Origin of the sequence: Paraburkholderia sp. RL17-337-BIB-A (assembly GCF_046025895.1) — a bacterium.
In the GTDB taxonomy this organism is placed as follows: domain Bacteria; phylum Pseudomonadota; class Gammaproteobacteria; order Burkholderiales; family Burkholderiaceae; genus Paraburkholderia; species Paraburkholderia fungorum_C.
In genome coordinates this window covers 2,873,949-2,989,291 of record NZ_JARESY010000001.1, presented here as the reverse complement: position 1 = coordinate 2,989,291, position 115,343 = coordinate 2,873,949, and the positions used below count along the sequence as shown (strand labels likewise).

The window sequence follows — 115,343 nt, the reverse complement described above, 5'->3', positions numbered from 1 at the left end:
TGGAGTGAGGCTCATCGCGCATTACACGCTGGACCATTGCGAAGACCCGGAGAACTCGTCGTTATGGGCCGACGTGAGTCCGACAAGCGAAATCATTCTCGACACGTCGCCGATTCGCTTACCTAACGATCTCGCGTTGCTGCCGGCGCCGTTTTTCGACCGGCGCGATGTGAGCCGCCTGCGTCTGCCCTTCGTGCTGCCGGCAGGCGTCGACAACGCGACGCTGCGCAGCGCCGGCGTGCTGGCCTCATGGTTTGGCGCGCTCGCCGATTATCGGCAGGCGCGTTTTCCGGTCTCGTCCACCTTGCCGTCCGACGATCAGGCCGTGGTGGTGGCGCGCAGCGCGCAGTTGCCCGCGGCGTTGAAGCTGCCGCCGGTCAATGGGCCGATGCTGATCGTCACCGACAATCCCGCATCCGTCTACAAGAAGCTGCTGATCGTGACCGGCCGCACCGCCGCGGAAGTCGATCAGGCGGCCGCCGCGCTCGTGCTCGGCAGGACGGCGATGGCGGGTCCAGCGGTGCAGGTCGCGCAGATCGACATTGGCGCGCCACGCAAGCCCTATGACGCGCCGCGCTGGTTGCCGGTCGACCGTCCGGTCGCGTTCAAGGAGTTGACCGACGATCCGAGCCAGTTGCAGGTGCGCGGCGGTTCGCCGGACCCAATCCGCCTGAATCTGCGCGTGCCCGCCGATCTGTTTTCATGGAACGGCGCGGGCGTGCCGCTGAATCTGAAGTACCGCTATACGGCGCCGACGGTGCAGAACAACTCGATCCTCGCCGTGCAGATCAACGATCAACTGGTCAAGTCGTACCGGCTCGCGCCGGCCAGCGCCGACGATGCACAGGGCCGTCTGCAACTGCCGGTGCTGTCGTCGAACGGCAACCGTTCGACGAGCGCGCTCGATATTCCGGCGTTCCGCGTCGGCAGCTCGAACCAGTTGCAGTTGCGCTTCAATCTCGATTCGCAAAAGACCGGCCTGTGTCAGGGCGTCGCGTCGAATCCCGTGCAGGCGGCGGTCGACCCGGACTCGACGATCGACTTCTCGAACTTCGTTCACTACGCGCAGATGCCAAATCTCGCGTACTTCTCGAATAGCGGCTTTCCGTTCACGCGGTATGCCGATCTGTCGCAGACGGCCGTGGTGATTCCCGCGCATCCCGCACCCGAAGAACTCGAGGCATTGCTGACGATGCTCGGCCACATGGGGCAATGGACCGGCTATCCGGCGTTGCGCGTGCAGATCGCGCGGCCGGCCGAGATCACGCAACTGGCGGGCAAGGATCTGCTGGTGATCGGCGGCAATGGTTCGACACCGTGGCTCGATCGTTGGCATCAGGCGCTGCCGCTGACCATCGGCGCGAACCCGAAGGACGCTGCCGAGGGTGTCGAAGGCGGGAAGGTCACGCGCGCCACGTTTTCGGTGAAGGAGCAGTGGCACAACGGCGCGCATCTGCCGGACGGCAGCGCGGATCTCGAACGCGACGGCTCGCTGGCCGCGCTGATGGGCTTCGAATTGCCCGGCAGCAAGGGACGGAGCGTCATCGCGCTGACGGCCACCGATCAGCATCAGTTGCTCCAGTTGCTCGACGTGCTGGAAAAGCCGGACCGGGTCGCGCAACTGCAAGGCGACGTCGCCCTGGTGCGCGACGGTGAAGTCGACAGCATGCGCGTCGGCGAACCGTATCTGGTCGGCTATGTGCCCTGGTATGCGCGGCTCTGGAGCAAGGCCATTCAGCATCCGATCCTGCTGGGCGTGCTTGGCGCAATCGCCGGGCTGCTGCTGGCGGTCGGCGCGTTCACCGCGTTGCAGGAACTGGCCGCGCGCCGCCGGGGAGTCTGACCGATGCTGCCGGTGAAGTGGAAAGCGTCGTTGCGGCAGGCGCCGGGCGCGGCGCTGGCGGCGCGCACGCGCCTGGCGTTGGTGGTGGACCCAACGGTTGCTACCTGGGTGTCTAGCGGCTTGTCTATCCGCGTGGTAAGCCGTGCGGTAAGCCGTGCGTCGACCAGTGTGGCCATCGGCGTGGCCGCCACGCTCGCGAGCGGCGTGTTCGCCGCGAGCTTGTCGGTGCCCGCCAACGCCGCTAACAACAACGACAACGCCGCTAACAACAACGACAACGCCGCTAACAACAACGACAACGCACCCACAGCCGCAGCCGCAGCCGCACCCGCAGCCGCACCCGCACCCGCACCCGCACCCGCACCCGCACCCGCACCCGCACCCGCACCCAAACTCACCACTCCTACGCCAGCCTCCTGCACAGCCCCCGCATGGCCGCGCTGGCAGCAGTTCAAGCGCGACTTCATCTCGCCTGAAGGGCGCGTGATCGACGTCGGCTCGGCCGATTCGCGCACGGTATCCGAAGGTCAGTCATACGCGCTATTCTTCGCGCTCGTCGCTGACGACCGCACAACCTTCGATTCGATCCTCAACTGGACCGAGGCTCACCTCGCGCAAGGCGATCTGACCGCGCATCTGCCGGCCTGGTTGTGGGGCCGCTCGGACAGCGGGCAATGGGGCGTGCTGGATGCGAATGCTTCGTCCGATGCCGATCTGTGGATCGCATATGCACTGCTCGAAGCCGGCCGCGTCTGGCAGGAACGCAGCTACACAGCGCGTGGCGCGGTACTCGCGAAGCGCGTGCTCGACGAGGAAACAGCCAGCGTTCCCGGTCTCGGCTTGACCCTGTTGCCAGGGCCGGTAGGCTTTCATCCGGCGCCGGACGTGTGGCGCGTCAATCCGAGTTATTCGCCGCCGCAGGTGATCCGCGGCATCGGCACACTGCTGCCGGACGACGCCCGCTGGACACGCCTTCTCGCCAGCACTGGCCGGGTTCTGCTCGACACCGCGCCCCACGGCTTTTCACCGGATTGGGCCCTGTACCGCGCCAAACAGGGTTTCGCACCGGACGCCCAAAGCCAGGCCGAGAGCGCCTATAACGCGATTCGCGTCTACCTGTGGGCCGGCATGCTCGATCCACGCGATCCGCTCGCGCAACCGCTGCTCACCCGCCTTGCACCGTTCGCTGCCTTTATCGCCGCGCACGGTGCGCCGCCGGAAAAGGTCGATACGACGAACGGCAACGTCGGCGCGAACATGGGTAACGCCGGTTTCTCGGCGGCGGCCGTGCCGTTTCTCGACGCGCGCGGCGAGCGCGCGCTCGGCGATGCGCAGATCGCGCGCATGGAACAGCTCGATCGCGAGGCGCCGGCCGGCTACTACAGCAGCGTGCTGAGTCTGTTCGGGCTCGGCTGGCGCGATGGCCGCTATCGCTTTGCCGCCGACGGCACCCTCAATCTGCGCTGGAGTTCGCCGTGCGGCGTCGTTTCTCGATAACGTGCGCAGCGCTGCTGCTCGGTTTCGCGGCGCAAATCGCGCCGGTCGCCGCATGGGCAGCGGCGCAGGCAAGCACGCAGGCGGGCACCCAGACAAGCACGCAGGCAAGCGCACAGACAAGCACCCAGACGGCCGCGCAAATAAGCAAGCGCCCAGGCACGCAGGCGGGCACGCAAATAAACAAGCGTCCAGGCACCCAGGCGGGCGCGCAAATAAGCAAGCGTCCAAACACGCAGACGGGCACGCAAATAAGCAAGCGTCCAGGCACCCAGCCGGCCGCGCAAATAAGCACGCAACCAGGCAAGCAACCAATCACCACCACGCCATCGCAAAACACCGCCGCGCAGCGCCTGTTCGCGACGGCCCGCATGTGGTCGACCAAGCATCGCGACGATCTCGCATTGCAGTCGATCCAGAAGGCCTTGCTGATCGCGCCGGACGATCCTTCGCTGCTGGCCCAGCAAGTGCGCACCCAGTTGCGTCTCGGCCAGGCCCAGGCCGCGCAGACGACCCTGGCGCGGCTGCGGGCCGAGGCCCCCGGTACGCCGGCCACGCAGCAGATCGAAGATGAGTTCCGCGTCGCCACCAACGGCCGTGAGGAACTGGCGACGATCCGCCTGATGGCGCGCAGCGGCCAGTCCGCCGAAGCGACGCGGCGGCTGGTCGCGCTGTTTCCGCACGGCGCGCCGTCGGGGTCGCTCGGCGCCGAGTACTACCAGATCATCGCGGGCACGCCCGAAGGCCGCGTGCAGGCGGTCGACGCCTTGCGTCAGCGGATCGCCGCCGATCCGTCGGATGTCGATTCGGCGCTGGTGCTCGCCAATCTGCTGAGCGCACGCGGCGAGACGCGCGCCGAGGCCAACCGCATCGCGTGGAATCTCGCCACGCGGCCGGATTCGGATCGCTCGGCGTCGCTCGACGCGTGGCGTCACGTGCTGCAATCCGCGGGCGCGGACCCGGCTTATCTCGCGGCGCTGCAAGCCTATCTGCAACTCGTACCGGACGACACCGAGTTCAAGGACCGGGTCGGCGTGATCGAAGCGCAGCTGGACGCGCAGCGCCAACTCGAACGCAATCCCGACTACATCGCGCAGCAACGCGGCCTGCAGGCACTCGCGCGCAACGATCTGACGACAGCCGAACCGCTGCTCGCACGAGCAGCGCAAGCCCGCGCGACCGATCCCGAGGCGGTCGGCGGCCTCGGTCTGGTTCGCATGCGCGAAGGGCGGCGTGACGAAGCCCGCACGCTGTTTCTGCGCGCGGCCGTGCTCGCGCCGGACAATCGCGCGAAATGGGACAGCCTCGCGCGTGCCGCGCAGTTCTGGGGCACGCTGGCGCAGGGCCGCGAGGCCGCCGCAGCCGGGCGGCCGCAGGATGCCGAGCGGGCCGCGCGCGCCGCGCTCGCGATGGAGCCGGCCAACGCCGACGCCAAACTGATGCTCGCCGACGCGCTGCTCGCCCAGCACGACTGGAGCGCCGCGGAACCGCTGCTGCGCGACCTGCTGGCGGCGCGCGAACCCAGCCTGGCGGCGGTGCGCAGTACCCAGACGCTGTTCGAGAACACCGGTCGCGCGGCCCAGGTCGCGCCGCTCCTCGACGCATTGCAAAGCCGTTTCACGGCTGCCGACGACCGCCAGAGCCTCGCGCAACTGCGCGCCGACATCCTCAGCGCAGAAGCGGAAAAGTTGCTCGCGGCGGGCCAGCGCGGCCCGGCCGCGCAGCGCTACGAGGCGGCGTTGCGGCTCGCGCCCGATGCCCCGTGGACACGCTTTGCGCTCGCGCGTCTATATCGCGATCTGGGTCTGCCGCAACTTGGGCGGGTGGTGATGGACGATGGCCTCGCCGCGTCGGCATCGCCCGAAATGCGTTATGCGAGCGCGCTCTATCGCAACTCGCTTGACGACATCGACGGTGCGCAAGCCGTGCTCGCACCGATCGCCGACAAGGACCGCACGGACGGCGTGCGCGCGCTCGAGCGCAATCTGGAAGCACAGCAGTGGCTCGCCCAGGCACGCGCCGCATTCGCGCAGGACGACCTTGCGGGCGCGACACACGCGCTTGACCAGGCACGCTCGCTGGCCGGCGACGATCCGAACCTGCTGGCCGCGGTCGGCGCGCTGTGGATCGATCAGGGCCAACCCGAGCGCGGCCTCGCGTTGCTGCAGAACTGGATCGACACGCATCCGCAGCAGACCGACGCCGACGTGCGTCTGCGCTACGGCGATCTGCTCGGCAGCGCTAAACGCAATGACGCACTGGACGCGTGGCTGACGTCGCTGCGTAGCGATGCACAACTGAGCCCCGCGCAAAGCGCGCGTCTCGAAGACCAGGCGTTGCGCTCGATTCTGCGCCAGACCGACGCAGCGCTCGATCGTCAGGACTACGCCGCCGCGCGGCAGTTGCTCTCTCGCGTCAGTCCGGCCGGCCGGCGCGACAAACGGTATGCGTTCGAAGTCGCCGATCTCGAACGTCTTCAGGGGCACTATGCGGTCGCGCGCGCCGCGCTGGCGCCGGTGCTGGCCGCGACGCCGAACGATCCGGACGCGCAATTGGCGCTCGCCCGGGTGCTGGAGCAAAGCGGCGAACGCCGCACGGCGCTCGATCTCGTGCGCACGGTGGTCGACGGCGCGGCGCCCGACGACGTCGATACGCGGCTGTCCGCGGCTCGCCGTCTGGCGGCATTGCGCCACCCGCAGGAAGCTCAGCAGATCACCTCGGCCTTGCGGATCGCGTATCCCGCGCGGCCGGACGTGACGGTACAAAGCGGACGGATCGCCCAGGATCTGGGCCAGTACGAGGACGCCGAATCGCTGTACCGCCTGTCGCTTAGCCAGGAACGCGTGGCGGGTGTGACGGCCGGCCCCGACGGCACGCCCGCCCAGGCCGCGCTGGCCGATCTGCAGGAACGCCGCGATCCGGAGCTCGAAACCGCATGGATCCCCGCGTCCAAATCGGGCGATGCCGGCATTTCGCAGTTTCGCGCGTGGCAAGCGCCCGTGTACGTGCAGATTCCGTATCGCTACGACGGCCACTTTTTCTTCCACGCCGATACGGTGCATATCGATGCCGGCACGCTCGACGTCAGCGACGCGAATTCGTCGACGCGCGACACGTTCGGCACGCTGGGCGCCGCCGACTTGCTCGCGCAGGCGCACAACGTGGCGCCGCAGACCGTGGCCGACTACGCCGCGACGCTGCCGTATCTGCATCAGTCGGCCACCGGCGTGGCGCTCGGCACGGGCTATACGTCCGATGCGTGGCGCTTCGACTTCGGCACGACGCCGCTCGGTTTTCCCGTGCATTACCTGGTGGGCGGCGTGCGCTATCAGTTCGACGCGGGACCGGCGAGCTTTTCGATCAGCGGCTCGCGCCGTCCGGAGACGAGCAGTCTGCTGTCATACGCGGGCATGCACGATCCGCTGACCGGCGCCGTGTGGGGCGGGGTGCGCCGCGACGGCATCGACTTCCACTCGGCGCTCGATGTCGGCACGACCAGCGTGTTCGCCGATGTCGGCGCGGGCATGCTGACCGGCCGCAATGTGGCGAGCAACCAGGAAGTCACCCTGCGCACCGGCTTCACGCTGCCGGTCTACCAACGCGTCAACACGCTGGTGAGCACGGGCCTGGTCGGCAACGTCTGGCACTACACCAACAATCAACGCTTCTATTCGTTCGGGCAGGGCGGCTATTACAGCCCGCAACGCTATCTGTCGCTCGGCGTGCCGATCGAATGGGCGGGCCGGCGCGATGCGCTGAACTGGGACCTGACGGCCACCGTCGGCGTGTCGAATTCGTATGAGAAGGCCTCGCCGTATTACCCGAACGGCTTGCCCGCGCTGAACAGTGCATCGGCCGCACTCAACGATGTGTGGAAGACGGCCAGCTCGGCGCCGGGCTTCAGCAACCTCGTCAATCCGGCCAGCTCGACGCGCGGCGTCGCATTTTCGTATGGCTTGAGCGGCATCGTGCAGTACCGCTTCAACCGTTATCTGGCGGCGGGCGCGCAGCTCAGCATTGATCGTTCGCATGACTACGCACCGAGTTCCGCGCTGCTGTACATGCGCTACACCTTCGACGGACGCAGGCAGGACAACAGTCTGTCGCCGACGCCCGTGCGCCTTTACTCCAGCTTTTGAGCGGCGATACAACGAGATCAGGAAAGCCACGCGTGAGCACCGTTTCGAATTCACTCAAGCCGAAGCCGGCTGGCGCCTTTGTGCGACGCCTGCTGCAGGCTGTCCGCCGGGCGGGATCGGCTAGCGACGCGCGGCTGCTCGGCCAACTGGCGATCGATGCGCTGCCCGCCGAATGGGCCGCGCTCGAAACCGGCAAGCTCTACGCGATCTATGCCGCCGCGCGCACGCCAGGCGCCGACGCGCTGCTCTGGGAAAGCGCGCGCGAGGCGCAGGCGCGCGACGTCACCGTGGTGCTGGCACGCACTCGTGCGCAAGTCGCCAAACGTCTGCGCGAACTCGGTTTCAGCACCCACGCGCCGGCCTCCGGCTGGCCGCGTAACCTGAGCGTCCTCGCGATGCCGCCGGCCGGTCCCGCCGACGCAGGCCCCCACGGGGTGCCGCCGGTCCCGCTTGCCAAGGTGTTTGGCGGTTTGCGCGCGCTCAAGCGCTTCGGCTTCCGTTCGCGCTCGCTGTATTTCGTCGAAGGCGCCGAGCGTTGGTTCAACTGGGACGATCCGGCGGCACTCGCGCGCGAAGGCCGGATGCTCGCGAACTGGTGCGCGGTGCGCGACATCACGCTGGTGTTGCTGCTGGGTTCGCAATCGGACGTCAGTGCGGACGTCAATGGGGATGCCGACACGGACCTCGACGCCGCTACCCGGTCACTGTTCATCGAGCCGACCGCCGACAGCGCAGCGGCGCAACTTGGCCGCAACGAATTTCACGCAGCCTGCGCGGGCGTCGCGCGGATGGAGAGCACCCACGGCGAGTTGCTGTGGCAGGTGGATTTCTGGCGCTCGGACCGCACGCTCGTCACCGGCGAGGTGCGCTCGCTGCGCTTTACCGATAACGGCCGCCTAAGCGTCGCGCGCGATCCGCTCAGCGACGCCGCCGCACGCGGCGATGGACTGCTGGCGCGCGACGAACAGCGGGTGATAGTCAGCCGCGCGGCGGTGCGCGGACACGAGGCGTGGGTGCCGCCGAACTGGGAAGTGCTGGCCGATCAGCAGGCCGTGCTGGCGGCCTGCGTCGATGCGCAGGCGGCGACCATCGTGCTCGATTACGCTAGCGGTGCGCAACTCGAAGCCCTGTGCGCGGCGATCCATGCACTGCGCCGCCAGGCCGGGCGCGCGTTGAAGATCGTCGTCGCCGAACGGGGCGAAGTGCTGCGCCATCAATACGAACTGCTGGTGCTGACGCTCGGCGCCAACCTGGTGCTGGGTCGCGATCTGCCGTTCTCGCGGATGCAGTCGCTGCTGCAGTCGTTGCAGGGACAACTGCACACGCGGGCGGTCGCCGCTGACTATCGCACCGCGCTCAGCGCCGCGCTGAGCGAAGACGTGCTGGGTTATCTGCCGGCCGGTACGTTCTGCGAGCGGGTGCGCGCGGTGCTCGAACGCAGTGCCGTGCTGCAACTGCCGCACGTGCTCGTCAAGCTGACGCTGCTGCCGCAATGCGCGCACGTCGAAGCCCTGAAAAGCTGTGTGCCGCGCCGTGCCGGCGACATCTTCACGGCGGATGCCTCGCACCTGTATGTGTTCCTGTTCGCGTGCCGGCAGGCCGACGCGGACGCCGCGCTGGCCCGCATCTTCAACGTGCCGGTCGAACGGATTGCGGACGGCATCGTCCATCTCGCGGAGCAGAGCATCGGCGATGAATTGAAGGCGCTTGCCACGGCGAGCCGGCGCGCGCCGATCGCCGACTACAGCGATCTGTTCGCTACGCCGTTGCGCAGTCGAACTGCTGTGCCGGTCGCAGTCGCGCACGCCGGTACGGTCTTGCCGGCTGAAGAAGGGATGTCGACGGTTGAGCAGCTCGCCGCGGTGGAGCAAGCGCTTGAAGCGGCGCGCGCGGAAGCGGCGCAGGAGCTTGCACAGAAGACTGGGCAAGTGGCGGCCCACGAAGCCGGGCACAAAGCGGAACACGAAGCAGGCCACGAAGTCGGGCACAAAGCCGGGCACAAAGCCGGGCACAAAGCCGAGCACAAAGCCGAGCACAAAGCCGGCCACGAAGCCAGGCAGGCCGAGGCATCCGGGCCAATTGCGCCGCCGCGCCGCGCCGAACCCTACGCGATGCCACTGCGCAAGAAAGGGAGCGAGTAATGGAATTCCTGTTGATCTGTTTTGCCGCGGGTCTGCTTCTCGCGATTCCCGTGTGGATTGTGTGGCAGCGCGCCGGCTCGCGTCGCGGTCTCGCGGCGATACGCCACTTCGATCCGCGCGATGCAGTGCCTTGCGACATCGAGCCGGTCGCATTGCGCGCGCGCCTGTTGCCCGAGGCCGAGCGTGCCCCTGGAGGCACCTCATGAAGACGATTGCTGTCGTCTCCACCGCCGGCGGCACCGGCCGCACGACCCTGAGCGCGGCGCTCGCCGTGCTGCTCGCGCGGCGCGGCCGTCCCGTGGTGGCGCTCGATTTCGACCCGCAGAATATGCTCGGCGCGCACCTCGGTCTCGATTGCCTCGCACCGGCCGGTCTTGCGCAAGCCATGCTCGACGACAACGCAGCGTGGCACGCGCACACGTGGCGCAATAGCGAGGGCGTGCTGTTCGTGCCGTACGGCGCGGTGTCGCTCGAACAAAGCGCGCGCTGCGATGCGCGCCTCGCCGCCGAACCGCGCTGGCTCGCCAACGCGCTCGCGCAACTCGATTTGCCGCGCGAGGGCGTCGTGCTCGTCGACACGGCCCGTTATCCGTCGCAGCAAGGCGAGCAGGCTGTACAGAGCGCCGATCTCGTGCTGTGCGTGACGCCGCCTGAACCGGCCGCCTGCGCGACCCTGGTCGAGCGGCTCGACACGTTGCGGCGCGGCGGCGCGACGCTGCGGATCATCGTCAACCGGCTGAATCCGGCGCGCGACATGCAACGCGACGCGCTGGCGATGCTGGGCGCCGCGCTCGGCGACGGCCTGCCGCTCGCGCAGCGCGTGCATCTGGACGCGGCACTGCCCGAATCATTCGCACGCGGCACGTGGCTATTCGACGACGCACCGCATTCGCAGGCCTCGCACGATCTGCAAGGCCTCGCCAATTGGCTGCATGCGTGGCTTGCCGCGGCGCTGCCTGATGCGTCGGCGGCAAACGCGCGCCGTGTGGATGGGCGACCATGAGCGGACCCGCTGCCGTCGGCCGCAGCGAACGCACGCGCCGCCAACGCGCGTTCGACTGGCTCGCGCGCGGCCTCGGACTGCCCGCCGAGCGCACGGCGCTCGACTGGTTCGTGCGCGTGTTCTTCCAGCCGCCGGCTGCCGGCCAGGCGGATCTCGCGCGCTTGTGGATTCGTGCCGCCGTGCTGCATCTGGCCGCGCACTGGGGCGTGCTCGAACCGCATCGGCTGCGAGCGTGGTTGTGGCGCGCGTTCATCCGCGCGCCGAAGCCGCGCGCACAGACCGGCGCGGCCAAAGCGCGCGCCGTGCTCGCATGGATCGACCGCTGGCTGGTGCCGGTGCTGCTGCGCTGGCGGCGTGTGCAGCGGCGCATCGAAGCGATGCTGCCGAGCCTGCCGTGGGAACGCTGGGGTATGCAGCTCGAAGCCGGCACGCAGCGCATCGGCCACATTCGCTGGCTGCTGCCGTTCATCGTCGTGGCGGGCGCCGTGGTGTGGTCGATGATCGGCACCTCGCCGTTGCAGGCGGACGGCCAGTTCGAATTCTTCGCGGTGCTGGCGGTCGTGGCGCTGGTGGTACGCCGCTTCCCTGGCCGCATGCCCGTGCTCATCCTGACGACCCTGGCCTTGCTCGCGATGGTGCGCTACGTCTGGTGGCGCGTCACGCAGACCCTGTCGTTCCAGACGCCGGGCGAGGCGATTCTCGGCTACCTGCTGTTCGGCGCCGAAGCGTACACCTGGATCATTCTGTTGCTGGGCTTCGTGCAGACCGCATGGCCGCTCACCCGCACGGTTGCCGAACTGCCCGCCGACACCTCGAGCTGGCCCACCGTCGACATCTATATTCCGACCTATAACGAACCGTTGACTGTGGTGCGGCCGACCGTGTTCGCCGCCCAGGGCATCGACTGGCCCGCGGACAAATTGCGGGTCTATCTGCTCGACGACGGCGCTCGCGAGGAATTCAAAAATTTCGCACGCGATGCCGGCATCGGCTACCTCACGCGCAGCGACAACCAGCATGCGAAAGCGGGGAACATCAACCGCGCGCTCGAAAAGACGCACGGCGATTACATTGCGATCTTCGATTGCGACCACGTGCCGACCCGCTCGTTTCTGCAAACCACGATGGGCACATTCCTGCGCGACGCCCGCTGCGCGATGGTGCAGACGCCGCATCATTTCTTCTCGCCCGATCCGTTCGAGCGCAATCTCGGCACCTTCCGCCGTGTGCCCAATGAAGGCAATCTGTTCTACGGGCTCGTGCAGTCCGGCAACGATCTGTGGAACGCATCGTTCTTCTGTGGCTCGTGCGCGATCATCAAACGCGCGGCGCTCGTCGAAGTCGGCGGCATCGCGGTCGAAACGGTCACGGAAGACGCGCACACCGCGCTCAAACTGCACCGGCGCGGCTATACCACCGCGTATCTGCCGACCGTGCAGGCAGCCGGCCTCGCCACCGAGAGTCTCGCCGGCCACATCAAGCAACGCACCCGTTGGGCGCGCGGCATGGCGCAGATTTTCCGCATCGACAATCCGTTTCTCGGCCGCGGACTCGGTCTGTTCCAGCGCCTGTGCTACGGCAACGCGATGCTGCATTTCTTCTACGGCGTCCCACGGCTCATCTTCCTGACCATGCCGATGGCGTACCTGTTTTTCCAGATGTATTTCATCAACGCGTCCGCGACCACCATCGCGGGCTTCGTGCTGCCTTACATCGTGCTCGCCAACATCGCCAACTCGCGGATGCAGGGCAAATATCGCCATTCGTTCTGGGCCGAAGTCTACGAATCGGTGCTCGCGTGGTACATCGCGCTGCCGACCACGATCGCGTTTTTCAGCCCGAAGCACGGCAAGTTCAATGTGACCGACAAGGGCGGCCGCATCGCCGAAGGCTACTTCGACTGGGCGGTATCGAAGCCGTATCTGGTGCTGCTGGCGCTGAACGCCAGCGCGCTGCTGGCGGGCGTGTACCGGCTGACGTTCGGCCCGGGCGGCGAAACCGCGACGATCCTGATGAACGTGTTCTGGACCCTCTACAACCTCGTGATGCTCGGTGCGGCCGCGAGCGTGGCGCGCGAGGCGAAGCAGGTGCGCGTCACTCACCGTATCGCGATGCGCGCCGCGGCGACGCTGCTGCTCGCGGACGGCACGACGGTGGCGTGCATCACCAGCGACTATTCGACCGGCGGTCTCGGTCTCGAAGTCGATCCGGCGTTGAAGCTCGCACTCGGCGACAGCCTCGGCGTGTGCCTGAGCCGGGGCGACCGGCAGTTCCATTTTCCGGTGCACGTGAGCCGCTTTGTGGGCTCGCACCTCGGCGTGCGTTTCGACGGCCTGACGCTCGAACAGGAGCGGCAGATGGTGCAATGCACGTTCGGCCGCGCCGACGCCTGGCTCAACTGGGACGAAGAGACGATCGAGGACACGCCGCTGCGCGGCCTGAAGGACGTGCTGACGATGGGCATTGAGGGTTATTCGCGGTTGTTGAACGGCGCAGCACGCGCGGTTCAGTCGCTGCTCGCGCTGGACCGTACACGTTATTAATGCCGCTGGCGCATGCGCCCGGCCAATGAGAGAGCTTCGTCAATGACGCTGTGGAATCTGTATTTCATCATCAAGTTGTATCTGTTTACCGGCGGACATCTACAGCCGGTGTGGATCGCCAACATCGGGTTCGCTGTGGCGCTGGCGGCGAGCGCGACGCTGCGCCATCGCGGGTGGCGCGTGCTGCGCAACCTGGTCGGTCTCGCGATCGGCATTCCGCTGATGTACTACGAAGCGAACGTGCCGCCGTTCTCGCGTCTGATCGAAGAATTCGGCGACCTCACCAGCTTCAGTTTCGGCTACTGGCTCGAACTCGCGCAGCGTTTCTTGCCGCCGATGCTGCTGCTCACCGCGCTCGGCGCGCTGGTCGGCTATCTGATCGTCAACCGCTGGCTGCGTGTGGCGACGTTCGTGCTGATCGCGCTGGTCGCGATTCCGTTGTGGCAGCAGGGCAGCGCGGTGTATGCGCGACTGCAGAGCGGACCGGCCACGGCCGCGTCGCCGAATACGCTGGCCGCGCAGCCACTCGACCATAACGCGGCGCTGTCGGCCTTCCGCACCCAGGAATCGCAACGGCAAGTCACCTTCGGTCATCTCGGCGCCGATGCGAACACGCAGTTCGACGTGATCGTGCTGCATATCTGTTCGTTGTCGTGGGACGACCTCGACGCGGCGAAGGCACGCAACAATCCGATGCTGAGCCATTTCGACTATCTGTTCACCAACTTCAGCACCGCCGCCAGCTACAGCGGGCCGGCCGCGATCCGCGTGCTGCGGGCGAGTTGCGGACAGGAAGCGCACGCGGATCTCTACAAGGATGCGCCGCAGCAATGCCACCTGCTCGCCGACCTGGCGCAGGCGGGCTACACACCGCAGACGATGCTGAATCACGACGGCCACTTCGACAACTTCCTGCAACTGGTGCACGACAACACCGGCGTGCCGAACGTGCCGATGATCTCGAACACGAGCGTGCCGATCGCGATGCATGCCTTCGACGGCTCGGCCATTCGCGACGATTACGCGACGCTCGCCAACTGGTATGCGCAGCGTGCGAATACGCCCGGTCCGGTCGCGCTGTACTACAACACGATCAGCCTGCACGACGGCAACCGTCTGCCGAATAGCAATCTGTCGAGTATCGATTCGTACCCGCAGCGCGTGAACAAGCTGATGAGCGACTTCGACCGCTTTGCGGATCTGATCGCGGCCTCCGGGCGCCGCGCCGTGATCGTGTTCGTGCCGGAGCATGGCGCGGCGCTGCGCGGGGATGCGAACCAGGTGGCCGGGCTGCGCGAGATTCCGACGCCGCGCATCGTGCATGGACCGGCCGGCGTGCGGCTGGTCGGCTTCCAGGGCAACCATGGACCGACCACGGTGATCGACAATCCGTCGAGTTTTCTCGCGATCGCGCAATTGCTGTCGAATCTGGTGTCGAACAGTCCGTTCAAACCGGGTGTGACCTTGCCGCAATACGCAGCCAATCTGCCGCAAACGCAGATGGTCGGCGAGAACGAAGGGACCGTGACGATGAAGACGGCGTCCGGCTATGTGGTCAAGACGCCGGACGGCGTATGGGTGGACGGCAAATGACAGCAGCCGATCTTGAAGCGAAGATGCAGGCGAGCGGCTGGCCGGTTGACGATATCACCGGCCTTGGGCGCCGCTTGCCTGAAGTCGATCCGGCCAGGTACTTCGATGAGCAGGCGCGGGAGTCGTATCAGCTGTCGCTCGTGAAGTGGCCGGTGCTCGCCAGGTTGATGAAGCTCGTGCCGCTCGACGAGGCCGCGGTGTCTGCGGCGTCCACTGCGTCCGCTATGCACGAAACCGTGCAAGCGGCAGCGGTCGACTTCGACTAGGCGCTCGCTCGACGACGCGCCGGTTGGCGCGTTCTCAGGCAAGTCGCATTCTCAGGCAGTTCGCGATCTCCGGCAGTGAGTGTTCTCAGGCAGTGCGCGCCCTCAGGCGGCGTGCTCTGTTCACCGTAACTGCGTCACCGCCAGCAGCAGCACCATGCTGCCGATCGCGCCATCCAGCACGCGCCATGCGGTAGCCCGGCGAAACAGCGGCGCCAGTGCACGGGCGCCGTAACCCAGACCGATAAACCAGACCCCGCTCACCGCCATCGCACCCACTGCGAACGCCACCCGTGCGCCGTCCGGTTCGCGCGCGCCGGCCGTGCCGATCAGCAGGAAGGTGTCGAGATACACGTGCGGGTTGAGCCACGTCAAGGCCAGGGTCATCAGGATGATGGGCATTGCACGTTGCACGGGCGCGGCGCTCGTGCCGGGTGCCGCGCCGCTCGCAGCGGCGTCCAGCACTGCATGGCCCGGGCGCACTGCACGGCGCAGCGCGTTGATGCCGAACCATGCCAGATAAGCGAGCCCGACATACAGCATGGCGTGGACGAACACCGGATAGCGCTCCACCAGCACCGACGCGCCACCCACGCCCGCGCCGATCAGGATGAAGTCCGACAGCGCGCACAGCGCGACGATCTTGCCGACGTGCGAGCGCATGATGCCCTGACGGAGCACAAAAGCGTTCTGCGCGCCGATCGTCACGATCAGCGACGCGCACAAGGCGGCGCCGTGGGAAAAAGACAGCCAATTCATAATCGATCCAGTAGACGAGAAAAGCGAACGGGGCTAGTCTGCGGTTTTGCGTCTCATAAGAGAAGCTAATTTACTTAATGCCAATTAAGGAACGCTAATGCTCGACTATGCGTTGCTCGACGCGCTGGCCGCCGTGGTGCGGCACGGCTCGTTCGACCGTGCGGCCAGCGAACTGAACGTGACGCCCTCAGCCGTCTCCCAGCGGGTCAAGCTGCTGGAGGAGCGGGTGGGCAGCGTGCTCGTGAAGCGCGGCCAGCCGTGTGTCGCGACCACCTCGGGCGCGCTGCTGTGCCGCCACACCGAACGCGTGCAGTTGCTGGAAGCGGAACTCGCAGGCCGGCTCCCGGCACTGCCCGGCACCCTGGTGGAACCGTGGCCGGCGCTGCGCGTGGCCGTCAACGACGACAGCGTGGGCACCTGGTTCATCGACGCGGTGGCGCGGTTCTGCGTCGAACGGGAGATGCTGCTCGATCTGGTGGTCGACGATCAGGACCACACTGCACAGCGGATTCGCGACGGCAGCGTGCAAGGCGCGGTCACCACGCAAGCGGAGCCGGTGCAGGGCTGCCGCTCGACGCGGCTCGGGCGGATGCGCTATCTGGCGGTCTGCACGCCGGAATTTCGTGAGCGCCATTTTGCCGACGGTGTCACGCGCGAAACGTTGCGGCGCGCGCCGTGCGTCGATTTCAATCCGAAGGATCAGTTGCAGAAGCGTTTCATGCGGCGCGTCACGCGGGCGGAACTCGATCCGCCCCTGCACTGGATTCCGCACGTCGCCGGGTTTTTGCGCGCTTGTGTGACGGGACTGGGCTGGGGCATGTGCCCGGAACGGATGATCGCGCCGCATCTGGCGAGCGGCGAACTGGTGGACATGGCGCCCGGCAAGCATATCGATGTCGATCTGTACTGGCAGAGCTGGCGCTTGTCGATCGGCTGGCTCGACGATTTCGGCGCGATGCTGCGCAAGCGGGCGGCGGAGTTTCTCGATTGAGCGCCGCCCTGGCAAGTCACCCGCTTGCGGTTCACGTTAGCGGTGCGCCGGCGGCCACTGCTTGTACTCGATACGCACGCCGCTAGCCCCCGCTCGCGCCGCATAACTGTCGACCACCTGACGCACGTCGTGGTCGATATGATCGGCGTGGGTCGCATCGAGAATCAAGGTCGCGCCAGACGGAACCTGCCCGAGATAGTGCTTGAGTTGCGGGGTGCAGAAGAAGGTCGCGCTCTTGCGCACGGTCAGCAGATAGTGATTGCCGTCGCGCGTGAAACTCAGCACGCGGCGGATATTGCGTTCGACCACCAGCAGGACGCTCAGGGCGAAACCGATCGCGATGCCGATCAGGAGATCGGTCGCGAGCACGCCCACGATCGTGCCGATGAACGGCACAAACTGCGCGAAGCCCGCCTGACCCATCGACACGAACAATTGTGGCTTGGCAAGTTTGTAGCCGGTATGAATCAGGATCGCCGCGAGGCTGGCGAGCGGAATCATATTGATCACGCGGGTCAACGCGAGACAGGCGATCAGCAACACGACGCCATGTGTCACGCACGACAGGCGGCCGCGCGCGCCCGCATGCACGTTGGCGGCGCTGCGCACCACCACGGCGGTGAGCGGCAGGGCGCCGAGCAGGCCCGCGAGCAGATTGCCGACGCCTTGGGCCTTCAGTTCGCGATCGGGCGCCGCTTTTCGATGCTCCGGGTCGATCTGTTCGAGCGCCTCGAGACTCAGCAAGGTCTCCAGACTCGCGACGATCGCGATCACCACCGCCACGCGCCATACATCGGGATTGAGCCATTGCGCGAGATCCGGGAACGTGAATGCCTGACGCAGCGCATCCCACGAGCCGAGTGGCGGCATCGCGACGCGCTGTGAGGGCGCGAGCGCCACGCCCGGCGCGAACGTGTCGACGAGCGCGGTTGCGGCAATGCCGAAAGACACGACGGCGAGCGGCGCGGGAATCGCGCGCACGAGGGCGAAGGCGCGTAATGCGGGTGTTTCCCACGCGAGGAGAATGGCCAGCGACGCGAGCGCGAGCAACGGCATCGCGACGGAAATGTCGCCATTAGCGAAGCCTGCCGCCAGCGGCAACTGATTGACGATCAGCAGGATACCGATCGCGGCGAGCATGCCGTTGATCACTGGCGGCGGTACGTAACTGGCCAATTTACCGGCGCGCAGGAAACCGAATATCAATTGCAAGGCGCCCGCGAGCACCAGCGCGGTCAGAAACGCGGAGAAACTGCCCAGCGTGGCAAGCGCCTGTACGACGATCACTACCAGACCGGCTGCCGGGCCGCTTACGCTGAGGCGCGAGCCGCTCAGCAGCGCCACCACGAGCCCGCCGATCACGCCGGCGAGAATGCCGGCAAACGGCGCTACGCCGGAGGCGGTCGCAATGCCCAGACATAGCGGCAGCGCGATCAGGAACACGCTGATGCCGGCCAATAGATCGGTGCGCCAGGCCGCGGGCGGGCAGGCGCGAGGTGAACGGTCATGAGGTGGGGTGGCGTGAGCTTGCGTCATCGGGAGACTTACCTCGAAGGGGGCGAACTGCATGAGAGGCGCGGCGCTCGCGGCAAAGGCGGAGCGCCGCGTCGGAAACGTGGGTTGCGCGTTGATCGCGTTGCGGTTCGCATGCGCCGATGGCACGGCGCGTGCGGCTACTGTGGTCAGCCGGTGGCCTCGTGGACGTCGTCGGCGTCGCTGAGCGCCCACTGCGGGTCGGCCAACGCCTTCAGGCGGCCGTCGTGCATCGAAAAAATCCAGCCGTGAATCTGCACGGGCCGTTGCGCGTTTTGAATCAGCGGCATCGCGTGCAGCGCCTGCACCTGGGCCAGCACGTTGAGCTCGGCAAGCCGGTCAGCGCGGTCGTCGAAAGCATCCAGCAGACGGAGTTCCGTCGCATGCAGCGCGGCCAACCGGCGAATCGGGTCGATGCGGCGATTGACGTTCGGCAACGCGCCTGCCGGCGGCCGCAACGCCGCTTGCACACCGCCGCAGCAATGATGGCCGCAGACGATGATGTGCTGCACGCGCAGCACGACGATCGCATATTCGAGCACGCTCGCGAGACTGTCGTCGTGCTCGCTCACCAGGTTAGCGATATTGCGGTGTACGAAGATCTCGCCGGGCATCGCTCGCGTGATGGCTTCGGGGACGCGGCTGTCGGAGCAGCCGAGCCACAACACGTTGGGCCGCTGGTCGCTGGCCAGGCGCTGGAAGTAGGCGGGATCGCGGTTGCTGATCTCGGCGGACCACGCGAGGTTTTCGACCAGCATGCGTTGGGGGTAGGTCATCGGTGCTCCTTGTGTTGTTGCGTCAGCGTCAGTCCTTGCCGGTCCAGAAATTCTCGAAAATCCGGTTGCGGGCGCGGTTTGCGGCGATGGTTCGCTGGCTCGGCGGGTAGTCGGCCTCGGTGGTTGGGATGGTCCCGTCGCGGCGCGCATCGATGAGTTCCTTGCGGACTTGCGCGCGTGTCTTTCCGAGCTGATGTGGCTGTGCGGCAGGCATGCCAGTCGACGCAGGCGGCGCGAGCCGGTTTGCGTCGCCGGGTGCCGGGACGCTGTCGTCGTGGCTCGCCAGAGCGGATGTGGACAGCGCGCTCGTGAGAATGGCGGCTAGCGCAATTTGCCTGGATTTCATCTTTCTCTCCATGAATGATTGGCATGCCGAAGTTGTATCCGGTATGACGCATTCTGCATGGGGAGGTATGAGGCAGCGGTGATCGCTAGATGATAATTACGTCATGCGCCGTTATTTGTTGTCCCGTCTGCGGAATCTCCCACGCGGGACTTTTAGCGTCGGCAGCGCGGCGGGCTGCTTCGGAAAACGCAAGCTGAATGTGGTGCGCACGTGCGGAATGCTCTCGACACTGCATTCGCCGTGGTGCTCGTTCATGATCGACTTGACGATGGCAAGACCGAGACCGGTGCCACGCGCCGAGTTGTGGCGCGCCGGGTCGACCCGATAAAAGCGGTCGAAGATCCTTTCCAGATGCGGCTCGGCGATACCGGCGCCGCTGTCGGATACGGATAGCTGGACGTCGTGGAGCCGCTCGACGCAACGCAGTTCGACCATGCTGCCGCGCGGCGCATGTGCCAATGCATTCGAAACCAGATTGCTCAGTGCACGCTGCACGAGCAGCACATCGCCTTCGAAATTCGCATTGCCGTTCACGACGATCTCCACGCCGACGTCCGCCGCCATGCTTTCGTAGTAGCCCGCGACCCGTAACGCCTCGCTGCGCGCGTCCACCGTCTGCAGTGCCAGGCGGCGTTGTGCGCTATCGGCGCGAGCGAGGAACAGCATGCTGTCGATCAGGCGTGAGAGGCGCTGGAATTCGTCCACGCTCGACTCGATCACCGCGCGGTAATCGTCGGCGGTACGGGGTTGCGAGAGCGCGACCTGCGCTTCGGCCAGCAAGTTGGTGAGCGGTGTGCGCATGTCATGCGCGAGATCGGATGAGAACTGGGTGAGACGTGTAAAGGATTCGTGCAAGCGCGCCAGCATCCGGTTAAAGGCGTGGCTCAATTCCTTGAGTTCGCCTGGCATGTCACGCTCGGGCAAGGGCCGAGCGAGGCGGCTGCTGGAGATCTGCTCGGCGCGTGCCGTCAGGCGGGCCAGCGGCCGCAGCCCGAAACGCGCGATCCACCAGGCCAGCAGTGCGTTCACCAGCGTGCCGATCACACTCACGAACGACACGTTGAGCGCGTAGGCGCTGAGCAAGGCTCCCTCGGCGCTGGCATCGTATTGCACGACCACGCGCACGCGCGCATTGGCTTGGCCGCTGAGCGGCGCCATCGCCACCAGAAAACGCATGGGCATGCCCTCTACCTTCACCTGGACGGGCGCGAGTCCGGCGCGTACCGCGAGCGATTCGGCATTTGGCCAGTAGCCGCCGGTGCGGTTGAGCGGCGCGCCGCCCTCATCGAACAGGGCAATGTCGAGATTCTGGTGGCCGTGTAGATGGTCGTACCAGATCTCACGATCGGCGCGGACCGCGTCCACTCCGGGCATGGTGTGCAGGCTCAGTTGCAGCGCGGAGAGGGTCGCTGTCATCTCGCGCGCCGAAGTCGAGTCGAGGCGCGTTTTTAGACCGTGATACAGCAATACGCCGTTGAATACGAGCAATAAAGAGGTCGATACCGCGAACAGGATCGAGAGCCGTACCCTCAAGGTGCGTGGCATGAGCAGCGCGAGCGGTCTCACGAGCCACTGCGCCACCGGCGCGAGGATTGAGCAGCGCTGTCGCCAGGTCATCGCGGTACGCTGTCGCGTTCTTCGAGCACGTACCCCATGCCGCGCACCGTGTGGATCAGTTTCGGTTCGTAATTGTCGTCGACTTTCGCGCGTACGCGCCGGATCGCGGCATCGACCACGTTGGTGTCGCTGTCGAAATTCATGTCCCATACCTGCGAGGCAATGGTCGAGCGCGGCAGAATTTCGCCGTGACGGCGCATCAGCAGCCACAGCAGCGCAAATTCCTTCGCGGTCAGCAGGATCGTGTCGCCTTGACGGGTGGCCTTGCGGCGCGTTAGGTCGAGCGCCAGGTCCGCGACGTGCAGCGAGGCCGTGTCGCGCGCATGGCCACGCCGCAAGATCGAGCGCACGCGCGCCAGTAATTCGGCAAAGTCGAAGGGCTTGATCAGATAATCGTCGCCGCCCATTTCGAGGCCGCGCACCTTGTCGTCCAGATCATCGCGCGCGGTAAGCAGCAACACAGGCGTGGAACGTATGTGGCGCAGGTTTTTCAGCACGGCCCAGCCGTCCAGACCAGGCAGCATCACGTCGAGGATGATCAGGTCGTAGTCTTCGGTCAACGCCAGATGCTGACCGGTCACGCCGTCTTGCACCCAATCGGCGACAAACCCCGCTTCTGTCAGACCCTTTCGCAAGTAGGTGCCGGTTTTCGCTTCGTCTTCGACGATCAGAATTCGCATGGTCTTTCTCCTGGAGACACTCTCTGCGCCGTATCGCGTAAGCGGCGCGGCAAGCGGAGGGTGAGAGTAGGGCCGCTTTTGACGCGGTAAACGCCGCTACGCGTGAGCGAATAGGTGGGCCCTTGGCGTGGATGCAAGTGCTGCACGTGCATGCACGCTGGCGCCAATGAGTCGCATGGCTTGCTTGCCCCGGGTGAGGCAGCATGGATGCGCGATCGCGTTCAGGTTGAGGCGCGTGAGTCCGGCTATCGGGACTGAATCTGGCGATGCGATGGCGCGGATGCGGACGAGCGCGCCGTGGACTGCTGGCAGCGCGATCGACGAAAGACGGATCGCTTTGAGGTTCTGTTTCATAACGTCAGGCATGCATCGGGCCATACCGAGGCGGCGGCTAATTTTGAGACGCGTGGCCGCCGAAATCGGGTAGGCGCAGTTGTCATGGCCTCCTGAATGTATGCAGTACTTATACCATGGTGTGATTCAAAAAGGCTTTCATCGCTGCATGCCTCGCATAAGTTGAAAGAGGGCGGCCGGTCATCGGCTCGACCGTGCCGGCGCCGCGTGAGGCAGCGCGCTGAACCGTCAATACGCTATTGCCCGGCTGGCGCGCGCGCTATGTGAGTGAACATGGCGAGACGCAGGCGAAGCTGCGGTAGAGGGCGTCCGTTCGCAGAGCATTCGGGCGCTCGTGTCGCGTTGGGGCATCTGCTTTTGCGAGTCGCGCTGCATGGCGGAAAGCAGTTCGAGCGACAGCAAGCCGTGCGCGAGTGGCGGACTTTTGCGATTCACCGGCGCTTGGGTTGCGGCTGCGGAAGATAACCCGCCGCCGTTGAACAGGTGAGCGGGCTGGTTTAGCCAGAACACGAGGGAGCCGATTGCGATGGCCGCCAGACCCGCAGCCAGGGAAAGGGTCTCGAGTTTGCACCTGGGGAGCCGTCTGGTGAGATCCGACATGAATGCTCTTACGGTCGACGCCCGTATTGCCACGCATCGCATTGGTTGAATTCGTCGCATGCGATTCCCGGTTCGAAGTCGAGAGCATCCATCGTATAAATGCGCGCCGACATCAAGATGAGAACAACATGACAATTCCGTCATACAGTCCTCAAGCGCACAGTGCACCGAAGACCGCCGCGGATGACGGACTTGTCATGCGGCGCTCACGCTCGTGCAGCGGGCCAAGCCTAAGATCGGAACTCAGTCAAACGGAGAATCGATGATGCGAAATGCGATGTGGTTGGCAGGATTCGTACTGAGTTGCACCTGTGTGAGTGCGGCGGTGGCCGTCGACACTATCCCGTTGCGCGAACCCACGCCGGGGCCTCATGAGTTTTATAAATTGCACGAGCAGGTGTTGCAGAAGCCGCGGGTGCGGGGCCAGCGCGCTCCCGCGCTGCCGGCGGTTCAACAGGTCTCGCACGCGGGGCAGGCGCTGCAGGCGCCGCGGGGAAAAACCCGCGACGAGGTGAGGGGTGAACTCGCTGCCGCGCGCGCGGCGGGGTGCATGGATGTGCCGGACAACCAGTATCCGCAGCCCTGTCCGCTGCCGGGCGCGATCCGTTCGATGGCGGACGCATTTCGGACCGAGTAGCGCCCACACACGGCTGTGGTGATAAGCGCGCGGGACCTTTGGCGAGGTCCCGCGCGTGCCTGTTCGAAAGTGCTCAATGCAACCGGATCACCGGATGCACGCGTCTGCGCAGCCAATGGCTCGCCGAATCGAGCGCCATGCGTGCGAAGCCGGTCAACGTCATGACATGGCGGCGATAGATGAGCTTGTAGACGGCGGTCGCCAGCCAGCCGTCGACGAACACAGGCTGCGTGAGCAAGCTGTTGCTCAAGCTGCCGATCGTGCCCTCGCGGCCGAAACCGACCAGCGTGCCGGCGTCGCGATAGACGAACTCCGGTAACGGATCGCCCGCTATCCTGCACTTCAGCGCACGCGCCAGAAACATTGCCTGTTGGTGCGCGACCTGAGCGCGCGGCGCCAGAAACGCGTCCGCGTGGTCGGACGAAGGGCAGGCCGCGCAATCGCCGAGTCCAAAGATATTCGCGTCGTTCGTGCATTGCAGTGTGCGACTCACCTGCACCTGCGCGTTGCGATTTACCGCGATGCCGTCCAGCGTGCGCAGCACGGGCGGCCCCGCGATGCCGGCGGTCCAGATGGCGATGTCGCTGGCGAGCGGCGCGCCCTGGTTGGTCAGCACGGCATCGGCGCGCACTTCGGTGACGCGCGTTGCGTTCAACACTTCCACTCCGAGACTGCCGAGCATGGTTTGCGCGCGTGTCGAAATGGTTTCGGACAAGGCGGGCAGCACGCGCTCACTGCTTTCGATCAGACGGATGCGGAAGTCGCGCACGGGGTCGAGTGAAAACGGGCTGTAGTGCTTCAGCAGGCGCACTGTATCGCGCAACGCAGCGGCCAGTTCGACGCCCGTCGCGCCGGCGCCGATGATGTTGATCGACACCGGCGTGTCCGCCTGCGCGGTCCGCGCCCGGCGCGCATGGTTCGCACGCAGGCAGGCGTCGAGCAGCTTGCGGCGAAACGCTTCCGCATGCGCGACCGAATCGAGCGGCAAGGCGTGTTCGGCCGCGCCGGGCACGCCGAAATATTGCGTGACGCTGCCCATCGCCAGCACCAGCGTATCGAATGCAAGCTGCCGTGACGGCAGGATTTCGCGGCCGTCGGCGTCGTAAAGCGCGTTCAATGTGATGTGCCGGTTGGTTCGATCGAGCGCGGCGAGTTCGCCCTGTTCGAATTCAAAGCCATGCCGTTGCGCCTGCACCGCATATTGCAGTTGATGCGTGGCCGGATCGAGTTGGCCCGACGCCGCTTCATGCAGCAGGGGCTTCCAGAAATGCGTTGGCCAGCGGTCGACCAGTACGATCCGCGCGTGACCGGCGCGTCCGAGCGTTTCCGACAGGCGCGTAGCGAGCCCCAGGCCGCCGACGCCGCCGCCAACGATTACGACGCGATGTGCTACTGCTGGCGCCGTGTGCAAAATGGGCTGCGTGGGTTGCGCGCCAGAGGGTGATTGCTGATCGGTTGCGGCCATGATCCCTATCCTCCTGAGTTATCTCTGCTCGACTGGTGAAAGCGTTCCGGGCTATTCCCGGGATTCACCGGCCTCATCTGTCCGGCCCAGTATAGAATCCGCTAAAACCGCAGCACAATTTAATGTTTATACAGAACATATAGGTTTTCACTTATGTTAAAAGCCGCCACGTTCCGTCAATTGAAAGCCTTGCATACGGTCGCGAAGCTCGGCAGCGTGTCGCGCGCGGCCGAAGAACTGAAGCTCACGCAACCGGCGGTGTCGCTTCAGGTGCGTCTGCTCGAAGAGGCCGCGGGGGCGCCGCTGTTGCAGCGAGTGGGACGTGGCGTGCAACTGACAGCGGCGGGCGAAATCCTCGCGCGCTATGCGCTTGAAATCCTCGATCTATGGAACGGCGCGGCGGATGATCTCGCCGCGTTGCATGGCGAGCAGGGCGGTACGCTGCGCATCGGTGCGATCACGACCGCCGAATATCTGATCCCGCCTTTTCTGGTGCGCTTCACCGAATTGCGTCCGCAAGTGAAGGTGCAGTTCAAAGTCGGCAATCGGGCCGACATTATCCGCATGCTGGCCACGCACGAGATCGATCTTGCCGTGATGGGCAGCGCACCGCGTGAATTGCGCACGGTGGCGACCGCCTTCGCGAAGCATCCAATGGCGTTCGTCGCCTCGCCCGCCCATGCGCTGATGAAGAAAAAGCGCCTGTCGCTGGACGATCTGCAAAGCGCGAATCTGTTCGTGCGGGAGCGGGGTTCGGGCACGCGCTCGACCGTCGAGAATCTGTTTCGGCTCGCCGGCCACAAGCTGCATATCGGCTCCGAACTCTCGAGCAACGAGGCGATCAAGCAACTGGTCGAGGCGGGGTTGGGCGTCGCGTTTCTGTCGCTGCATGCGTGCTCGCTGGAATTTCAGGCCGGCTTGCTGGCGTTGTTGCCCTTGCCCGCCAATCCGATCGAACGCGACTGGTACGTGATGCATGTGTCCGATAAGCGCCTGCCTCATGTCGCCGGGTTGTTTCGCGATTTTCTGATCGAGCATGGCATGTCCGGCGCGGTACCCGTGCCGCTGCCGGCCGCCGCCGCGGCGAAACGGCGCCGTCAGGCGCGTCAGGCAAGTCCGGTCTGAAGGCGTGGATTCTCGCGATTCACTTCGACGTTTGCGCGCCGCATGGCTCAACGGAAGTCCTCGCACGGCCTTTCGTTGCATCCGTAGAGCCTTATTTGACGGGGCTTTCAGGTTACATCGCCCGAGATCGAAGTAAAGGTTGGGCGGGCGATATTTTTGCCCGCGCCGATTGTCTTTACAGTGGCGTCCAGACATCTGAGAAAAGCGGACGCCGCATCCCCGTGGCGAGCCATCGTGATTGACCTGGCCGTTACAGGAGGCGGAGACAATGAGCAGTAACAGCATCACTCAAGTCGAAACATTCGGTTTCGAGCGCATTCCGGATCGCTCGCGTTATGCACGGCCGATCGATCTGTTCCGCTTGCTGTTCGGCGGTTGCAATACCTTCTCCACCTCGGTGCTCGGCAGTTTCCCCGTGCTGCTCGGTTTGTCGTTCAAGGCGGGCGTTTATTCGATCGTGCTCGGCGTGCTGGTCGGTTCGTGCATCCTCGCGCCGATGGGCCTGTTCGGACCGCGTAACGGCACCAGCGATCCGGTTTCGTCTGGGGCGCATTTCGGCATTCATGGCCGGATCGTCGGCTCCTTTCTTGCGGTGTTGACCGCGGTCGCGTTCTTCTCGCTGGCGGTGTGGAGTTCGGGTGACGCGCTCGTGGGCGGCGCGAATCATCTGCTCGGGCTGCCGGTCAACTGGATGACGCTGAGCTTCGCCTACGGTCTCTTTGCGGTGCTGGTGCTGACCGTCTGCGTCTATGGTTTCCGCTTCATGTTGTGGGTCAACAAGATCGCCGTGTGGGCGGCGAGCCTGCTGTTCGTGGTCGGCATCTTCGCATTCTCCGGACCGTTCGATAGCGCGTACGCCGGCAAGGTGGCACTCGGCTCGGCGGGTTTCTGGCCTGCCTTCGTGAGCGCCGTGCTGGTGGCGATGAGCAACCCGGTGTCGTTCGCCTGCACGCTCGGCGACTGGGCCCGTTATATTCCGCAGAACACGCCGAAGCAACGCACGATCCTCGCGGTGATGCTCGCGCAACTGGCCACGTTCGTGCCGTTCTTCTTCGGCCTCGCCACGGCGACGATTATCGCCAGCAAGGCACCGGATTTCATCGCGTCGAATAACTACGTGGGCGGTCTGCTGGCGATCTCGCCGAACTGGTTCTTTCTGCCGGTGTGCCTGATTGCGATCATCGGCGGGATGTCGACGGGAACCACTGCGCTGTACGGCACCGGGCTCGATATGTCGAGCATGTTTCCGAAGTTCCTGAACCGCGTGCGCGCCACGCTGCTGATCGGCAGCCTCGCAATCGGCTTCATTTTTCTTGGCCGCTTCGCGTTCAACCTGGTCGAAAGCGTGTCCACGTTCTCGGTGCTGATCAACGTCTGCAGTTGTCCGTGGATGGTGATCATGATCATCGGCTTCGTGACGCGGCGCGGCTTCTATCTGTCCGACGATCTGCAGGTGTTCAATCGCGGCGGCCGGGGCGGTCATTACTGGTTCACGCACGGCTGGAACTGGCGCGCGATGGGCGCCTGGATTCCGAGCGCGGTGGTCGGCCTGGGTTTCGTCAATCTACCGGATCAGTTCGTCGGCCCGCTCGGGCAGCTCGCGGGTGGCCTCGATATCAGCATGCCGGTTTCGCTGACGCTGGCCTGCGCGTTGTATATCGCTTTGCTGCAGTGCTTTCCTGAACCGGATGGCGTGTATGGGCCACTTGGCCGCCGCTGGTTGAGGAGCGGTTCGCAGCGCGATGTGATCGTGCATCCGGTGGTGCCGGTGGCTAAGCTTAAGGCGGATGGGGCGCGGTTGAAGACGCAAGCGAAGACGCAACCGGTGTCGCAACCGCCGCAGCGCGCCGAGCAGCGCGAACGCGAAGAAGCGCTGGACACGCAGGACGCTGGCTAGATTTTGTGCTCCGGTGGGCTAGCAGGTCGTCGAAGCGCTGGCGCCGGACATGAGCCGTAGCGGAGAGCCATTGCGCTCGTGAGCGTCGTGTCCGTGCTGTCGCTGCTCGGGGCATGCTCAGCCCGCAGCGAAGCACCACCAAAGCAACCATCACGCAATAAACGCAATGGTATTCAAGTTGAGTAGGAAAAAAAGATGAGCGAGTCAGTAAAGCGCGCGTTTGAAGGTGTAAAGCTGTTTCCGTTCTGGCTGGACAATCCGCGCGCGCCGGCCGTCGAACGGGAATTGATCGGTCCGACTTCCGCTGATCTGGTGGTGGTCGGCGGTGGTTTCACCGGCTTGTGGGCCGCGATTCAGGCGAAAGAAGCGGACCCTTCGCTCGACGTCGTGCTGGTCGAAGCGGGCAAAGTGGCCTACGGCGCGTCGGGCCGTCCGGGCGGGATCATTTCCACCTCGGTGATGCATGGTTTGCCGAACGCGACGCGGGTCTTTCCGCAAGACCTCGATGTGCTGGAAAAGCTGGGCCAGGAGAACCTCGACGGTTTCAAGGAATCGTTGACGCGTTACGGAATCGAAGCCGACGTCGAATGGAATGGCGAGATGACGGTGGCGGTCGACCCGAGCCACCTCGATCATCTGAAAGGCGACTACGAGTTGCACGTGGCGCATGGACACGACGTGGTGCTGCTCGACAGCCAGGGCGCTCGCGAACAACTCGATTCACCGCTATTCGCGGGCGCGATGTGGTCGCGTAATCGCAGCGGCACGATTCATCCGGCGAAGCTCGCGTGGGGTCTGAAAGCCGCCGCGCTGAAACTCGGCGTGCGTTTGCATGAACACTCGCCGATCACGCGCCTCGAAGATCGCGGCGCGACGATGATCGTGCACACGCAGGCGGGCCGCATCGAAACGCCGCGCGTGTTGCTCGGCACCGGTACCGCGGATGTGGGCGTCACCGACATCAAGCGCCGCGTGATGCAGGTGCGCGATCACATCGTCGCGACCGCGCCTTTGAGCGACGAGCAGATGGCGCGCATCGGCTGGAACAATCGCCAGGGCATCTACGACACGCGTACGCAACTCAATTATTTTCGCCTCACCAAAGACAACCGGATTATCTTCGGCGGCCGCGTGAGCTATCACTTCGGCGGCGATCCGAATCCGGCAGCGGATCGTGACGAAAGCACATACTACAAGCTCGCTGAGGCGTTTTATCGCACCTTCCCGCAACTGCACGACGTGCGCTTCACGCACGCCTGGGGCGGCCCGATTGACTACTGCTCACGCGGCGCTGTGTTCGCGCGCCGCTATCACGGCGGCAAGAGCGTGTTCGTCGCGGGCTATACGGGCTTTGGCGTGGCGGGCAGCCGCTTCGGTGCGAAGATGGGCCTCGACATGCTGTGGAAGCGCGATACGCTGATTACGTCGCTGGATATTTCGCGCAAGGGACCGTCGTACATTCCGCCGGAGCCGCTGCGCTGGATCGCCGCGAAGATCACCTTCAACGCTTTCGATGGCGCTGACGATCGCGGCGGCTGGCGGCGGCTGTGGATCAATTCGATCAAGGCGCTGGGTTTCCCGATGTAGTGGTGGGTGGTGTAGCGAGGCGTCCCTGTTTCTAGCGGGTTTTTATGCATCGCCGTCAGAAAAAACCGCACCTGAATGGGTGCGGTTCTTGATGAAGCTACGTTGCTACGCAGCAAAGTAGTGACGCAATGACGCAGTACGAATCAACCGCAGTACACGATGCTGTACTTCTTGGTCGCCGCCGGCATATGCCACGTGCCCGAGAAGCCCTTGTGCAGGATGAAGGCGTCGCCGGCGGCATAGCGTTCGCTGCGGCCGTCCTCGCTGGTGATGACGACTTCGCCTTCGATCAGCACGCAGACTTCGTGGATCGGCAGATCGGCCAGCTTCAGCGTGCCTGCATCGCATTGCCATACGCCGGCGGACAGCATGTTGGTCGCATCGGAGTATGCGTTGAGCGCGTGCGGTGCCCTGGCGCCTTCCAGAATGATGTCGGCGGGATCGTGCAGGGCAGGGTTCAGGCCGGAGGCGCCGGGGCCTTTTGCGTCGATGCGGGTGAAAGTGATGGTGCTCATGTGTCTCTCCTGGTTAATGAGGTCAATGGCGGTGGATTCGATGACGAGGGATTCGACGAACCCGAAGCAGAACCGGAGTCTGAGCCAAAGCAGCGTAGCGATGAATTTCGATTTGAAGACATTCAGATTGAGCGGCGTCGATGTAAAGCATTCGATACCGCTGGGGCGCGATTTTCGCGCCCAACATCTGACCCAACCATTCATGTAAAAGGACGAACCCATGCAACACGCCAAACAGTTTTATATCGACGGCCAATGGGTCGACCCGCTTGACTCAGCCAACGCCGCCACGCTCGACGTGATCGATCCGTCCACGGCCACTGCGTTCGCGCAGATTTCGCTCGGCAGCGGGGCCGATGTCGACCGCGCCGTGGCCGCTGCGAAACGTGCCTTTCCCGCCTACAGCGAGACAACCGTCGCGCAGCGCATCGATCTGCTGCAAGCGATCCTCGACGTCTACCGCAAGCGCTACGACGACATGGTGCATGCGATCAGCCGCGAGATGGGCGCGCCGCTGCAATATGCGAACGACGCCCAGGCGTGGACCGGCGTCGCGCATCTGGAGACGATGATCCGCACGCTCGACACGTTCGAATTCGAGTACGTGAAGAGCAGCATTCTGATCCGCAAGGAAGCGGTCGGCGTGTGCGGGTTGATTACGCCGTGGAACTGGCCGGCCTTGCAGATCGCGACCAAGGTCGTGCCCGCGCTCGCGGCCGGCTGCACGATGGTGCTCAAGCCTTCGGAACTGGCGCCGCTCTCCGGCATCGTCTTCGCCGAGATTCTCGACGAAGCGGGCGTGCCGGCCGGCGTGTTCAATCTTGTGAACGGCGAAGGCCTCACGGTGGGTGAGGCGATGTCGCGTCATCCGGACATCGACATGATGTCGTTCACCGGTTCGACGCGTGCGGGCGTGCAGGTCGCAAAGGCCGCGGCGGATACGGTCAAGCGCGTGCACCAGGAACTGGGCGGCAAATCGGCCAACCTGATTCTCGAAGACGCCGATCTGAAGCAGGCCGTGATGCGCGGTGCGCGCGCGTGTTTCGACAATAGCGGCCAGTCGTGCGATGCGCCCACCCGCATGTTCGTGCCGCGCGCACGTTTGGACGAGGCATTGGCATACGCGAAGGAGGCCGCTGAAGGGTTGGTCGTCGGTCCCGCCGATGCCAAGGGTACCGATCTCGGGCCTGTTATCAGCGAGCAGCAGTTCGACAAGATCCAGCGGCTGATCGGCGTGGGGATCGAAGAGGGCGCGACGCTGGTGGCCGGTGGCCCGGGCCGTCCTGAAGGATTGAAGGATGGCTACTTCGTGCGCCCGACGGTGTTCGGCAACGTCACGCCGACCATGACGATCGCGCGCGAAGAGATTTTCGGACCGGTGTTGTCGATTCTCGGCTACGACTCCGAAGACGAAGCGATCGCCATGGCCAACGACAGTCTCTACGGTCTAGCGGGCTATGTGCAGTCCGCCTCGCTCGAGCATGCGCATGCGGTGGCGAAGCGCCTGCGTACCGGCACGATCTATCTGAACTATGCGGACTACAACCCCGATGCGCCGTTCGGCGGCTTCAAGCAATCGGGCAATGGCCGCGAGTATGGGGAGTTCGGGCTCGAGGACTTTCTGGAGATCAAGGGCGTGGTGGGCTACGCGAGTTGAGGCGGCGTGAGTGCCGGTTGGTGATGGTACCCGGCGGCGTGGCTCGGAGACGAGATAACGCCGCCACGCAAGCGTGACGAAAGTTATGCGGCCATGAGAGACATCACCGCACCGGCGACTTCCCGATGGCCATTCCAATCTGCGGGCGCCGCTCGCAGGCGTCTATAATCTTCGCCGGAATTCGCCATCGGATCTTGACCTGTGAAAACAACTATCGCTATTGCGCTCGCCGCGCTTGCCCTGAGCGCTTGCATGTCCGCCGAAAAACAGGAGGCCGAGGCCCGTGACTTCACCCGCTCCGAAAACCTGCTCGATGCCGCGCAGCGTAACGCCGCGATTGCATGCGTGGATCAGACGCAGTGCGACAAGGCCTGGGCGCTCACGAAAGACTATGTGGCCGCGCATTCGTCCACATCGATCGTCCGCGCGGACGCGGTGGCGATCGAGACCGACGTGCCGAGCCGCTCGGGCAAGGCCGTCTATTCGGCCACGCGCGTGGCCAAGGGCAGCGGAGCGACCATCACGCTGTATGCGCAATGCCGCGGCATGTATGGTCCAGAGCGCGCGCAGGGTTCCGATTACGATGATTGCGTCAAGCAGATCGGGCCGACGCAGAACGGCTTCGTGCCGTATCTGAATCAGCATCTATCCAGCCAGTAACGCACAGCGCTTGCTCTGCAGCGACGCGCCGGGTCTATTGCGAAAACTGGCGGCTTGCAACGTTCATGTTGCCGTGCGACGCGTCATCATCCGTTCGAATGCATCGACGATACGTTGCACGTAAGGATTCTTGTGAGCGAGCTCGCCGGTCTCACGCTCGAAGTGCGCGAGCATGGTTGCGTTCGCTTCGAAGAAAAGCACCTGTCCGCCGGGCAGCACCGTAAAGTCGATGCCTCCGTAGTCGAGATCGAGCCGCCTGCCGATGGCCGCGACGGCACGCATGACACGCTCGCCGAGCGCCGCATGCGGATTGTCGAGGAAACGCCGTTCTTCCTCCAGCTTCCACGGGTGCTGTTCCATGTCGGCAGAGTAGTAGTGCACCATCCAGTGCGGCGAAATCGCCAGATGGTAAGGATACGGCTCCCGGTCGACAAAAATGATCCGGTATTTGCGGTAGAAGCCGTCGGCGCTGCGATAGTCGCGAAACGCCGTCAGATAGGCAACGCCGGTTTGTGCCGAGCGCCACGCTTCGAGTGCGGCGAGGCTCTCGCAGAGCGTCAGCCCGTCGCCGCCGTGCGTAGCGGCGGGACGCGCCAGGACCGGAAAGTCGATGCCGCTCTGCGCGAGCAGGGTGTCAAGCGCGGCGCGTGAAGCCGGCGCGGCATCGCTTTGCACACAAGGTGCCGCTTGTACGTCCGGCAAGCCGTCGAGCAGGCTGGCGGTACGGTGTCGCTGGGTTCGGGCGACAGCGGCGGGCGGATTGAGCACGGGCCGCGCGCAGTGCGAGACGAAGCGCGCGAGCCTCGCTGCGAGCGGGGCCGCGACATCCGCATCGCCAATTGCGTTGAACACGAGGTCGTAGGCCGGCAGTTGTTGGTCTTCTTCGGTGGCGGCGTAGTCGATCGCGTACTTGATGCGGCAGCAGGTCGTGCCGGGCAGCAGGGCATCGAACGGGACATTGCCGGAAGCGTGGGCCGCGCAAAGCACCAGCACGCGGCGCTGCTCCGCGCCGCTTCCCTCGACAAAGACACGCTGAATCCGATAGGCACGCTGCCGATACGCGTCAGCTTCGGCCACGTCTCCAGCGCTTGTGAGGATGGCGGCCAGGTTCTGGCAGGCAACCGCGACGTGCGGATCGAGCGTCAGAACGAGGCGGTACCAGTACGCGGCGATCACGTGATCGCCTGTCATGAAGTAGCCGGTCGCGACATCGCAGAGATTCGCGGCGCTGGCGTCGGGTGCTGCGGCGGCGTAGGCGTCCAGCGTGTGGGCGGCGATCAGATGCGCGACGGCGCCCAGTTCGTCGCCGTCGCTGCGGCGCGCTTCAGCGAGGGCGCGGTGATGGGATGGATCGAGCGAGGCGTTGGTGCTGTCGTTACCGCTGTCTGTGTCTGCGTCGCTACCGCTACCGCTGGCGCGTTGCGCCGACGCGCCCGGCAATTGTGTGTCGTAGTCGGCTTCGTTGTCGGGCGGAGTCTGCTTCATGGTCGGCACGGGGTGGGGGCAGGGCGGCGTGCCGCTGCGCACTCGAAGCATAGTGGGCATGCCTGCGATTCAGCTTACAACACGCGATGTGTGGCCACGAGCGAATGCGGGTGAGCGCGTGCGTCGTCGTTTGAAGAGGACGGGGTGAAGTGGGCCTGTGACTCCGTTCGACAGTTCTGATCACGCCACCGAGTCCACACCACCGAGTCCACACCACCGAGTCTCATGACCCGTCATCTAATCGAGCTCCGTCCCTACAGCAGCAGTTCGATCGAATGAAACAGGCGGCGCAGCTCGGGGTCTTGCGAGCGCGCTCCTTCGTCGATCACTTCACGCAAACATTCGAGAAAACACGCGGCCGCTGGACTTGTCGGCGCACCGCGGCGCGACGTGATGCTGACGATCGTTTCGTCCACCGTTTCGCGCAAGGGTAGCGCCCACAGATTTTCCTTCGCGATGCTCACTTCGACGAGCGGCCATGGAAAAATGCTGAGCATGTCCGTTTGCGCGAGCAGGCCCAGTACGACCGCGAGCGAATGCGCGAGATGAATGGTGTGCGGCACGCGCATGCCGCGCTTGCGGAACAGATTGTCCGAGATGGACTCACGGCTGGCCGGGTCCCAGTTCAACACCCATTCGGCGTCTTCCAGTTCAAGCAGCGTGCGGCAACCCGCCTTCGGATGATCGCGGCGCGCGACCACCGCCGAGTGCGTCGAAAAGAGCGGCACGTTGTGAAACTCCGATTGCGGCGAAGCAGGCGGAGGACGGCCAATCGAGAAGTCGAGGCTGCCGTCGCGCAAGCGGGGTTGCACGACCGCCAACAGACCCTCGAAGAATTCCAGCTGGACTTCCGGCATGCGCTGCCGGAACCGCTGCACCGTGGGCGGCAGAAAAGTCAGCGCCACCCACGGCGTGACGCCGATTGACAGCTTGCCGGCCGCCGCGCCGCGCATCGCCTCGATCTCCGCTTCCGCGCGTTGCAACTGGCCGAGCACCAGCCGCGCATGCACGACCAGCGCGCGGCCGAACTCGGTGAACGCGACACCGCTCGCGCCGCGCACCAGCAATGGCGCTTGCAGATCGGCTTCCAGTTCGCGCATTGCCTTGGTGACGGCGGCCGGCGAAAGGTCAAGCGAACGGGCAGCGGCCCGGATACTGCCGGTATCCGCAATGGCCGCTAAAGTGCTGAGCTGATGCAGTTTCATCTGACAAGCTTGTAGGAAGGTGGCAACTGCAGGTTGCTGCCGCAACGATTCTACGCCTGCCGCTGGAAAATCGGCGTCGCTATGCTCGGTTCACGCATACATCGACGGAGACGACATCGTGAACACCATGGCCATTCCGGCGGGCATCGCCGAACTCGAAGACGAAATGATCGCGCTGCGCCGTCGCATCCACGCGCAGCCCGAACTGGCTTACGAAGAATTCGCCACCGGCGACCTGGTCGCCGAGCGCTTGCAGGAGTGGGGCTACACCGTACATCGCGGGCTGGGTCAGACCGGTGTTGTCGGCCAACTGAAAGTCGGCAACGGCACGCGCAAACTCGGCCTGCGCGCCGACATGGACGCGCTGCCGATCCACGAAACCACCGGCCTGCCGTATGCGAGCACCGTCGCTGGCAAGATGCACGCATGTGGCCATGACGGCCACACCGCGATGCTGTTGGCGGCGGCCAAGCATCTCGCGCGGGAAAAGAGTTTCGACGGCACGTTGAACCTGATTTTCCAGCCCGCTGAAGAGGGCCAGGCCGGCGCGAAAAAAATGCTCGAGGACGGCCTGTTCGACAGATTCCCGTGCGACGCGGTCTTCGCGATGCACAACATGCCGGGTTTTCCGACTGGCAAGTTCGGCTTCCTGCCGGGCTCGTTCATGGCTTCGTCGGATACGGTGATCATCAAGGTGACCGGCCGTGGCGGTCACGGCGCGGTGCCGCATAAGGCCGTCGATCCGGTAGTGGTGTGCGCGCAGATCGTACTGGCCTTGCAGGCCATCGTGTCGCGCAATATCGCGCCGCTCGACATGGCGATCATCACGGTCGGCGCGATCCACGCCGGTGAAGCGCCGAACGTGATTCCCGAGACCGCGGAGATGCGCCTGTCCGTGCGTGCGTTGAAGCCCGAGGTTCGCGACCATTTGCAGGAACGCATCACGGCGGTCGCGTGCGGGCAGGCGGCCGTGTTCGGCGCGCGGGCGCATGTGGATTATCAGCGCCGCTATCCGGTGCTCGTCAACGATGCGGAAATGACCGGCCTCGCACGGCAAGTCGCGCTCGACTGGCTCGGCGAAGACGGTTTGATTGCCGACATGCAACCCCTGACGGGCAGTGAAGATTTCGCGTTCCTGCTCGAGCGTTGCCCCGGCAGCTACCTGATCATCGGCAATGGCGACGGCGAGGGCGGTTGCATGGTCCACAACCCGGGCTACGACTTCAACGACGATTGCCTCGCGACCGGCGCGGCTTATTGGGTGCGGCTCACGCAGACGTTTCTTGTCTGAGGGGGGCGTCGGGCTGGGCTGACGCCGCGCATTGCTTTCAGGCGCACAAGGCCGCAGAGCCGCGCATCAGCAGGAAGGACACCATGGAGACTCAGATGGACTATTCCGCTACACCGCAACCCACAGGCGCCGACGCGTTGAATCTCGCCGGCGAGTCGGGCGTGCAACCGGCCAAACGTACGAGCCACGCCAAAGCGATCGCCGCGATCACGCTCGGCAACGGCCTCGAGTTTTTCGATTTCACAATTTACAGTTTCTTCGCGACGATCATCGGCAAGCTGTATTTCCCGGTGGAAGGGCAGCTTGCGCAACTGATGCTGGCAGTCGGCACGTTCGGTGTGGGCTTCATCATGCGGCCGGTGGGCGGCATTATCCTCGGTGCTTATGCGGATCGCGCCGGCCGTAAGGCGGCAATGAGTCTCACCCTGTGGCTGATGACGCTTGGCTCGGCGATTATCGCGTTCGCGCCGACCTACGCGGCGATCGGTGTGGCCGCGCCGCTGCTGGTGATTCTTGCGCGGCTGATACAGGGTTTTGCATTGGGTGGCGAGATTGGCGCATCGACTTCGTTATTACTGGAGTACGGCAGCGACAAGACACGCGGTTTCTATGGCAGTTGGCAGTTCGTGAGCCAAGGGTTGAACACGGTATGTGGCTCCCTGCTTGGTGTCGCGCTGGCGGCGGCGCTCTCGACGGCCGCGTTGGAGAGCTGGGGCTGGCGCGTGCCGTTCGTGATCGGCATGGCGATGGGGCCGATTGGGATTTATATCCGGCGTCATCTGGACGAGACGTTGCCGGGCATTGAGGACGGCAAGGGTGGGATTGAGCCAGTGCCGGCCGCGCAGCCGGTACGGAATCTGTTTCGCGAGCATTCTCGCGTGATCACGACGGGTGTGTTGACGACGATTGGCGGCACGGCGGCGAACTATATCGTGCTGTTCTATCTGTCCACTTACGCGATTCGGATTCTGCATTTGCCAATGTCGTCGGCGCTGTGGGCTGCCTGGACCGCGGCGGTGGTGACGGTGATCTGTTCGCCGTTTGCGGGGGCGTTGTCCGATCGTGTCGGGCGTAAGCGGGTTCTGTGGGTTTCGCGTGTGTTGTTGATTGCGGCTGTCTATCCGGCATTTATGATTATCAATGCGACGCCTAGTGTGTCTGTGTTGTTGTCTGTTGTTGCCGTGCTGGCGGTGTTTGTTGCTTTTACCGCTGTACCTAATATTGTCATGCTGCCGGAGATGTTTCCGCGCGAGATTCGCGCTACCGGGATGTCGGTTGTTTATTGCCTTGGCGTTTCTATTTTTGGTGGGTTCGCACAGTTTTTTGCCACCTGGCTGATTCAGGTTTCCGGGAGTAATTTGGCTCCTGCCTGGTATTTGATTGGATGTGGTTTGGTGTCGTTGTTGCCGCTGCCTTTTATGCGGGAGACTGCGGGGCGGGCTATTGATTGAGGGGGGCGCCCCTGGTGGCGGCAATTGTCTGTGTGCTTACGGCGTTGGCCTCTCCTTAATCTGTTTTTGGTCTATTAGCGTTGCCCCTGAGCGGGGCAATGCTCTCAACTTGAGCCCATTCCATCAAGCGAGCTTGTAGGGGAGATGATGAGGGGGCCTGGCTTTTCTGGGTGGTCGTGAGTAGGCTCGCGGGGGCTGGATGCGGCATCGGCTCCGGCGGATGACGGCAATTAGACGAGGTTCAAAAGCGGCAGTTTTTGCGCTACCCAGGCGAGCCGGATCGTCCTGTGGGTGAAAGAAAAAATGGTTCGCGATACGAATTAACGCGAGGTCTGCGCCCCCACCGCATCAGATCTGCCTGGATTGGAGCGGCCCAAGTCCGAGCAGCGTGAGCCAGTGTTGATACTTCTGGCCGATCATCACTTCATGCGGGCCACCTGCTCGCCATTGTCACTGGCGTACACGGGGTGGACTACCGCTTTGTGTAGTAGAGATCCTTCCTTTTGCTCACTATCATCAGGGCAGGACAGGCTTCTGAAGCAAACCCCTGCCTTATCCCGTGAAGCGCCTGTTATTAAGTTTCATAGAGCGCACCTTTCTTGATCGGTGCCATGGCGCCAGAGCTCAATAGTATTCGCGGTGAATTGGGTTGCCACCAGCAAACGCATTATCGGCCAGTGGATCTCCTCACCGGATCGGGATTGGGGTTGTTTCCGGAATGCTTCGCCTCTGTCCAACACGACTGACCTAACCAGACCGTACTTATCAGGTTCCCGCTATTTCGATGAAGCCAGTTTTCTGCAGACCGATGCCGAACTCGAAGACTTCTTGAATGAGCCCCCACCCCCGGGCTCGACCATGGTCAACGGTGACCAGTATTTTGCCGCTGCGGTTCAAGCACTCAGATTGATCAACCGCCGCGGAGTGTTTCCGGTGCGACTCATTTCTCAACTCACCGACCGGGTAGCGATAAAGCCCCGAGGCGCCCAACCTGCCGCAGAGCCGCCTTTGAACACGGGCACCTTGCACTGCCACGGGACTTTCTGATGCCCCTTTGCATCGCCATAACTCTGCCGCCAATGGCCGCGGCCTCAGGCGTAACTCTTTTCATTAGTTTCATTCGGCCGGCTGAACTGGCCCACGGAGAAAACTATGACTCAGGCCACGTCGTCTTCGAACGGAAAGCATTTCCTTTACCCGCTTACCACCCCGCAATTGGATATCTGGTTGGACCAGGTTCTGCATGGCGAGGCCCCTTTGTATAACATCGGGGGCTATGCCCGAATCAACGGCACGGTCGATGCGTCAAGGTTGCAACAGGCCTTCAATCAGGTCGTCAGCTGCCACGACGCCCTGCGCACTCAGTTGGTGCCCGGCTCGCCTGACCATCCTCTACCGCGACAACGGTTCCTTGAGCCGGTTACCCTACCGCTGGACTTGCTCGATGTGTCGGGGTATGGCGATCCAGAGGCCGCCGCATTGGCCTTGATGCAAGAAAACTTGCAGACTCCATTTTCCTTTGACGGCGGGTTGCTGTTTCGCATGAACCTGCTTAAGGTTCGGGAAGAGTCCTACTACTTCTTTCTCAATTGTCATCATCTGATCGCCGACGGCTGGGCCTTCGCCACGATTGGTCGGGCAATTGGCCAAGCCTATACCGCACCGCATAAACAAAAGGAAAGTGTGGCGTGCGCGCCGACTTATCGGGCGTATGTCGAGCACGAAAGAACCGACAGAGACTCGCTGCACTTTCAGCGCCAACGCCAGTACTGGCTGGATAAATATCGCACACTGCCCGAGCCGCTGCTCGCCCGCCGCTATGAAAGGCGATTCGTGCAGCGCCTGGCACCAAGCCAGAATCACGCCTGGCGCTTGCCACGCGCGCTTTACAATCGCCTCGACGAACTGGCGAAGGCCTCCAGCCGGGCGACTGTATTGCACGTGCTGCTAGGTACGCTGTACAGCTACTTTACACGCGTTGCCCAACGCGATGAGGTCGTGATCGGCCTGCCAATCCACAACCGCGCCAATGCCGCGCACAAAGCCACGGTCGGTTTGTTTGTCGGCATAAGTCCGGTACGCCTTAACCTGGGCACGGACCTGGGCTTTAGCGAGTTGGTCAGCAGGATTGCCCTGACGCTCAGGCAGGACTACCGTTATCAACGTTTTCCGTTGAGCGAACTGAACCGTGAACTTGGGTTGCAGAACCTGGGGCGGCGGCAATTGTTCGACTTGGTAGTGTCCTACGAGCTCGACCATGGCACTTGGTACGGTCCAGCATTCGCGCAGTCGGTCAAACTCAGCAATGGGTATGAACAAACGCCGCTGGCCATGCATGTTCGTGAGGCCGCGCCGGACGACGATGTGTGGATGCATTTCATCTATAACGAAGCCTATTTCGAAAAAGCTCAGGTCGAGGCGCTGCAACAGCGCTTCATGAGTATCCTGCAGAGCGTGGCCGCTGATTTTGACGTGCCGGTCAATACGCTCGATCTTATGCCGGACACTGAACGCCAGCAGGTACTGGATGAGTGGAATCGCACCGGCGTCGACTACCCGAAAGAGCCGCTGCTCCATCAGTTAATCGAGACCCAGGCCGCCGCTCGTCCTGAAGCGATAGCCGTGCGGTTCGAAGTTCGAACGCTGACCTATGGTGAACTCAACCGCCAGGCCAATCAGTTGGCCCACACCCTGCTCCAGGCGGGTATTCGCCCGGACGATCGAGTCGCCATCTGCCTGGAGCGCAGCCTGGAAATGGTGGTGGGTCTGTTGGGCATTCTTAAGGCAGGCGCCGCGTACGTGCCTATCGCCCCTGGTTTTCCAGGCGACCGATTGAGCCACATGCTGAGCGACAGCGCGCCAGGCGCCCTGATCACCACCCGTGCGTTACTGGCGAGCCTGCCCGCCGTGACCGCGCCGGTGTTGTGCCTGGATACCGACCATGAACGCTTATCCCGGCAACCGGAGCACAACCCAGACGCCGCGGCGCTCGGACTGACGCCTCAGCACCTCGCTTATGTGATTTACACCTCCGGTTCCACCGGCTTGCCCAAAGGGGTTATGAACCAGCATGACGGGGTCGTGAACCGATTGCTCTGGGCCCGCGATGCTTATGAGGTCAATGAGCACAGCCGTGTCCTGCAGAAGACTCCGTTCAGTTTCGATGTGTCCGTCTGGGAATTTTTCCTGCCGCTGCTTAGTGGCGCGCAACTGGTCGTCTGCGCCCCGGGCGGACATCAGGATCCCCGCTATTTGAAGGACATCATGGCGAGCGCCAGCATCACACTGGCGCATTTCGTACCGTCGATGTTGCAGCTATTTCTTGACCAGGCCGAGCCGCAACGCTTGCCTGACCTGAAGCAGGTACTGTGCAGTGGCGAAGCGTTGTCTTATGCCTTGCAGGAACGTTTTTTCGAACACTTGCCGAAAGTGCAACTGCACAACCTCTATGGTCCCACCGAAGCGGCTATCGACGTCACGGCCTGGCATTGTCGGCCGGGCTTGCACGAGGGCATCGTACCTATCGGCCAGCCGATCGCGAATATTCAGCTGTATATCCTCGACGCGAACCTGCAACTACTGCCACCGGGGATCGCCGGGGAGGTTCACATCGGCGGGATTGGCGTTGCACGGGGCTACCTGAACCGGCCAGAATTGACGGCCGGGCGATTTATCCGCGACCCGTTCCAGGCCGATCCCCAGGCACGCCTGTACAAGACGGGCGATCTGGGTCGTTGGTTGCCCGATGGCAGCATCGAATACCTGGGTCGCAACGATTTCCAGGTGAAGATTCGTGGCTTGCGTGTTGAGCCTGGCGAGATCGAAGCGCGCCTGGCCGCATGCGAAGGCGTCAAGGACGTGGTCGTGATCACACGTCAGGAAGCGAAGGGCGATGCGTACCTCAGCGCCTATATCGTGAGCGAACCGGGGTATGTACTTTCACAGCAAGCACTGCATGAAGCCTTGCGTCAGCAGGTACCCGACTACATGGTGCCCAGGCATCTGATTCAGGTGGAGCAGTTCCCGTTGAATGCCAACGGCAAGCTGGACCGCAAGGCGCTGCCCGAGCCCGGAGCAGTGTCGGGCAGTACCGATGCGACAGCGCCACGCACAGCGTTGGAACAGTCGTTGGCCGACCTCTGGCGCGACAACCTGAAGCTCATTGCGTTGGGGGTCCACGACAACTATTTCATGCTGGGCGGCGACTCCCTGAAGGTCATTCACTTGCAAGTCAAGGCCCGTGAACAAGGGATTGCGCTGACGGTGGCGCAGATTTATCGGCACCCAAGCATTGCTCAACTGGCCCAAAGCTTAGAGGCGCAAGGCGGCCAGGCGGCGAATCTGGGGCCCTTGGCGCACATGGCGCCTTTTGCGCTCGTGCCGGAGGCTATTCGCCTGGCCAGCAAGGGCCTGTTCGATGACGTGTTTCCAGCTTCGCAGCTGCAAGTCGGGATGATCTACCACTCGATGATGCACCCCGATTCTGCGATCTATCATGACATTTTCAGCTACCGCCTGCGCCTGCGTTGGGATGCCACTGCGTGGGACCGGGCCTGTAGCGCATTAATCCGGCGCCACCCGGCCTTGCGCATGTCGTTCGATCTCGGCCATGCCGAAGCTCCCATGGCTCGGGTGCACTCGACGGTCGAATCGCCCGTGCAGGTCATCGATGCCGTATCGCTGAATCCCCGTGCGCGTGAGCGGGCCGTTGCCGCCTATGTGGATGAACGCAAGCGTTACCGCGAAGACTGGCATTGGGCGCCGCTGTACAAGTTTTGTGTGTTCGTCGCAGCGGATGACATCGACCTGGTGTTCAGTTTCCACCATGCGATTCTCGATGGTTGGAGTGTCGCCACCTTGATGCATGACCTGATCACGCTGTACACCTCGGCCGACGGTGCCGATGCACTGCCGGTGTTGACAACCACACCTGCCGACTTCGCCTCCGTGGAACTGAATGCCATGGCGACCGATGCTCATGGCGTGTTCTGGGCCGATTACCTGCGCGACGCGCCAGTTGCCTCTATGACCAGTTGGGCCCATGCGGTTGCCCCGGACTCAGAGCCGCACCGCTCGGCCTACCGGGAAATTCCCGCACCGGACGCGGCCCGGCTCGAAGCGTTCTGCCGAGCACAGGACCTACCGTTACGCGCGGTGCTGCTGGCGGCTCACGGTTTCGCGCAAGCGATTGTTTCGAATCAGGAAGAGGTGCTGTGCGGTGTCATCAGCCATGGTCGGCCAGCGTTCGAGGATGCCGCATCGGTCCTGGGCTTGTTCCTCAATACCTTACCCGTGCGCTTCAGTAGGCGTGGCCAGACCTGGCTTGAGGTGATCCGGGCGTTGATGAGCCAGGAGCAACACGTGTTTGCCCACCGGCACTATCCGTTCGCGCTGATTCACCGCGAAACCGCCACGGCCGTGAACGTAGTGTTCAATTACGTCGATTTTTATGTACTCAAAGACATGGTGGCGAAGGGCGAAGAAATCGTGACCGGCTGGGAAACCATGGAAGCCAGTAACTACGACTTGTTGACCACGGCGGGGCGTCACCCTTTCAACGGTTCGCTGATGTTGAAAATGGACTACCGCACGGCGCGCGTCGCGGCAAGCCAGATCGAGGTCTATGCCGAATATATGCTGCGTACGCTTGAACTGATGATCGCCGACCCCGGCGCCACGCCACGCATACCGGCCTGGCTGCCCAGCATCGAGCGAACCACGCCGACGGCGGTCACGGCAGTACCTCATGGCAATCTTTCGACCTTGTTGCTGGATAGCTTCGCGCGCCATGACGAGCAGACCGCCGTGAGTTTTGAGCAGACCCACCTGTCGTACCGCCAACTGGCGAATGCCTGCGCACAACTGGTGAGTTGGCTGCATCAGCGCGGTATCGGTCAGGGAGATCGGGTGGCCATCATGATGCCGCGCTCGCCCGACCTGATCATAGCCCTGCTCGGTGTCGTACAGGCCGGCGCGGCTTACGTGCCGATTGATCTGAGCTACCCACAGGACCGCATCCGGCTGATTCTCGAGGATTCACAGCCGCGCCTCGTGCTGTTCGCCAATGCGTCTGCGGACCTGGTGACAGCACTGGCAAGCAAGGCAGACAAGCGTCACTGGGACAGCGTGGTCGCTGAGTTCGACGATAACCTGCCGCGCAGTCATGGCCTGGTCGCCTCGATTGCCGCAGGCGTTGCGGGGGGAGACAACGCTTACTTGCTCTATACGTCGGGCTCGACCGGACGCCCTAAAGGCGTGGCAATGCCGCACCGCGCATTGACCAATATGATCCTTTGGCAGAACCGCCAGCAGGCCGATGACGCCAGCACGGCCACACCCCTAAAGACCCTGCAATATTCGCCCATTTCGTTCGATGTATCGTTCCAGGAAATTCTCTCGACGCTGTCTTGCGGAGCAGAACTGGTGATGATTGATGAGGGGCTGCGCTATAACTTCATCCGGTTGTTGAAATTTATCTGTGCGCGGGGCGTTAATCGTGTTTTCCTGCCCTACGTCGCCCTTCAGAGTCTGGCCGAAGTCGTCATGCAATTAGGTATCCAGCCGGTTTCGCTGCGCCAGATCAGTGTGGCCGGCGAGCAGCTGAAAATCACCGCCGAAATCCGTAATCTGATTGATGGCCTCGGCGACTGTCGGGTCGAAAACCACTATGGCCCGACTGAGGCTCACGTGGTTACGTGCCAGAGACTTGAAGGCGCCGCCGCGACCTGGCCGAACATGCCACCGATCGGTGCGTCGATCGACGAGGTACGCATGCATGTTCTGGACGCGACGGGCAACGCATGCCCGGTCGGGGTCATTGGTGACCTATTCATCGAAGGTGTGTGCCTGGCGAACGGTTACTGGAATCAACCCGATCTGACCGCGGAACGCTTTGTCTATCGTCAGCTGGAGGGCAAGATCCGGCGCTTATATGAGACCGGCGACATCGGCTTTTACCTGCCTTGGGGCGAGCTTGTCTATCAGGGCCGAAGCGACGCGCAGGTAAAAATTCGCGGTTATCGCATCGAGCTGGGCGAGATCGAAGTGGCCATGCTCGGCTCCGGTCAGTTCGGCGCCGACATTCAGCAGGTGGCGGTTATCGACAAGCTTGCAGCGGATGGCAGTCGCTATCTGGTGGGTTTCGTTCAGGTCATGCCGGGGCGCGAGGTGGACCTGGATCGACTCAAGGCCGAGATGCGCCTGACGCTGCCCGATTACATGCTGCCGAACACGCTTGTCAGCATCGCGCAAATACCGCTTGGGCCCACCGGCAAGCTCGATCGCCAGCAATTGCAAAAGGTGGAGGTTCAACACACCCTGGTGCGGCCGTTTACCGCGCCCCGAAATTGCAGGGAAGACGTGTTGCAGGGCTACTGGCAAGAAATCCTGGGCCTGGAGGAGATCAGCGTTCATGACAATATCTTCGAGATCGGTGGCAACTCACTCAAGGCGGTCCGCCTGGTTGCCATGCTGGCCAGGTATCAGGGCTTCGAGCCGTCATTGTCCGACTTCGTCCAGGCTCCGACCATTGCCGAATTCGCCCATGTCCTGGAACAGACCGAGACTTGTCAGCATGGAACCGGCGTGCTTGTGGACTTCAAAAATGCCACGCGTGTGCCCACGCTGTTCCTGGTGCACCCGATCGGCGGTCATGTGCTGTGTTATGCGGCTCTGGCGCGAGTACTCAAGGACCAGGTTCACCTGTGTGCACTGCAAGCACCGGGTACGTGGGATACCCGCGAACCGTTGCTATCTGTGCAAACCCAGGCAGTGTATTACGCGGATGCCATTGAACAGGTCGCGCCCCAAGGCCCGCTGAATATTGGCGGCTGGTCGTATGGCGGTGTGGTGGCGTATGAACTGGCGAGCGAGTTGGAGCGGCGCGGGCGGCGTCTGCATAATGTGTTTTTGTTAGATACCATCGTGCGCGTCAGGCAAGGTGCGGTGCAGATAGAGCGCACCGACTTGATGAACTGGTTTATGTGGGAGTTGCTCAGCGGCGATGGCCAGAAAGAGTACGACTACCACGCCCTCGACGTCTCCTCCATGAACGACTCACAAGCCTTCGAGGCGATCAAACAGCACGGTATCGACCAGGGAATTTTCGACACGCACATCACCCTCGCGACGTTGGGTCAGCTGTACCGGGTCTTTCATACCAACTGGCAGTCGTTGGTGGACTACCGCTTCCCGCCATTGGACCTGCCGCTCACGCTGTTCGCCGCGGATGCCAGGTTACCCGATGTACTGCTAGCCCCCCATGAGCTGGTGGGTACCGCATTTCGCGATCCGTATCGTGGCTGGCGTTCGATTTCTCCACAGGTGGAGCGAATCGCTGTAGAGGGGAATCATTTGACCATGATGCGCGCGCCGCATATCGAACGGGTGGGTGAAGTTATCAAATCGAGAATTGAAGCGGCACGGGCGAAAAGCGCCCAACCCGCGGCGGCATTCGCACAGCCGTCACCGATGGTCACTGTGACGGAGGAGGATCAACAGCCTCTTTGATTCAATACCCAGTCGTTCCGGGCTCGATACAGGTGAAGCGGCATGACAGAACTCAGGAAAGTCATTGTGGTGGGGGCCGGTATCGGCGGGCTGACCGCAGCTATAGCGCTGCAGCGGGCCGGCTGGAAGGTCAAGGTTTTCGAAGCGGCCCAGGCGCTACGTACCGGTGGCGCCGGCTTATCAGTCATGGCCAATGCCATGGCGGCGCTGCATTCGATCGATGCCCATGTTCCGGTGGAGCAGGCGGGTCAAGTGATTCAGCATTTCTTCTTCAAAAAGCAGAATGGCGATCTCATCGCCAGCATGCCCATCCACGAGATCGGCGAACAGTTGGGCCACCCTAATGTGAATATTCAACGCCCTTTGCTGCTGCGCGCGCTGGCGCAGCAGCTCACGCCGGATACCCTGACAACAGGGTTGCGCTGCGTAAGTTATGCCCATCGCCCGGATGGGGTGAGGGTGTCGTTCGAAGACGACAGCACGCACGAGGCTGATCTGCTGATTGGCGCAGACGGTTTGAACTCAGTGATCCGTCAGCAGATGCTGGGCGAGACGCCAACGCGCCCATCCGGCTATATCGCGTGGCTGGCGGTAACGCCACTCAGCCACCCGGTGATGACCGAAGGCTATGTGGCGCATTACTGGGGCCGAGGCAAGCGCTTTGGGCTTTGCGATGTGGGAGATGGGCAGGCGTACTGGTGGGGAACCTGCAACCACGGCAACGCCGCAGATGCCGCTTTGAGCATCAGCAAACAGGAGGTGCTCAGCGCTTGCACTGGCTGGGCACCGGAAGTCATAGCGGCCGTCGAGGCCACGCCCGAGAGTGTCATACTGAAAATGCATGCCCAGGATCGCGAGCCCGTGGAGCAATTCTGTGATGGGCATGTGGTGCTGTTGGGCGATGCTGCTCATCCAATGCTGCCCAGCCTGGGTCAAGGCGCCGCACAGGCGATTGAAGATGCCGTGGTGCTGGCCGGTCATCTGGCGCGAACGCCAGACCTTCGCACTGCGCTGGCGCGCTACCAGGCGTGTCGACACCCGCGGGCCAATGCGGTGGTCAATGCCGCGCGTTTTATGAGTGGAATCGAACAGGCCGAGTCGAGATTCGGTTGCTGGTTGCGAGAATGGTACTTCCGCTTGACCCCGCAAAGCAGCTTCCGCAAAAAGAACATCGACATCTTGTCGTTCGAGCCATCTGCATAAGCAGGCTATCGACGCCGTTCCAATGCCGCCGCCAAAGGCAAAAACCCTCACCGCGCAGCGGACTTCCCCCCCTCCACAGCCGCTGCCTCCTCAGCCGCCGCATCCCGCGTCTCGGGCATCGCGGCCCACACCAGCAAAACGGCAAGCGCCCCCGCAGCAGCAAGCCCGAAAAAGCTCACAGCATTGCCAAAATGATCCGCCACAAACCCAGCAGCAGTCGTGCTCAGCGTCGCCCCAATCCCCGCAGCCAACCCGAACAACCCAATACAAAGGTTATACCGCCCCTTGCCGCCAGCCACATCGGCGGCAATCAACGGCAACATCACGCCGAACACCGCGGCACTCAGGCCGTCCAGCATCTGCACCGGCACCAGCAAATACGGGCTGCTGATCCCGGCAAACAACAACGCCCGTATCGGCAGCGCCGAAAACCCAAGCAGCAAAATCGGCCTGCGTCCCCACCGCTCGGCAGAGCGCCCAACCCATGGCGACATCATCGCGACAATCGCCTGCGGCACGATGATGCACGCCGCAATCACGAGTTGCACGTTGTCGCCCATGCCGGCCGTCACTTCGCCAGCGGCAAGATTCAGCATCGCCGCATTCGACAAGTGGAACAGCACGATACAAGCCGCAAACAGCAGCATCCGCTTGTCACGCAACAACTCGCGCAAACTCTCGCGCCGTTCAATCTGTTCCGGCGTCGGCCCGGCTTTCGGCAGTTCGATCGTGTCGGTACGCTGAATCATCATCAACGCGAACAGCGCCGGGACGGCCAGCACCGCAGTCAACCAGAACACCGCGCGCGGGGAATAGTATTCGCCGAATACGCCCATCAACCCAGCCGCCACGGCGCTGCCGATCGACGCCCAGCGCGCATTGCGTCCCAACCGGTCGCCCAGATTCGCACGCCCTACCAGCGCGAACGAGATCGCAGCCAGCGCCGGCGTCAGCATGCAGCTGGCAAAGCCGTGGAACACCTCGGCGGCAATCACCGGCAGCACGGTCGGGCTCGCGGCCAGCAGCACCGCGCTGAAGATGATCGCGAAGATCGCCCAGGCGGCAGCGCCTTTTTTGTTGCGCAGCGCGTCGACGGCAGCACCGCCCGGCACCTGGCTCACCATCGCGCTAATGGTGCCGACGGACAGCGCCATGCCGATTTCGCCCTGGGTCCATTTGTGCGAGGCGAGGTACGAAGCAATGAACGGCCCGAAACCCGTCTGCACGTTGGCGACGAAAAAATTCAGCCAATCGAGTGCGCGCAGACTGCGCGCGGTGACGAAAGTGCGGCCTGTCATCGGGCCGCCCTTGAGTTGGAACCCGCCGTGGCAGCCGCCGGCGCGGCAGACGCCGCAGCAGCGGGAGCAGATGCCGGCGGCGCCGGCGACACCGCGCGAATCGGTTTGTCGTTGGCGTACAGCGGCGTCGCGTTGATCTGCGCGTCGCTCAAATCGATCAGCGGATGCAGTTCCTTGTCTTTCATGACGAACCGCAGCGCCGACCAGTTGGCGGCAATCGTGCGCCGCTCGGTGCTGACCATGCCGTTGACGTCGAGCACGACCGCCTGCGGCTGCGCATTGGCGTCGATCAGCACGTCGATCACGCGGCCGACCTTGGCGCCGTTCGAGCGCTCGACATCGGTGTCGATCAGCGGCACTTGCATGACAGCGGATTTCGCCGAGGGAGCGGGCACGGCGGCCGCGTTGAGCGTGATCGGCGCAGCCTTCGCGGTCGGCACGAAGCGGAACGCGCTCCACGGGAAATTGACCTTGCGGTCGCCAACGCCGAGAAAGCCCTGCAGATTCACCACCATCTCGCGCGGCTTGCCGCTCGCATCCGCGATCATGTCGACCGCGCGGCCAACCACCTTGCCGTCAGGCTTCTGCACTTCGCTATCGAGCAACGCGCGCGCTTCGCTGCGCTCGATCGTGCGCAGCACGATCAGCGGCGGGGGCGGCGGCGGCGGTGGCGGGGGCGTGACGACCGGCGGCGGAGGTTCGACCTTGCGTGGCCTGACGACCGGCTTGCGGGGCTTCCTCGGCTGTTCGGGCTCGGCCGCTTCCTCCGTCTCGACCGGTTCCGGCTCTGAGGCCACCACGGGCGCGCTCGCGGGCTCGACCGGCATCACCGTGGCATCGACAATCGGCGCCTGCCGCGGGCCCCACAACAGGCTGCAGCCGGACAGCGCGAAGAGCGCGAACCCAGCAAGAATCAGTAGACGCCAGGCAGGACGCGAAAAACCGCCGCTCATCGGGAAGAACTCCATGGGCCGGTGCGGACGGGCGCTGTGGACCGCCGCTGTTAAGACATTCAGTCAAGTCAGGTAAGGGTCAGAGTGTAACCCGCGGCGCCGGGGCGGCCCCGTTTCGCAGGCTTTCTGACAGGTGTCCCCCACGCACGCTTCATGCCGCGTTGCGCGCTCCCGGCCGCGATCAAGGCCCGTTGTTGTGCGCCGAACCCATCAAAACCCTTTCACAACGTCATGACAAACCGTAGGTGTATACGCGCGGAGCGCCGACGTGGTTTGCCGCCCTTTAGAGGATATAAGCATCGCGACATGTCGGGCATGCCATCCATGCGATGGGAGATATATTTGTGTTGACCTACATTTCGAGACAGCAAAAGAAGGACGGAAGGCGGAATGTCCGGACGCATCGCAAGCCGACGTTCAAACCTTGCCACACCACATTAAATCAATGCAACGAGACGAACCTGATGGCGGCCCGAAACCGGGCCGTTTCAGCACGCTGATAAAGGAGGCTACTCATCATGATGGAACCCCACGCCCAACCGATTTCCGAAGTCGGCGCCGAATCATTCGACGGAAAGGGCTTTCTCGACCGCTACTTCGAAATCTCTTCACGCGGCAGTTCGCAGCGTACGGAAATTGTCGCGGGCATCACGACCTTCCTCGCGATGGTCTATTCCGTGTTCGTCGTGCCGGGCATGTTCGGCAAAGCGGGCTTCGATACCAGCGCGGTGTTCGTTGCCGTGTGCCTGACCACCGCGTTCGGCTCGTTGCTGATGGGCGTGTGGGCGCGTCTGCCGATCGCGATCGGCTGCGCGATTTCGCTGACGGCGTTCACCGCGTTCGGTCTCGTGCTCGGTAAAGGTCTGCATCCGAACGTCGCGCTCGGCGCGGTGTTCCTGATGGGTGTCGTCTTCACCGCGATCTCGGTGACGGGCGTGCGTTCGTGGATCCTGCGCAATCTGCCGACAGGCATCGCGCACGGCACGGGGATCGGCATCGGCTTGTTCCTGCTGCTGATCGCCGCGAATGACGTGGGTCTGGTCGTCAAGAATCCGGGCGCCGGTTTGCCGGTCGCGCTCGGCAATATCACGGCGTTGCCGGCGATCATGTCGGTGGCGGGTCTGGCGGCGATCTTCGGTCTGGTGCGCCGTCGCGTGCCGGGTTCGATCCTGATCGTGATCATTGCGATCTCGGCGATTGCTCTCATGATCGATCCGACGGTGGCGTTCCACGGCGTGTTTGCGGTGCCCTCGCTGAGCGCGCCGGGTCATGCCTCGCTGATCGGCGCGATGGATATCAAAGGCGCGCTGTCGATGGCAGTCTTGCCTAGCGTGCTGGCCCTCGTGATGACGGCCGTGTTCGACGCTACCGGCACGATTCGCGCGGTTGCCGGACAAGCCGGTCAACTCGACGAAAACGGCCGCATCATCAACGGCGGCCGCGCATTGACGGCGGATTCGCTGAGCTCGATTTTCTCGGGCCTGCTCGGCGGTGCGCCGGCGGCTGCCTACATCGAATCGACGGTTGGAGTTGCAGCCGGTGCGAAGACGGGCATGGCGGCAGCGGTGGTCGGTCTGCTGTTTCTCGTGGTGATGTTCTTCTCGCCGTTGGCCAGTCTCGTGCCTTCGTATGCGACGGCCCCGGCGCTGATGTACGTGGGTCTGCTGATGCTCTCGAACGTGAGCAAGCTGCACATGGACGACATGGTCGACGCGATGTCGGGTCTGATGTGCGCGGTGTTCATCGTGCTGACCGCGAACATCGTGACGGGCATCATGCTCGGCTTCGCAACGCTGGTGATCGGCCGCGTGGTGAGCGGCGAGTATCGCAAGCTGAACGTGGGTACGGTTGTCATCGCGATCGTGCTGGTCGGCTTCTATCTCGGCGGTTGGGCGATCTGATTCCGCCGCCTTGCGTCTTGCGCGATTTGCTGTGACGCGAGAGTGGGGCGGGCGTTCCCTGCCGCTTCGCTCGAACGTGTAGTCGGTTGTTCTCCACCTTGACGCGGCGTGTTGCAGGGTTTTTTATCTGCGATGCGTCGCGTATCTTTTTGCAGCGTCCCCTTTGCCGGTTCTTTCACCGGTTCTTTCGCAGCTTCATTCGCCGCCTCCTTTGCCGCTCTTTCACCGTTTCCTTCGCCTCTCCCTGCTCGCTTTGAAAAAGCACGCAGCTGTCCTTGACATCCCCTAGCGTGTTTCTATACTTAACCTCATGGTTAAGTTTAACGAAGCGTTACTCGATCGCACCTTTGCCGCGCTGTCCGATCCGACGCGGCGTGCGTTGCTCGCGCGTCTGTCACAACTGAACGATCTGTCGGTCAGCGAACTCGCCGAGCCATTTGCGATGTCCTTGCCCGCGGTGATGAAGCACCTCGACGTGTTGTCCGAGGCCGGTCTCATCACGCGTAGCAAAACCGGCCGCACGGTGGCGTGCCGCCTGTCCGCGGAACCCATGGAGGAAGCCATGGAGTGGCTCACCCGCTATCAGCGCTTCTGGTCCGGATCACTCGATCGTCTTGTTGCCTTCGTCGAAGAGGAGGCCCCATGTCCGTTGAGCCCGGCATCACCTTCTGGCGCCGAATCAGCGCCGCGCCCGCGAAAGCCGTCAGCGCGTCGACGCTAACGGCGCATCGTTGACTATCGCGCAAGCACAACGCGTCGAGGAAGACGCGCTCAGCCTGCATCGGTCATGCTGAGTGGCGATCTCGATTCGCCGGCACGCTACTTCAATGTAGTACGCCTGATTTTGCTCTATCGAACCTGCACGACGCAGACAAGGAGATGCACATGGACCCGCAACACCGGATCGGTACCAGGGAAGAATGGCTGGCCGCGAGCAAGGCGCTATTAGTCGAAGAGAAAGCGTACACACGCGCCGGCGATGAACTCGCCCGCAAACGCCGTGCACTGCCGTGGGTGAAGGTCGATAAGACCTACGTATTCGACACGCCGCAAGGCCGCAGGACACTCGCCGATCTGTTCGGCGGCCGTAGCCAATTGATCGTCTATCACTTCATGCTCGGCCCGGATTGGGAAGAGGGCTGTTTCGGCTGCTCGTTCGTGTCGGATCATATGGACGGCATCCTGACGCATCTTGAACATCACGACGTTTCGTACGTGTCGGTCTCGCGTGGACCGCTCGCGAAGATCGAGGCTTTCAGGAAACGTATGGGCTGGAAGTTTCCGTGGGTGTCGTCGAATGAGAGCGACTTCAATTTCGACTATCACGTGTCGTTCACGCCGGAGGAGATCGCCAGTAAAAAGGCGTTCTACAACTTCACCGAGCAGGACGTCGGCATCGACGAGCTATCCGGTCACAGCGTGTTCTACAAGGACGAAGTGGGCGACGTCTATCACACGTATTCCACTTACGGCCGCGGCGGCGAGCAGTTCCTCAGCACGTACGCGCATTTCGACGTCACGCCGAAAGGCCGCAACGAGAAGAAGAATATGGGTGACTGGCTCAAACATCACGATCGCTACGAAGCGACGGCGAATGGTTGCGCCGCGTGCGGCTCGTAATGGCGACGCGTGCGGCGGTCGTTTGGCAGGAGTGCGCACCCGTGACTACTGGCGGCTTACGGCTGTCTTTCAGTGGCGAGATAAAAGCGAGTCAGGACGGATGACGCTGCATCGCGCTGCGTCAAACTCAAAGCGTCATCTCGAGGGCAGGCTTGAGGAAGAACTCGATCGCCATCACCACGAGACCCATTACGGCGGCTGACAGCGTCAACGTGCCGTATTCGTCGTAGCGTGAATCGTACAGGCACGCCACGACGAAAATGATCGCCATGAGGTTGGTTAGCCAGTCGAAGTTCAGCGCGAAGTTCATCGATCAAATCCGGACTCACGCGCGACTCGTATCGTCGAATCGCGCAATTATGTGAACCGGATTCTAGCGAGTTGAGCTTACGGATTCGCAACGAAAGTGCTTACACTAATTACGCCCCGAAGGTAGCCCCGAAGGAAGTCTTCTCGGGGATGCTCTGCAGGAAGCGCCCTCGGCAGGCGCCCCGGAGAAAGTCTTCTTGGAGGATGCTTCCACAGGAAGCGCCCTTAACAGGCACCCCGGCGGAAAGTCACGCGGAGGCCATCATGTCGTGCTCAATCCAGTCGATCACCGACGTGCGTTCAGGCTGCCAGCCGAGCACTTTGCGTGCGCGCTCGCCGCGCACGCGGCTGTTCGAACCGAGCCCGTACGAAGCCATTTCGTAACCCCATTCCTTCTGTGCCTCCTCGAGCGGCCAGTCTTGCGCCTCGCCCAGTTTCATCACGCGGGCAATCGCGGCGCTCATGTCGCGAAACGATGCCTCGCCGCTTTCGACGAAGTAGAAGGTGGCCGCCGGCGTCTTCTCCAGCGCGAGGCGATAGAGTTCGGCGACGTCGTCGACATGCACGTTCGACCAGACATTGCCGCCGCTGCCGACATGCCGTACCACGCCGCTCTTTTGCGCCTGGCGCACGAGCCGCGGCAACTGCACGCTTGCGCTGCCCGGCACGGCGCCGTGGCCGTAGATCAGCGTGTTGCACAGCACCGCCGAGCGGATGTTCTGCTGCGCGGCCTTGAGCACGAGTTGATCGATGGCGACGCGCGCGGCTTTATCCGCGCTCGGCTCGGGCAGGGCGTCCTCGTGATAGATGCGTGCGTTGCCCGCTTCGCCGCCCGACGCATCGCCGACGATGCTCGAGCCGCTCGTATGCAGAAACGGCTTGCCGGAACCGGCGAGGCCGTCGATCAGCGCTTTCACTGCACCTTCATGGTCGCTGCTCGCGGCGTTGATGACCGCGTCGGCGGCTTTTGCTTCGGCGATCAGCAGGTCGCGGTCGTCGAGCGTGCCGATCACGGGTTCGATACCGAGGCGTTGCAACTCAGCGCTGTGCTCGGGCTTGCGGATCAAACCGCGCACCTGATGGCCGGCACGCACGAGGTGTGCCGCGATCGAACCGCCGATAAAGCCGCTTGCGCCAGTAATGAAAATCTTCAAGACGTTCTCCCTTGGGGTGGAAACACCGGAAACACGATGACATGGACGCAGTATCCGACGTCTTGATTCTCGCAAAAAGCGTATTAGTCTCAAATGAATCTTGATTTGAAATCAAAAATGAAGGCGTCCGCCAGCGGGTTCCCGGCGCTTAACTATTTTTTGTCCGGTTGCCGCCGAGGATTTTGAATGTGTATATACAAGTCAACGGCCATCACCATCGGCAGAAGCACGAAGCACGCTATCGCTCCCAAGCTAAGTCCGAAGCGATATGTATGCCAGGCAGGCATCCTGCCCTAATGGAAACCCCTAGTCCCGAACCTGCAAAAACCAGTTGTATATACAAGATGACGCCGCTAGACTTCTCTCAAATTGTATAGACAAGACAGGACACAACATCATGATGATTCTGAAACCCGGTTACCTGACCCTCCCGCAGCTGCGCCAGATCGCGCGCGAACACGTCGCGCTGCAACTCGATCCGGCCAGCCACGCCGCCATCGACGCCTGCGCCAAAGCCGTCGCCGATATCGCCGCCAAGGGTGAGCCGGCCTATGGCATCAACACGGGTTTCGGGCGTCTCGCCAGCACGCACATCCCGCACGACCAGCTCGAACTGCTGCAACGCAATCTGGTGCTGTCGCACGCGGTCGGCGTGGGTGAGCCGATGTCGCGTCCGGTCGTGCGTCTGTTGATCGCGCTGAAGCTGTCGAGCCTCGGCCGCGGCCATTCGGGCATCCGCCGCGAAGTGATGGAAGCGCTGATCACGCTGTACAACGCCGACGTGCTGCCGGTGATTCCGGTCAAGGGCTCGGTCGGCGCATCGGGCGACCTCGCGCCGCTCGCGCATATGTCGGCCACCTTGCTCGGCGTCGGCGAGGTGTTCGCCAAGGGCGAGCGCATGCCGGCCACCGAAGGCCTCGCGCTGGTCGGCCTGAAGCCGCTGACGTTGCAGGCGAAAGAAGGTCTGGCGCTGCTGAACGGCACGCAAGCCTCGACGGCGCTCGCGCTCTACAACATGTTCGCAATCGAAGACCTGTACCGCACCGCCCTGGTGGCGGGCGCGTTGTCGGTGGACGCAGCCGCGGGTTCGGTCAAGCCGTTCGACGCGCGCATTCACGAACTGCGCGGCCATCAAGGTCAGATCGATGCGGCCACGGCATACCGTTCGCTGTTGCAAGGCTCGGGCATCAATGTCTCGCACGCCGATTGCGACAAGGTGCAGGACCCGTACAGCCTGCGCTGCCAGCCGCAAGTGATGGGCGCGTGTCTGGATCAGATGCGCCATGCGGCCGAGGTGCTGCTGCTGGAAGTCAACGCCGTCTCCGACAATCCGCTGATTTTCCCGGACACGGGCGAAGTGCTGTCGGGCGGCAACTTCCACGCTGAGCCGGTTGCCTTCGCTGCCGACAACCTCGCGCTGGCTGTCGCTGAAATCGGCGCACTGGCCGAGCGCCGCATCGCGCTGCTGATCGACGCGACGCTGTCGGGCCTGCCGCCGTTCCTCGTGCGCGACGGCGGCGTGAACTCCGGCTTCATGATTGCTCACGTGACGGCTGCCGCGCTCGCCTCCGAGAACAAGACGCTCGCGCATCCGGCTTCGGTCGATTCGCTGCCCACCTCCGCGAACCAGGAAGATCACGTTTCGATGGCGACGTTCGCCGCGCGCAAGCTCGGCGACATCGCTGAAAACGTGGCGAACATTCTGTCGATCGAGTTGCTCGCCGCGGCGCAAGGCGTCGATCTGCGCGCGCCGCACAAGACCAGCCCGAGCTTGCAGAAAGTGATGGACGCGGTGCGCAAGGACGTCGCGCATTACGAGCTCGATCACTACTTCGCACCGGATATCGAGGCGGTGACGCATCTCGTGCAAAACGGCACGATCGCGAAGCTGAGCCCGTTCTCGTTCGCGTCCGAACAGTAAGCTCGCACAACACATTTCAAGCACGCACATCAAGCCAATGAACGCACCGGCCTACCAGGGCATCAAGGACTTCATCCTCGGCCGCATCCATGCGGGCGAATGGGCTGAAGGCGACCAGGTGCCCTCCGAAAACGAGCTCGCGCGCGAATTCAACGTCGCGCGCATGACGGTCAACCGCGCGTTGCGCGAGTTGACTTCGGAGCAGGTGCTCACGCGTGTGCAGGGCTCGGGCACGTTCGTGGCCCGGCCCAAGTATGAATCCACGCTGGTGGCGATCCGCAGCATCTCCGACGAAATCGTCGCGCGCGGTCATCGTTATCAGGCGAAGGTGCTGCACATCGGCGCGAGCATCGCCGACGAAGCGCTCGCCGAAGAAATGCGGGTGAGCGCGGGCAGTCCGGTGTTTCATTCACGCGTGCTGCATTTCGAAAACGACGAACCGGTGCAACTCGAAGAACGCTGGGTCAACCCGGCGGTCGCGCCCGAGTATGCCTTGCAGGACTTCACGAACACCACGCCGAACCAGTATCTGGTGCGCGTGGCGCCGTTGCAGCGAGTCGAGTACCGCATCGAAGCATTGGCGGCGGACGCGGACACGCGCGCGCTGCTGACCATGGATGAACTCGAACCGTGTCTCGTGCTGCATCGGCGCACGTGGTCGCAAAGCCAGGTCGCTTCGATCGCCAATCTCTGGCATCCGGGCAGCCGCTATCGCTTCACTGGACATTTCTGATTTCGCCGCTTTTTCAGACTCGTTTTCCCGGCTTATTTTCCGATCTTCTCCCGAACATTTTCACGCATTCCGAGGGCCACCATGAACAACCCGAAACACATCGACCCGCGTCTGGACCCGACCCGCACGATCCGCGCACCGCGCGGCGCGGAAAAAACCTGCAAGACCTGGATCGCGGAAGCCGCGTACCGGATGATCCAGAACAATCTGGACCCGGAAGTCGCCGAGCATCCGCATGCGCTGGTCGTGTACGGCGGTATCGGCCGTGCCGCGCGTAACTGGGATTGCTTCGATCAGATCCTCGCGTCGCTGAAGGACCTGAACGAAGACGAGACGCTGCTGATTCAATCGGGCAAGCCGGTCGGTGTGTTTCGCACGCATGCGGACGCACCGCGCGTCTTGCTGGCGAATTCGAATCTGGTGCCGCATTGGGCGACGTGGGAACACTTTCACGAACTCGATCGCAAGGGCTTGATGATGTACGGGCAGATGACGGCGGGCAGCTGGATCTATATCGGCAGCCAGGGCATCGTGCAGGGCACCTACGAAACGTTCTTCTCGGTGGCGAATCAGCATTTCAACGGCGATCCGTCGGGCCGCTGGATTCTGACGGGCGGTCTCGGCGGCATGGGCGGCGCGCAGCCGCTGGCAGCGACCATGGCCGGTTTCTCGATGATCGCGGTGGAATGCGATGAAACGCGTATCGACTTCCGTCTGAAGACGCGCTATGTCGACAAAAAAGCGCAGACGCTCGACGAAGCGCTCGCCATGCTCGAAGAGGCGAAGAAAGCGGGCAAGCCGGTGTCGATCGGCCTGCTCGGCAACGCAGCGGATGTGTTCGCTGAATGCGTGACGCGTGGCATCACGCCGGATTGCGTGACCGATCAAACCAGCGCGCACGATCCGATTCACGGTTACCTGCCGCAAGGCTGGAATGTCGAAGACTGGCGCGAGCGTATGAAGACCGTGCCGGACAGCATCGTGCTGCCCGCCAAGCAGTCGATGGCCAAGCAGGTCCAGGCGATGCTCACGTTGCAGGAACGCGGCGCGGCCACGCTCGATTACGGCAACAACATCCGTCAGATGGCATTGGAAATGGGCGTGGAAAACGCGTTCGATTTTCCGGGCTTCGTGCCGGCGTATATCCGTCCGTTGTTCTGCGAAGGCAAGGGCCCGTTCCGTTGGGTCGCGCTGTCGGGCGATCCGGAGGACATCTACAAGACCGATGCGAAGGTCAAGGAACTGATCCCCGACGATCCGCATCTGCACAACTGGCTCGACATGGCGCGCGAACGCATCGCGTTCCAGGGGCTGCCGGCGCGGATCTGCTGGGTCGGCGTGAAAGACCGTTATCGTTTAGGCCAGGCCTTCAACGAAATGGTCAGGAACGGCGAGCTGAAGGCGCCGATCGTGATCGGCCGCGATCACCTCGATACCGGTTCGGTGGCCAGCCCGAATCGCGAAACCGAATCGATGAAGGACGGCTCGGACGCGGTCAGCGACTGGCCCTTGCTCAACGCACTGCTGAACACCGCAGGCGGCGCGTCGTGGGTCTCGCTGCATCATGGCGGCGGGGTCGGCATGGGCTTCAGCCAGCACTCCGGCGTCGTGATCGTCGCCGACGGCACGGATGCAGCCAAAGAACGCCTCGGCCGCGTGCTGTTCAACGACCCGGCGACCGGTGTGATGCGTCACGCGGATGCGGGCTATGAACTCGCCCAGGAAACGGCGCGCGAGGCAGGTTTGAATCTGCCGATGCTGGGTCGTTGATCGTGGCGCTTCACAGCCCGCTTGTCGATAACATGGCAACCACGACGCTGATTCGCGGCGCCGACCTCGTGGCGGCGCCGTGGAAAAACGGCGGCGGCGTCACGCGTGAGGTGGCGGCGTTTCCGCTACACGCGGGGCTCGACGCATTCACGTGGCGCGTGAGCATCGCCGACGTGGCGCAGGCCGGTCCGTTCTCGCGTTTTGCGGGTATCGACCGCACGTTGGTATTGTTGTCCGGCGCGGGCATGTTGCTCGACGAAACAGACGACACTGACGCGCACGCCGTGAAGACCCATGCGTTGACTCAGCCGCTCGATATCGCGCAGTTTGCGGGCGAAGCGGGGATCGATGCACGCCTCGTCGACGGCGCCACGCGCGACTTCAACCTGATGGTCCGCCGTGGCGCGGCGCTGGGCGAGACAGAAGTGTGGCGCGGCGCTACGCAGCGTACGTTGTCCGCCGACGTGGTGCTGTTGTTCTGCGCAAGCGGTTCGCTTCAGGTCGCGCTCCGTGGCGACGCTCAACCGCGCGCGCTCGAAGCTGACGACACGCTGCGCATCGACACACCGAACGCGCTGTCATGTTTGATCGAGGGCACGGGCGCGTTGCTCGCGATCAGCATCCGCTATATGTGATGAGCGTAACAACGACGACGATTCGCGCACGCGCTTAAGGCCTGGCGAAGCAAGCCAGGCGAAGCGCGCCGCGAACCACCACAGACACGCAACGAGCTGCAAAGAGCACGCGATGAAGCAAACCGTCTGGCATCACCTGAAACTGTGCCCCCAGGGCGATCCCCAACACACGCTGCCCGATGCTGCGATTGCCGTTGAAAACGGCAAAATCGCATGGCTCGGCGCGGCCTCCGAATTACCCGCCGATTACGCCGCATGGCCGCGCGAAGATCTGCATGGTGCGTGGGTGACGCCGGGTCTCGTCGATTGCCATACGCATCTGGTGTACGGCGGGCAGCGCGCCGATGAATTCGCGCAGCGCCTCGCGGGGGTCAGCTATGAGGAAATCGCGCGGCAGGGTGGCGGTATTGTCTCGACGGTGCGCGCCACGCGTGCCGCCGACGAAGACTCGCTGTTCCGCCAATCGGCCGCGCGCCTCGAACCGCTGCTCGCCGAAGGCGTGACGGCGATCGAAATAAAATCCGGCTACGGCCTCGATCTCGCCAGCGAACGCAAGATGCTGCGCGTTGCGCGCCGGTTGGGCGAGCGCTATCCGGTGACGGTCTATACGACGTTTCTCGGCGCGCATGCATTGCCGCCCGAATTCGCGGGAAGAGCCGATGCCTATATCGACGAAGTCTGTAATACGATGCTGCCCGCGCTCGCCGACGAAGGCCTCGTCGATGCGGTCGACGTGTTTTGCGAGCGTATCGGTTTTTCGCTGGAACAAAGCGAACGCGTGTTTAAAGCCGCCGAGCGCTATAAGTTGCCGGTGAAAATGCACGCCGAGCAGTTGTCGAACGGCGGCGGCACGGCATTGGCCGCGCGCCATCATGCGCTGTCCGCGGATCACCTTGAGTTTCTCGACGAAGCGGGTGTCGCCGCGATGAAAGCGTCCGGCACCGTCGCCGTACTGCTGCCCGGCGCGTATTACTTCATCCGCGAGACGCAACTGCCGCCTTTGGACTTGCTGCGGCGCTATCAGGTGCCGATCGCGATTTCCACCGACAGCAATCCCGGCACATCGCCCACCACGTCGCTGCTGCTCATGATGAACATGGCGACCACGCTGTTCCGCATGACCGTGCCCGAAGTGCTGCAAGGCGTGACCTCGCATGCTGCGCGTGCGCTCGGCAAGGCAGATACGCACGGTTCGCTGGAAGCAGGGCGCGCGGCGGATTTCGCGGTGTGGTCGGTGGCAACGCTGGCCGAGCTGGCCTACTGGATTGGGCGTCCGTTGTGCGCGCGAGTCGTGCGCGCGGGCGAGACCGTTTATGCACGGCGTGAATTGAGCTAGGGCCTGAGAGATGATGCAAACACAACGATCACTATTCGCCGATCACGCCTATCTGCCCGACGGCTGGCGCCGCAATGTGCTGCTGGAATGGGACGCAAATGGCACGCTGACGTCGGTTACGCCCGATACGGCTGGTGTTCCTGAAGGCGTTGAAAAAGCCGCCGGTCCTGTCTTGCCCGGCATGCCGAATCTTCACTCGCATGCGTTTCAACGCGCGATGGCCGGCCTCACCGAATATCGCGCCGCATCGGGCACCGGGGCCACCGATAACTTCTGGAGCTGGCGCGACCTGATGTATCGCTTTGCGGCGCGGATCACGCCGGAAGGACTCGCTGCTGTCGCGCAGTGGTTGTACATCGAGATGTTGAAAGCGGGCTATACGTCGGTCTGCGAATTTCACTACGTGCATCACACGCCGGATGGCAGCCGCTATTCGAACCAGGCGGAACTGGCGCAGCGTGTGGTGGACGCGGCTTCGACGAGCGGCATCGGCATGACGATGCTGCCCGTGCTGTATCAGTACAGCGGTTTCGGTTCGCGTGCACCGCGCGAAGATCAGCAGCGCTTCATCAATACGCCGGAGAGTCTGCTCGATCTGCTCGGCACGTTGCGCGCGGCGCGGCCTGAGAGCGCCGCATTGCGTTATGGCGTGGCGCCGCATTCGTTGCGCGCGGTATCGGCCGAGTCGTTGCGTGACTTGCTGAGCGGTATCGATAGAAGCGCGCCGGTTCACATCCACATCGCCGAGCAAACCGCCGAAGTCGACGCCTGCCTCGAAACCGAAGGGGCGCGGCCGGTGCAATGGCTGCTCGATCGCTTCGATGTGGACAGCCGCTGGTGCCTCGTGCATGCCACGCACGTCGATGCGAACGAAACGCTTGCGCTCGCAAAAAGCGGCGCGGTCGCCGGTTTGTGTTTGACCACCGAAGCCAATCTCGGCGACGGCATTTTTCCGGCACACGAGTACCTCGACGCGCAAGGGCGCATCGGCGTCGGTTCGGATAGCCATATCGGCGTCGACTGGCGGGCGGAATTGCGTTTGCTCGAATACGGCCAGCGTCTTACGCGACGTCAGCGCAACGTGCTGGCATCGGCGCGGGCCACGCATGTGGCCGATCGTTTGTTCGACGCCGCGCTCGACGGCGGCGCGCACGCAACGGGCCGTGCCGTCGGCGCGCTGCAGGCTGGCAAGCGTGCCGACTGGCTGGTACTCGATCCCGTTCATTCGAGCATCGCCGAGCACGCGCCGAACGCGTGGCTCTCGGGCGTTGTATTCTGCGAGCATGGCGAGACGCCGATTCGCGACGTCTACACGGGCGGCGACAAGGTCGTCGACAACCGTCGGCATCGCGATGAAGAGGGTGCTTACGCGCGCTATCGCGGGGCGCTCGCCGATTTGCTCAGGTGAGCGGCTGAATGCCACATGCTGAAGCGAAATGCGCGCGTGAATTGCCGAATAAACTGAGATTTCTTTCGATCCCATCGATTCCGGACTGACATGACTGCTTCGTCTATTGCAACTACTCCGCCGGTTTTGTCGCTGCATCAAGGCAGCCTGCCGTTGCTGATTTCGATCCCGCATCTGGGCACGCAAATTCCCGCCGATATCGCCGCGACGATGACGCCGGTCGCGCAGCGCACCGACGACTGCGACTGGCACCTCGACCGTCTCTACGCGTTTGCGAGGCGCATGGGCGCGTCGATTCTCGCGCCGACGTACGCGCGTTATGTGATCGATCTGAACCGTCCGCCCGATGGCGCGAATCTCTATCCGGGGCAGGACACCACCGGCTTGCTGCCGGTCGATACCTTCGACAAGGAACCCTTGTACCTCGAAGGCCATCTGCCGACCGATGCCGAAGTCGCACGCCGGCGCGATGCTTACTGGAAGCCCTATCACGATGCGCTGGCGGGCGAGCTTGCCGCGCTGAAGGCGAAGCACGGCAAGGTGCTGCTGTGGGAGGCGCATTCGATCCGCTCGCAGGTGCCGCGGTTTTTCGAGGGACGTCTGCCGGATTTCAATTTCGGCACGTCGAACGGCGCCAGCGCGGTGGCGGGAGTGGGCGAGGAACTGGCCGCGGTGGTCGAGCGGCATGGCGGGTATTCCGCTGTCGCCAACGGGCGCTTCAAGGGCGGCTATATCACGCGGCAGTATGGGCAGCCCTCGCAGGGTGTGCACGCGGTACAGCTCGAGTTGTCGCAGATTACGTATATGGAGGAGCAGATGCCGTATGCGTATGACGAGACACTGGCCGTGAAGGTCCAGCCTCTGCTTGAAGAACTGGTGGCGACGGCTTTGGAGCGCATCAAGGCAGCGTGACCCACCGCTCGCGCGCGTCGACCCGGTCGGCGCCGCTGTCGTCGCTTTTCATCTGATCTCCCTGCGGCGTTCACGGCGCTTCGCGTCGCGCGAGGTCGCCTTGACGCATCCCCTCACCCTGCAAAGGTGTAACAGCATGTGTCCGTGATTGCATGCTGGCCGTTTCGCGCAGAACTTATAGAGCGTTGCAGAACATGCCGGCACACGCGCCCGGGCGTAAAAAAAGCCCCGCGTAAAAGCGGGGCTTTTTGTTCACCCTCGGTTCACCCTCGCGGGCGAGACCCGGCCATTAGTGGCAGCGGTTTTCCCAATGATGGTGGACGCGCACTTTGTGGCATTCCTTGTGATGATGCTCGTAGGCCTGGGCGGGAGCGATCGCGCTGAGGGCAGCTACGGCTGCTGCGAGGGCAAGAATGATTTTCTTCATTACAAAATCCTTAATCGACGTGATGGTGCTAACGCTGCAGCACGAAGCGTGCCGCAACGATGCGCAAGGATGCCACAGATCGCGCGCTCAGCACAGGAACGCTGGCCGAATGCATGGGTCAACTCAAAACGACGAGCTTCGTGGCGTTTTATCCCTGAGCGGCGGCGCAGCGTAGCGTGTAATTTCAACCCATCTGTAGCCGCCATATGTTCGCTCCGGGATTGCGCGCCACGCCGTGAAACGGCTACCCTTTCAATCCGATGACGCGTGCGTATCGCGTCGTCCATACATCGGGCAAAAGATGGAAGACCCAGCAATGGAAGATTCCGACGAATTACTGCTCCCGGTCTGGCGAGCGAACCTGGTGCTGCTGACCCGCGAGGTGGGCGCGGCGACGCGTCTCGCGCGCATGATGACCTTTTCCGCCAGCTATCTGAAACTGATCTTGTCCGGCCAGCGCGAATTCAGCGAGGAGTTCGTGCGCGGTATCGAGGCGGTCACGGGCTTGCCGAACGGCTGGATGAACGCGTCACACACGCAAGAGGACATACCGGCCAAGGCGCGCGAAGCAATCGACAATGAACAGCCGCTTGCGCGGTTTCGCGGCACCGCGCATCCGGTGCGCAAGAAGACCGTGCTGCGGCCGCCCGAGCCGATTTTCGGCCAGACGGGCCCGGCCAAACGCGTGGAAGAAGAGACGCTCGACGCCGAAACGCATCGGCGTCAGGCGCATTTTCGCAAGGTCCGCGATGTGGCGATGCAGGACGTGCGGCGTTTCGAGCGGCATTTGAGTCATGCGCCGGTGGACCTTGCGTCGATGCGCTCGAAAGTGGAGGAGGTGATCGCCGCCGCCGATCTCGACGATCCGATTCAGGCCGACCTGGCCGGCCGGCTGGAACAGATCGAAAAGCATCGGCATTTACTGCTCAGGCATGTGGAGCGCTTGCAGGCTTTGCTTGGGCAAATCGGGGAGGGCGATTGATGCCCGCAGCAGGGTTTCTGTTTTATGCGGGCTTGAAGCCGCTCGCCGCCACGCCGCAGCCTAATGTCGAGCCACCTGACGCCTGCGCCGCGCGTGAAATTCCGCCTCGAGCGTCCACGTCACGCCATCCTGCGCAAGCGCGACGCCGGTCCAGCGGAACGAATCGCTCGTGATCTCGGTGAAATTCCATCGGATCGGCGTGCCGTCGGCGTGTGTGCCGATCTGCACGAGATCATTGCCGACGCGCCGGCCGGTCAGTTCATCGCGCTGGCCAGTCAGCGGATTGAGGTAGGTCACGCGCCACGCCCGCAGTGCTGGGTCCCACACTCGCAGCGTGGTGCCGTACATCGTGTCGCCGGGTTCGAGCCCGCTGTGAGGCGCGCTGCGCGGCGGCATGATCCAGACGTCCTGCACGGCGCGGCCCTCCAGTACCCAGCCGAAATGGATCTCGCCGCGGCGGCGCGCGCTGCCCAGATCGACGCGGTAATGCAGCACGTCCATGTCCCAACTGCCGATCAGCCAGCCGTAAACGTCGTCCGCCGCGGCGATGCCGGCGGCGCGCGCCGGGGCGCTCAATGCGGCGTGAAACTCGCCGTCCAGGGTGTCGTCCAGCAGGTTCATCGTGTGTGCTCCTTCGGGTGTTCCAGTGAAAAGCGCTCTCGCCGGAACGGGCAAAACCACGCCGGCCGCCGATGTGCTAAAACCACGATACGGTCTCTGCCGAGGTGCATCTTGGGGAAAATTGCCGTCACTTTGCAGCAGGCACTCGCGCAGCGGGCACGGGAAGGCACGCGCGGCAGCACGAGCGCGCGTGCGTTGGCCCAGGGCGAGGGCTGGGATGTCGCGGACATCCTTTGCACCTTCGGCCCACGCGACCAGCCATTCGAAGAACGGCACGCCGGTGTGTGCATCGCGATGGTGGTCGCCGGTTCGTTCGGCTACCGGGCGGGCACGGGGCGTGAGTTGCTTGCGCCGGGCGCGCTGCTGCTCGGCAATCCGGGTGACTGTTTCGAATGTGGCCATCGGCATGCGGCCGGCGATCGCTGCATCGCCTTCCGCTATGCACCCGCGTACTTTGAGCGGCTCGCCGCCGATGCGGGCATCGCGAGCGGCAATCTCAACTTCAGGCTCGCGCGCATTCCATCGCTAGCCGCGTTGTCGCCGCTGATTGCGCGGGCTTGTGCCGGCGCGTTGGAAGCAGGCGAGACGGTGTGGGACGAACTCGCGGCCGAACTGGCCGTCGCCACGCTCAAGGCGGCGGGCGGGTTGACGCATGCGGAACCACCTGCAAGCGCCACGGCCTGGTCGCGCGTCGCGCAGACGGTGCGCCTGATCGACGACACCCCTGGCGCGCCGCATACGCTCACGAGCCTCGCTGCCGCGGCGGGCCTGAGCGAGTTCTATTTCCTGCGTACGTTCCAGCGCGTGAGCGGCGTGACGCCGCATCAATATGTGCTGCGGGCACGTTTGCGAGCGGCGGCGCTGCGCCTTCACGACGACAACGCGAAGGTCGTCGATATCGCGCTCGATTGCGGCTTCAACGATCTGTCGAATTTCAATCATGCGTTTCGCGCGGAGTTTGCGTCGAGTCCGCGGGCATGGCGCGCGCGGGGCAGGGCGCGTCGCGCATGACGTGGTGCGCTCTGTTCATCAGGCTGGCCGCCGCGTTGGCGCTGGTTGCGTGCGCAACCGTCTCGCAGGCTGAGGGGAGTACCGCCAGCAACTTAAGCACCACCAGCGCTTCAGGCACGTCCAGCACGTCCGGCACGTCCAGCACGTCCAGCACGTCAAGCACGTCAAGCCCCTCAAGCCCCCCAAACGACGACCTCTCCCCCTCGACGATGGAGCGCGACGTCCATCTCTTCGTGATCCAGAAGGACGGCTCCGTCGAAGAACACGACGACACGGTCCTGCGGGCCAACACGACGAGCGGCGTCGACGATATTGCGCAACGCTACGTGTGGTTCAACAAGGATATCGAGCAGGTGCAATTGCTGGGCGCCGAAACGATCGACCCGAACGGCGTCGCGCATCCGGTCGGCCCCGAGGCGATCCGCGACGTGCAGGAACCCCGCTCGGCGGGCGCGCCGAGTTTCGAAGACGGGGTGCTGCGCACGGTGATCTTTCCGGGCGTCGAGCCTGGCTCGCGCGTGCATCTGGCGTTTCGCAAGACCCGCACGAAGCCCCTGCAGGCCGGCACCTTCGCCTACCTGGTCGAACCGACGCGCGATCCGGTCGAGATGCAGCGTCTGATCTTCGACCTGCCCGCCGACGTGCCGCTTTATGCCGATGCGCGTGGCTACGTCGCGCTGCCACCGGTGACGGCAAACGGCCGCACCCGCTACGAGTTCGACTACCGGCACGGCCCCTATGCGCCGCTCGAAGCGGGCGCGGTCGGCTATGCGAACTGGGGCGACCGGTTGATGGTGTCGACGGTGCCGGACTTCGCGAGTTTTGCCGCGCGCTATCGCGGTCCTGCCGCCGACGCGACGGCGAGCGACCCGGCGATCGTTCGACTCGCAGAGAGCCTGACCGCCCAGGCCAGCGACCCGCGCGCGAAGGCGCAGATCCTGTACGACTGGATGCGTTTGAATATTCGCTACGTCGCGCTGTTTCTCGGCGAAACGGCGGCGATCCCGCACAAGGCGATCGACATCCTGCGCAACCGCTATGGCGACTGCAAGGACCACGTCGCGTTGTACGGCGCGCTCCTCGCCGCGGTCGGCATCCGCAGTGAGGCCGTGCTGCTCAATCTCGGGCCTTATTACAGTTTGCCGGACGTGCCCGGATACGGTGCAAGTGCGATCAATCATGCAATCGTCTGGATTCCTGAGTTGTCGTTGTTCGCCGACACCACGGCGGGCGGCGTCGGCTTTGGCTATTTGCCGCCGAGCGTCATGGACCGGCCGGTCCTGCTGGTCGACGCCGGAGTGTTATCGCGCACGCCGGCCACGCAAATGCGCGAGCGCACTGCGCGTCTGCAGATCGATATCGATGAGAGCGGGGCGGCGAACTACGCTTACCGCGTGGAGGACGATGGCTATACCGCGGAGCTCGAACGCAATACGTTTCGACGGGCGACGCGCCAGCGTACGCAGCAGATCGCGGCCAATCGTCTATTACTGACCGGCTTGCATGGCACCGCGCAGTTGCGCGTGGGCGATGTGGGCGCGACCGGCGGCCCGTTTTCCACGTCGATGCAAGGACGCGTCGAACACTTTGTCTGGACCGACGGCACGACGGCGGTGCCCGCGCTGACCAGCTTGTCCGGCGGAATGGCGGGGCAGGTGCAGGGATGGCTTGCGGAGCCCGCCCGGACCCAGCCGTGGGCGTGCATCGGCGGGGAATTCGATGAGACGCTGGAGATGGCGCTGCCGAGGTTCGCGCGCGTGTCGGATGTTCCGCCGGATGCCACGGTGAAGGATCGGTTCTTCGAGTTTTCTTCTCGCTACGTGTTCGATCCGGCCGCGCGAGTCCTGCAGGTGAGGCGACACCTTCGCGCCACGTTTGGGCATCAGATGTGTTCCGCTGATGAATTCGCCGAAGTGAAGGACGATCTTGTCCGGATCGAGCGGGATCTCGATGCCGAGGTGGTGGTCAAGGTTGCCAGGTAGGCACGCGAGGCAGTGGCAATGGGAGCGGCGGTGGCAGTGGCATCGGCAGTGGCAATGCGCGCGGCATTGGCAGTGGCAGTGGTAGTGGTAGCGGCGGCAGCGGCAGTGCCAACGGCAGCGGCAGTAGAAAACACCACCACTGCCGCACGAACAACACGGCCGTCATGGGCAAAACGAGACGCTTAACTCCCGCTCTTGGTCACGATAGGCACCCACGCTCCGTTCTTGACCTGATACAGCGTGGAAGCACCGCTCTTCAGCGCCCCGGTGCTGTCGAAAGAAATCTTCCCGGTCACGCCGTCGTAGTCGATCGCCTTGAGCACCGGCCGGTAGACCGCCGGCGAACTCGATTTCGCCTGCTGCATCGCCTTGATTGCGGCCCATGCGCCGTCATACCCAAACGGCGCGTACGACAGGATATCCACCCCGAAGCGCTTTTTGAACTTCGCGGAAAAGTCCTTGCCGCCCGGCAACTGGGCCAACGGTCTGCCGTATTCCCAGGCCATCACGCCTTCGGCCGAGTCGCCGGCAAGCTTGATGAAGTCCTGGTCCATCACGCCGCCACCGCCCACCAGTTGCGCGTTCATCCCCAACTGCTTCATCCGCTTCGCAAAGCCCGCCGCCTGGGTATCCAGACCGCCGAAGAAAATCAGATCCGCGTTGGTCGCCTTGATCTTGGTGATCTGCGTGCTGAAGTCCACCGCGCGATTGTCGGTGTATTCGCGCGTCACGATGGTGCCGCCGTGTGCCTTCACCGCCTTCTCGAACTCGTCGGCCTCGCCCTGGCCGAAGGCGGTGCGGTCGTCGATGATCGCAAGGCGTTTGGCCTTGGTCACCTCCACGGCGTAGACGCCCGCGTTGCCGGCGTTCTGCGCGTCGGTGGAAATCACCATGAAGGTGTTCGCAAAGCCTCGCCCGGTAATGACCGGATTGGTCGCGGCCGGGTCGATCACCGGAATGCCGGCTTGTTCGTACACCTGCGAAGCCGGAATCGTCGTGCCCGAATTGAAGTGGCCGACCACCACCGACACGCCCGCGTCGACCAGCTTCTGCGCGGCCTGCACGCCGATGCGCGGGTCGGCCTGGTCATCCTCGGAAACGATCTGGAATTGCGCGACCTTGTCGCCGATCTTGATCTTCTGCGCGTTGGCTTCCTCGACCGCCAGCCGGACGCCGTTCTCCAGGTCCTTGCCGTAGCCGGCGTTGGCCCCGGTCAGCGGCGCGGCGAAGCCGATCTTCACCGGCAGGTCGTCGGCAAAACTGGCCGGCGGCACGATCGCGAAGACAGCGCCAACGAACAGTGCAAGCGGTTTCAGCGTGTTGCGAAGGCTCATGGTCTCACTCTCCATCGACAGTTTCAGGTGTGAAAGCGGCAAGGCAGTAACGCTGGATCGGCGCGCGAGCCTGGGTTCACTTCGCGTGGCGCGCATCGTCAAGAGTACGGATGATTGGACGCCATAAACAATCGGGGAATCTGCCCCGTAGGGAGTCCCCGTCCCGAAGGAAGTCCTCTTGGGATCGGGGGGCTGCGAAGTGCGTTCAGATGCGGGTCAATCTGGCGCGAATATAGAAAGCCAATTTGTCACCGTCTTGGCAGTTCGCGGCGCTTTGAATGAGCATTTCAGCATAGGCGGCACGGCGCTTGGGCTGACAGCCTGTCAGCAGCATCGCGTAGGCGCGGATTGCGGCATATGCTTAAGAAGCGGAATGGCGGAATGGCGGAATGGCGGAATGGCGGAATGGCGGAATGGCGGAATGGCGGAATGGCGGAATGGCGGAATGGCGGAATGCACGGAATGGCGGAATGGCGGAATGGCGGAATGGCGGAATGGCGGAATGGCGGAATGGCGGAATGGCGGAATGGCGGAATGCACGGAATGCACGGAATGCACGGAATGCACGGAATGCAGATATGCAGATATGCAGATATGCAGATATGCAGATATGCAGATACGCAGGAAATGCAGGAAATGCAGGAAATGCAGGAAATGCAGGAAATGCAGGGAATCCACGGGCGTACCGAGGAATGCGGCGCGGGAACGCCGCCCGCCGAAGCAGCTTGGAGGGGAGGGGCTAACGTAGACCAGCAGGACGGGTCCAGCAAAGCAACGCTGGCCACGCCGTTCAACGAGCCGACGTGCGCCCCGGCCTCACCAGTCGCGCACTCGCGGAACAAGACCCGCGAATACGCCAATCAAAACGACAAGCCAGCCGGACAAAAACGCAGGCCAGTCAAAACGCCCTCAACGCTCGCCTTGCTGGCGCAGCAACTCTTCACGCAGACGCAGTAGCGGCGCCTTGGTCTCTTCATCGGCCCAGGTGTCGAGATCGTCGATCGCGCGCTGGCAGCCGTCGAGCACCAGGTCGAGGTCCACCGGCACGCCATTGTTGAGTGCGAATTCGATGGTCTCGGCGAACTGCTGGCACTCGTCCTCGCCGTACGAAATGTCGAGGTTGTCGGCGATCACTTCGGCGATGTTGCTGCGCGCCTTGTCGTCGGGCGTCACCATGTCGACGATGCCGCGCGCCACCGCCGGCGAATAGTAGAGTGCGATGTCGAGCCACTGTGCCGGATCGAAGTCGGCCTGGTCAAACTGGTTCTCGAAGTACTCGATCGCTTCCTGCTCGTGCGCTTCGTCCGCGTCGACGCTTATGCACAACTGTTCAAAAAATTCTTCCCGCTCGCTGCGGATATAACCGTCCATCGATGCCTCGTCTGCTGAATGCCGGATGCCGGAAGCCCGGACGCCCGGATACCTGAAAAATGCGGTGCGGGCGGGTACGTGCCTCGCCCACGCGGCACGCATTATAGGACCGCCGGCTAACAGACGTGGGTCACGTGTCTCCCGCGAGCAGATCGTGCTGTGCGGCCGAAGCACCCACTGCAGCGTGTCTTCAGGCCGGTCGTGATGAGATCGCTTCGTGGAACCGCGGTTCTCTCCGCCGACTTACGCTGTCTCCGCCACCCAGGCGTCGAACCATTCACGCGGCTGCGCGATTTCGTTCTGCACGGCCACCAGTTCCAGTTCATAGCGCCCAGCCTGCCATGTCGCCTTGACTACCGCGTTCACGGCGGCCAGCGTGTGTTCAAAGGCCGCGCGGATCGAATCGCCCAGCAGCGTGCGCGCGACAAACACCGCGCTCGTCAGATCGCCGACGCCCACCGGCTGCCGCGCGAACGGGTAGAGCGGACGCTGGCCCATCCACGCCTCGCGCTCGGTGACGACCAGCATGTTGAACCGGTCGGCGGGGCTGTTACGATCGAGCAGATGCTTGACCAGCATGAGCTTCGGCCCGCGGGCGATAACCTCGCGGCAGGCGGTCACGGCTTCCTCGAGCGTATCGATCTCGCGGCCTACCAGGCGTTGCAACTCGGTATGGTTCGGTGCCATCGCGTCGGCCATCTCCGGCATGGTGCGCACGAGAAATTCCTGGATGCCCGGTTCGACCTTGCAACCGCTCGCGGCGCCCATCACCGGATCGCAGAAGTACCACGCGCGTGGATTCGCGGCCTTCACGGCCTTGACGATTTCCAGCACCGATTGCGCCTGCTCAGGGGTGCCCAGATAGCCGGACAGCACGGCGTCGCAGCGCGGCAGCATGCCGATCGCGCCGATCCCCTCGACCAGCTCTTCCATTTGCGAGGCCTCGATCGCACCGCCGGTCCAATGGCCGTACTGCGTGTGATTCGAGAACTGGACGGTATTGAGCGGCCAGACATTGACGCCGAGCCGGCGCATCGGAAACACGGCCGCGCTGTTACCGGCGTGCCCGAAGACGACATGTGACTGGATGCTCAGAACGTTTTTCGTCATGGTGTGGCCGGCGCAGGCGATGATGCGCGATCAATGAGAGCGGAAGGATGGCCGCGGCAACGAACCGGACATGGCCCGGGCGCCTGAAACGGCATGACTGTTACAGATGATGCAAGAAAAACGCCAATCTGCGTAGTCAGGAAACAATACATGAGTTTGTCACGCGCGAGGTGATCCGTCCCCGTGTTGTTGCGTCGAACCATCAAACGGGGGGACGGGGCGCCAGGACGAAGGGCACTTAGGGCGCCGGCTTGCGTAAAAGCCAGCGCTACGTGAGTGGGCCGTTGTCGAGGTTTTGCGCAGCCGCGCTTCAGGCGAGTTCGCGATACAACGTCAGATAGCGCTCGGCCGAAGCGCCCCAGCCGAAATCCTGACGCATCGCGCGACGCTGCGTGGCTTTCCACTCGGTGCGGCGCTCGTGGAGTGCAAACGCGCGGCGGATCGCTGCCGTCAGGCCTTTCGGTTCGAATCGTTCGAACACGAAGCCGGTGGCGAGATCGTCGGCGAGATTTTCGAGCGACGCGTCGACCACCGTGTCCGCCAGGCCGCCGACGCAATGCACGAGCGGCAGCGACCCATAAGCCAGCGCATACAGTTGCGTCAGCCCGCATGGCTCGAAGCGCGACGGCACCGCGATCACGTCGCTGCCGGCGACGATCGTGTGCGCGAGCGTTTCGTCGAAACCCAGTTCGACCGCCACCGATTCCGGATGCGCATGCGCGACGCGTTTCAAACCGTGTTCGAGCGCCGGATCGCCGGTGCCGAATACCACCAGCTGGCCGCCGCGTTTGACGATTTCGGGGACCGTCTCGAGCAGCAGGTCGAGGCCTTTCTGCTCGGTCAGCCGGCTCACCACGCCGAACAGCAGCGCATCGCTTTTCTGCGCGAGGCCGAAGCGTTTCTGCAGCGCCTCCTTGCAGGCCAGCTTGCCGGCCAGACGGCTGGCCGTGTAGTGATCTTCGAGCAGCGCGTCGGTGGCGGGATTCCACACGGCGTAGTCGACGCCGTTCAGGATGCCGCTCAGATCGTGTGTGCGATGGCGCAGCAATGCATCGAGCCCGCCGCCCTGGGCGAGTGTCTGGATTTCGCGGGCATAGGTGGGGCTGACGGTGGTGATACGGTCGCTGTAGTAGAGGCCCGCCTTGAGGAACGACAACTGCCCGTAGAATTCGACGCCGTGCATGCTGAAGAAGTCGTCCGGCAGCGCTAGCTGGCCGAACAGATGCGCCGGAAAAACGCCCTGATACGCCAGGTTGTGCACAGTGAAGACAGTGCGCGCGAAGGAGCGGCCGTGCTGCCGTTCAGCGGCCTTCAGATACGCCGGCGCGAGCCCGGCGTGCCAGTCGTGCGCGTGGACGATCTGCGGCGCCCACGCCGGGTCGAGGTGCTGTGCCAGTTGCGCGGCGACCCAGCCGAGCAGGGCGAAACGTTGCGCGTTGTCGCCGTACGGCACGTGTTCTTCGTTCAGATAGGGGTTGCCGGGCCGGTCGTACAGCGTACCGGCGCGGATCACATAGACGATCAGACCGTTCGACGGCAGCGTGCCCTGTTCGAGCGTGACGCCTGGCGAATCGAAACGGCGGCCCAGTTGCGCCACCGGCCGCAAGTCGCTCAAACCGGCGACCACCGCCGGGAAGCCGGGCAGCAGCACCCGTACATCGGCGCCGAGCTCGCTCAGCGCCGGCGGCAGCGCGCCCGCGACGTCGGCAAGACCGCCCGTTTTGAGGAGGGGATACAACTCGCTTGCGACGTGCAGGGCGCGAATCGTCATAGGCTCGGTCTCGTTCCTGTTAGTGCGAGGTTTGCGTAACGGTGACATGAAGGCTTACAGGAGCGGCAAGACGGGCGGCGGCTCCGCCAGCCCGTTCAGTTCTTTCGCGTTGCCGCTCCGGCGCGGATCACTTCCCCTTCTGCCGCAGTGCCTCGGGCGTCACCAGCACGACGCCATCGTCCGTGCGATAGAAGCGTTCGGCGTCGGCCACGGGATCTTCGCCGATCACCGTGCCGTCCGGAATGGCGCAGCCGCGGTCCACCACTACCTTCTGCAGCCGGCAGCTCGCGCCGACGGTGACCTGCGGCAATAAGACTGCCTCATTGATATTACAGAACGAACTCACTTTGACGTTCGACGACAACACGGAGCGCGAAATCTGCGAGCCCGAAATCACACAGCCGCCGCACACGATCAGATTGTTGCCGGAGCCTTGCAATCCTTTCATGTCGCGGACGAATTTGGCGGGCGGTAACTGTTCCTGATATGTCCAGATCGGCCAGTTGCGGTCGTATAGGTCGAGCGTCGGAATGGTGGAGGCGAGGTCGAGATTGGCGGCCCAGTAGGCGTCGATCGTGCCGACGTCGCGCCAATATGGCTCCACGTCCGGGCTCGACGAGACGCACGACATGCTGAACGGATGCGCGATCGCCGTGCCCTGTGTGACCACGCGCGGAAGGATGTCCTTGCCGAAGTCGTGATCGGTATCGACGCTCGAGATGTTCTCCTCGAGCAGCGAATACAGGTAATCGGAACTGAACACGTAGATGCCCATGCTCGCGAGCGCGGAATCGGGGCGGCCCGGCATGGCGGGCGGATCGGCGGGTTTTTCGACGAAGCCGGTGACGCGGCGGTTTTCATCCACCGCCATTACGCCGAACGCGACGGCCTCCATGCGCGGCACCTCGATGCAGCCGACCGTGCAATCCGCGCCGCTTTCCGCGTGGTCCGCGATCATGCGCGTGTAGTCCATCTTGTAGATGTGGTCGCCCGCCAGCACCACCACATATTTCGGCCGGATCGAGCGGATGATGTCGAGATTCTGAAATACGGCGTCGGCGGTGCCACGGTACCAGTGCGCGCCTTCCACACGCTGCTGGGCCGGCCACAGATCGATGAATTCGCCGAATTCGCCGCGCAGGAAGCCCCAGCCGCGCTGCATGTGGCGCAATAACGAGTGCGCCTTGTATTGCGTGACCACCGCGATGCGGCGGATGCCGGAGTTCAGACAATTGGAGAGCGCGAAGTCGATGATCCGGTATTTGCCGCCGAAGTGCACCGCCGGTTTGACGCGTTTGTTGGTGAGCGGCCCAAGCCGCGTGCCCCGTCCGCCCGCGAGGACGATGGCGAGGGTAGTGCGTTGCAGATCATTCAGCCGTGCCGGAGTTTCCATGTCTGTCTCCTTTGTCGACCGGAGTTGGCGCTTTAGCGCTTACTCCGGTGCCATGCAGCGCATCGACTGGAGTTAGCGTGTCGGCTGGAGTTGACGCTTTAGTTGCGTTTACGCCAGCCCCATAGCGCTTACTCCGGTCCCATGCAAGATAGTTGCTGATTAGCATGCCCCGGATGTCTTGTTCGCCTGCTTCTGTTCCGCTGCTCTCCGCTGATGATTCGTGCTGCCGGCGGCGCCGTCTTCGCGGCCCCGTCTGCTAGTTCTAGCACTGATTTGCCGCGGGGGAGTAGTGTGAATTGTGCGGATGCCGGTCGCCTGCCTACTTGCGCACGATCAACCCTTGCATCCCAGGCATCCGTGCGCCACGCCACATAGGGTGCGAGGTGCAGTGCCGCAATATGCGTGCCAAACCGGCCGGCTCCGCCGTCAGCTTGCGCGTGCGGCAGCAGAGTCGGACGGCGCGTCGTAGAATCGTGCGCTCTGAACGGGGTGCGCGCGTTGGCCTGTTGGCGCGCGAGGCCTGCATGTTGTCCGCCGATTTCTCTTTGCAAGAAAACTATCGATGAATTTTCGCCGCCAGTCTTTGTTCGCCATGTTGAGCGCCTGCATACTAGCCGCGGCGCCAGGTGTCTTTGCCGCCACGCCGGCCAGTGCCGCGGTGGCGGATGGTCCTGCCAGTGCCGTTGGTGCTGTTAGTGCCTGGAGTACGGCTGCTTCCGGTGCTGCTTCCGCTTCTGGTACTGTTCCCCAGCCCGATTTCGCTGCAGCGGGTGTCGCTCCCGCAGCGGCTGCGGACAACAGCGGCCCGGCTTACGGCCCTGAGTTGCAGGGCTTCAATTATCCGGCGCCAGTCGAGCAGTACGACTTCACCTCGCAAGGCGCGGCGCTGCACATGGCGTACATGGATATCAAGCCGGAGCATGCGAACGGCCGCACGGCCGTGCTTCTGCATGGCAAGAATTTCTGCGCGGCGACGTGGGACGCGACCATCCATCGTTTGAGCGACGCCGGCTATCGGGTGATCGCGCCGGACCAGATCGGCTTTTGCAAGTCGAGCAAGCCCGAGCACTATCAGTACAGTTTTCAGCAACTGGCGCGCAACACGCATGCGCTGCTCGCATCGCTCGGCGTGAGCGACGCGACCATGATCGGCCATTCGACCGGCGGCATGCTCGCAATCCGCTATGCGTTGATGTATCCGCATGAAACCCAGCAACTGGTGCTGGTCAATCCGATCGGCCTCGAGGACTGGAAGGCGAAGGGCGTGCCGTCGTTATCCGTTGACCAATGGTACGAGCGTGAACTGAAGACGACCGCGGACGGCATTCGCCGCTACGAGCAGGCCACCTATTACGCGGGCCAGTGGCGGGCGGACTATGAGCCGTGGGTGCAGATGCTGGCGGGCATGTACCGCGGCCCGGGCAAACAGATCGTGGCGTGGAATTCCGCGCTGCTGGACGACATGATTTACACGCAGCCGGTGGTGTATGAACTGAGCCACCTGACCATGCCGACGCTTTTGCTGATCGGCCAGAAGGACACAACTGCGATCGGCAAGGACGCCGCGCCGCCCGAGGTGCGCGCGAAGATCGGCCATTACCCGGAGTTGGGCAAGGCGGCGGCGAAGGCGATTCCGCACGCGACGCTCGTCGAATTTGCCGGTTTAGGGCACGCGCCGCAGATCCAGGACCCGCAGGCGTTTTATAAGGCGCTGCTCGAGGGGCTGGCGGCGGTGCCGGCAAATCGGTGAGTTTTGGTGTTGACAAAAAAAGAAGGGCGGCCTTTGTTAATACAGGCCGCCCTTTTTTCTTGCTTGCCGGCGACGTTACTTACTGGCGCTCAACTCTTCGCGCACTTGCGCGGCGATCTCGAACGAGCGCAGCCGCGCTTTGTGATCGTAGATTTGCGCGGTCAGCATCAATTCATCTGCGCCGGTCTGATCGATGACCGACAGCAGTCCTTCGCGTACCGTATCGCGATCGCCGATCACGGAGCAGGCGAGCGAGTGCGCGACGCCTTTCAACTCCATCTCCGACGCTTCGAGCCGTTCGACCGGCGGCTGCAACTGACCGGGCGTGCCACGCCGCAGGTTGATGAACTGCTGCTGCAGCGAGGTGAACAGATGCTGCGCTGCTTCGTTGCTGTCGGCGGCGAACAGGTTGACGCCGACCATGGCGTGCGGTTTATCGAGTGTCGCCGACGGCCGGAATTGTTCGCGATAGACCTTGAGCGCGCTGAACATGTAATCGGGCGCGAAGTGCGATGCGAACGCGAACGGCAGACCGAGAGCCGCAGCCAGTTGTGCGCTGAACAGCGACGATCCGAGCAGCCACAGCGGCACATGGAGACCTGCGCCGGGGACCGCGCGAATGCGCTGGCCCGGCACGGGGTCGGCGAAATAGCGTTGCAGCTCGACGACGTCGTCGGGGAAAGAGTCGGCGCTGTTCTGCAAATCGCGGCGCAGTGCGCGGGCGGTGCTTTGATCGGTGCCGGGCGCGCGGCCGAGGCCCAGGTCGATACGATCGGGGTAGAGCGAGGCGAGGGTACCGAATTGTTCCGCGATGACTAGCGGTGCGTGGTTTGGCAGCATGACGCCGCCGGAGCCGACGCGGATTTTCTTTGTTCCACCGGCGACGTAGCCGATCACCACTGAGGTGGCCGCGCTGGCGATGCCGGTCATGTTGTGGTGTTCCGCTAGCCAGAAGCGGCGGTAGTTCCAGTTTTCCGCGTGTTGGGCGAGGTCTAATGTGTTTTTGAACGCGTCCGCGGGGGTGGCACCGGTGTTGACCGGCGACAGGTCTAGGACCGAGAAGGGGATCATTTTCTGTTCATTGGCGGTTTCGGGCGCTTTCGCGCGATGGGGCATTGTGGCAAAGGTTTGGGTTTTCTGCTGATGGTGGGGGATGTCCACGTTCGTGGGAGGGGTGTTGTTTTTGCCTGTTCGGGGGCTGCGTGGCGGTTGGTTGTCTGTTTGCCTGCGGCGGTGGCCCGTTGTTGATTTGTTTGCCTGCGCGGCGCTTGTTTGTCTGTGCTTTTGTGGTGTTGGCCTTTCCTTGAATTGATATTGGTCTATTAGCGTCGCCCCTGTGCGGGGCGGGCACCTACTTTTCTTTGCCTGCCGCAAAGAAAAGTAGGCAAAAGAAAGCGGCTCACACCGCTAATTCTTAAGCGGGTCCCCCGCACAGTCGCGGTAGTGGTGCATCTGGAATCTGTGCTCCCGCACATTCGACGCGAGTGACAAGGCAGTCATACTTCCCGCCTCACACTACGTGCTCGTCGGAACGGGCCATCCGGAAGCCAGTGGCCTCGCTCGGCATACTTCCCGCCTCGCACTGTGTGCTCGCCGGAAGGGTTCATCGTGCAAACCGGCGGCTTCGTTTGGGAGCAGGTGGGAAGCATCGGCTTTGCCTCGGCGAGACACACTGGCGACGGCGGCGAGAAGCGGAGGCGAAGACGCAATACACGCCGCGCCATGGCGTCAAACGACCCGTGAGCGCAAAAACGCGGCGGGCGGTTTAAGAAGTGCCCTTCGGCGCGCGGAGCGCCGCCGGAAGAATGACGGCTTTGTCACACACGCTGAATGTGCGAGAAGCCAGATTCCAGATGCACCACTAACGCGACTGTGCGGGGGACCCGCTTATGCGCTGGCGGTGTGAGCCGCTTTCTTTTGCCTACTTTTCTTTGCGGCAGGCAAAGAAAAGTAGGTGCCCGCCCCGCACAGGGGCGACGCTAATAGACCAATACCAATTCAAGGAAAGGCCAAAAAACCAGATCAAGGAAAGGCCAAAAAGCCAGATCAAGGAAAGGCCAACGCCGCAGGCAGACAGACAACCAAGCGCGAGCAGACAAACAAAAACAGGAAAACACAATCGCCACAGGCATCCAAAACAACCAAGCGCCGCGCAGCGAAAAACACCTCTCGGTTACATGCAAACCCGATATAGATATGTTCGATCAATATTTAACAACCGCATGTAGCGCTGGTACCTTGAACCCCTCGAACAGAGCACTGCATCCAGCAACCAAAGCCACCGCCCCGCCGGGCAAAGAAACCACCCCGGGAGACACCCAAAGTGTCCATCGAATTCATCGGCATGATCCAGACCCGCAAGGTGTCTGAAACCCTGGAAGGGCTGGTCGAAGCCGAGCCGGACGTCCTCACCTGAGCGCTCCCTGGATGACTCTACGTTTCGATGCGCCGGTTTCGCTCCGGCGCTGGCAACTCGTGTCCACGTTGCCGGTTGCCGGCGTGCTTCGGCGCATCGGCCTCGCACCCTTATGGACCGACATCTTCAACACCGCGCTCGCCCGCGGTGCGTGACCGACTTACCCCGCCACCCATCCTCTGAACATTCGATGACTCAAGCTTTGAGACCGGACCGGCTACGCGCGTTCGTCGGACGGATTGCGTCGCTGGTCGACGAGCAGGTGCCCGAAGCGCATCTGCTCGAAGCCGGCGGTGTCGCGCTACGTGAACTGATCGCCCACGACGACTGGTTGCCCGACGCCTTCGCGCAACCCGATCCCGAGCGCTATCAGCAATTCCTGCTGCATGCCGATTCGCGGCAGCGCTTTTCAATCGTCAGTTTTGTATGGGGGCCGGGGCAGTCGACGCCCGTGCACGATCACACCGTATGGGGTTTGATAGGCGTGTTGCGTGGTGCGGAAATTGCTGAGGGTTATCACATCACGTCAGACGGAATACTGAAGGACGCGGGGGCGGCAAAACGCCTCGGCGCCGGCACGGTGGACGCCGTGTCGCCGCGCATCGGCGATATCCATCGCGTGAGCAATGCTTTTGGTGATCGTACGTCGATCAGCATTCACGTGTACGGTGGAAATATCGGCGCGGTGACGCGTTCCGTCTATCCCGGCAGCGGAGGCCGCAAAACTTTTATCTCCGGTTACTCGAACGACGTGTTGCCGAATATCTGGAATGTTTCAAAGGAGTCCCCGATCTCATGAGTTTCGCTAAAGAATTCCGTATCCGATCATTCGACGATGTGCGCCGCACCTTGCTAGATCGCGAGGAAATCGCGCTCGTCGACGTGCGCGAGGAGGATCCGCACGCGCGCAGTCACCCGCTGTTCGCTGCAAATCTGTCGTTGTCGCGGCTCGAACTGGAAGCGCCGGTGCGCTTGCCGCGTCGCGACGTGCCGGTTGTCGTGTTCGACAACGGCGAAGGGCTTGCCGAGCGCGCCGCGCACCGGCTGAGCGAGTTGGGTTATACCGATATCGCGCTGCTGGAGGGCGGATTGCAAGGCTGGCGCGAGGCGGGCGGCGAGCTGTTCCAGGACGTCAACGTGCCGAGCAAGGCATTCGGTGAACTGGTCGAAAGCGTGCGCCATACGCCCTCGCTGGCAGCGCAGCAGGTGCTGTCGCTGCTCGATCATGAAGCCGACGTGGTGGTGCTCGATGCGCGCCGCTTTGACGAATACCAGACCATGAATATTCCCGGCAGCGTGAGCGTGCCCGGCGCGGAGCTTGTGCTGCGCGCGCGGCAGCTCGCGCCGAATCCTGCCACACGGATCATCGTCAATTGCGCGGGGCGTACGCGCAGCATCATCGGCGCGCAGTCGCTGATCAATGCGGGCGTGCCGAATCCGGTTGCGGCGCTGCGCAATGGCACGATCGGCTGGACGCTTGCAGGCCAGGCGCTCGCGCACGGCAGCTCGCGCCGCTTCGAGCCGCTTGTCGATGATGCACTTCGCCTCGCCGCGGCCGATTCCGCGCGCGGCGTGGCGGATCGTGCAAGGGTGGGCCGCACCTCGCGCGACGAAGCGCGCCGCTGGGCCGACGAAGCGGTACGCACCGTGTATCGCTTCGACGTGCGCACGCCCGAAGAATACGAAGCGGGGCACGTGCCCGGCTTTCGCAACGGACCTGGCGGTCAACTGGTGCAGGAGACCGACATGTTCGCGCCGGTGCGTGGCGCTCGCGTGATCCTTGCCGACAACGACGGCGTGCGCGCGAACATGACCGCGTCATGGCTCGCGCAGATGAATGTCGAGGTGTATGTGGTCGATGGCTTGGGCAATGCGGACTTCGGCGAAAAAGGCCCCGCGCCCGCCGCGCGCCATGCGCCAGCACCACCCGATGTCGATGAGATCGCGTCGGCAGGACTGGTTACGCTGTTGCAATCACGTGGCACCGTCGTGCTGGATTTCACGACCAGTGCGAACTATGTGAAGCGCCATATTCCCGGCGCGTGGTTTGTGATTCGCGGACAGCTCGACGAGGCGTTGCGCAAGCTGCCGGATGCACAACGTTATGTGCTCACCTGTGGCAGCAGTGTTCAGGCGCGCTTCGCCGCGCCTGAGGTGGCGGCGTTGACGGGTAAGCCGGTGCAGGTGCTAAGCGGCGGCACGAACGCGTGGATCGAAGCGGGCCTCGCCGTGGAAAGCGGCGAGACGCGTCTGGCGTCGCCGCGCATTGATCGTTATCGTCGTCCGTATGAGGGAACCGATAACGCGCGCGAAGCGATGAATGCGTATCTGCAGTGGGAGTATGGCCTCGTTGCGCAACTTGGGCGCGATGGCACGCATGGTTTTCGCGTGCTCTGACGGGCCTTCCTGAGCGAAGCAGGCGAGGTTGGTGAGTCAGGTAAGGCTGGTGAAATCAGGTAAGGCCGGTGAGTTGGCCGAAGCAGTTGGAGCGAAAGAAGGCGAGGCCCGTGAGTCGGCCGAAGCAGCTGGAGCGAAAGCAGGCGAGGCCGGTGAGTCGGCCGAAGCAGCCGGAGCGAAAGCAGGCGAGGCCGGTGAGTCGGTCGAAGCAGCCGGAGCGAAATCACGCGGGACCGGTGAGGTGGCCGAACCAGCGGGAACGAACGCGGCGTGCGGCTCAAGCTGCGCGCCGCGCACGCGCTTCCTTGAATTGCCGCTCGATCGCCGCGCCGAACCGCTCCACCGGCTGTTGCAATTTACCCAGCACGCGCGGATGCACGAGCCAGATATCGATGAGCGGCTTGAAGTCGCTGATCGAGACGATATCGAGTGCGTCCGCGTGAGCGCTTGCCTTTAGCAGGGGGAGGGGCACGAGACCCAGGCCGTTACCGTCGGCGACGAGTTGCAGCTGCAATTCGGTGCCGAGCGTTTCCAGATTGAGCTTGAGCGCGAGCCCCTGGCCTGTCAGCGTGCGTTGCAGGCCGTCGCGAAAGCCGCAACCATCCGGATTCAACACCCACCCGATCGACTGGCATTCCGCCAGTGTATGCGCGCGTCTCTTCAACATGCCTTTCTGCGCGATGACCGCCAGTTTGATGCGGCCAAGCGAGCGTGCCGACAATGTCTCGTCGAAGGTCTTGTTGTTGGGTAGCAGGATCGCGGCGGCGTCGAGCTCGCCCTGCTCGACGCGTTGCAGCAGCTGGCTGCCCCAACCGGTCGACGCACGTGCTTGCAGATCAGGATAGGCCGCCTTGAGACTGCGCATCGCATCCGTGAGCGCGATATCGGCAATCGTCTGCGCGACGCCGAGGCGCAAGGTGCCAACCGGCGGCGTGTCGGTGGCGACGATTTCGCGCAGCACGTCGAGTTCGCGCTGAATCACACGGCATTGTTCATAGACGACGCGCCCGTTGCCGTCGCCTTGAGCGGGCGCGTATTGCGGTCGAGCAATTCGACGCCGAGCGCCTCTTCGAAATTCTGCAGACGGCGCGTGATGGCGGGTTGCGTGAGGCCGAGCGAAAGCGCCGCCTGTTGCAGCGACTGGCAGCGAATAACGGTGACGTAGGCGTCGATTTCGTCGATCTTCATGGTGAGCGGTGACTCGATGAGGGCGCGGGAGACGCTAGATTCGTGCGCTCGATGATACCCGTATCGATGCGCGCGCATGCCTCGCCGCTCAAGAAAATCCGCATATTTGCTTGGCAGAATAATGCGTTTGTCTTATACAGAGGCGAGCCTTATCGTGCGATAGCACATCATCTGGATGGCACGACGTAAGCGCCGTATGGACGCACCGATTGCCGAAAGCGCGGTGTGGGCCGTCAGCCACCGGGCGTTGGCGATGCGTTCGGCGCGCTGCTCGCGCGGCTCACTATGACCGCAAGGCAGAATTTCCGCACGCCAATCTGGCGCGACTGCACGAATTCGATCTGCTCTCCGTGCAAGCCGCTTGCGCCAGCGCCGCAGGTTGCGAATCATCTGCCAATTCGGTGTAAACGCGCTCTCGTCTAAATCCGCCAATCCGTTTAGATTAGCTCCACTTGGAAGGCTTATCGAGGGACCAGGGCGGCCAAACAAGCAGCGGTCTGCCATTCCGGCGATGGCGCAAGGTTAGGGGCTAAGGTCTCTCACCGCTTCGGCTGGGATTGGACCGCTGCGCGTCGTCCGCGGTGCCGCGTTTTTCAGGCGGCTTCCTGGCCGCCGGTTGTTGCCGGTTTTGACCGTATCGACCGGCCTGGCGACGCTTTGCACAGCGTCGCCTTTTTGCTTGTGGGGATGGGGTTTGTGGGGGTGTCGTGGGTTTCTTGCCTACGGCGTTGGCGTTTTCCTGTGTTGTTTGTCTGCTCACGCGTGGTTGTCTGTTTTGCCTACGGCGTTGGCCTTTCCTTGAATTGGTATTGGTCTATTAGCGTCGCCCCTGTGCGGGGCGGGCACCTACTTTTCTTTGCCTGCCGCAAAGAAAAGTAGGCAAAAGAAAGCGGCTCACACCGCTAATTCTTAAGCGGGTCCCCCGCACAGTCGCGGTAGTGGTGCATCTGGAATCCGTGCTCCCGCACATTCAGCCTTGGTGACCAGGCAGTCATACTTCCCGCCTCGCCCTGCGTGCTCGCCGGAAGGGTTCATCATCAAACCAGTTGGTATGTTTGGGCGTGATGGGGAGCCATCGGCTTCGCCTCGGCGATGCACCGTGGCGACATAGAGAGACACAGGCAAAGATGCGGTATACACGATACTCGCCGAGTCACCGTGCCAGATGAAGCGTAAGCGCGAAAACGCCGCGGACCGTTTAAAGAAGGGCCCTTCGGCACGCGCAGCGCCGCCGCAAGCATGACGGGCTTTGCAAACAAAGCCGATGATCTACAGGAGTCCGAGCGAAACCACGAGTCCCGATGCCCCGTTCCGTCGAGCACGCAGTGCGAGGCGGGAAGTATGCCGAGCGAGGCCACTGGCTTCCGGATGTCCCGTTCCGACGAGCACGTAGTGTGAGGCGGGAAGTATGACTGCCTGGTCACCAAGGCTGAATGTGCGAGGGCACGGATTCCAGATGCACCACTACCGTAACTGTGCGGGGGACCCGCTTATGAGCTGGCGGTGTGAGCCGCTTTCTTTGCTTATCTTTCTTTGCGGCGGCAAAGAAAGTAAGTTGTAGTGGTCAAGTAAAATTGGACACCCGGAAAGGGGCATTTCTAAAAAAGTGACGCTTCACATCGTGCCGGCGGTTGTCCGCCTGCTGCAGAATGGATGCGACGGTGGTTATAAAAGTCGTCGATGTAAGCCTCAATGTCGCGTTCGGCATGCGCGTGATCACGGTACCCTTTGTCGTCGATCCATTCGCCTTTCAGGCTTCTAAAGAAACGCTCCACCGGCGCGTTATCCCAGCAGTTCCCCTTTCTACTCATACTCTGGACGATGCCGTTTGCCTTCAGTTCGTTCGTGAAGTGCGCGCTGGTGTACTGGGCGAATTCAATCGGTCGTTGCAACATCTCGAGATTGGAGGTGTTAAATGGGACGACCACGAGGTTGGGCTGCGCAACAGACGGGGCGGGCATCGATGTCTTCACCGGGCAGGCCAGGTGTCAATCAGTTAGAGACGAAACAAGCATTCTGGAACCGCATTGCCGAGGGAATGGAGAGTGATGCCGCCGCGTTGGCGTGCGGCGTGTCGCAGCCCTTGGGCCCGCGATGGTTTCGCCAGGCTGGAGGCATGCCGCCGATAGATTTGGCGCCGCGCTCGGGTCGCTATTTATCGTTCTCGGAGCGTGAGGAGCTTGCCTTGCTTCGGGCGCAGGACTGCGGGGTTTGCGAGATCGCACGGCGGCTTGGTCGTTCGCCCTCGACCATCTCACGCGAACTGTGCCGCAATGCCGCGACCCGTGGCGGTACGCTGACCTATCGGGCGACGGTCGCGCAGTGGAAAGCCGAGCGAGCGGCAAGGCGGCCCAAGACCAGCAAGCTCGCCGAGAACGAGCGATTACGGGCTTATGTGCAGGACCGACTGGCGAATGCGGTTACCGATGAGAAGGGCCGGCCGATACCGGGACCCAACGTACCGTGGAAGGGAAGACGGCATGGTCGTCGGGCCGACCGGCGTTGGGGCACTTGCTGGAGTCCGGAGCAGATCAGCCGCCGGTTGCGACTTGATTTCCCCGATGATGAGTCTATGCAGATCTCACACGAAGCCATCTATCAAGCACTCTACATTCAGGGCCGTGGTGCATTGCGACGCGAACTCTCTGCGTGTCTGCGTACCGGCCGGGCACTGCGCGTGCCACGGGCCAGAACGCAGCAGCGAGGAAAAAGCTTCATCACCTCCGAGGTGCTGATCAGTGAGCGCCCGGCCGAGGTTGCCGACCGTGCTGTACCTGGGCATTGGGAAGGAGATCTGATCATCGGCCTGAACAGCTCTGCAATTGGCACTTTGGTTGAACGTACGACCCGATTCACAATGCTGCTGCACCTACCGCCCATGCCGGGCCACAATTCTGGCGCTCGGGTGAAGAACGGGCCGGCGTTAGCTGGCCACGGCGCCGAGGCTGTTCGCAATGCCATTGCCGCGAAGATCGCGATGCTGCCCGAGCATTTACGCAAGTCACTAACTTGGGATCAGGGCGCGGAAATGGCCCAGCATGCGCAGCTACAAATCGACACGGGTTTGGCAATCTACTTCTGCGATCCGCGAAGCCCGTGGCAGCGTGGAACTGACGAAAACACCAACGGCCTGTTGCGACAGTACTTCCCCAAAGGCACCGACATCAGTCGATATTCTGAACGCGAACTCGATGCGGTCGCCAACACACTCAACGCCCGACCGCGCAAAGCCCTTCAGTGGAAGACCCCCGCTGAAGCGCTTGAAGAGTTACTATCCACAGCTTAAAAAACAAGTGTTGCAACGACTCCTTGAACCTAAGCTGGCATCCCTGATCCGAGTGGAACATCAGGCCTGGCGACGGACTGCGCCGCTCCAGGGCCTGCTGCAACGCCCTGATCACCAGCGCTGTATCAGGCATCAGCCCCAACGACCAGCCGACGATACGGCGCGAATACAGGTCCATCACGATGGCAAGATAAGACCAACCCTGAAGCGTCCTCACATACGTAATGTCGCCTGCCCATACCTGATTGATGGCCGGCGGCTCGAAGTTACGGTCCAGCAGATTAGGCACCACCTGCGCCTGCTCATTGCTCTTCGGATAGCGATGTGTGCGCTTTCTGGTGACCACCAGTTGTGCCTGCCGCATCAGCGTGCCGGCACGATAACGACCTACCGCGTGACCACGTTTTCGCAACTCCTGCGACATCCTGCGGCTCCCATAACTGCCGCGGGTTTCGCGATGAATTTCCCGTGCGGCCGCTATCTGCTGGCAAGGCGCCGCACTCTTCGACGTGCGCCCGGCAAACGCGTAATAGCTGCTAGGCGCAACATTCATCACCCGGCACATCGCCCTCACAGGCCAGACCTTCTTCAGTGACTGGATCACTTCGGGAAGCGATCCATTTCCTTGACGAAGAAGGCCGTGGACTTTTTTAGTATGTCGCGCTCCCGTTCCAGATCGGCGACCCGGGCTTCGAGTTCGCGGATGCGGCGCGCATCGGCCTCTATCTCCAGTTGTGTACGCGGCGCTCTGACCTGCTCAGCGCGCCACAGCGTCACCCAGCGGCGCAACGCCGTGTCGCCCACGCCCAGCGCCTCACACGCCTGCGCATAGGAATAGCCCCTGCTGACCACCAGCTGGACCGCTTCTGCCTTCAATTCGTCGGGAATGTTCCGTCTGCTCATTTCTCACCTCAGTTGGAGAATTATCCCCTTTAGAGGTGTCCAGGATCATTGAACCACTACAGGTGCCGCCCCGCACAGGGGCGACGCTAATAGACCAATATCAATTCAAGGAAAGGCCAACACCACAAAAGCACAGACAAACAAGCGCCGCGCAGGCAAACAAATCAAACAAAGACCAACGCCACAGGCAGACAACCAACAAGCGCCGCGAAGGCAAAAAAAAAGGAACCTACTCAATCCCTAATCTAGCCCGAATCGCAGGCAACATATACTCAACCGCCGCGCGCCCCTCCTCCATAGCCGGCCCCGCGCGGTGAAAATCAAAAATCCCCATTCCGCCCAGCCGCGGCTGAATCAGAATGTCCGCCGGCTCGCCAGCCAACCGGCTCCGCGTAATCCGCACCTGCATGATGTCGATGCTCTGCGCGATCGAACTGAGCATCGACGGCACTCGCGCACTCGGCGCCGGCGGCACACGCACATCATCGGTAGCACGCACTTCGGCAGGCGCTAGCCAGCGTGGCCAGGGCTTGCCGTTGCGGCGCAGCGCGACCGGCGGCGCATCCGGATCCAGCGCCGGCGTATCGACCACCGCGCCGCCGAAATCGCGGCCATTCAAAATATCGTTGTTCAGATCGACAGCAATCACGCAGTCCGCCCGCATACCCCGCGCCACCGAGACCGGCACCGGATTGCTCAGGCCGCCGTCCACCAGCCACACGCCGTTGTGCCAAACCGGCGTGAAAATCCCCGGAATCGCAATCGAGGCGCGCACCGCGTCGACCACGCTGCCGTCCTGCAACCAGCTCTCGCGGCCCGAATCGAGTTCGGTTGCCACCGCCGCGAACGGCATGTTCAGCTGCGCGATCGAGCGGCCGTCGAATTTGTCCGCGAATATCTGGATCACCTTGCGCCCGCCGAGCAAACCGCCCGAAAAACGCAGATCGAGCAGCCGCACCACGGTTTGCCAGGTGAGCCGCGAAACCCATTCTTCGAGCCAGTCGAGATCGCCGTTCGCATACACGGCGCCGACCAGTGCGCCGATCGACGTGCCGCACACCACATCCGGCTTGATGCCCGCATCATGCAACGCGCGAATCGCGCCGATATGCGCCCAACCGCGTGCGGCACCGCCCCCCAACACCAGCCCGATCCGGCTGTATCGACGTCGACGTATCATTTCTTCCCCGCCTTTTATCGGCTATCGCCCGCGTATCACATCCGAGCGCGATGTCGTGTACACCTTATGATATTGGTCAAAGTGCACGTTGAATATACCTTCTTCGGTCACGCCGCCCTCACGCCACTTCCAGCTCCACACGGTTTCCGGCTTCAGCGGAAACACGGCGATCTGGCCTGGCTTGCCGAGCAGGCGGCGCACTTCGTCTTCGGTCATGCCAATGCGAATCTTCCCGAAGTTGGCGGCTGTCAGCACCTGAGTGATGGCTTGCAATTTACCGTCACGGTCGATGTCGACCATATACGTGTTCAGCCCTTGCGGGCCGCGCGGATATTCGAAGCGCTTCGACCCGTCGGTAAACGTGCGCTCGGTTTCCGGCTTGCCCATCTGGTCGCGGATCTGCGCCTCGGTCGTGACGCCCGGCGTCATGTTCTTGAGCAATAACGCGTCCGGCTTGACGGCGTTAAAGAATTCCTTGAGTTTTTGCACGGCGCGGTCGCTCTGTTGGTCGTCGCAACCGCTCAGTGCAACGCACGCGGCCAGCGTCGCGACGGTAAGCAATTTGAGGCTCACAGCGAGTTTCCTGTACGGATGCGAAGCGGCAGTTCGCCGGCATCCCGTTGTGTGGGGTGTCTGTCTCCAAGGGCACTTGCTTCAGGGCGGCCCCAAGGGGACGTCCTTCGGACGTGCTACAGGATAACCGCGCACGGAAAAAACCGCGAGCGAGCCCGGCAACGCGATGGTGGGGGTGGGGCGGTGAGTCGGTAAGCGGTGGCTCGGTGGCTCGGTGGCTCGATGCGTCGGTGAACGGTGGGCTGGTGGGTCGGTGGGTCGGTGCGTCGGTGAGCGGTGAACGGTGGGCTGGTGGGTCGGTGGGTCGGTGCGTCGGTGAGCGGTGAACGGTGGGCTGGTGGGTCGGTGGGTCGGTGCGTCGGTGAGCGGTGAACGGTGGGCTGGTGGGTCGGTGCGTCGGTGAGCGGTGAGCGGTGGGCTGGTGGCTCGATGCGTCGGTGAACGGTGGGCTGGTGGGTCGGTGCGTCGGTGAGCGGTGAGTGGTGGGCTGGTGGCTCGATGCGTCGGTGAGCGGTGGGTCGTTGGGTTGGTGGATGGGTGAGCAGTGAGCGATTGGCGAATGCTGTTGCTGAGTCTCGGGCGACCCAATGGCGAGCGACGGTACTGTGTGGAACGCGAGACTGAGACGTAGTAGTTGGTTTTGTGAAGTGCTTTTCGGCGCGCGCAGCGCCGCCGGAAGTATGACGGCTGTGTCACACACGCCGAATGTGCGAGGACACAGATTCCAGATGCACCACTACCGTAGCTGTGCGGGGGCCCCGCTTATGAGCTGGCGGTGTGAGCCGCTTTCTTTGCTTATCTTTCTTTGCGGCGGCAAAGAAAGTAAGTGCCGCCCCGCACAGGGGCGACGCTAATAGACCAATATCAATTCAAGGAAAGGCCAAAAAGCCAGATCAAGGAAAGGCCAAAAAGCCAGATCAAGGAAAGGCCAAAAAGCCAGATCAAGGAAAGGCCAAAAAAGCCAGATCAAGGAAAGGCCAAAAAAGCCAATTCAAGAGGAAAGTCCAACACTGCATGCAAACAGACGATAAGGGCCGAGCGGGCAACCAACCCAATCAACCCTCACTGCCGGAGGCAAAAAAAACCGCCACTGCCGCAGGCCCTAGCACCTATCGAAAAAGCGACCCAAAACCAGCTAAATCGCTCCAACGCTCGCAGCGCGCGCCTCGCCTTACAAACCGACATCCCCCACAAAACCAAGCCCCACCAAGCCCCCAACCGCGCCAAGCGGCCCCTTGCTGCACCGCAGCACATCCAGAAGGCCTCTTTGAGAAATTAATTTCCGCTTGCGAGACTCCGCGCCATGCCGGATGAGTCGGGAACACGCCCACCCCGACCCCATCCATGACATTGTCAATAAACCTGGATGGAGACACGCGTGTTCCTTTACGGCTTTGGTCCGGTGTTGCTGGCCGGCACGATCCAGACGATCGAGCTGTCCGTCCTGTCGCTGGCAGCCGCCGTGCTGCTCGGCCTCGCGGGCGCAGCGGCGAAACTCTTCTTCAACCGCCCCCTGCGGGCAATCGCCACCGGCTATACGACACTGATCCGCTCGGTGCCCGACCTCGTGCTGATGTTGCTGCTCTTCTACAGCATCCAGATCGCCGTCAACAATCTCACCGACGCCCTGAACCTGCCGCAGTTCGATATCGATCCCTTCGTGGCCGGGGTGCTGACGCTCGGCTTCATCTACGGCGCGTATTTCACCGAAACCTTCCGCGGCGCGTTTCTCGCGGTGCCGCGCGGTCAGCTCGAAGCCGGCAGTGCGTACGGCATGAGCGGCGCACGCGTATTCACGCGCATCCTGTTTCCGCAGATGATGCGCTTCGCGCTGCCCGGCATCGGCAACAACTGGCAGGTGCTGGTCAAGGCCACGGCGCTGGTGTCGATCATCGGCCTCGCCGATGTCGTCAAAGCCGCCCAGGACGCCGGCAAGAGCACCTTCAACATGTTCTTCTTCATTCTGGTCGCCGCCTTGATCTATCTGGCGATCACCACCGCGTCGAATCTCGTGCTGATCTGGCTGGAAAAGCGCTATTCAATCGGCGTGCGGCACGCGGAGCTCTAAGACCATGATCGACATTCTCAATCAATTCTGGCGTGCGTTCCTATACTGGGACGGTCAGCGCATGTCCGGCCTGGCGGTCACGCTGTGGTTGCTGGTGGCATCGGTCGGGATCGGCTTTTGCGCGGCAATTCCACTCGCGGTGGCGCGTGTGTCGAAGAAGCGCTGGCTGTCGACACCCGTGCGTCTTTACACATACGTGTTTCGCGGCACACCGTTGTACGTGCAACTGTTGCTGATCTACACCGGCATGTACAGCCTCGAATTCGTGCGCTCGCATCAATTGCTGGATGCGTTTTTCCGCAGCGGTTTTCACTGCGCGATCCTCGCCTTCGCACTGAACACTTGCGCGTACACCACCGAGATCTTCGCCGGCGCGATCCGTTCCACTTCGCACGGCGAAGTGGAAGCGGCCCGTGCTTACGGCATGAGCTGGTTCACGATGTATCGCCGCATTGTGATACCGTCCGCGCTGCGCCGGGCGCTGCCGTTGTACAGTAACGAAGTCATCCTGATGCTCCACGCCACCACGGTCGCGTTTACGGCCACGGTGCCGGACATCCTGAAAGTGGCGCGCGATGCGAATTCGGCCACGTATCGGTCGTTCGATTCGTTCGGACTCGCGGCGCTGATTTACCTGGTGGTGTCGTTCGCACTGGTAGCCTTGTTCCGCCGTGCCGAGCGTCATTGGCTGGGCTACCTGGCGGTGCGCACGCACTGACGAGGCGTGTTTCGACGCAGCGGCGCGGCTGGCGCGCGCCGTCACGTAGTCTGATTTGATCCGTATTTTCAAAGGGAGAGCATCTTGCTCCACACCACTCAAACCGAAGCTTGCAAGCTCGCCGTTCAGGACATCCACAAGCGCTACGGCGACAACGAAGTGCTCAAGGGTGTGTCGCTGAACGCGAATAAGGGTGACGTGATCAGCATCATCGGCGCGAGCGGGTCGGGCAAGAGCACCTTTCTGCGCTGCATCAATTTTCTTGAACGGCCAAACGCAGGGCAGATCGTCGTCGACGGAGAAATGGTGAAAACCAAAGCCGACCGCGCCGGCAATCTGGAAGTGGCCGATCACAAGCAGCTGCAACGCATCCGCACGAAACTCGCGATGGTGTTCCAGCACTTCAACTTGTGGGCGCACATGAACGTGATCGAGAACATCGTCGAAGCACCGATTCATGTGCTCGGCATGTCGCGCCGCGAAGCCGAAGAGCGCGCGCGTGAATATCTCGAGAAGGTGGGTCTCGCGCCGCGTCTGGAAAAGCAGTATCCGTCGCATCTGTCGGGCGGCCAGCAGCAGCGCGTGGCCATTGCGCGTGCGCTGGCGATGAACCCTGACGTGATGCTGTTCGACGAACCCACCTCGGCGCTCGACCCCGAACTGGTCGGCGAAGTGCTGAAGGTGATGCAGAAGCTCGCCGAAGAAGGCCGCACGATGATCGTCGTCACGCACGAAATGGGTTTCGCGCGCAACGTGTCGAATCACGTGATGTTCCTGCACCAGGGCCGTACCGAAGAAGAGGGCTTGCCCGCCGAGGTGCTGACCACGCCGCGTAGCGAACGGCTCAAGCAGTTCCTGTCCGGCAGTCTGAAGTAACGCGCGGCTCGCGCTTTTCACGTTCCATTCGCGGTTTATCAATAGATGATGGCTCGCCCGTCCAACCCGGCTCGCACCACGCAGGTCGCGATCGTCGCCTTGCCGCCGGTGTCGATGTCGGGCGTCGGGCCGATCGTCGACGCGCTCAATCTCGCCAACGAAATCGACGGCCGGGCGCTGTACCGCGTGCAGGTGTGTTCATGGGACGGCCGCCCGGTGCCCTTGTCGGGCAGCGCGCAATGGCCGGCCGATGCCGCCTTCGGCGATGCGGTCTCGTGCGACTGGCTGATCATCGTCAGCGAGCGGTTCCAGCAATTCGCCGATTACCGGCTGTTTCTTGCCAGTCTGTCGCGCGTCGGGCAACGCACGCCGCTCGTCACCGGCATTCATCACGGCGTCTGGTGGCTGGCGATGGCGGGGCAGTTGTCCGGTTATCGTGTGAGTGTCAACTGGGAAACCTATCAGCAGTTCTCCGAGCAGTTCGAGCGCTCGATCGTCACCCAACAGATTTTCGAAATCGACCGTGATCGCGCAACTTGCGCGGGCGGTCAGGCCACCGTCGACTTCATGCTCGCAATGATCGGCCGCGATCACGGGCCTGAACTCGCGGACCGGATCGCTGACACGCTGGGCGTCGGCGTGTTGCGCGCGGGCGAGGAGCGGCAGCGCATTCCGTTCGTGACCGCGCCGGGCGAGCGCCATCCGCGTCTGAACGATGCGTTGATGCTGATGGAAGCGAATATCGAAGACCCGCTGACCACCGATGAAATCGCGGGTCTGGTCGGCGTCTCGCGGCGTCAGTTGGAGCGCCTGTTCCGCCAGTATCTCGGCTCGATGCCGTCCAAATACTATCTTGGCCTGCGGCTTTCGAAAGCGCGCACGCAATTGCAGCGCACCAGCAAATCGGTGGTGCAGATCAGTCTTGCTTGCGGGTTTTCGTCGGCGGCGCACTTTTCGAATGCGTACCGCGAACGCTTTGGTGTCACACCGCGCGAGGATCGTCGTAACTGGATCGACAAGCAGACCGGCGCGACGGGCGCCGCGGCCAGTGAGCCGCGGCCTGCCGCGTTGATCGAACGGCCTGACGAGGCGGATTAAACGACTCACTCGCGACCCACTCGCGACCGATCCGCCCGGAAGCTCATAGAAAGCGTCGCGTATGCGCAAGACGTATTGCTCGCGGTTTCCTACACTACGTGTATTACCTCTCAACCGTAACGAGGATTTGCCATGAACGACCTGACTGTGACACGCCAGACCTTCGACGAAGTCATGGTGCCGGTGTTTTCGCCCGCCGCCTTCGTGCCGGATCGCGGTCTCGGCTCACGCGTCTGGGATACGCAAGGCCGCGACTACATTGACTTCGCCGGCGGTATCGCGGTGACCGCGCTCGGTCATGCGCATCCTGAACTGCTGAAGGTACTGCACGAACAGGGTGGCAAGCTGTGGCACATCGGTAACGGTTACACCAATGAGCCGGTGCTGCGTCTCGCGATGCGTCTCGAAGACCTGACCTTCGCCGACCGCGCGTTCTTCGCCAACTCGGGCGCGGAAGCGAACGAAGCCGCGCTGAAGCTGGCGCGCCGCGTCGCGTTCGAGCGTCATGGCGCGGACAAAGTCGAAATCATCTCGTTCATGCAGTCGTTCCATGGCCGCACGTTCTTCACCGTGAGCGTGGGTGGCCAGCCGAAGTATTCGGAAGGCTTTGGTCCGGTGCCGGCCGGCATCATCCATTTGCCGTACAACGATATCGAAGCGGCAAAGAAAGCGATCGGCGCGAAGACGTGCGCGGTGATCGTCGAGCCGATCCAGGGCGAAGGCGGCGTGATCCCGGCCGATCCTGCATTCCTGAAGGCCTTGCGCGAAGCCTGCGATCAGCACGGCGCGTTGCTGATTTTTGACGAGGTACAGACGGGTGTGGGCCGCAGCGGTTACTTCTACGCGTACGAGGACACCGGCGTGACGCCGGATATCCTGACCACCGCGAAGGCGCTCGGCAACGGTTTCCCGATCGGCGCGATGCTGACCACCAACGAACTGGCCGCCCACTTCAAGGTCGGCGTGCATGGCACGACTTACGGCGGCAATCCGCTGGGCGCGGCGATCGCGGAGAAGGTGGTCGAGCTGATCAGCGACCCGAAGGTGCTTGAAGGCGTGCGTAGCCGCAGCGAGGCATTGAAGGGCCATCTCGCGAAACTGAACGAACGCTTTGGCTTATTCAAGGAAGTGCGCGGCAAGGGCCTGTTGATCGGCGCTGAATTGACCGATGCGTTCAAGGGCCGCGCAAAAGATTTCGTCACGGCCGCGGGTCAGCATGGCGTGATCATGCTGATGGCGGGCCCGGACGTGCTGCGTTTCGTGCCGTCGCTGATCATGCCGCTCGACGATATGAACGAAGGCTTCGCGCGTCTGGCTAAGGCGATCGAAGAGATCGTCGGCGCGAAAGCCGAAACGGCGCCGCACTGATCGACGGCACCGATCGACCGCACTGATCGACCGCATTGATCGACAGTACTGAGCCACCACACTGAGCTGAAGCACGGAGTCATTGCATTGATCATGCGTCACATTCAACAGGAACGATGATGCTCTTCGTACGTCCAAGCCGCCTCGCGGATCTCGATGCGCTCGAACATATGGCGCGCACCGCGCAACCGGTGCTGCATTCGCTGCCGCACGACCGGCGCGCGCTCGAAGCGCGCGTCGCGTTATCGGAAGACTCGTTTCGCGCGGACGTCGATTTTCCGGGCGAAGAGTTCTATCTGTTCGTGCTCGAGGATGCACCGAGCGGCAAGTTGATGGGCACGGCGAGCATCGTCGCCGCAGCCGGTTATGCGGACCCGTTCTACGCGTTTCGCAACGACGCACTGATTCATGCGTCGCGCGAGTTGCACGTGAACCGCAAGATTCACGCGCTGACCATGTCGCATGAATTGACTGGCAAGAGCCGCCTGGCGGGTTACTACATCGATCCGTCGCTGCGCGGCGATGCGGCCGCGCATCTGATGTCGCGGGCGCGGATGATGTACATCGCCGCGAATCGCAAGCGTTTCACGTCTGAAGTGTTTTCGCTGCTGCTCGGCGTCACGGACGACTCAGGCGTGTCGCCGTTCTGGGAAGCGGTGGGCCGCAAATTCTTCGGCCGCGATTTCGCCGACATCGAAATCGAATCGGGTGGTCGCAGCCGCACCTTCATCGCCGAAGTGATGCCGACCTATCCGATCTACGTGCCGTTGCTGCCGGAAGCGGCGCAGCGCGTGCTCGGCGAGCCCGATTCGAAAGCGCTGCTCGCGTATGAGATTCATCTTGAAGAAGGCTTCGAGACGGATCGCTTCATCGATATTTTCGACGCGGGTCCGGTGCTGACCGCGCAGGTGGATCGCAGCGCCTGCGTGACGCGCAATGAAACGCGTGTGGTGCGGGAGGCCAGCGCGGCTGCCGGCGGCTCGACGTATCTGATCGCGCATAACGGTGCGGATGGCGAGTTCCGCTGCGTGCTCGGTGAATTGCCGGGCGGCGAGACAAGCGGTGCGTCGTTGTCGCATGCGGCGCGTGCCGCACTCGGCGTGCAGGAGGGCGACGCGGTACGCTGCGTGCCGCTGCATCAACCGCATCAGGAAGCATTGACGGGAGACGCACAATGATCGTCGTTCGCGTTGTGCAACGAGGCGATGTGGACGCGCTCATGCGGCTGGCGCAAGAGACCGGGCCCGGCCTCACGACCTTCAAGCCGGATCGCGAGGCACTGGCGGCGCGGGTTGAACGTGCGCGCCGCACGATGGAAGACAAGGCCGAACCGCACGAAGCGGGTTACTTCTTCGTGATGGAAGACACGGAGACCGGCGACGTGGCCGGCGTATGCGGCATCGAAACCGCAGTCGGTCTGCAGCAACCGTTCTACAACTACCGCGTGAGCACGGTCGTGCACGCGAGCCAGGATCTCGGCATCTGGACACGCATGCGCGCGCTGAATATTTCGCATGACCTCACGGGTTACGCCGAAGTGTGTTCGCTGTTTCTGAGCCCGCGTTACCGCACGAGCGGTGTAGGCGGGTTGCTGTCGCGTTCGCGCTTCATGTTTCTTGCGCAGTTCCGTGAGCGTTTTCCGCAGCGTCTGTGCGCGGAATTGCGTGGCCATTTCGATGCGCAAGGCACCTCGCCGTTCTGGCGTGCGGTCGGCTCGCATTTCTACCAGATCGATTTCAACGCGGCGGACTATCTGAGCTCGCACGGCCGCAAGGCGTTTCTCGCTGAGCTGATGCCGCGTTATCCGGTGTATGTCGAACTGCTGCCGGAAGAAGCGCAGGAATGCGTCGGCCTCACGCATAGCGACACGATTCCGGCGCGCCGCATGCTCGAATCGGAGGGGCTGCGCTATGAGAATCATGTCGATATTTTCGACGCAGGCCCGGTGCTCGAATGCCATATCGCCGACTTGCGCACGGTGCGCGAGAGCGTGGTGGTGCCGGTCGAAATCGCCGACGTGCCGGCGGGCGCGCCGCAGGATGCGCCGCGTTCGCTGGTATCGAATACGTCGCTGGGCGATTTTCGCGTCGGCGCGGCCGCGGGCGTGCCGCAAGACGGCGTGTTCCGTATGAGCGCCGCCGAGGCGGCCGCACTCGACGTCAAGGCAGGCGACCCGGTGCGGGTGCTGCCGCTGAAACATAAACAAGGATGATCATGAGCGAGCTTCTCATCGACGGCGAATGGGCCGCCGGCACAGGACCCGCATTCGCGTCGCGTAACCCGGGTACGGGCGCGACGGTCTGGCAAGGCAACAGCGCGTCGGCGGACGACGTCGATCGTGCGGTGCGCAGCGCGCGGCGTGCGTTTGCCCGGTGGTCGGCGTTGAGCCTCGACGAGCGTTGCGGCGTGGTACGCCGCTTCGCCGCGCTCGTGACCGAACGCAAGGAAGCGCTTGCCGAAGCGATCGGTCGCGAGACCGGCAAGCCGCTGTGGGAAGCGCGCACGGAAGCGGCTTCGATGGCGGCGAAGGTCGAGATTTCGATTCAGGCCTATAACGAGCGCACCGGCGAAAAGCGTTCGCCGATGGCCGATGGCACGGCTGTGTTGCGGCATCGTCCGCATGGCGTGGTCGCGGTGTTCGGGCCGTATAACTTCCCGGGTCATTTGCCGAACGGGCATATCGTCCCGGCGCTGATTGCGGGGAATGCGGTGGTGTTCAAGCCGTCCGAACTCGCGCCGGGCGTGGCGGCGCTCACGGTGCAGATCTGGCGCGATGCGGGCTTGCCAGCGGGCGTGCTGAACCTCGTACAAGGCGAGAAAGAGACGGGCATTGCGCTCGCCAATCATCGGCAGATTGACGGTTTGTTCTTCACGGGTAGTTCGGATACCGGAACATTGCTGCATAAGCAATTCGGCGGCCGTCCGGAGATTGTCCTCGCGTTGGAGATGGGCGGCAATAATCCGCTCGTGATCGGGCCGGTGGCGGATGTCGATGCCGCCGTGCATCACACGATTCAGTCGGCGTTTCTGTCGGCCGGGCAGCGTTGTACGTGCGCGCGCCGTATCTTCGTACCGAACGACGCGTTCGGCGACCGCTTTGTGGAACGCCTGACCGAAGTGACTTCGCGCATCAGCGTCGGCGAATACAACGCCGAGCCGCAGCCGTTCATGGGCGCGGTGATCTCCGCGCGTGCGGCTTCGCGCCTCGTCGCGGCGCAGGAGCGCCTGCTCGCCGATGGCGCGAAAGCGCTGCTGAAGATGGAGCAGCGCGATCCGCAACTCGGCTTCGTCACGCCCGCGATTCTCGACGTGACCGCCGTGAAGGACCTGCCGGACGAAGAACATTTCGGACCGCTGGCGCAGATCGTCCGCTACGGCACCTTCGACGAAGCGCTCGACCAGGCCAACGACACCGAGTTCGGCCTTTCCGCCGGCCTGCTCGCCGACGACGAAGCGCTGTGGGCGCATTTCCAGCGCACCATCCGCGCCGGCATCGTCAACTGGAACCGGCCGACCAATGGGGCGTCGTCGGGCGCACCGTTCGGTGGCCCGGGGCGTTCGGGCAATCACCGGCCGAGCGCGTTCTACGCCGCCGACTACTGTGCGTATCCGATGGCTTCCGTCGAAAGCGCGCAACTGCAAATGCCCGCGAGCGTTTCGCCGGGTCTTCAATTCTAAGGATCGACGATGCAAGCCACTGAAGCCAATTTCGACGGTCTCGTCGGTCCGACCCACAATTACGCGGGACTTTCGTTCGGCAACGTCGCGTCGCAGAGCAACGACAAGTCGATTGCGAATCCTAAAGCGGCCGCGAAGCAAGGCCTGCGCAAGATGAAGCAGTTGGCCGAGCTCGGCTTTCATCAGGGTGTATTGCCGCCGCAGGAACGTCCTTCGATGCGCCTGTTGCGCGAACTTGGCTTTTCCGGCGACGACGCCACGGTGATCGCACGCGTCGCCAAAGATGCGCCCGAGTTGCTGGCCGCGGCGAGTTCGGCCTCGGCGATGTGGACCGCGAATGCGGCGACGGTCAGTCCGTCGGCCGATACGCACGACGGCCGCGTGCATTTCACGCCGGCCAATCTGTGCAGCAAGCTGCATCGCGCGATCGAGCATGAATCGACGCGCCGCACGTTGCGCGCGATCTTCAGCGATGCCGATCGTTTTGCTGTGCACGAGGCCTTGCCCGGCACGCCCGCTCTCGGCGACGAAGGCGCGGCGAACCACACGCGTTTCTCCTCGGAATACGGCACACATGGCGTCGAATTCTTCGTGTACGGCCGCAGTGAATATCGCCGCGGACCGGAGCCCACGCGTTTCCCCGCGCGTCAGACGTTCGAGGCGAGCCGCGCGGTCGCGCATCGTCACGGTCTGGCCGAAGCGGCCACGGTGTACGCGCAGCAGAATCCCGACGTGATCGACGCGGGCGTGTTCCATAACGACGTCATCGCCGTCGGCAATCGCAACACGCTGTTCTGCCATCAACTCGCGTTTGTCGAACAGAAAGCGGTCTACGACGAATTGCGCACGAAGCTCGCCGGGCTGAAAGCCGAGTTCAACGTGATCGAAGTACCCGACGCGCAAGTGAGCGTGTCCGACGCAGTCACGTCGTACCTGTTCAACAGCCAGTTGCTGACACGCCCGGACGGCAAGCAGGTGCTAGTGGTGCCGCAGGAGTGCCGCGAAAACGCGCGTGTGGGCGCGTATCTGGACGATCTGACTTCGCACACCGGCCCGATCGACGATGTGCTCGTTTTCGATCTGCGCGAAAGCATGAAGAACGGCGGCGGTCCGGCATGTTTGCGGCTGCGCGTGGTGTTGAGCGATGCGGAGCGCGCGGCGGTGACGCCTGGCGTGTGGATCAATGACAAGCTGTTCGGCCGCCTCGATACGTGGATCGAAAAGCATTACCGCGATCGTCTTGCGCCGTCCGATCTGACCGACCCGCAATTGCTCGCCGAGTCGCGCACCGCGCTCGATGAACTGACGCAGATTCTCGGTCTGGGTTCGCTGTATGACTTCCAGCGCTGAGCGCGGCATGTCGATTCCGATGCTCGACGATTTCCTCGCCTACACCTTGGCGGGCATGCGGCCTGGCGCGCTCGAAGCGCAGGGTGCGTGCGCTAACCATAGCGTGCGCTGGTCATGGCTCGACGACGGCGTGCTGCTCATGGAGCCGACAAAGCAGGAAGAAGGTGTGCGCAGTGTGCTCGCCTCTGCCGGCGTGCATGGTGATGAAACCGCGCCGATCGAGCTGCTGTCGCGTCTCGTGCGCGATATCGCAGATGGCGGCGCGGCGTTGAGATGCCGCGTGCTGGTGATTCTCGGCAACGTCGATGCAATGCGCGACGCGTGCCGTTATCGCGACGACGATCTGAACCGCCTTTTTAGCGGACGTCACACGCAGCTGCCGCACAGCCACGAAGCGCCGCGCGCGGCGGCATTGGAGCGGGCGGCAACGCAGTTCTTTGCCGCTGCCTCGCAAGAGCCGGGCGCCCGTTGGCACGTGGACATGCACACGGCGATCCGCGCTTCGGCTTTTGAGCAGTTCGCCTTGTTGCCGCATACCGGCAAGCCGTTTTCGCGCGCAATGTTCGAGTGGCTCGGCGAAGCGCGCATTAGTGCGGTTCTATTGCACACCACCAAGGGCAACACGTACTCGCACTTCACCGCGCAAGCATGCGGCGCCGAAGCATGTACGCTCGAACTCGGCAAGGTGCGCCCCTTCGGGCAGAACAATCTGACGCGTTTCGCCGGCGCGGACGAGGCATTGCGCCATCTGCTGGCCGGTACAAAGAACGGCAACGTGCCCACGCCGATGCCGCGCGTATTCACCGTGATCGACCAGCTCACCAAGCAAAGCGAAGCATTCGAATTGCTGGTTGCCGCGGATGTGCCGAATTTCACGCCCTTTGTAAAGGACACCGTGCTCGCACGCGACGGCGACTATCGCTACATCGTGCGTCACGACGAAGAACGGATCGTGTTTCCCAACGCGACGGTCAAGCCGGGTTTGCGCGCGGGTCTGCTGGTGGTCGAGACCACTGAGGAAACGCTCTCGAAGCTCGTCTGAATGCGCGCTCCTCTGTACAATCCCGCCCTCGCGGCCGTTGCGCTGCACCACACTGGCCGCATGAGTTTGAATCGCAATTTTGGCGCGGCAATCATGCTTACCCCGGATTCGGCTCCGTCTTATTCAATACCGTAGAGGAACACCCGTAATGAAGATGAATTGGCGAAACATGGCCACGCTCGCGCTGTTCGCGACGGCAACGGCAACGGTAACGGCAGCAACCGCAACGGCGGCGGAGATCAAGGAAGTGCGCTTCGGCGTCGAGGCGTCGTACGCGCCGTTCGAATCGAAGTCCCCGGCGGGCGAGCTGCAAGGTTTCGATATCGATGTCGGCAATGCCGTGTGCGCAAAACTGAAGGCGAAGTGCGTGTGGGTCGAGAATTCGTTCGACGGCCTGATTCCGGCGTTGGCAGCGCGCAAGTTCAACGCGATCAACTCGGACATGACGATCACGGAACAGCGCCGCCAGGCCATCGACTTCACCGATCCGATCTACACGATCCCGAATCAGATGATCGCGAAGAAGGGCAGTGGTCTGCTGCCTACGCCGGCCTCGCTCAAGGGTAAGCACGTCGGCGTGCTGCAAGGCACGATTCAGGAAGCGTATGCGAAGGCGCGCTGGGCACCGGCGGGTGTCGACGTCGTGCCGTATCAGACGCAGGATCAGATCTATGCCGACCTCGCGTCGGGTCGTCTGGACGCCGCGTTCCAGGACGCGGAAGCGGCTTCGAAGGGCTTCCTGAAAAAGCCGCAAGGCGCGGGCTTCGAATTCGCCGGGCCGGCCGTCACCGACGAAAAGCTGCTCGGCGCGGGCGTGGGCTTCGGTATCCGCAAGGGCGACAAGGCGTTGAAGGACGCATTGAACCAGGCGCTCAAGGAACTGAAGGCCGACGGCACGATCGACCGTTTCGCCGCGAAGTACTTCGACGTGAAGGTCGTGTTGAAGTAAGACCCGAGCGCTGTTGTCCGTTGTATGCAAACCGGCCGCCTGCGCGGCCGGTTTGCATTGCGGCGTCACTTTACACAGTCGAGTGGCGAATGCGTGGCTAAAGGGCGGGTTGAGCTGTTCGCCAAATGCAGGACCGTCTGCGCGACTTCGTGTGCGGTCGTGAACGAGGTGTCGGCGCCGCCGCGAGGCGCCACGTGCCTGACCACATCGTCGTCCCCGGCGCCGTGGCAAACCAGATACGCGTGCACGTTGTGCGGCGCGCCTTCTTTGGCAAGTACGCGAGCGATCCCGAGTAACGCGTGTTTCGCCGCGGCGTACGCGCACATCAGCGGCGAGGTGTCCTGAGCATCCACCGAGCCGATGTAGATCACAACGCCGCCACGGTCGTCCCGGTACATGTGCCTGAGCGCTGCGCGCGTAGTCAGAAACGCCCCGTCGACGTGGGTCGCCTGCATCTTCCGCCAGTCGGAAAACGAATTGCTTTCAAGCGGATTGAGGATCTGGACGCCGGCGTTCGCGACGAGGACATCGAGCGCGCCGAACTGTGCGATCACCCGATCGATGCCCTCGTTGACAGCGTTCTCGTTCGTGACGTCCATTGCCATGCAGACGGCCGTGCCGCCGCTCTTTCGGATCTGTTGTACAACTTCCTTGACTCCCTGCAGGTTGAGGTCGGCGACGCCGACAACCGCACCGGCGCGTGCCAGCGCCAGTGCGATCTGTTCACCGACGCCGCCGGCCGCGCCGGTCACGACAGCGATCTTGCCGATGACACTGTTCATCATCTAGATATGTTTGGTCAGACTTCCAAAGAAGTTCGATGAAGAGGCTCGCACACGGCGAGGAGGCGGCGCAGCGACAATCTGCGAGTGACCCAGATAGTCGAATACCCGTTCGCCCGTTCCGAGTGTGAGATCGGCAATCAGATGGCGTGCCTCGACGATTTCGAGCACGGGCAGGTCGGCCGCCGGCGCGAGCGCATGGGGTGAGAGTTGCAGCGACGAAGGCCCGGTCCAGGCGCCTTTCAGTTCGATATTGTCGAGGTAGTGGCGCACCAGTTCACACACGCGCGGCTTGCCGTCCACATGCGGCAGCACTTTCAGCAGGAAGTTCGGCATCTCCAGCCGCTTGCGTTCTTTGGCGAGGTTGAGCGAGTAGTGCTTGTAGCCCATGGTGGCAGTGGCGATGCGCACCGGGCCGTAATCGAGCGTGCCTATCAGCGTGTCGGTGTGAACGACGAGTTCAGGTCGCGCGAGCTTCTTCGGGAAGCCCCACAGTTCGCGGCCGGCGGCGATGGGCGGATGATCGTCCACGTACATGGCCAGCGTGTAGTTGCCGGCGACGCCGTCGAGGGTGACCGGGATGACCTGGCCGCTCTCGGTGTAGTCGCCGAATCCCGTGGAATCCGGCGTGCGGATGAATTCGAAATGTACCAGCGGGTCGTGCACCTCGAGTGGCTCGGGCACGACCGCGCGCAGCTTTGCCGGATCCGTGCGATACGTGACGATCAGGAATTCCCGGTCGACGAAATGGTACGGGCCCATCGGGAAGGCGGGGCTTGTCACCGGCATGGAAAACGCATTGGGCAGAATGGAGTTGATTTTCATGGTGAGGGTCGTCTCTGGTGGTGGCAGGGAAGGTGGGGCGTTATTCGAATGAGTTTGTGTTTTGTTATGTCATTCGTATAACGAAGTAAATGTGATGAAAGGATGGCTGTAGATTCCGATCGGACATGGTATTTCGGATATGGGCTTCGACGCGGCCATCGGCTGGGATGGATTGATTCTAGCGTGCACGGTCCTTTTGATTATTCACAATACCAGCATCAAATTTTTTCGATTATTGGCACTCGTTCTTAACTTGGCATCTCGAAATAAGAAACGGCCGCAAGCGGCCGTTTATCAGAATGACTCGGCGCGCTATGGCGCCGAAAGCGTTGGTGACTAATGCTATTTCAGATAATCGAATACCACTTCACCGAGTCCGAGCGTTAGATCGGCAACCAGATGGCGCGCCTCGACGATCTCGAGCACCGGCAATTCCGCCACCGGGGCCAGCGCGTGCGGTGCCAATTGAAGCGCGGCGGGACCTGTCCATGCACCTTTAAGGGTGATGTCCTGCAAGTAGTAGCGCACCAGTTCGCAAATGCGCGGCGTGCCGTCCACGTGCGGAATCACTTTCAGCAGGAAGTTCGGCGTCTCCAGACGTTTCTGTTGCTGGGCGAGATCCAGTTGCCGATGTTTGTAGCCCATCGTGCCGGTGGCGATGCGCACCGGGCCGTAATCCAGCGTGCCGACGAGCGTGTCCGTGTGCACTTCGAGAAGGGGCTTGGCGAGCTTCTTCGGAAAGCCCCACAATTCGCGGCCACCGGCAATCGGCGGATGGTCGTCCAGATACATCGCGAGCGTATAGCCGCCCGCCACGCCGTTGTACGACACCGGGATCACCTGACCGCTTTCCGTGTAGTCGCCGAAGCCGGTCGAATCGGGCATGCGAATGAATTCGTAGTGCACCAGCGGCTCACCGATCTGGAGCGGCTCGGGCACCACAGCGCGCAGTTTGTCCGGATCCGTGCGGTAGGTGATGATCAGGAATTCCCGGTCGATGAAACGATAGGGGCCCATTGGAAACGCCGGGCTCGTGATCGGCATCGCGAAGGCATTTGACAGCACGCTTTTGACGTCCATGATTTTCCTTGGTGGTTAAAGGCGGGTAGCGCGGGCGATGGAACGCTTTTGCACTGCACAGGAGTATCGTCGATTCTCTTGCGGCCTTTATTGAGACGAGCACCCAATTATTTCGAGATATTGCGGCGTGGACATGTCCGCGCACGGTGGGCTGCGCTAAAATCGCCGGGCGCGCCGCACCGCACGCGCCACGGGCCTCAGGACCTGGATGCGCGCGCTTGGTGCAGCAAAGACCAAAAATACGGCAGGAAGCGCCTGGGCGGCGCTTCGCGGGGAGCGGAATGACCACCATCGCAATCGAGAATCCGGGCCAGACGGGCGCCACGGCCGATGCACAATTGAATGCCAGCTTCGCGCGTCAGCCGATTCTGAATCGGGACGGCATGCTGTGCGGCTACGAGATCAAAGTGCGCGCGCCGGCGTTGCCGGCGGGCGTCGAAGCGGGCGCGGCTGCGGCGCATGCCGGTGATTCGGCTACGGATGCCGACGCCTTGCCGGGCCGCGCGCCTGAGGCGGCGCAACTATTGGCGCGAGCCATTGTGCGCGGCCTGATCCATAGCAATGTACGCGGTGCGCTCACCGGGCATCCGGCGTACGTCGACGTAAGCCGCGAGATGCTGTTCGACGATTCGATCCTGCGTCTGCCGGCTGCGCGTTTCATGTTCGAGCTGTCGCCGTCGATGGAGGTTGACGACGCGCTGGTCGCGCGGATCGTTCAGTTGCACACGCGGCGCTATCGTTTTGCGCTCGACGAAGTGACCCAGCCCAACGAGACGTTCGCCAAACTGCTGCCGTACGCGGAGGTCGTCAAGATCGATTTCATGCGTGCCCCGCGGGCGTTGTTGCCCAAGCTGGCGAGCGTGCTCAAGGCCGCGGGCAAGCTGTTGGTCGCGCTGGGCATCGATGCCCAGGACGACTTCGAAATGGCGCATGAACTCGGCTTCGACCGTTTTCAAGGGTACTTTTTCGCGCGTCCGCAGACGTCGATGACGCGCCGTGTCAGCGCGCCGCGCCATGCCTTGCTGAATCTGCTGCAACTGCTGGCGGGCGAGCCGACCGTCGCGCAACTCGAAGCTGAACTGAAGCTCAATCCCGTGCTGGTGATGCATCTGATGAAGCTCGCGAATTCGAGCGGCCTCGCTGTCGGCCACAAGGTCAGTACGCTGCGCGAAGCGATCAATGCGACCGGCACCAATCGGATCGCCCGTTGGACCCAGTTGCTGCTCTACGCGGACGGCCGCAAGGTCGCGCTGGAAGACGATCCCTTGCTGCAACTCGCGGCGACCCGGGCGCGCTTCATGGAACTGGCCATCGAACGTTTGCCCGAGGCGGGGCGTGATGAAGCGGATGCGGCGTTTCTGACCGGCGTGTTTTCGTTTGTCGATGCGGTGTTTGGTGGTTCACTTGAAAGCACGCTGAATGTGCTGACGCTGTCGCGGCCGATTCAGGCGGGCATTTTGCATCGGCAGGGCGTGTTGGGGTTGCTGCTGACGGTGGTTGAGGCGCTGGAACGGGGGGCGTGGGATGAGATTGACAGTCTTTGTGCTCGGTTGCAGCCGTTGACGACGGAGGAGGTCGCGGTGCTCGGGTTGGCGGCGGGGGCGTGGGCCGGGGTGGCGGATCGGAGTGCGGAGGGGTTGGAGATGATTGAGGATTGAGCGGCGAGGCGCAGCCAAGGTACTCCAGAACGGCGAAGCAAGGCTTCGCCGTTTTTGCGTTTACGACGTGTGATGCTTTGAACGAGCGTAAGGGGCGAGGGCTGAGGCCCCTCACTTCCATAAATTCCGACGACGCTGTCAGAAGTGCCTGATACCGCACTTTGGTTCGATGCGATAGATTCGCGGCCGATTCTTTCGGTGTGAAAGGATTGATTGCCGCCCCTCCGACACTTCTATCGTATTCATGGCCGCTTCCACCGACTACAACGCCGCTACTGACGCTTTCCGGATAACGTTTTCAACCGGTTATCGCATCAGATACTTCATCGTCAATCTTCTGTGGATGATCATGACGCTGTTTGTACTCTATCAGTCTTGGGCACGGCCATAACAGGCGCTTTGTTTGGTGTCTATTGGATGCGTTTGCCTATGGCACTTGCTGTGGGCGGATTTGCTTTCCGTCGGATATTGATCGGTGGGCTAACGGCACCGCCTGTAACCGTCGGTCGTTCTGGCGATGTTCACCGCGGTTTTCAGCGCGTGCAATTCAGAGATCGGCCGAGGGTGATTCTCACGGGGCCTGCGGCGGAGGTTGGGGAACCGGATCGCACTGGCCGTGGGCCAAGGCTTGCTTCATCGATCATTCTGCTTGGACCGCACGGCGCACGCTTTGTCATTTACACGGCGAAGAATGTTCACGCCGCCCGCCATATCTTTGGTGGCGTTCGCGAATGGATTGGCGATACAAATCGCGTTGTGCTGCACACGAGCGTGCCGACTTTAGGACGCCCGTTGTTGTTTGGACTATTTGCAGTGGGGATTGCGTCAATTGTCGGCCTGGTTGTACTGGATTCCGATTACCTGCTCATTTATCCAGCCTATATAGGGACCTGGGCGCTTGGCGCCACCGTACTCGCGACCGCGTGCCTGATTCAGTTTGCGGTGACAGTCAGGCGCGGTAACTGGCCGCCCCAGGCGTTGAGCGTGCCGCGTGTTCTGCGAGCGGCCCACACGCTAATCGCCGGACTGTTCATCGCCAGCGGTGCTGCAATATTCTTTCACCTCGCCAATCTGACCGAGTTCCGCTGGACGCCGTGGCAGATACGCAATGTCCAGACCTTCGTTTTGCGATCGGAAACTTGGATGAAAGGATGCCGCACACGGGTATATCTGCTCGAACCGACACTTAGGCGCGAGCTCCGCTTTTACGGTACCGGATCGCGGAATGATTGGTATGCAGGGCAGCGGGTGGAGATCGAAGAAAACGTCAATCGGTTTGGTGTGCGGTTGGTTGGGGTGCGGGTTTTGAATGTCGAGTAGGTAGGGGCTGTGCGGGTGAACAGAAGGCTGCCAGTGCGGGCTCTAGCCGCACAGTTGGCCGCCGGTAAAGCGATAGGCGGGGAGTGAAATGCATCCCTTGGTGATCGGGATTGAGGATGTCGCTAGGCAATTCGGGGCCGCAGGTTGGTGTGGGCGAAGGAGCTTTGAGCACTAAGAAGATGGTGGTGATGGATATGCACCTCCGTGTGGACAGCATGTCGTTGCGCATTCCACGGTATTGGAAATCATCTCAATCTACGCGATATTTTTTAAGAAAATATAAGACGACGAGCGGTTATCGATTAACCGGTCGATAGTCATCTGCACATTTAGGTAATTTTTTGTCAATTTCAAGTATTTCATTTTGCTTTCGATGGAGCGATGTTGTAATTTATCGCCTGTAACGACTCACGTCAGAATGTCCCTCGGCTCGGCTAATCAGTGCGATGCTAGCTACATTTCGGGGGCGATGAATCGGAATAGTTGTGAATGCATCAATTCGATCACGCCGCGGGCAAGTGTTTAGCTGTAACGAGATGAGCGGGACTTCTGTGTCTGAGAAGTGATTGTTGCTGCCGACTTGCTGAGCCAGATAATCGTGAATATGCTTGATAGGATATTTAAATTAATTTGTCTCGCAATAGCTATTTTCTATTTTGGAAGCGGCCCGATAAGAGTCCTGCTTTATACCCAACCAGAGCGCGGCATGCTGAAATATTCGGCTGGCGTGGTGGAGCTTAGAAAAAAATATCGCGGCGCGGAGTACGTAACATTGAGGGAGCGCTCAGGGCTGCATATATACCAATGTGGCTATTACCTATGGGGGCTTGGTGTAGGATTCTGTCCCCTGGAAATTAGAGGTGGCGACAAAATAAATGGAAAGGATGTGGTAATCGGACGGTATGAGCGAAGAAGTAAATCTTGGGGCGTTTCACAGAGGCAAATATTTGAGATGTCTGCGCACGGGAATCCCATATTGAATTTCAGTAGCGCAGCGAAATATTACGAAAAGCAAAATAGCAAGATAACTTGTTCGTTTTTGCTCGCATCTACTCTGGCGCATCGTCTTATACACAAGTCAGCCCTCCGCAACCGTAGGCCGGAACAAACCGTCGTCGGGCAATGAGATCGACGGGGGCTTGTAAACTTTCGGCGCATCGCGTTTACTCTCGCTTTTTGCGTGAACGCCTTGGCCCTGGAAGCACCGTGCTGGACGCAAACCGAATTTGCTGACCTCGACCTTGGCGACGCGCGCTTGAACAAGCGAGCGAGGACATTGATGGAACGATTGGCGGCCAAGCCGACGGCTGGCGTGCCGCAGGCGTGTCGGGGCTGGGGCGAGACGATGGCGGCGTACCGCTTCTTCGACAACGGCGAGGTCGAGTGGAGTGCGATTCTGGAACCGCACTGGCGGCAGACCGAGCAACGAATGGCCGCTCAGTCGGTCGTGTTGTGCCTGCAGGACACCACGGAACTGGATTTCAACGGCCGGCAGGCCGCGGGCCTTGGGCCACTGTCTTATGAGATGCAGCGCGGGATGTATTTGCATCCGACCTATGCGGTGACGCCTGAGCGGGTGCCGCTGGGTGTACTCGACGCATGGATGTGGGCGCGTGAGCCCAAGGACGCGCAGGGCCAGCGCGGCGGCCTCAAGGAAAGCCTGCGCTGGATCGAGGGTTACGAGCGCGTAGCGGAAACGGCATCGAGCCTGCCACACACGCGACTGGTGTACGTCGCTGATCGCGAGGCAGACATGCTCGCGCTGATGGTGCGGGCGCAGGAGTTGGGCACGCCGGCGGATTGGCTGATTCGCTCGACCCACGACCGCGCGCTGCCCGAGGGAGCCAAGCTATGGACAGCGACGACAGAAGGCACACCGCTGGGCGAGATTGCCTTCACGATGGGCTCGCGTCACGGCGTGAAGGCGCGCCAGGTGCGTCAGCACGTATGGTTGCGGCGCATCGAACTGCCGGCAGGCGTTGGTCAGAGCGTTGCGGCCACGTGTCTGGTGGCGCGTGAGTTTGATGCACCAGGCGGCGTCAAGCCGATCGAATGGCGCTTGCTGACCAACCGCGAAGCCACGACGTTGCAGGAAGCGATTGAACTGATCGACTGGTATCGGGCGCGCTGGGAAATCGAGATCTTGTTCAACGTGCTGAAGAACGGTTGCCGGGTCGAGGCGCTGCAACTGGGCGCGATCGAACGGCTCGAACGCGCGCTGGCGCTGTTTCTGGTCGTGGCTTGGCGAATCGTCCGTCTGATGCACATGGGTCGCAGTTGCCCCGATCTGGATGCCGAACTGTTCTTCGATGTCGATGAAATTCGTGGCGCGTATTTGCTGACCGACGTCAAGCAGCCGGACAAGCCCAAGCTCAACGAGGTGCTGCGCCTGATCGCGCGCCTGGGCGGATTCCTCGGCCGCAAGGGCGATGGCGAACCCGGCACGAAAGCTATTTGGCTGGGACTCAAAGAGGTTCATGTCGCTGCCAAGACATTGCAGAAGTTACGTGCCGGCGGTCACGCTGGAAATTGTGTATAAGCCGATGACTCTGGCGGGGTACACGTTTATAGTGATGAAAATATTTCGCCCGTCGGGTTGGCGTGCGAATCGCGAAAAAATTATTGCGTGAGACTTCGTCGATGTACTCCGGGCGACGACATGATTTTTGTGTCAGATTTTATCAATTGCTAAGTTGAGTCACATTTAGATTCCAGTGAAACGGGTTGGAGGTATGCGGTGGTAAAGAAGATTACATATGCGGGGCTTTTTTTTGCAGTCGTTGCTGCCGGCTGGGCCGTAATATTCGCTCGTAGTCCAGGACAAATATTTCCGGAAGAGATGATCTGGGTATTCTATTTGATCATCATCCCCGTAACTGCACAGTGCGGGATATTCGTCGAGAAGCCATTTTGGGGTGCCTTTTGGAAAGACGGAGTTCCAGTTTCTCCAGTTTTGGAGAAAAAATGGAGTAATCGGTATATTGTTGTTCGAGGAATTTGCGGACAGAACAGGAAATTTTGTGCGACGAAAACTTCGTCTGGAAATTCTAAGTATGAATCACTGTACAACTTGTTGTCTACCGGTGTTTCGATCGTGGTGATGTCAAGAACTATAAAAATTGGAAAGGTGCTGATTGCTACGGCGGTCGTACTTACTATCATTAAAATAATTACATCGCCAATTATGGACGGGGGAGGCTTAACAATGAAAGGTGAGTTGGCAGCGAGTTGGCCAATAGTCTGGTTCGCGGTCGCAATTCTGCAATTGGCATTGTTTACGTGTGCGACCCTTTTTTCATATTGGATGCTTGCGAAGGTCGCTTGTCTGGTTCGGGGTGAAAAATGAGCGTAGTGACGATCATAACGAATACGGGGATTATTGTAATTGAAGCTACCCCTGCCGTAGGCCGGCGTTTAGCCGATCTTCTTATCCGCAATACCGACGCGGAAGCGAACCTGTACGGTAAGGCTATTGGCTCCTATTGGCTCCGCGAGTGACTCGACGTCATTGTATGACATGGTCAAATCGGTTACTGGTGGCCTAATGGGTGGCGACATCAGCGACAGTATTAAGACGGTGGGAGGGTTCGCATTTGGAGTCGCGACGGGTGCTGCGACTCAGGCGGTGGCGGAGGTTGTACTTGGCGGACTGGCGGGCGGCGCGCTAGTAACAAATCCGGCCGGATGGGCGGTGCTGGGCGGTGCAGCGGCGGGCATATTAGTTGGATACTACGCGGACCAATACTATAAGAATAACTATGACTTGGCCATGCAGGCGGCGGGAGAGATTGCCCAAAAGATCAACGATGCTATTTTCGGTAACAGTAAGAATTCCGGAGAAGAAAGCAAGCTCAAGAAGTACGATCCCACTGGTGCATACGATCCCTCGACGAGCGGCGGCAGCTCAGGCGGCAACTCCAAGTTTGATCTTCCCTTTGGCATCGGCCGCTTCTTTAAATGGCTTTCCCAGACATTGAACCTTGTCGACCCCCTCATCCTCGACATCGACGGCGACGGCATCCACACCACCAACCCAGACACGTCCACTGCCTACTTCGATTTCGACAACAGCGGCAGCCGCACGCACACCGGCTGGATTAGCGCGGGCGACGGTTTCCTCGTGTTCGACCGTAACAGGAACGGCACCATCGACTCCGGCGCCGAGTTGTTCAGCAACTTCACCCCGCTCGCGAACGGCGCACTCGCCGCGAACGGCTTCGACGCACTCCGCGATTTCGACGCCAACAAAGACGGCATCATCGACCGCAACGACGCGATCTGGTCGTCGCTCAGAATCTGGCGCGATGCAAACGGCGACGGCACCTCACAATCCGGCGAGCTGCTGAGTTTCGACGAACTCGGCATCCTCTCGATCAACCTGAGCAAGGACGGCACGATCCGCACGCTCGAAAACGGCAACATGGTGCGAGGCACCGGCTCGTTCGTGCAAATGGTGGACGGTGTAGCTGTCGAGCGGGACATGCAGGAAATCTGGTTCGGCCAGGACACGTTGCACCAGCAATTCGACACAGCAATCCCCCTGCGCGACGACGTTATCGCAATGCCCTATGTACAGGGTGCAGGCAACGTGCGCGACCTCTGGCAGGCGGCGAGCCTTGACACGCCGCAAGGCGCGGCACTGCGCACGCTGCTCGAACAGATCACCCATGCCAAATCAGCCGCCGCCCAACAGGCATTGATCGAGCCGCTGCTCAAGGCGTGGGCAGCGACATCAGGCATGACGACGTCGCAGGCACTAAAGGAAGCCGGCAAGCGCACGATTACCGGCTATGCGGCCGACGCTGACTGGATCGGCCGTCTTACCGTGCTGGAAAAGATGTCCGGAACGATGCTCGGCGCCAACGCTAGCGGTACAGTGAATCTCTCTGGCACGCGCGGCGAGTATGTGGCCAGCGCATGGTCCACGCTGGTCGAGTCGGTCTATACGGCCGTCGCAATGCAGACGGTCTGGAAGCCGTATCTCGACGCGATCGTCTACGAGGTCAACGACGCCGGTCAACTGCATATCGACTTTACCGGCATGACCTCAAAACTGCACGCCGCACAAAGCGACGTGGGCGCAACCGACGTTGCGTTCATTCTGGCCGGCATGACCCGCGCATTCGGCATCAACTGGCTGCAGCAGGGTTTCGATATCGGTGCGGAACTCCGCACCTACGTCGAGACATATCAGAGCGATGCAATGCGCGAGGCGTTGGGACAACTAGGCGTGGTGTTCGGCAGCGGCTCGCTCGGTGTTGCAACCGGAGACAAGTCGGGCAAGATCCTGATCGGCTTCGCCGGCAAGGACGTCCTCAACGGCGGCAGCGGCGACGACATCCTGCTGGGTGGCGACGGTAACGATACGCTTTACGGTGGCGCCGGTGACGACGTGCTCGATGGCGGTGCGGGCGATGACCTGCTGATGGGCGGCACAGGCAGTGATACGTATCTGTTCGGACGCCGCTCGGGGAACGACACGATCGAGGAGGCCTTTGATCTGTACGGCAACGACACCGATGTCGTGCTATTCGACGCCGATATCCGTCCGCAGGATGTGACGGTACGGCGCGACGGGCAGGGCTACGACCTTCTGCTGACGATCTCCGGTTCGAACAACGTACTGCGGATCAGGAGCCAGTTCGCCCAGGCCAGCGGAACTTCGACGTTCCCCTACGGCATCGAACAGTTCAGATTTGCTGACGGCACGGTGTGGACCAAACAGGACGTGGCGTTGATGGCATTGCAAGGCACGCCCGGCAACGACGTACTGGTCGGCTACAACGGCAACGACGTGCTCGATGGTGGCGCAGGCAACGATCTGCTGGCAGGCGGGACAGGCAGCGACACGTATCTGTTCGGCCGGAAATCAGGCAACGACACGATCGAAGAAGCCTATGACCTGTACGGCAACGACACCGACGTCGTGCTATTCGACGCCGATATTCGTCCGCAGGATGTGACGATACGCCGTGATGGGCAGGGCTACGATCTTCTTCTGACGATCTCCGGTTCGAACAACGTACTGCGGATCAGGAGCCAACTCGCCCAGCTCAGCGGAAGCTCGACGTTCCCCTACGGCATCGAACAGTTCAGATTTGCTGACGGCACGGTGTGGACCAAACAGGACGTGGCGCTGATGGCATTGCAAGGCACGCCCGGCAACGACGTACTGGTCGGCTACAACGGCAACGACGTGCTTGATGGTGGCGCGGGCAACGATCTGCTGGCAGGCGGGACAGGCAGCGACACGTATCTGTTTGGCCGCAAATCGGGTAGCGACACGATTGAGGAAGCGTACGACCCGAACGGTAAGGACACTGACGTCGTGCTGTTCGACGCGGACATCAAGCCAGACGACGTCACTGTGCGTCGCGACGGTAGCGGCTCTGATCTGCTGGTCACGATCTCAGGATCGGACAACGTGCTTCGCATCAAGATGCAGCTTTATCAGAGTGGTTCAGACCTGCCATACGGCATCGAACAATTCCGTTTCGCCGACGGCACCACCTGGGACAAGGCAACGATCAACGCAAAGGCGATCACGACGCTGCCGAAGCTCATGTCGGCGAGGCAAACCTTCACACCGGCCACAGCAGACGCATCCGCGTACATCGAAAGCAAACTGGACTTGCTGATCCAGACGATGGCGAGCATTGCGCCACCGGCGTTATCCGACTCGGCATGGCAGCAAAGCTCAATGCAAGCGCTAACGCCGCCGATCGCGGCCAACTGCTTCTAGTCCAAACCACCGCTCCCGGCTCGCGTGGCACACATGTCGCGCGACCCGCTCACCCGCAGCACGCGCAAAGCAATACCGAATGCAACCCCACGCCGTCCCGAACACTCAGCACGCCGAGCACACGCAGCCGTCCCCACACAACCCCGACGCGTCCCCAATCGACCCCGGCCTCTTCTGTCTCGTCCTGTTGGCGCGCTATCACGGCATCGCGGCCGATCCAGATCAACTGGCGCACGAGTTCAAGCCAGGAACAGAGCCGCTCGACACAACACAGCTTCTGCTCGCCGCAAAATCGCTCGGCCTCAACGCAAAGCTGACCAAAGTTCGTTGGGACCGGTTAGATCGAGTCGCACTACCTGCCGTCGCCATCGACAACACAGGCGACTTTTTCGTCCTCGGCCGCATAGAAAAGAACAAAGCGGTCATACAGCGCCCCGCCGCCGCGCAGCCCATCTCTATCGACATCGAAGTACTAAAAACCACTTGGCCCGGCGAGCTGATCCTATTCGCCTCACGCGCGTCGATGCTTGGCGAGCTGACAAAATTCGACTTCACTTGGTTCATCCCAGCATTAATCAAATACCGGCGTCTTCTAACTGAAGTACTCGTTGTCTCATTCTTTATCCAGGTCCTCGCCCTGATCACACCGCTGTTCTTCCAGGTCGTGATGGACAAGGTCCTGGTGCATCACGGACTAACCACGCTCGACGTAATCGCCGTCGGTCTCACCATCGTCGTGCTATTCGACGTCGGCTTAACCGCGCTGCGCAGCTACGTGTTCGC

Annotated in this window: 87 protein-coding genes and 3 pseudogenes (2 of these 90 cut by a window edge); 58 read left to right on the top strand and 32 right to left on the bottom strand. The window is 62.6% G+C overall.

Annotation, left to right across the window (positions count from 1 at the left end; genetic code table 11):
• The 9 genes and pseudogenes from bcsB to P0D84_RS13280 form a co-directional block, all read left to right on the top strand.
• On the top strand, positions 1-1,843 hold the 3' portion of the coding sequence (gene bcsB / locus P0D84_RS13320) for a cellulose biosynthesis cyclic di-GMP-binding regulatory protein BcsB (protein ID WP_408337036.1). The gene continues 608 nt to the left of window position 1, outside the view; only the last 1,843 of its 2,451 coding nucleotides appear in the window; its start codon lies off the left edge, out of view; its stop codon occupies positions 1,841-1,843.
• A 3-nt stretch (positions 1,844-1,846) separates the two neighbouring features.
• Complete coding sequence (gene bcsZ, locus P0D84_RS13315; protein ID WP_408337034.1) at positions 1,847-3,340, top strand: cellulose synthase complex periplasmic endoglucanase BcsZ; 1,494 nt, start codon at positions 1,847-1,849, stop codon at positions 3,338-3,340.
• A gap of 284 nt (positions 3,341-3,624) precedes the next feature.
• The gene (locus P0D84_RS13310) at positions 3,625-7,476 is read left to right on the top strand and encodes a cellulose synthase subunit BcsC-related outer membrane protein (RefSeq protein WP_408339826.1); all 3,852 of its coding nucleotides are present in this window, start codon (positions 3,625-3,627) and stop codon (positions 7,474-7,476) included.
• Positions 7,477-7,508: 32 nt separating this feature from the next.
• Complete coding sequence (gene bcsE, locus P0D84_RS13305) at positions 7,509-9,617, top strand: cellulose biosynthesis protein BcsE (RefSeq protein ID WP_408337032.1); 2,109 nt, start codon at positions 7,509-7,511, stop codon at positions 9,615-9,617.
• A complete protein-coding gene (locus P0D84_RS13300) occupies positions 9,617-9,823 on the top strand; it encodes a hypothetical protein (RefSeq protein ID WP_408337030.1) in 207 nt (68 codons plus the stop codon). The genes bcsE and P0D84_RS13300 overlap by 1 nt, the downstream gene beginning before the upstream one ends.
• Positions 9,820-10,620 carry a cellulose biosynthesis protein BcsQ gene (gene bcsQ, locus P0D84_RS13295; protein WP_408337028.1) on the top strand — a complete coding sequence of 267 codons (801 nt, stop codon included), beginning with the start codon at positions 9,820-9,822 and terminating at the stop codon, positions 10,618-10,620. Before P0D84_RS13300 ends, bcsQ begins: the two co-directional genes overlap by 4 nt.
• Positions 10,617-13,163, top strand: coding sequence for a UDP-forming cellulose synthase catalytic subunit (gene bcsA / locus P0D84_RS13290; RefSeq protein WP_408337026.1), 2,547 nt, complete (start codon positions 10,617-10,619; stop codon positions 13,161-13,163). The genes bcsQ and bcsA overlap by 4 nt, the downstream gene beginning before the upstream one ends.
• Positions 13,164-13,205: 42 nt before the next feature.
• Positions 13,206-14,756: a cellulose biosynthesis protein BcsG gene (bcsG, locus tag P0D84_RS13285; RefSeq protein WP_408337024.1), complete on the top strand. Its 1,551-nt coding sequence runs from the start codon at positions 13,206-13,208 to the stop codon at positions 14,754-14,756.
• Positions 14,753-14,938, top strand: a pseudogene (locus P0D84_RS13280) (hypothetical protein); the annotation flags it as partial. The gene bcsG and the pseudogene P0D84_RS13280, both read left to right, overlap by 4 nt.
• 204 nt (positions 14,939-15,142) lie before the next feature.
• On the opposite strand, the gene P0D84_RS13275 reads toward P0D84_RS13280, so the two are convergent.
• On the bottom strand, positions 15,143-15,778 hold the full coding sequence (locus P0D84_RS13275) for a LysE/ArgO family amino acid transporter (protein ID WP_408337022.1): 636 nt from the start codon (positions 15,776-15,778) through the stop codon (positions 15,143-15,145).
• A gap of 97 nt (positions 15,779-15,875) precedes the next feature.
• Between P0D84_RS13275 and P0D84_RS13270 the strand changes: the two genes are divergently transcribed.
• Positions 15,876-16,769 carry a LysR family transcriptional regulator ArgP gene (locus P0D84_RS13270; protein WP_408337020.1) on the top strand — a complete coding sequence of 298 codons (894 nt, stop codon included), beginning with the start codon at positions 15,876-15,878 and terminating at the stop codon, positions 16,767-16,769.
• A gap of 36 nt (positions 16,770-16,805) precedes the next feature.
• Here the strand turns inward: P0D84_RS13270 and P0D84_RS13265 are convergent, their stop codons facing one another.
• The 5 genes from P0D84_RS13265 to irlR all read right to left on the bottom strand — a co-directional run bounded on the left by P0D84_RS13265 (position 16,806) and on the right by irlR (position 21,721).
• Positions 16,806-18,305, bottom strand: coding sequence for a SulP family inorganic anion transporter (locus P0D84_RS13265; protein WP_408337018.1), 1,500 nt, complete (start codon positions 18,303-18,305; stop codon positions 16,806-16,808).
• Between the two features lie 146 nt (positions 18,306-18,451).
• Positions 18,452-19,078, bottom strand: a complete 627-nt coding sequence (locus P0D84_RS13260) for a carbonic anhydrase (RefSeq protein WP_408337016.1) — start codon at positions 19,076-19,078, stop codon at positions 18,452-18,454.
• A gap of 28 nt (positions 19,079-19,106) precedes the next feature.
• Complete coding sequence (locus P0D84_RS13255) at positions 19,107-19,424, bottom strand: DUF4148 domain-containing protein (RefSeq protein WP_408337014.1); 318 nt, start codon at positions 19,422-19,424, stop codon at positions 19,107-19,109.
• Between the two features lie 111 nt (positions 19,425-19,535).
• Entirely contained in the window at positions 19,536-20,969 is a 1,434-nt protein-coding gene (locus P0D84_RS13250) for a heavy metal sensor histidine kinase (RefSeq protein WP_408339824.1), read from the bottom strand.
• A 68-nt stretch (positions 20,970-21,037) separates the two neighbouring features.
• Positions 21,038-21,721, bottom strand: a complete 684-nt coding sequence (irlR, locus tag P0D84_RS13245; RefSeq protein ID WP_408337012.1) for a heavy metal response regulator transcription factor IrlR — start codon at positions 21,719-21,721, stop codon at positions 21,038-21,040.
• A gap of 1,216 nt (positions 21,722-22,937) precedes the next feature.
• On the opposite strand from irlR, the gene P0D84_RS13240 reads away from it, so the two are divergent.
• Positions 22,938-23,312 carry a DUF4148 domain-containing protein gene (locus tag P0D84_RS13240; protein WP_408337010.1) on the top strand — a complete coding sequence of 125 codons (375 nt, stop codon included), beginning with the start codon at positions 22,938-22,940 and terminating at the stop codon, positions 23,310-23,312.
• 73 nt (positions 23,313-23,385) lie between these two features.
• Here the strand turns inward: P0D84_RS13240 and P0D84_RS13235 are convergent, their stop codons facing one another.
• Positions 23,386-24,777, bottom strand: a complete 1,392-nt coding sequence (locus tag P0D84_RS13235; protein WP_408337008.1) for an NAD(P)/FAD-dependent oxidoreductase — start codon at positions 24,775-24,777, stop codon at positions 23,386-23,388.
• 153 nt (positions 24,778-24,930) lie between these two features.
• Here P0D84_RS13235 and P0D84_RS13230 point away from each other — a divergent pair, with 153 nt between their 5' ends.
• From P0D84_RS13230 to P0D84_RS13220, 3 genes are all read left to right on the top strand, one after another.
• On the top strand, positions 24,931-25,902 hold the full coding sequence (locus P0D84_RS13230; RefSeq protein WP_408337006.1) for a LysR family transcriptional regulator: 972 nt from the start codon (positions 24,931-24,933) through the stop codon (positions 25,900-25,902).
• Between the two features lie 268 nt (positions 25,903-26,170).
• Positions 26,171-27,799 (top strand): purine-cytosine permease family protein, encoded by a 1,629-nt coding sequence (locus P0D84_RS13225; protein ID WP_408337004.1) that lies wholly within the window; start codon positions 26,171-26,173, stop codon positions 27,797-27,799.
• A gap of 195 nt (positions 27,800-27,994) precedes the next feature.
• Positions 27,995-29,386: an NAD(P)/FAD-dependent oxidoreductase gene (locus tag P0D84_RS13220; RefSeq protein ID WP_408337002.1), complete on the top strand. Its 1,392-nt coding sequence runs from the start codon at positions 27,995-27,997 to the stop codon at positions 29,384-29,386.
• Between the two features lie 143 nt (positions 29,387-29,529).
• On the opposite strand, the gene P0D84_RS13215 is transcribed toward P0D84_RS13220, so the two are convergent.
• The gene (locus tag P0D84_RS13215) at positions 29,530-29,901 is read right to left on the bottom strand and encodes a cupin domain-containing protein (RefSeq protein WP_408337000.1); all 372 of its coding nucleotides are present in this window, start codon (positions 29,899-29,901) and stop codon (positions 29,530-29,532) included.
• A 220-nt stretch (positions 29,902-30,121) separates the two neighbouring features.
• On the opposite strand from P0D84_RS13215, the gene P0D84_RS13210 reads away from it, so the two are divergent.
• Entirely contained in the window at positions 30,122-31,558 is a 1,437-nt protein-coding gene (locus P0D84_RS13210) for an aldehyde dehydrogenase family protein (protein WP_408336998.1), read from the top strand.
• A 201-nt stretch (positions 31,559-31,759) separates the two neighbouring features.
• Positions 31,760-32,218: a hypothetical protein gene (locus P0D84_RS13205; RefSeq protein ID WP_408336996.1), complete on the top strand. Its 459-nt coding sequence runs from the start codon at positions 31,760-31,762 to the stop codon at positions 32,216-32,218.
• A 63-nt stretch (positions 32,219-32,281) separates the two neighbouring features.
• Here the strand turns inward: P0D84_RS13205 and P0D84_RS13200 are convergent, their stop codons facing one another.
• On the bottom strand, positions 32,282-33,703 hold the full coding sequence (locus tag P0D84_RS13200) for an ATP-grasp domain-containing protein (protein WP_408336994.1): 1,422 nt from the start codon (positions 33,701-33,703) through the stop codon (positions 32,282-32,284).
• A gap of 254 nt (positions 33,704-33,957) precedes the next feature.
• Complete coding sequence (locus P0D84_RS13195) at positions 33,958-34,908, bottom strand: LysR substrate-binding domain-containing protein (RefSeq protein WP_408336992.1); 951 nt, start codon at positions 34,906-34,908, stop codon at positions 33,958-33,960.
• Positions 34,909-35,035: 127 nt separating this feature from the next.
• Here P0D84_RS13195 and P0D84_RS13190 point away from each other — a divergent pair, with 127 nt between their 5' ends.
• The 4 genes from P0D84_RS13190 to P0D84_RS13175 all read left to right on the top strand — a co-directional run bounded on the left by P0D84_RS13190 (position 35,036) and on the right by P0D84_RS13175 (position 47,361).
• Positions 35,036-36,199, top strand: a complete 1,164-nt coding sequence (locus tag P0D84_RS13190; protein WP_408339822.1) for a M20 aminoacylase family protein — start codon at positions 35,036-35,038, stop codon at positions 36,197-36,199.
• A 95-nt stretch (positions 36,200-36,294) separates the two neighbouring features.
• Positions 36,295-37,650, top strand: a complete 1,356-nt coding sequence (locus P0D84_RS13185; protein WP_408336990.1) for an MFS transporter — start codon at positions 36,295-36,297, stop codon at positions 37,648-37,650.
• Positions 37,651-38,802: 1,152 nt separating this feature from the next.
• A complete protein-coding gene (locus tag P0D84_RS13180; RefSeq protein WP_408336988.1) occupies positions 38,803-46,158 on the top strand; it encodes a non-ribosomal peptide synthetase in 7,356 nt (2,451 codons plus the stop codon).
• A 42-nt stretch (positions 46,159-46,200) separates the two neighbouring features.
• Positions 46,201-47,361 (top strand): FAD-dependent monooxygenase, encoded by a 1,161-nt coding sequence (locus tag P0D84_RS13175; RefSeq protein WP_408336986.1) that lies wholly within the window; start codon positions 46,201-46,203, stop codon positions 47,359-47,361.
• Positions 47,362-47,408: 47 nt separating this feature from the next.
• On the opposite strand, the gene P0D84_RS13170 is transcribed toward P0D84_RS13175, so the two are convergent.
• Together P0D84_RS13170 and P0D84_RS13165 are read right to left on the bottom strand one after the other, a co-directional pair.
• Positions 47,409-48,659 carry an MFS transporter gene (locus P0D84_RS13170; protein WP_408336984.1) on the bottom strand — a complete coding sequence of 417 codons (1,251 nt, stop codon included), beginning with the start codon at positions 48,657-48,659 and terminating at the stop codon, positions 47,409-47,411.
• Positions 48,656-49,612 (bottom strand): PRC-barrel domain-containing protein, encoded by a 957-nt coding sequence (locus P0D84_RS13165; RefSeq protein ID WP_408336982.1) that lies wholly within the window; start codon positions 49,610-49,612, stop codon positions 48,656-48,658. The genes P0D84_RS13170 and P0D84_RS13165 overlap by 4 nt, the downstream gene beginning before the upstream one ends.
• Positions 49,613-50,130: 518 nt before the next feature.
• On the opposite strand from P0D84_RS13165, the gene P0D84_RS13160 reads away from it, so the two are divergent.
• The 3 genes from P0D84_RS13160 to P0D84_RS13150 all read left to right on the top strand — a co-directional run bounded on the left by P0D84_RS13160 (position 50,131) and on the right by P0D84_RS13150 (position 53,133).
• Complete coding sequence (locus P0D84_RS13160) at positions 50,131-51,513, top strand: NCS2 family permease (RefSeq protein ID WP_408336980.1); 1,383 nt, start codon at positions 50,131-50,133, stop codon at positions 51,511-51,513.
• A gap of 310 nt (positions 51,514-51,823) precedes the next feature.
• Positions 51,824-52,234: an ArsR/SmtB family transcription factor gene (locus P0D84_RS13155; RefSeq protein WP_408336978.1), complete on the top strand. Its 411-nt coding sequence runs from the start codon at positions 51,824-51,826 to the stop codon at positions 52,232-52,234.
• 164 nt (positions 52,235-52,398) lie between these two features.
• Positions 52,399-53,133 (top strand): DUF899 domain-containing protein, encoded by a 735-nt coding sequence (locus P0D84_RS13150; protein WP_408336976.1) that lies wholly within the window; start codon positions 52,399-52,401, stop codon positions 53,131-53,133.
• A 127-nt stretch (positions 53,134-53,260) separates the two neighbouring features.
• Here the strand turns inward: P0D84_RS13150 and P0D84_RS13145 are convergent, their stop codons facing one another.
• Together P0D84_RS13145 and P0D84_RS13140 are read right to left on the bottom strand one after the other, a co-directional pair.
• Entirely contained in the window at positions 53,261-53,443 is a 183-nt protein-coding gene (locus P0D84_RS13145) for a hypothetical protein (protein ID WP_408336974.1), read from the bottom strand.
• Positions 53,444-53,690: 247 nt separating this feature from the next.
• On the bottom strand, positions 53,691-54,596 hold the full coding sequence (locus P0D84_RS13140) for an NAD-dependent epimerase/dehydratase family protein (RefSeq protein WP_408336972.1): 906 nt from the start codon (positions 54,594-54,596) through the stop codon (positions 53,691-53,693).
• A 397-nt stretch (positions 54,597-54,993) separates the two neighbouring features.
• On the opposite strand from P0D84_RS13140, the gene hutH reads away from it, so the two are divergent.
• From hutH to hutG, 7 genes are all read left to right on the top strand, one after another.
• Positions 54,994-56,517 carry a histidine ammonia-lyase gene (gene hutH, locus P0D84_RS13135; protein WP_408336970.1) on the top strand — a complete coding sequence of 508 codons (1,524 nt, stop codon included), beginning with the start codon at positions 54,994-54,996 and terminating at the stop codon, positions 56,515-56,517.
• A 37-nt stretch (positions 56,518-56,554) separates the two neighbouring features.
• Positions 56,555-57,250, top strand: a complete 696-nt coding sequence (gene hutC, locus P0D84_RS13130; protein WP_408336968.1) for a histidine utilization transcriptional repressor HutC — start codon at positions 56,555-56,557, stop codon at positions 57,248-57,250.
• Positions 57,251-57,331: 81 nt separating this feature from the next.
• A complete protein-coding gene (gene hutU / locus P0D84_RS13125) occupies positions 57,332-59,020 on the top strand; it encodes a urocanate hydratase (RefSeq protein ID WP_408336966.1) in 1,689 nt (562 codons plus the stop codon).
• 32 nt (positions 59,021-59,052) lie between these two features.
• Positions 59,053-59,655 (top strand): HutD/Ves family protein, encoded by a 603-nt coding sequence (locus P0D84_RS13120; RefSeq protein ID WP_408336964.1) that lies wholly within the window; start codon positions 59,053-59,055, stop codon positions 59,653-59,655.
• Between the two features lie 112 nt (positions 59,656-59,767).
• Positions 59,768-60,991 carry an imidazolonepropionase gene (hutI, locus tag P0D84_RS13115; RefSeq protein ID WP_408336962.1) on the top strand — a complete coding sequence of 408 codons (1,224 nt, stop codon included), beginning with the start codon at positions 59,768-59,770 and terminating at the stop codon, positions 60,989-60,991.
• A 10-nt stretch (positions 60,992-61,001) separates the two neighbouring features.
• Positions 61,002-62,399 (top strand): formimidoylglutamate deiminase, encoded by a 1,398-nt coding sequence (locus P0D84_RS13110; RefSeq protein ID WP_408336960.1) that lies wholly within the window; start codon positions 61,002-61,004, stop codon positions 62,397-62,399.
• Positions 62,400-62,489: 90 nt separating this feature from the next.
• Entirely contained in the window at positions 62,490-63,311 is an 822-nt protein-coding gene (hutG, locus tag P0D84_RS13105) for an N-formylglutamate deformylase (protein WP_408336958.1), read from the top strand.
• Positions 63,312-63,600: 289 nt separating this feature from the next.
• Here the strand turns inward: hutG and P0D84_RS13100 are convergent, their stop codons facing one another.
• Positions 63,601-63,738, bottom strand: coding sequence for a hypothetical protein (locus P0D84_RS13100; protein ID WP_408336956.1), 138 nt, complete (start codon positions 63,736-63,738; stop codon positions 63,601-63,603).
• 316 nt (positions 63,739-64,054) lie between these two features.
• Between P0D84_RS13100 and P0D84_RS13095 the strand changes: the two genes are divergently transcribed.
• Positions 64,055-64,720 carry a hypothetical protein gene (locus P0D84_RS13095; protein ID WP_408336954.1) on the top strand — a complete coding sequence of 222 codons (666 nt, stop codon included), beginning with the start codon at positions 64,055-64,057 and terminating at the stop codon, positions 64,718-64,720.
• Positions 64,721-64,780: 60 nt separating this feature from the next.
• On the opposite strand, the gene P0D84_RS13090 is transcribed toward P0D84_RS13095, so the two are convergent.
• On the bottom strand, positions 64,781-65,341 hold the full coding sequence (locus P0D84_RS13090) for a hypothetical protein (protein ID WP_408336952.1): 561 nt from the start codon (positions 65,339-65,341) through the stop codon (positions 64,781-64,783).
• A 111-nt stretch (positions 65,342-65,452) separates the two neighbouring features.
• On the opposite strand from P0D84_RS13090, the gene P0D84_RS13085 reads away from it, so the two are divergent.
• Positions 65,453-66,352 (top strand): helix-turn-helix transcriptional regulator, encoded by a 900-nt coding sequence (locus tag P0D84_RS13085; protein WP_408336950.1) that lies wholly within the window; start codon positions 65,453-65,455, stop codon positions 66,350-66,352.
• Positions 66,349-68,334, top strand: a complete 1,986-nt coding sequence (locus P0D84_RS13080; protein WP_408336948.1) for a DUF3857 domain-containing transglutaminase family protein — start codon at positions 66,349-66,351, stop codon at positions 68,332-68,334. The genes P0D84_RS13085 and P0D84_RS13080 overlap by 4 nt, the downstream gene beginning before the upstream one ends.
• A 182-nt stretch (positions 68,335-68,516) precedes the next feature.
• Here the strand turns inward: P0D84_RS13080 and P0D84_RS13075 are convergent, their stop codons facing one another.
• Positions 68,517-69,668 (bottom strand): branched-chain amino acid ABC transporter substrate-binding protein, encoded by a 1,152-nt coding sequence (locus P0D84_RS13075; RefSeq protein WP_408336946.1) that lies wholly within the window; start codon positions 69,666-69,668, stop codon positions 68,517-68,519.
• Between the two features lie 357 nt (positions 69,669-70,025).
• Between P0D84_RS13075 and P0D84_RS13070 the strand changes: the two genes are divergently transcribed.
• Positions 70,026-70,625, top strand: coding sequence for a hypothetical protein (locus P0D84_RS13070; RefSeq protein ID WP_408336944.1), 600 nt, complete (start codon positions 70,026-70,028; stop codon positions 70,623-70,625).
• Here P0D84_RS13070 and P0D84_RS13065 read toward each other — a convergent pair.
• The 4 genes from P0D84_RS13065 to glgC form a co-directional block, all read right to left on the bottom strand.
• Positions 70,578-71,039: a hypothetical protein gene (locus P0D84_RS13065; protein WP_408336942.1), complete on the bottom strand. Its 462-nt coding sequence runs from the start codon at positions 71,037-71,039 to the stop codon at positions 70,578-70,580. The two genes, P0D84_RS13070 and P0D84_RS13065, sit on opposite strands and share 48 nt — an antisense overlap.
• 243 nt (positions 71,040-71,282) lie before the next feature.
• On the bottom strand, positions 71,283-72,149 hold the full coding sequence (gene pdxY / locus P0D84_RS13060) for a pyridoxal kinase PdxY (RefSeq protein ID WP_408336940.1): 867 nt from the start codon (positions 72,147-72,149) through the stop codon (positions 71,283-71,285).
• Positions 72,150-72,459: 310 nt separating this feature from the next.
• Complete coding sequence (gene glgA / locus P0D84_RS13055) at positions 72,460-73,920, bottom strand: glycogen synthase GlgA (RefSeq protein ID WP_408336938.1); 1,461 nt, start codon at positions 73,918-73,920, stop codon at positions 72,460-72,462.
• A gap of 127 nt (positions 73,921-74,047) precedes the next feature.
• On the bottom strand, positions 74,048-75,313 hold the full coding sequence (gene glgC, locus P0D84_RS13050) for a glucose-1-phosphate adenylyltransferase (RefSeq protein WP_408336936.1): 1,266 nt from the start codon (positions 75,311-75,313) through the stop codon (positions 74,048-74,050).
• A gap of 562 nt (positions 75,314-75,875) precedes the next feature.
• Between glgC and P0D84_RS13045 the strand changes: the two genes are divergently transcribed.
• Positions 75,876-77,063, top strand: a complete 1,188-nt coding sequence (locus tag P0D84_RS13045; protein WP_408336934.1) for an alpha/beta fold hydrolase — start codon at positions 75,876-75,878, stop codon at positions 77,061-77,063.
• Positions 77,064-77,138: 75 nt separating this feature from the next.
• Here the strand turns inward: P0D84_RS13045 and P0D84_RS13040 are convergent, their stop codons facing one another.
• Positions 77,139-78,134 (bottom strand): LLM class flavin-dependent oxidoreductase, encoded by a 996-nt coding sequence (locus P0D84_RS13040; RefSeq protein WP_408339820.1) that lies wholly within the window; start codon positions 78,132-78,134, stop codon positions 77,139-77,141.
• A gap of 1,356 nt (positions 78,135-79,490) precedes the next feature.
• On the opposite strand from P0D84_RS13040, the gene P0D84_RS13035 reads away from it, so the two are divergent.
• Genes P0D84_RS13035 through P0D84_RS13025 form a run of 3 tightly spaced genes read left to right on the top strand, consistent with a single transcriptional unit; the run spans position 79,491 to position 81,876 of the window.
• Positions 79,491-79,634, top strand: a complete 144-nt coding sequence (locus P0D84_RS13035) for a hypothetical protein (protein ID WP_408336932.1) — start codon at positions 79,491-79,493, stop codon at positions 79,632-79,634.
• A 35-nt stretch (positions 79,635-79,669) separates the two neighbouring features.
• Positions 79,670-80,278, top strand: coding sequence for a cysteine dioxygenase family protein (locus tag P0D84_RS13030; RefSeq protein ID WP_408336930.1), 609 nt, complete (start codon positions 79,670-79,672; stop codon positions 80,276-80,278).
• Positions 80,275-81,876: a rhodanese-related sulfurtransferase gene (locus P0D84_RS13025; RefSeq protein WP_408336928.1), complete on the top strand. Its 1,602-nt coding sequence runs from the start codon at positions 80,275-80,277 to the stop codon at positions 81,874-81,876. Before P0D84_RS13030 ends, P0D84_RS13025 begins: the two co-directional genes overlap by 4 nt.
• 277 nt (positions 81,877-82,153) lie before the next feature.
• Here P0D84_RS13025 and P0D84_RS13020 read toward each other — a convergent pair whose 3' ends face one another.
• The 3 genes and pseudogenes from P0D84_RS13020 to P0D84_RS13010 all read right to left on the bottom strand — a co-directional run.
• Positions 82,154-82,858 carry a substrate-binding domain-containing protein gene (locus tag P0D84_RS13020; RefSeq protein ID WP_408336926.1) on the bottom strand — a complete coding sequence of 235 codons (705 nt, stop codon included), beginning with the start codon at positions 82,856-82,858 and terminating at the stop codon, positions 82,154-82,156.
• Positions 82,855-83,064 (bottom strand): LysR family transcriptional regulator, encoded by a 210-nt coding sequence (locus tag P0D84_RS13015; protein ID WP_408336924.1) that lies wholly within the window; start codon positions 83,062-83,064, stop codon positions 82,855-82,857. The genes P0D84_RS13020 and P0D84_RS13015 overlap by 4 nt, the downstream gene beginning before the upstream one ends.
• 1,598 nt (positions 83,065-84,662) lie before the next feature.
• Positions 84,663-84,932 (bottom strand): annotated as a pseudogene (locus P0D84_RS13010) (integrase core domain-containing protein); the annotation flags it as partial.
• Between the two features lie 47 nt (positions 84,933-84,979).
• On the opposite strand from P0D84_RS13010, the gene P0D84_RS13005 reads away from it, so the two are divergent.
• Positions 84,980-86,350: an IS30 family transposase gene (locus tag P0D84_RS13005; RefSeq protein ID WP_408334891.1), complete on the top strand. Its 1,371-nt coding sequence runs from the start codon at positions 84,980-84,982 to the stop codon at positions 86,348-86,350.
• On the opposite strand, the gene P0D84_RS13000 is transcribed toward P0D84_RS13005, so the two are convergent.
• The 4 genes from P0D84_RS13000 to P0D84_RS12985 all read right to left on the bottom strand — a co-directional run bounded on the left by P0D84_RS13000 (position 86,274) and on the right by P0D84_RS12985 (position 89,006).
• Complete coding sequence (locus P0D84_RS13000; protein WP_408336922.1) at positions 86,274-86,954, bottom strand: IS3 family transposase; 681 nt, start codon at positions 86,952-86,954, stop codon at positions 86,274-86,276. The two genes, P0D84_RS13005 and P0D84_RS13000, sit on opposite strands and share 77 nt — an antisense overlap.
• Entirely contained in the window at positions 86,951-87,253 is a 303-nt protein-coding gene (locus tag P0D84_RS12995; protein WP_408336920.1) for a transposase, read from the bottom strand. Before P0D84_RS12995 ends, P0D84_RS13000 begins: the two co-directional genes overlap by 4 nt.
• A 229-nt stretch (positions 87,254-87,482) precedes the next feature.
• Positions 87,483-88,433, bottom strand: coding sequence for a patatin-like phospholipase family protein (locus P0D84_RS12990; protein ID WP_408336918.1), 951 nt, complete (start codon positions 88,431-88,433; stop codon positions 87,483-87,485).
• 21 nt (positions 88,434-88,454) lie between these two features.
• Entirely contained in the window at positions 88,455-89,006 is a 552-nt protein-coding gene (locus P0D84_RS12985) for a hypothetical protein (RefSeq protein ID WP_408336916.1), read from the bottom strand.
• A gap of 826 nt (positions 89,007-89,832) precedes the next feature.
• Here P0D84_RS12985 and P0D84_RS12980 point away from each other — a divergent pair.
• The 12 genes from P0D84_RS12980 (at position 89,833) to P0D84_RS12925 (ending at position 102,153) form a co-directional block, all read left to right on the top strand.
• Positions 89,833-90,285 carry a hypothetical protein gene (locus P0D84_RS12980; RefSeq protein ID WP_408336914.1) on the top strand — a complete coding sequence of 151 codons (453 nt, stop codon included), beginning with the start codon at positions 89,833-89,835 and terminating at the stop codon, positions 90,283-90,285.
• Positions 90,286-90,384: 99 nt separating this feature from the next.
• Positions 90,385-91,074, top strand: coding sequence for an ABC transporter permease (locus P0D84_RS12975; protein ID WP_408336912.1), 690 nt, complete (start codon positions 90,385-90,387; stop codon positions 91,072-91,074).
• A 4-nt stretch (positions 91,075-91,078) separates the two neighbouring features.
• Positions 91,079-91,792, top strand: coding sequence for an ABC transporter permease (locus tag P0D84_RS12970; protein ID WP_408336911.1), 714 nt, complete (start codon positions 91,079-91,081; stop codon positions 91,790-91,792).
• A gap of 84 nt (positions 91,793-91,876) precedes the next feature.
• On the top strand, positions 91,877-92,668 hold the full coding sequence (locus P0D84_RS12965; protein ID WP_054043063.1) for an ABC transporter ATP-binding protein: 792 nt from the start codon (positions 91,877-91,879) through the stop codon (positions 92,666-92,668).
• Positions 92,669-92,716: 48 nt separating this feature from the next.
• Positions 92,717-93,766 carry a GlxA family transcriptional regulator gene (locus tag P0D84_RS12960; protein ID WP_408339818.1) on the top strand — a complete coding sequence of 350 codons (1,050 nt, stop codon included), beginning with the start codon at positions 92,717-92,719 and terminating at the stop codon, positions 93,764-93,766.
• Between the two features lie 132 nt (positions 93,767-93,898).
• Complete coding sequence (locus P0D84_RS12955; protein ID WP_408336909.1) at positions 93,899-95,134, top strand: aspartate aminotransferase family protein; 1,236 nt, start codon at positions 93,899-93,901, stop codon at positions 95,132-95,134.
• 119 nt (positions 95,135-95,253) lie between these two features.
• Positions 95,254-96,312: an arginine/ornithine succinyltransferase subunit alpha gene (gene aruF / locus P0D84_RS12950; protein ID WP_408336907.1), complete on the top strand. Its 1,059-nt coding sequence runs from the start codon at positions 95,254-95,256 to the stop codon at positions 96,310-96,312.
• On the top strand, positions 96,309-97,346 hold the full coding sequence (gene astA, locus P0D84_RS12945; protein WP_408336905.1) for an arginine N-succinyltransferase: 1,038 nt from the start codon (positions 96,309-96,311) through the stop codon (positions 97,344-97,346). Before aruF ends, astA begins: the two co-directional genes overlap by 4 nt.
• A gap of 2 nt (positions 97,347-97,348) precedes the next feature.
• Positions 97,349-98,812 carry a succinylglutamate-semialdehyde dehydrogenase gene (astD, locus tag P0D84_RS12940; protein ID WP_408336903.1) on the top strand — a complete coding sequence of 488 codons (1,464 nt, stop codon included), beginning with the start codon at positions 97,349-97,351 and terminating at the stop codon, positions 98,810-98,812.
• A gap of 9 nt (positions 98,813-98,821) precedes the next feature.
• Positions 98,822-100,162 (top strand): N-succinylarginine dihydrolase, encoded by a 1,341-nt coding sequence (gene astB / locus P0D84_RS12935; protein ID WP_408336901.1) that lies wholly within the window; start codon positions 98,822-98,824, stop codon positions 100,160-100,162.
• Positions 100,146-101,204, top strand: a complete 1,059-nt coding sequence (gene astE / locus P0D84_RS12930; RefSeq protein WP_408336899.1) for a succinylglutamate desuccinylase — start codon at positions 100,146-100,148, stop codon at positions 101,202-101,204. The genes astB and astE overlap by 17 nt, the downstream gene beginning before the upstream one ends.
• A gap of 148 nt (positions 101,205-101,352) precedes the next feature.
• Complete coding sequence (locus tag P0D84_RS12925) at positions 101,353-102,153, top strand: ABC transporter substrate-binding protein (protein ID WP_408336897.1); 801 nt, start codon at positions 101,353-101,355, stop codon at positions 102,151-102,153.
• A gap of 65 nt (positions 102,154-102,218) precedes the next feature.
• On the opposite strand, the gene P0D84_RS12920 is transcribed toward P0D84_RS12925, so the two are convergent.
• The 3 genes and pseudogenes from P0D84_RS12920 to P0D84_RS12910 form a co-directional block, all read right to left on the bottom strand.
• On the bottom strand, positions 102,219-102,938 hold the full coding sequence (locus P0D84_RS12920) for an SDR family NAD(P)-dependent oxidoreductase (RefSeq protein WP_408336895.1): 720 nt from the start codon (positions 102,936-102,938) through the stop codon (positions 102,219-102,221).
• A 90-nt stretch (positions 102,939-103,028) separates the two neighbouring features.
• Positions 103,029-103,760, bottom strand: a pseudogene (locus tag P0D84_RS12915) (acetoacetate decarboxylase); the annotation flags it as partial.
• A 342-nt stretch (positions 103,761-104,102) separates the two neighbouring features.
• A complete protein-coding gene (locus P0D84_RS12910) occupies positions 104,103-104,840 on the bottom strand; it encodes an acetoacetate decarboxylase (RefSeq protein WP_408336893.1) in 738 nt (245 codons plus the stop codon).
• 281 nt (positions 104,841-105,121) lie between these two features.
• Here P0D84_RS12910 and P0D84_RS12905 point away from each other — a divergent pair, with 281 nt between their 5' ends.
• The 7 genes from P0D84_RS12905 to P0D84_RS12875 form a co-directional block, all read left to right on the top strand.
• Positions 105,122-106,498, top strand: a complete 1,377-nt coding sequence (locus P0D84_RS12905; protein ID WP_408336891.1) for an EAL and HDOD domain-containing protein — start codon at positions 105,122-105,124, stop codon at positions 106,496-106,498.
• A 429-nt stretch (positions 106,499-106,927) separates the two neighbouring features.
• The gene (locus P0D84_RS12900) at positions 106,928-107,818 is read left to right on the top strand and encodes a hypothetical protein (protein ID WP_408336889.1); all 891 of its coding nucleotides are present in this window, start codon (positions 106,928-106,930) and stop codon (positions 107,816-107,818) included.
• A gap of 562 nt (positions 107,819-108,380) precedes the next feature.
• Positions 108,381-108,944, top strand: a complete 564-nt coding sequence (locus P0D84_RS12895) for a hypothetical protein (protein WP_408336887.1) — start codon at positions 108,381-108,383, stop codon at positions 108,942-108,944.
• Positions 108,945-109,007: 63 nt separating this feature from the next.
• Positions 109,008-110,357: an IS4 family transposase gene (locus P0D84_RS12890; protein WP_459252212.1), complete on the top strand. Its 1,350-nt coding sequence runs from the start codon at positions 109,008-109,010 to the stop codon at positions 110,355-110,357.
• 198 nt (positions 110,358-110,555) lie between these two features.
• On the top strand, positions 110,556-111,164 hold the full coding sequence (locus P0D84_RS12885) for a hypothetical protein (protein WP_408336885.1): 609 nt from the start codon (positions 110,556-110,558) through the stop codon (positions 111,162-111,164).
• Between the two features lie 198 nt (positions 111,165-111,362).
• A complete protein-coding gene (locus P0D84_RS12880; protein WP_408336883.1) occupies positions 111,363-114,560 on the top strand; it encodes an SPM autocatalytic domain-containing protein in 3,198 nt (1,065 codons plus the stop codon).
• A 79-nt stretch (positions 114,561-114,639) separates the two neighbouring features.
• On the top strand, positions 114,640-115,343 hold the start of the coding sequence (locus tag P0D84_RS12875; protein ID WP_408336881.1) for a type I secretion system permease/ATPase. 1,474 nt of this gene lie beyond the right edge of the window; the window shows 704 of its 2,178 coding nt (coding positions 1-704); the start codon lies at positions 114,640-114,642; the stop codon falls past the right edge of the window.

Coding starts and splice junctions, on each gene's coding strand:
- astA (WP_408336905.1), top strand. CDS start 96,309: ATGATCGTCGTTCGCGTTGTGCAACGAGGCGATGTGGACGCGCTCATG.
- P0D84_RS13080 (WP_408336948.1), top strand. CDS start 66,349: ATGACGTGGTGCGCTCTGTTCATCAGGCTGGCCGCCGCGTTGGCGCTG.
- P0D84_RS13180 (WP_408336988.1), top strand. CDS start 38,803: ATGACTCAGGCCACGTCGTCTTCGAACGGAAAGCATTTCCTTTACCCG.
- P0D84_RS13260 (WP_408337016.1), bottom strand. CDS start 19,078: ATGACCTACCCCCAACGCATGCTGGTCGAAAACCTCGCGTGGTCCGCC.
- P0D84_RS13255 (WP_408337014.1), bottom strand. CDS start 19,424: ATGAAATCCAGGCAAATTGCGCTAGCCGCCATTCTCACGAGCGCGCTG.
- P0D84_RS13155 (WP_408336978.1), top strand. CDS start 51,824: ATGGTTAAGTTTAACGAAGCGTTACTCGATCGCACCTTTGCCGCGCTG.
- P0D84_RS13200 (WP_408336994.1), bottom strand. CDS start 33,703: ATGAAGCAGACTCCGCCCGACAACGAAGCCGACTACGACACACAATTG.
- P0D84_RS13165 (WP_408336982.1), bottom strand. CDS start 49,612: ATGAGCGGCGGTTTTTCGCGTCCTGCCTGGCGTCTACTGATTCTTGCT.
- P0D84_RS13270 (WP_408337020.1), top strand. CDS start 15,876: ATGCTCGACTATGCGTTGCTCGACGCGCTGGCCGCCGTGGTGCGGCAC.
- P0D84_RS13110 (WP_408336960.1), top strand. CDS start 61,002: ATGATGCAAACACAACGATCACTATTCGCCGATCACGCCTATCTGCCC.
- P0D84_RS13005 (WP_408334891.1), top strand. CDS start 84,980: ATGGGACGACCACGAGGTTGGGCTGCGCAACAGACGGGGCGGGCATCG.
- irlR (WP_408337012.1), bottom strand. CDS start 21,721: ATGCGAATTCTGATCGTCGAAGACGAAGCGAAAACCGGCACCTACTTG.
- astB (WP_408336901.1), top strand. CDS start 98,822: ATGCAAGCCACTGAAGCCAATTTCGACGGTCTCGTCGGTCCGACCCAC.
- hutU (WP_408336966.1), top strand. CDS start 57,332: ATGAACAACCCGAAACACATCGACCCGCGTCTGGACCCGACCCGCACG.
- bcsQ (WP_408337028.1), top strand. CDS start 9,820: ATGAAGACGATTGCTGTCGTCTCCACCGCCGGCGGCACCGGCCGCACG.
- P0D84_RS13015 (WP_408336924.1), bottom strand. CDS start 83,064: ATGAAGATCGACGAAATCGACGCCTACGTCACCGTTATTCGCTGCCAG.
- P0D84_RS12910 (WP_408336893.1), bottom strand. CDS start 104,840: ATGGACGTCAAAAGCGTGCTGTCAAATGCCTTCGCGATGCCGATCACG.
- hutH (WP_408336970.1), top strand. CDS start 54,994: ATGATGATTCTGAAACCCGGTTACCTGACCCTCCCGCAGCTGCGCCAG.
- P0D84_RS12990 (WP_408336918.1), bottom strand. CDS start 88,433: ATGATACGTCGACGTCGATACAGCCGGATCGGGCTGGTGTTGGGGGGC.
- P0D84_RS13225 (WP_408337004.1), top strand. CDS start 26,171: ATGAGCAGTAACAGCATCACTCAAGTCGAAACATTCGGTTTCGAGCGC.
- bcsA (WP_408337026.1), top strand. CDS start 10,617: ATGAGCGGACCCGCTGCCGTCGGCCGCAGCGAACGCACGCGCCGCCAA.
- P0D84_RS13100 (WP_408336956.1), bottom strand. CDS start 63,738: ATGAAGAAAATCATTCTTGCCCTCGCAGCAGCCGTAGCTGCCCTCAGC.
- P0D84_RS13145 (WP_408336974.1), bottom strand. CDS start 53,443: ATGAACTTCGCGCTGAACTTCGACTGGCTAACCAACCTCATGGCGATC.
- P0D84_RS13025 (WP_408336928.1), top strand. CDS start 80,275: ATGAGTTTCGCTAAAGAATTCCGTATCCGATCATTCGACGATGTGCGC.
- P0D84_RS13035 (WP_408336932.1), top strand. CDS start 79,491: ATGACTCTACGTTTCGATGCGCCGGTTTCGCTCCGGCGCTGGCAACTC.
- P0D84_RS13175 (WP_408336986.1), top strand. CDS start 46,201: ATGACAGAACTCAGGAAAGTCATTGTGGTGGGGGCCGGTATCGGCGGG.
- hutI (WP_408336962.1), top strand. CDS start 59,768: ATGAAGCAAACCGTCTGGCATCACCTGAAACTGTGCCCCCAGGGCGAT.
- P0D84_RS12880 (WP_408336883.1), top strand. CDS start 111,363: ATGGGTGGCGACATCAGCGACAGTATTAAGACGGTGGGAGGGTTCGCA.
- P0D84_RS13275 (WP_408337022.1), bottom strand. CDS start 15,778: ATGAATTGGCTGTCTTTTTCCCACGGCGCCGCCTTGTGCGCGTCGCTG.
- hutC (WP_408336968.1), top strand. CDS start 56,555: ATGAACGCACCGGCCTACCAGGGCATCAAGGACTTCATCCTCGGCCGC.
- aruF (WP_408336907.1), top strand. CDS start 95,254: ATGCTCTTCGTACGTCCAAGCCGCCTCGCGGATCTCGATGCGCTCGAA.
- P0D84_RS12960 (WP_408339818.1), top strand. CDS start 92,717: ATGGCTCGCCCGTCCAACCCGGCTCGCACCACGCAGGTCGCGATCGTC.
- P0D84_RS13070 (WP_408336944.1), top strand. CDS start 70,026: ATGCTTAAGAAGCGGAATGGCGGAATGGCGGAATGGCGGAATGGCGGA.
- P0D84_RS13215 (WP_408337000.1), bottom strand. CDS start 29,901: ATGAGCACCATCACTTTCACCCGCATCGACGCAAAAGGCCCCGGCGCC.
- P0D84_RS13170 (WP_408336984.1), bottom strand. CDS start 48,659: ATGACAGGCCGCACTTTCGTCACCGCGCGCAGTCTGCGCGCACTCGAT.
- P0D84_RS12920 (WP_408336895.1), bottom strand. CDS start 102,938: ATGATGAACAGTGTCATCGGCAAGATCGCTGTCGTGACCGGCGCGGCC.
- glgC (WP_408336936.1), bottom strand. CDS start 75,313: ATGGAAACTCCGGCACGGCTGAATGATCTGCAACGCACTACCCTCGCC.
- P0D84_RS13040 (WP_408339820.1), bottom strand. CDS start 78,134: ATGATCCCCTTCTCGGTCCTAGACCTGTCGCCGGTCAACACCGGTGCC.
- bcsG (WP_408337024.1), top strand. CDS start 13,206: ATGACGCTGTGGAATCTGTATTTCATCATCAAGTTGTATCTGTTTACC.
- P0D84_RS13210 (WP_408336998.1), top strand. CDS start 30,122: ATGCAACACGCCAAACAGTTTTATATCGACGGCCAATGGGTCGACCCG.
- P0D84_RS12905 (WP_408336891.1), top strand. CDS start 105,122: ATGACCACCATCGCAATCGAGAATCCGGGCCAGACGGGCGCCACGGCC.
- astE (WP_408336899.1), top strand. CDS start 100,146: ATGACTTCCAGCGCTGAGCGCGGCATGTCGATTCCGATGCTCGACGAT.
- P0D84_RS13185 (WP_408336990.1), top strand. CDS start 36,295: ATGGACTATTCCGCTACACCGCAACCCACAGGCGCCGACGCGTTGAAT.
- P0D84_RS13065 (WP_408336942.1), bottom strand. CDS start 71,039: ATGGACGGTTATATCCGCAGCGAGCGGGAAGAATTTTTTGAACAGTTG.
- P0D84_RS13235 (WP_408337008.1), bottom strand. CDS start 24,777: ATGGCCGCAACCGATCAGCAATCACCCTCTGGCGCGCAACCCACGCAG.
- bcsZ (WP_408337034.1), top strand. CDS start 1,847: ATGCTGCCGGTGAAGTGGAAAGCGTCGTTGCGGCAGGCGCCGGGCGCG.
- P0D84_RS13030 (WP_408336930.1), top strand. CDS start 79,670: ATGACTCAAGCTTTGAGACCGGACCGGCTACGCGCGTTCGTCGGACGG.
- P0D84_RS13240 (WP_408337010.1), top strand. CDS start 22,938: ATGATGCGAAATGCGATGTGGTTGGCAGGATTCGTACTGAGTTGCACC.
- P0D84_RS12970 (WP_408336911.1), top strand. CDS start 91,079: ATGATCGACATTCTCAATCAATTCTGGCGTGCGTTCCTATACTGGGAC.
- P0D84_RS13195 (WP_408336992.1), bottom strand. CDS start 34,908: ATGAAACTGCATCAGCTCAGCACTTTAGCGGCCATTGCGGATACCGGC.
- P0D84_RS13265 (WP_408337018.1), bottom strand. CDS start 18,305: ATGACGCAAGCTCACGCCACCCCACCTCATGACCGTTCACCTCGCGCC.
- P0D84_RS13230 (WP_408337006.1), top strand. CDS start 24,931: ATGTTAAAAGCCGCCACGTTCCGTCAATTGAAAGCCTTGCATACGGTC.
- P0D84_RS13160 (WP_408336980.1), top strand. CDS start 50,131: ATGATGGAACCCCACGCCCAACCGATTTCCGAAGTCGGCGCCGAATCA.
- P0D84_RS12995 (WP_408336920.1), bottom strand. CDS start 87,253: ATGAGCAGACGGAACATTCCCGACGAATTGAAGGCAGAAGCGGTCCAG.
- hutG (WP_408336958.1), top strand. CDS start 62,490: ATGACTGCTTCGTCTATTGCAACTACTCCGCCGGTTTTGTCGCTGCAT.
- P0D84_RS13045 (WP_408336934.1), top strand. CDS start 75,876: ATGAATTTTCGCCGCCAGTCTTTGTTCGCCATGTTGAGCGCCTGCATA.
- P0D84_RS13220 (WP_408337002.1), top strand. CDS start 27,995: ATGAGCGAGTCAGTAAAGCGCGCGTTTGAAGGTGTAAAGCTGTTTCCG.
- P0D84_RS13095 (WP_408336954.1), top strand. CDS start 64,055: ATGGAAGATTCCGACGAATTACTGCTCCCGGTCTGGCGAGCGAACCTG.
- pdxY (WP_408336940.1), bottom strand. CDS start 72,149: ATGACGAAAAACGTTCTGAGCATCCAGTCACATGTCGTCTTCGGGCAC.
- astD (WP_408336903.1), top strand. CDS start 97,349: ATGAGCGAGCTTCTCATCGACGGCGAATGGGCCGCCGGCACAGGACCC.
- P0D84_RS13150 (WP_408336976.1), top strand. CDS start 52,399: ATGGACCCGCAACACCGGATCGGTACCAGGGAAGAATGGCTGGCCGCG.
- P0D84_RS12955 (WP_408336909.1), top strand. CDS start 93,899: ATGAACGACCTGACTGTGACACGCCAGACCTTCGACGAAGTCATGGTG.
- P0D84_RS13250 (WP_408339824.1), bottom strand. CDS start 20,969: ATGCCACGCACCTTGAGGGTACGGCTCTCGATCCTGTTCGCGGTATCG.
- P0D84_RS12900 (WP_408336889.1), top strand. CDS start 106,928: ATGGCACTTGCTGTGGGCGGATTTGCTTTCCGTCGGATATTGATCGGT.
- P0D84_RS12925 (WP_408336897.1), top strand. CDS start 101,353: ATGAAGATGAATTGGCGAAACATGGCCACGCTCGCGCTGTTCGCGACG.
- P0D84_RS13090 (WP_408336952.1), bottom strand. CDS start 65,341: ATGAACCTGCTGGACGACACCCTGGACGGCGAGTTTCACGCCGCATTG.
- P0D84_RS13190 (WP_408339822.1), top strand. CDS start 35,036: ATGGCCATTCCGGCGGGCATCGCCGAACTCGAAGACGAAATGATCGCG.
- glgA (WP_408336938.1), bottom strand. CDS start 73,920: ATGACGATTCGCGCCCTGCACGTCGCAAGCGAGTTGTATCCCCTCCTC.
- P0D84_RS13300 (WP_408337030.1), top strand. CDS start 9,617: ATGGAATTCCTGTTGATCTGTTTTGCCGCGGGTCTGCTTCTCGCGATT.
- P0D84_RS13075 (WP_408336946.1), bottom strand. CDS start 69,668: ATGAGCCTTCGCAACACGCTGAAACCGCTTGCACTGTTCGTTGGCGCT.
- P0D84_RS13120 (WP_408336964.1), top strand. CDS start 59,053: ATGGCAACCACGACGCTGATTCGCGGCGCCGACCTCGTGGCGGCGCCG.